74 protein-coding genes and 1 riboswitch are annotated in these 81,604 nt (G+C 71.0%); of the genes, 31 read left to right on the top strand and 43 right to left on the bottom strand.

Annotation, left to right across the window (positions count from 1 at the left end; all coding sequences use genetic code 11):
• Window positions 1-151: 151 nt before the first annotated feature.
• Genes ACFWU3_RS24885 through ACFWU3_RS24905 form a run of 5 tightly spaced genes read right to left on the bottom strand, consistent with a single transcriptional unit; the run spans window position 152 to window position 5,586 of the window.
• On the bottom strand, window positions 152-949 hold the full coding sequence (locus ACFWU3_RS24885; protein WP_327681671.1) for a type III pantothenate kinase: 798 nt from the start codon (window positions 947-949) through the stop codon (window positions 152-154).
• Window positions 949-1,974: a carboxylating nicotinate-nucleotide diphosphorylase gene (nadC, locus tag ACFWU3_RS24890; RefSeq protein ID WP_384441648.1), complete on the bottom strand. Its 1,026-nt coding sequence runs from the start codon at window positions 1,972-1,974 to the stop codon at window positions 949-951. Before nadC ends, ACFWU3_RS24885 begins: the two co-directional genes overlap by 1 nt.
• A 2-nt stretch (window positions 1,975-1,976) precedes the next feature.
• Entirely contained in the window at window positions 1,977-3,677 is a 1,701-nt protein-coding gene (locus tag ACFWU3_RS24895; protein WP_384441651.1) for an L-aspartate oxidase, read from the bottom strand.
• Window positions 3,674-4,669, bottom strand: coding sequence for a pantoate--beta-alanine ligase (panC, locus tag ACFWU3_RS24900; RefSeq protein WP_384441654.1), 996 nt, complete (start codon window positions 4,667-4,669; stop codon window positions 3,674-3,676). The genes ACFWU3_RS24895 and panC overlap by 4 nt, the downstream gene beginning before the upstream one ends.
• On the bottom strand, window positions 4,666-5,586 hold the full coding sequence (locus ACFWU3_RS24905) for a Rossmann-like and DUF2520 domain-containing protein (RefSeq protein ID WP_384441657.1): 921 nt from the start codon (window positions 5,584-5,586) through the stop codon (window positions 4,666-4,668). The genes panC and ACFWU3_RS24905 overlap by 4 nt, the downstream gene beginning before the upstream one ends.
• Before the next feature lie 116 nt (window positions 5,587-5,702).
• Between ACFWU3_RS24905 and ACFWU3_RS24910 the strand changes: the two genes are divergently transcribed.
• On the top strand, window positions 5,703-6,845 hold the full coding sequence (locus tag ACFWU3_RS24910) for a threonine aldolase family protein (RefSeq protein ID WP_384441660.1): 1,143 nt from the start codon (window positions 5,703-5,705) through the stop codon (window positions 6,843-6,845).
• A gap of 64 nt (window positions 6,846-6,909) precedes the next feature.
• Here the strand turns inward: ACFWU3_RS24910 and ACFWU3_RS24915 are convergent, their stop codons facing one another.
• Window positions 6,910-7,107, bottom strand: a complete 198-nt coding sequence (locus tag ACFWU3_RS24915) for a hypothetical protein (protein WP_384441663.1) — start codon at window positions 7,105-7,107, stop codon at window positions 6,910-6,912.
• A 106-nt stretch (window positions 7,108-7,213) separates the two neighbouring features.
• Here ACFWU3_RS24915 and ACFWU3_RS24920 point away from each other — a divergent pair, with 106 nt between their 5' ends.
• Window positions 7,214-8,338 (top strand): DUF5937 family protein, encoded by a 1,125-nt coding sequence (locus ACFWU3_RS24920; RefSeq protein WP_384441827.1) that lies wholly within the window; start codon window positions 7,214-7,216, stop codon window positions 8,336-8,338.
• A 91-nt stretch (window positions 8,339-8,429) separates the two neighbouring features.
• On the opposite strand, the gene ACFWU3_RS24925 is transcribed toward ACFWU3_RS24920, so the two are convergent.
• Both ACFWU3_RS24925 and ACFWU3_RS24930 read right to left on the bottom strand, forming a co-directional pair.
• Window positions 8,430-9,107, bottom strand: a complete 678-nt coding sequence (locus ACFWU3_RS24925) for a response regulator transcription factor (RefSeq protein ID WP_352209692.1) — start codon at window positions 9,105-9,107, stop codon at window positions 8,430-8,432.
• 83 nt (window positions 9,108-9,190) lie between these two features.
• Window positions 9,191-10,390: a sensor histidine kinase gene (locus ACFWU3_RS24930; protein ID WP_384441667.1), complete on the bottom strand. Its 1,200-nt coding sequence runs from the start codon at window positions 10,388-10,390 to the stop codon at window positions 9,191-9,193.
• A 96-nt stretch (window positions 10,391-10,486) separates the two neighbouring features.
• On the opposite strand from ACFWU3_RS24930, the gene ACFWU3_RS24935 reads away from it, so the two are divergent.
• Both ACFWU3_RS24935 and ACFWU3_RS24940 read left to right on the top strand, forming a co-directional pair.
• Window positions 10,487-11,473 carry an SAM-dependent methyltransferase gene (locus ACFWU3_RS24935; protein ID WP_384441670.1) on the top strand — a complete coding sequence of 329 codons (987 nt, stop codon included), beginning with the start codon at window positions 10,487-10,489 and terminating at the stop codon, window positions 11,471-11,473.
• Between the two features lie 164 nt (window positions 11,474-11,637).
• The gene (locus tag ACFWU3_RS24940; protein ID WP_384441673.1) at window positions 11,638-12,780 is read left to right on the top strand and encodes an NADH-quinone oxidoreductase subunit D; all 1,143 of its coding nucleotides are present in this window, start codon (window positions 11,638-11,640) and stop codon (window positions 12,778-12,780) included.
• Window positions 12,781-12,833: 53 nt separating this feature from the next.
• On the opposite strand, the gene ACFWU3_RS24945 is transcribed toward ACFWU3_RS24940, so the two are convergent.
• From ACFWU3_RS24945 to ACFWU3_RS24960, 4 genes are all read right to left on the bottom strand, one after another.
• The gene (locus ACFWU3_RS24945) at window positions 12,834-13,850 is read right to left on the bottom strand and encodes a hypothetical protein (protein ID WP_384441676.1); all 1,017 of its coding nucleotides are present in this window, start codon (window positions 13,848-13,850) and stop codon (window positions 12,834-12,836) included.
• Window positions 13,851-13,934: 84 nt separating this feature from the next.
• Window positions 13,935-14,906 (bottom strand): ABC transporter substrate-binding protein, encoded by a 972-nt coding sequence (locus ACFWU3_RS24950; protein WP_384441679.1) that lies wholly within the window; start codon window positions 14,904-14,906, stop codon window positions 13,935-13,937.
• A 52-nt stretch (window positions 14,907-14,958) separates the two neighbouring features.
• Window positions 14,959-15,645 carry an ABC transporter permease gene (locus tag ACFWU3_RS24955; protein WP_384441682.1) on the bottom strand — a complete coding sequence of 229 codons (687 nt, stop codon included), beginning with the start codon at window positions 15,643-15,645 and terminating at the stop codon, window positions 14,959-14,961.
• Window positions 15,645-16,448 (bottom strand): ABC transporter permease, encoded by an 804-nt coding sequence (locus ACFWU3_RS24960; RefSeq protein ID WP_384441685.1) that lies wholly within the window; start codon window positions 16,446-16,448, stop codon window positions 15,645-15,647. The genes ACFWU3_RS24955 and ACFWU3_RS24960 overlap by 1 nt, the downstream gene beginning before the upstream one ends.
• Before the next feature lie 128 nt (window positions 16,449-16,576).
• On the opposite strand from ACFWU3_RS24960, the gene ACFWU3_RS24965 reads away from it, so the two are divergent.
• A complete protein-coding gene (locus tag ACFWU3_RS24965) occupies window positions 16,577-17,740 on the top strand; it encodes an ABC transporter ATP-binding protein (protein WP_384441688.1) in 1,164 nt (387 codons plus the stop codon).
• A 73-nt stretch (window positions 17,741-17,813) separates the two neighbouring features.
• Here ACFWU3_RS24965 and ACFWU3_RS24970 read toward each other — a convergent pair whose 3' ends face one another.
• Complete coding sequence (locus tag ACFWU3_RS24970) at window positions 17,814-18,926, bottom strand: alpha/beta hydrolase (protein WP_384441691.1); 1,113 nt, start codon at window positions 18,924-18,926, stop codon at window positions 17,814-17,816.
• 147 nt (window positions 18,927-19,073) lie between these two features.
• Between ACFWU3_RS24970 and ACFWU3_RS24975 the strand changes: the two genes are divergently transcribed.
• The 6 genes from ACFWU3_RS24975 (at window position 19,074) to ACFWU3_RS25000 (ending at window position 24,222) form a co-directional block, all read left to right on the top strand.
• Window positions 19,074-20,903 (top strand): phosphatidylglycerol lysyltransferase domain-containing protein, encoded by a 1,830-nt coding sequence (locus ACFWU3_RS24975; RefSeq protein ID WP_384441694.1) that lies wholly within the window; start codon window positions 19,074-19,076, stop codon window positions 20,901-20,903.
• A gap of 314 nt (window positions 20,904-21,217) precedes the next feature.
• On the top strand, window positions 21,218-22,060 hold the full coding sequence (gene folP, locus ACFWU3_RS24980; protein WP_384441697.1) for a dihydropteroate synthase: 843 nt from the start codon (window positions 21,218-21,220) through the stop codon (window positions 22,058-22,060).
• Window positions 22,057-22,503 carry a nuclear transport factor 2 family protein gene (locus ACFWU3_RS24985; RefSeq protein WP_384441700.1) on the top strand — a complete coding sequence of 149 codons (447 nt, stop codon included), beginning with the start codon at window positions 22,057-22,059 and terminating at the stop codon, window positions 22,501-22,503. The genes folP and ACFWU3_RS24985 overlap by 4 nt, the downstream gene beginning before the upstream one ends.
• 195 nt (window positions 22,504-22,698) lie before the next feature.
• Window positions 22,699-23,058: a dihydroneopterin aldolase gene (gene folB / locus ACFWU3_RS24990; RefSeq protein ID WP_384441703.1), complete on the top strand. Its 360-nt coding sequence runs from the start codon at window positions 22,699-22,701 to the stop codon at window positions 23,056-23,058.
• Entirely contained in the window at window positions 23,055-23,669 is a 615-nt protein-coding gene (folK, locus tag ACFWU3_RS24995; protein ID WP_384441706.1) for a 2-amino-4-hydroxy-6-hydroxymethyldihydropteridine diphosphokinase, read from the top strand. Before folB ends, folK begins: the two co-directional genes overlap by 4 nt.
• 76 nt (window positions 23,670-23,745) lie before the next feature.
• Complete coding sequence (locus ACFWU3_RS25000; protein WP_384441709.1) at window positions 23,746-24,222, top strand: DUF3180 domain-containing protein; 477 nt, start codon at window positions 23,746-23,748, stop codon at window positions 24,220-24,222.
• A 269-nt stretch (window positions 24,223-24,491) separates the two neighbouring features.
• Here the strand turns inward: ACFWU3_RS25000 and folE are convergent, their stop codons facing one another.
• The 6 genes from folE to dacB form a co-directional block, all read right to left on the bottom strand.
• The gene (gene folE / locus ACFWU3_RS25005) at window positions 24,492-25,097 is read right to left on the bottom strand and encodes a GTP cyclohydrolase I FolE (RefSeq protein WP_384441712.1); all 606 of its coding nucleotides are present in this window, start codon (window positions 25,095-25,097) and stop codon (window positions 24,492-24,494) included.
• Between the two features lie 107 nt (window positions 25,098-25,204).
• Entirely contained in the window at window positions 25,205-27,223 is a 2,019-nt protein-coding gene (gene ftsH / locus ACFWU3_RS25010; protein WP_384441715.1) for an ATP-dependent zinc metalloprotease FtsH, read from the bottom strand.
• A gap of 187 nt (window positions 27,224-27,410) precedes the next feature.
• The gene (hpt, locus tag ACFWU3_RS25015) at window positions 27,411-27,965 is read right to left on the bottom strand and encodes a hypoxanthine phosphoribosyltransferase (protein WP_384441718.1); all 555 of its coding nucleotides are present in this window, start codon (window positions 27,963-27,965) and stop codon (window positions 27,411-27,413) included.
• Between the two features lie 74 nt (window positions 27,966-28,039).
• Window positions 28,040-29,131, bottom strand: a complete 1,092-nt coding sequence (tilS, locus tag ACFWU3_RS25020) for a tRNA lysidine(34) synthetase TilS (RefSeq protein ID WP_384441721.1) — start codon at window positions 29,129-29,131, stop codon at window positions 28,040-28,042.
• A gap of 175 nt (window positions 29,132-29,306) precedes the next feature.
• Window positions 29,307-30,434 carry a zinc-dependent metalloprotease gene (locus ACFWU3_RS25025; RefSeq protein ID WP_384441724.1) on the bottom strand — a complete coding sequence of 376 codons (1,128 nt, stop codon included), beginning with the start codon at window positions 30,432-30,434 and terminating at the stop codon, window positions 29,307-29,309.
• Window positions 30,435-30,501: 67 nt separating this feature from the next.
• Window positions 30,502-31,905, bottom strand: coding sequence for a D-alanyl-D-alanine carboxypeptidase/D-alanyl-D-alanine-endopeptidase (gene dacB / locus ACFWU3_RS25030; RefSeq protein ID WP_384441727.1), 1,404 nt, complete (start codon window positions 31,903-31,905; stop codon window positions 30,502-30,504).
• 86 nt (window positions 31,906-31,991) lie between these two features.
• Here dacB and ACFWU3_RS25035 point away from each other — a divergent pair, with 86 nt between their 5' ends.
• Together ACFWU3_RS25035 and ACFWU3_RS25040 are read left to right on the top strand one after the other, a co-directional pair.
• Window positions 31,992-32,486 (top strand): inorganic diphosphatase, encoded by a 495-nt coding sequence (locus ACFWU3_RS25035; RefSeq protein WP_108151010.1) that lies wholly within the window; start codon window positions 31,992-31,994, stop codon window positions 32,484-32,486.
• A gap of 172 nt (window positions 32,487-32,658) precedes the next feature.
• Window positions 32,659-34,314: a threonine/serine exporter ThrE family protein gene (locus ACFWU3_RS25040; RefSeq protein WP_384441730.1), complete on the top strand. Its 1,656-nt coding sequence runs from the start codon at window positions 32,659-32,661 to the stop codon at window positions 34,312-34,314.
• A 139-nt stretch (window positions 34,315-34,453) separates the two neighbouring features.
• On the opposite strand, the gene ACFWU3_RS25045 is transcribed toward ACFWU3_RS25040, so the two are convergent.
• On the bottom strand, window positions 34,454-35,143 hold the full coding sequence (locus tag ACFWU3_RS25045; protein ID WP_313944963.1) for a VTT domain-containing protein: 690 nt from the start codon (window positions 35,141-35,143) through the stop codon (window positions 34,454-34,456).
• Between the two features lie 179 nt (window positions 35,144-35,322).
• Here ACFWU3_RS25045 and ACFWU3_RS25050 point away from each other — a divergent pair, with 179 nt between their 5' ends.
• Together ACFWU3_RS25050 and ACFWU3_RS25055 are read left to right on the top strand one after the other, a co-directional pair.
• Entirely contained in the window at window positions 35,323-35,688 is a 366-nt protein-coding gene (locus tag ACFWU3_RS25050; protein ID WP_384441733.1) for a YbjQ family protein, read from the top strand.
• Window positions 35,689-35,967: 279 nt separating this feature from the next.
• Window positions 35,968-37,389, top strand: a complete 1,422-nt coding sequence (locus tag ACFWU3_RS25055; RefSeq protein ID WP_384441736.1) for a glutamate decarboxylase — start codon at window positions 35,968-35,970, stop codon at window positions 37,387-37,389.
• 26 nt (window positions 37,390-37,415) lie between these two features.
• Here the strand turns inward: ACFWU3_RS25055 and ACFWU3_RS25060 are convergent, their stop codons facing one another.
• The 3 genes from ACFWU3_RS25060 to ACFWU3_RS25070 form a co-directional block, all read right to left on the bottom strand.
• On the bottom strand, window positions 37,416-38,189 hold the full coding sequence (locus ACFWU3_RS25060) for an ABC transporter permease (protein WP_384441738.1): 774 nt from the start codon (window positions 38,187-38,189) through the stop codon (window positions 37,416-37,418).
• Window positions 38,186-39,115: an ATP-binding cassette domain-containing protein gene (locus tag ACFWU3_RS25065; protein ID WP_384441741.1), complete on the bottom strand. Its 930-nt coding sequence runs from the start codon at window positions 39,113-39,115 to the stop codon at window positions 38,186-38,188. The genes ACFWU3_RS25060 and ACFWU3_RS25065 overlap by 4 nt, the downstream gene beginning before the upstream one ends.
• Window positions 39,116-39,233: 118 nt before the next feature.
• The gene (locus tag ACFWU3_RS25070; RefSeq protein WP_327681733.1) at window positions 39,234-39,875 is read right to left on the bottom strand and encodes a PadR family transcriptional regulator; all 642 of its coding nucleotides are present in this window, start codon (window positions 39,873-39,875) and stop codon (window positions 39,234-39,236) included.
• A 44-nt stretch (window positions 39,876-39,919) separates the two neighbouring features.
• Here ACFWU3_RS25070 and ACFWU3_RS25075 point away from each other — a divergent pair, with 44 nt between their 5' ends.
• On the top strand, window positions 39,920-40,621 hold the full coding sequence (locus ACFWU3_RS25075; protein ID WP_384441744.1) for a bleomycin resistance protein: 702 nt from the start codon (window positions 39,920-39,922) through the stop codon (window positions 40,619-40,621).
• 204 nt (window positions 40,622-40,825) lie between these two features.
• Here ACFWU3_RS25075 and ACFWU3_RS25080 read toward each other — a convergent pair whose 3' ends face one another.
• The 3 genes from ACFWU3_RS25080 to ACFWU3_RS25090 all read right to left on the bottom strand — a co-directional run bounded on the left by ACFWU3_RS25080 (window position 40,826) and on the right by ACFWU3_RS25090 (window position 43,968).
• Complete coding sequence (locus tag ACFWU3_RS25080; protein ID WP_384441747.1) at window positions 40,826-41,374, bottom strand: DinB family protein; 549 nt, start codon at window positions 41,372-41,374, stop codon at window positions 40,826-40,828.
• Window positions 41,375-41,570: 196 nt separating this feature from the next.
• Complete coding sequence (locus ACFWU3_RS25085) at window positions 41,571-43,028, bottom strand: aldehyde dehydrogenase family protein (RefSeq protein ID WP_384441749.1); 1,458 nt, start codon at window positions 43,026-43,028, stop codon at window positions 41,571-41,573.
• Between the two features lie 58 nt (window positions 43,029-43,086).
• A complete protein-coding gene (locus ACFWU3_RS25090) occupies window positions 43,087-43,968 on the bottom strand; it encodes a helix-turn-helix domain-containing protein (RefSeq protein WP_384441752.1) in 882 nt (293 codons plus the stop codon).
• 325 nt (window positions 43,969-44,293) lie between these two features.
• Here ACFWU3_RS25090 and ACFWU3_RS25095 point away from each other — a divergent pair, with 325 nt between their 5' ends.
• Complete coding sequence (locus ACFWU3_RS25095; protein WP_384441755.1) at window positions 44,294-44,800, top strand: ATP-binding protein; 507 nt, start codon at window positions 44,294-44,296, stop codon at window positions 44,798-44,800.
• A gap of 178 nt (window positions 44,801-44,978) precedes the next feature.
• Here the strand turns inward: ACFWU3_RS25095 and ACFWU3_RS25100 are convergent, their stop codons facing one another.
• Window positions 44,979-45,221, bottom strand: a complete 243-nt coding sequence (locus ACFWU3_RS25100; RefSeq protein ID WP_384441830.1) for a DUF397 domain-containing protein — start codon at window positions 45,219-45,221, stop codon at window positions 44,979-44,981.
• A gap of 358 nt (window positions 45,222-45,579) precedes the next feature.
• On the opposite strand from ACFWU3_RS25100, the gene ACFWU3_RS25105 reads away from it, so the two are divergent.
• A complete protein-coding gene (locus ACFWU3_RS25105) occupies window positions 45,580-46,056 on the top strand; it encodes a hypothetical protein (RefSeq protein WP_384441757.1) in 477 nt (158 codons plus the stop codon).
• A 37-nt stretch (window positions 46,057-46,093) separates the two neighbouring features.
• Here the strand turns inward: ACFWU3_RS25105 and ACFWU3_RS25110 are convergent, their stop codons facing one another.
• Window positions 46,094-48,181, bottom strand: coding sequence for an FUSC family protein (locus ACFWU3_RS25110; protein WP_384441760.1), 2,088 nt, complete (start codon window positions 48,179-48,181; stop codon window positions 46,094-46,096).
• A gap of 425 nt (window positions 48,182-48,606) precedes the next feature.
• A complete protein-coding gene (locus ACFWU3_RS25115) occupies window positions 48,607-49,713 on the bottom strand; it encodes a DUF2786 domain-containing protein (RefSeq protein WP_384441833.1) in 1,107 nt (368 codons plus the stop codon).
• Window positions 49,714-49,880: 167 nt separating this feature from the next.
• Between ACFWU3_RS25115 and ACFWU3_RS25120 the strand changes: the two genes are divergently transcribed.
• Window positions 49,881-50,618 (top strand): ABC transporter ATP-binding protein, encoded by a 738-nt coding sequence (locus ACFWU3_RS25120; RefSeq protein ID WP_384441763.1) that lies wholly within the window; start codon window positions 49,881-49,883, stop codon window positions 50,616-50,618.
• Window positions 50,612-52,714, top strand: coding sequence for an FtsX-like permease family protein (locus ACFWU3_RS25125; protein ID WP_384441766.1), 2,103 nt, complete (start codon window positions 50,612-50,614; stop codon window positions 52,712-52,714). The genes ACFWU3_RS25120 and ACFWU3_RS25125 overlap by 7 nt, the downstream gene beginning before the upstream one ends.
• 46 nt (window positions 52,715-52,760) lie before the next feature.
• On the opposite strand, the gene ACFWU3_RS25130 is transcribed toward ACFWU3_RS25125, so the two are convergent.
• A complete protein-coding gene (locus ACFWU3_RS25130) occupies window positions 52,761-53,273 on the bottom strand; it encodes a hypothetical protein (RefSeq protein ID WP_384441769.1) in 513 nt (170 codons plus the stop codon).
• Between the two features lie 277 nt (window positions 53,274-53,550).
• Window positions 53,551-54,183 (bottom strand): lipoprotein, encoded by a 633-nt coding sequence (locus tag ACFWU3_RS25135; protein ID WP_384441772.1) that lies wholly within the window; start codon window positions 54,181-54,183, stop codon window positions 53,551-53,553.
• 117 nt (window positions 54,184-54,300) lie between these two features.
• Between ACFWU3_RS25135 and ACFWU3_RS25140 the strand changes: the two genes are divergently transcribed.
• Window positions 54,301-54,870, top strand: a complete 570-nt coding sequence (locus ACFWU3_RS25140) for a sugar O-acetyltransferase (RefSeq protein WP_384441775.1) — start codon at window positions 54,301-54,303, stop codon at window positions 54,868-54,870.
• Here the strand turns inward: ACFWU3_RS25140 and ACFWU3_RS25145 are convergent.
• Window positions 54,860-55,768, bottom strand: a complete 909-nt coding sequence (locus tag ACFWU3_RS25145) for an NADP-dependent oxidoreductase (RefSeq protein ID WP_384441778.1) — start codon at window positions 55,766-55,768, stop codon at window positions 54,860-54,862. The genes ACFWU3_RS25140 and ACFWU3_RS25145 overlap by 11 nt on opposite strands.
• A gap of 126 nt (window positions 55,769-55,894) precedes the next feature.
• Between ACFWU3_RS25145 and ACFWU3_RS25150 the strand changes: the two genes are divergently transcribed.
• The gene (locus ACFWU3_RS25150; RefSeq protein ID WP_384441781.1) at window positions 55,895-57,160 is read left to right on the top strand and encodes a LuxR C-terminal-related transcriptional regulator; all 1,266 of its coding nucleotides are present in this window, start codon (window positions 55,895-55,897) and stop codon (window positions 57,158-57,160) included.
• 536 nt (window positions 57,161-57,696) lie between these two features.
• Complete coding sequence (locus ACFWU3_RS25155; RefSeq protein ID WP_384441784.1) at window positions 57,697-59,382, top strand: bifunctional 3'-5' exonuclease/DNA polymerase; 1,686 nt, start codon at window positions 57,697-57,699, stop codon at window positions 59,380-59,382.
• A 75-nt stretch (window positions 59,383-59,457) separates the two neighbouring features.
• On the opposite strand, the gene ACFWU3_RS25160 is transcribed toward ACFWU3_RS25155, so the two are convergent.
• Together ACFWU3_RS25160 and ACFWU3_RS25165 are read right to left on the bottom strand one after the other, a co-directional pair.
• Window positions 59,458-60,717 (bottom strand): hypothetical protein, encoded by a 1,260-nt coding sequence (locus ACFWU3_RS25160; RefSeq protein WP_384441787.1) that lies wholly within the window; start codon window positions 60,715-60,717, stop codon window positions 59,458-59,460.
• 125 nt (window positions 60,718-60,842) lie between these two features.
• Window positions 60,843-61,355 (bottom strand): SigE family RNA polymerase sigma factor, encoded by a 513-nt coding sequence (locus ACFWU3_RS25165; RefSeq protein WP_384441790.1) that lies wholly within the window; start codon window positions 61,353-61,355, stop codon window positions 60,843-60,845.
• Between the two features lie 167 nt (window positions 61,356-61,522).
• On the opposite strand from ACFWU3_RS25165, the gene ACFWU3_RS25170 reads away from it, so the two are divergent.
• Window positions 61,523-62,251, top strand: coding sequence for a hypothetical protein (locus ACFWU3_RS25170; RefSeq protein ID WP_384441793.1), 729 nt, complete (start codon window positions 61,523-61,525; stop codon window positions 62,249-62,251).
• On the opposite strand, the gene ACFWU3_RS25175 is transcribed toward ACFWU3_RS25170, so the two are convergent.
• The 7 genes from ACFWU3_RS25175 to ACFWU3_RS25205 all read right to left on the bottom strand — a co-directional run bounded on the left by ACFWU3_RS25175 (window position 62,228) and on the right by ACFWU3_RS25205 (window position 71,146).
• Window positions 62,228-63,289, bottom strand: coding sequence for a hypothetical protein (locus tag ACFWU3_RS25175; RefSeq protein ID WP_384441796.1), 1,062 nt, complete (start codon window positions 63,287-63,289; stop codon window positions 62,228-62,230). The genes ACFWU3_RS25170 and ACFWU3_RS25175 overlap by 24 nt on opposite strands.
• A complete protein-coding gene (locus tag ACFWU3_RS25180) occupies window positions 63,290-63,670 on the bottom strand; it encodes a hypothetical protein (RefSeq protein WP_384441799.1) in 381 nt (126 codons plus the stop codon).
• A gap of 201 nt (window positions 63,671-63,871) precedes the next feature.
• Window positions 63,872-64,885 (bottom strand): ribonucleotide-diphosphate reductase subunit beta, encoded by a 1,014-nt coding sequence (locus ACFWU3_RS25185; protein ID WP_327680453.1) that lies wholly within the window; start codon window positions 64,883-64,885, stop codon window positions 63,872-63,874.
• Entirely contained in the window at window positions 64,885-67,269 is a 2,385-nt protein-coding gene (locus tag ACFWU3_RS25190; RefSeq protein WP_384441802.1) for a ribonucleoside-diphosphate reductase subunit alpha, read from the bottom strand. The genes ACFWU3_RS25185 and ACFWU3_RS25190 overlap by 1 nt, the downstream gene beginning before the upstream one ends.
• 138 nt (window positions 67,270-67,407) lie before the next feature.
• Window positions 67,408-67,550, bottom strand: a riboswitch (cobalamin riboswitch).
• A gap of 193 nt (window positions 67,551-67,743) precedes the next feature.
• Complete coding sequence (locus tag ACFWU3_RS25195) at window positions 67,744-67,950, bottom strand: YbdD/YjiX family protein (protein ID WP_384441805.1); 207 nt, start codon at window positions 67,948-67,950, stop codon at window positions 67,744-67,746.
• Complete coding sequence (locus ACFWU3_RS25200) at window positions 67,947-70,139, bottom strand: carbon starvation CstA family protein (RefSeq protein WP_384441808.1); 2,193 nt, start codon at window positions 70,137-70,139, stop codon at window positions 67,947-67,949. Before ACFWU3_RS25200 ends, ACFWU3_RS25195 begins: the two co-directional genes overlap by 4 nt.
• Before the next feature lie 242 nt (window positions 70,140-70,381).
• On the bottom strand, window positions 70,382-71,146 hold the full coding sequence (locus ACFWU3_RS25205; protein WP_384441836.1) for a GntR family transcriptional regulator: 765 nt from the start codon (window positions 71,144-71,146) through the stop codon (window positions 70,382-70,384).
• A 305-nt stretch (window positions 71,147-71,451) separates the two neighbouring features.
• Between ACFWU3_RS25205 and ACFWU3_RS25210 the strand changes: the two genes are divergently transcribed.
• From ACFWU3_RS25210 to ACFWU3_RS25235, 6 genes are all read left to right on the top strand, one after another.
• The gene (locus tag ACFWU3_RS25210; protein WP_340475275.1) at window positions 71,452-72,750 is read left to right on the top strand and encodes a sugar ABC transporter substrate-binding protein; all 1,299 of its coding nucleotides are present in this window, start codon (window positions 71,452-71,454) and stop codon (window positions 72,748-72,750) included.
• 87 nt (window positions 72,751-72,837) lie between these two features.
• Window positions 72,838-73,830, top strand: coding sequence for a carbohydrate ABC transporter permease (locus tag ACFWU3_RS25215; protein WP_384441811.1), 993 nt, complete (start codon window positions 72,838-72,840; stop codon window positions 73,828-73,830).
• Window positions 73,827-74,690 (top strand): carbohydrate ABC transporter permease, encoded by an 864-nt coding sequence (locus tag ACFWU3_RS25220; protein WP_352210858.1) that lies wholly within the window; start codon window positions 73,827-73,829, stop codon window positions 74,688-74,690. The genes ACFWU3_RS25215 and ACFWU3_RS25220 overlap by 4 nt, the downstream gene beginning before the upstream one ends.
• Before the next feature lie 8 nt (window positions 74,691-74,698).
• Window positions 74,699-76,252 (top strand): glycoside hydrolase family 3 protein, encoded by a 1,554-nt coding sequence (locus ACFWU3_RS25225; RefSeq protein ID WP_384441815.1) that lies wholly within the window; start codon window positions 74,699-74,701, stop codon window positions 76,250-76,252.
• An 82-nt stretch (window positions 76,253-76,334) separates the two neighbouring features.
• Complete coding sequence (locus tag ACFWU3_RS25230; RefSeq protein WP_384441818.1) at window positions 76,335-77,405, top strand: SIS domain-containing protein; 1,071 nt, start codon at window positions 76,335-76,337, stop codon at window positions 77,403-77,405.
• 451 nt (window positions 77,406-77,856) lie between these two features.
• Window positions 77,857-79,329: a sensor histidine kinase gene (locus ACFWU3_RS25235; RefSeq protein WP_384441839.1), complete on the top strand. Its 1,473-nt coding sequence runs from the start codon at window positions 77,857-77,859 to the stop codon at window positions 79,327-79,329.
• 197 nt (window positions 79,330-79,526) lie between these two features.
• On the opposite strand, the gene ACFWU3_RS25240 is transcribed toward ACFWU3_RS25235, so the two are convergent.
• A complete protein-coding gene (locus ACFWU3_RS25240) occupies window positions 79,527-79,784 on the bottom strand; it encodes a WhiB family transcriptional regulator (protein WP_003953983.1) in 258 nt (85 codons plus the stop codon).
• A gap of 318 nt (window positions 79,785-80,102) precedes the next feature.
• Window positions 80,103-81,071, bottom strand: a complete 969-nt coding sequence (locus ACFWU3_RS25245; protein ID WP_384441821.1) for a diacylglycerol/lipid kinase family protein — start codon at window positions 81,069-81,071, stop codon at window positions 80,103-80,105.
• Between the two features lie 69 nt (window positions 81,072-81,140).
• On the opposite strand from ACFWU3_RS25245, the gene ACFWU3_RS25250 reads away from it, so the two are divergent.
• On the top strand, window positions 81,141-81,560 hold the full coding sequence (locus ACFWU3_RS25250) for a hypothetical protein (RefSeq protein WP_384441824.1): 420 nt from the start codon (window positions 81,141-81,143) through the stop codon (window positions 81,558-81,560).
• Window positions 81,561-81,604 lie beyond the last annotated feature (44 nt).

Below are 81,604 nucleotides of genomic sequence, written 5' to 3' on the forward strand. Positions count from 1 at the left end.
CCGGACGTCAAAGCTTCAGCAACTCGCGCGAAGCGCGGTGAGAAAGCAGTCCGGACACCCCCCTCCGGAGAACCCGAACCCCGCACCCACCCACCAACCGGGCGCACCCGCACCACAAGAACCCGCACCGGACAAGAACCCGCACCCGCACCTACATCCGCGACACGTTCCGCTCGTACACCAGCCGCAGCCCGATCAGCGTCAGCCACGGCTCGTGCTCGTCGATCTCCGACGCCTCGCCCAGCACCATCGGCGCCAGACCCCCCGTCGCGATCACGGTCACCTCGTCCGCCTCGTCCGCCAGTTCGCCCTTCATCCGGCGCACCACGCCGTCCACCTGGCCCGCGAAGCCGTAGACGATGCCCGACTGCATCGCCTCGACCGTGTTCTTGCCGATCACGCTGCGCGGGCGGGCCAGTTCGATCTTGCGGAGCTGCGCGCCCTTGACGCCCAGCGCCTCGACCGAGATCTCGATGCCCGGGGCGATCACGCCGCCCGCGTACTCTCCCCGCGCGCTCACCGCGTCGAACGTCGTCGCCGTGCCGAAGTCGACCACGATCGCGGGCCCGCCGTAGAGATCGACCGCCGCGACCGCGTTGATGATGCGGTCGGCGCCGACCTCCTTGGGGTTGTCCATCAGGATCGGCACACCGGTCTTGATGCCGGGCTCGACGAGGACCGCGGGCACGTCGCCGTAGTAGCGGCGGGTCACCTCGCGCAGTTCGTGCAGGACGGAGGGGACGGTCGAGCAGATCGCGATGCCCTCGATGCCGTCGCCCAGCTCGTCCCCGAGCAGCGGGTGCATGCCCATCAGGCCCTGGAGGAGGACGGCCAGTTCGTCGGCGGTACGGCGGGCGTCCGTGGAGATGCGCCAGTGCTCGACGATCTCTTCCCCGTCGAACAGCCCCAGCACGGTGTGGGTGTTGCCGACGTCGATGGTGAGCAGCATCAGACGTCAGCCTCACGGAGGTCGAGGCCGATGTCGAGGATCGGGGAGGAGTGCGTCAGCGCGCCCACCGCGAGGTAGTCGACGCCCGTGTCGGCGTACGCCCGTGCGTTGTCGAGGCTGAGCCGGCCGGACGATTCGAGGGCGGCGCGGCCGGCGACGATCGCGACGGCCTCCTCGGTCTCCGCCGGGGTGAAGTTGTCCAGCAGGATGAGGTCAGCGCCCGCGTCCAGGACCTCACGGACCTGGTGGAGGGTGTCCACCTCGACCTCGATCGCCAGGTCCGGGTAGGCGTTCCGTACGGCCTTGAACGCCGCCGCGACGCCACCCGCGGCCACCACGTGGTTGTCCTTGACCAGGGCCGCGTCCGAGAGGGACATGCGGTGGTTGACGCCGCCGCCGCAGCGGACGGCGTACTTCTCCAGGGCCCGCAGTCCCGGGGTCGTCTTGCGGGTGTCACGGACCCGCGCCTTCGTGCCCTCCAGCGCGTCCGACCAGGCCTGCGTCGCGGTCGCGATGCCGGAGAGGCGGCACAGGATGTTCAGCGCGCTGCGCTCACCCGTGAGCAGGTCACGGGTGTCGGCGGTGACGGACAGCAGCTTCTGGCCGGCCTCCACGCGGTCGCCGTCGGCGACGTGGCGCTCGACGGTGAACGCGTCCGAGCACACCACCGACAGCACCGCCTCGGCGACCTGGAGCCCGGCGACCGTGCCGGCCTCGCGGGCGGTGAAGTCGCCGGTGGCGACGGCGTCCTGGGGGACGGTCGCCAGGCTGGTCACGTCCGCGCCGCCGTCGAGGTCCTCGCCGAGGGCGAGGTGGGCGATGTCCTCGACCTGGACGGGGTCCAGACCCGCGTCGGCGAGCATCGCGGCGAGGGCGGGGTCGAGCCCGCACTCCAGCTCGTCGTATCCCTCCTCACCACCGGCACAGCCGCAGGCGTCACCACAGCCCCCGGAGGACTCGGCCGGGGCGCCGATCTGGATCAGGGGTACGTCCACGGGACGCGGACGTTCTTCGGGCGTGCTCACGGTTACTGCTCCCTGGGGGCGTCGGGGACGGTGGTGGCGGGGAACGCGGTGCTCTCGGTGCGGCGGACGACGAGGGTGCGGTCGGGCTCGATGCGGATCACCAGATGGCGGCGCCAGGTGGTGTCGTCCCGGTCGGGCCGGTCCTCGCGCCAGTGGCAGCCGCGGGTCTCCTCGCGTTCGAGGGCGGCGGCGGTCAGGACGCGGGCGACGCACAGCAGGTTCGAGGTCTCCCAGGACTCCACGCCCGGCTCGGCCGTCTTGGCGGGGCCCTCCTGGCCCTCGACGGCCGCGCGGTGGACACCTTCCAGCGCGGTGGCGGCCTCCGTCAGGCTGGCCGCGGAGCGCAGGACCCCCGCGCCCTGCGACATGATCCGCTGGATCTCGGCGCGTGCCTCGGGGGCGATCAGCGGCAGTTCCGTCGGGCTGGCGGGGGCGACGGGCTCGCCGGCGGAGAGCGGTGCGCGCGAGGCGATGTCCGCCGCGATGCGCTCCGCGAAGACGAGCCCCTCCAGCAGGGAGTTGGAGGCGAGCCGGTTGGCGCCGTGGACGCCGGTGCAGGCGACCTCGCCACAGGCGTACAGCCCCGGGACGGTGGTGCGGCCGCGCAGGTCGGTGCGTACGCCGCCGGAGGCGTAGTGGGCGGCGGGGGCGACCGGGATCGGTTCGGTGACCGGGTCGATGCCGTGGGCCCGGCAGGCCGCGAGGATGGTCGGGAAGCGCTGTTCCCACATCCGGGCCCCGAAGTGGCGGGCGTCCAGGTACATGTGGGCCGCGCCCTGTTCCTGCATCCGGCGCATGATGCCCTTGGCGACGATGTCGCGGGGCGCCAGTTCGGCGAGTTCGTGCTGGCCGAGCATGAAGCGGGTGCCTGCGGCGTCGACGAGATGGGCGCCCTCTCCGCGGACGGCCTCCGAGACGAGCGGCTGCTGGCCCTCCGAGTCCGTTCCGAGGAACAGCACCGTCGGGTGGAACTGGACGAACTCCAGGTCGGAGACCTCGGCACCGGCGCGCAGCGCGAGTGCCACACCGTCGCCGGTGGAGACGGCGGGGTTGGTGGTGGCGGAGAAGACCTGTCCCATGCCCCCGGTGGCGAGGACGACGGCCGGGGCGTGGACGGCGCCGACGCCGTCGTGCTGGCCCTCGCCCATGACGTGCAGGGTGACTCCCGCGGTACGGCCTTCGGCGTCCGTGAGCAGGTCCAGGACCAGCGCGTTCTCGATGGTGCGCAGGCCCCCGTCGCGGACGGCCTCGACGAGTGCGCGGGAGATCTCGGCGCCCGTCGCGTCGCCTCCGGCGTGCGCGATACGGCGGCGGTGGTGGCCGCCCTCGCGCGTGAGCTCTATCTCGCCGGCGGCGGAGGTGTCGAAGTGGGCGCCGGTGGCGATCAGCCTCCGCACGGCGTCCGGGCCTTCGGTGACCAGGGCCCGGACCGCCTCCTCGTCGCACAGGCCGGCGCCCGCGACGAGGGTGTCGTCCAGGTGCTGGTCGGGGGTGTCGCCCTCACCCAGCGCGGCGGCGATGCCGCCCTGCGCCCAGCGGGTGGAGCCGTCGTCCAGGCGTGCCTTGGTGACCACGACCGTGGAGAGCCCGGCTGCGGCGCAGCGGAGCGCGGCGGTCAGGCCGGCGACGCCCGAACCGACCACGACGACGTCGGCGGCGATGGCCCAGCCGGGCGCGGAGGCGTTCAGCCGTATGCCGGTCACGTGGAGACTCCGAACCTCAGGGGAATGTTGTCGATCAGGCGGGTGCCGCCGACCTTCGCCGCGACGGCGATGATCGCCTCGCCGTGGTGGTCGTCGTGGATCTCGGCGAAGGTGGCCGGGTCGACGAGGGCGAGGTAGTCGAGGGCGAGCGGCGGGGTGAGCCGCGCGGCCTCGTCCAGGACGGTGCGCGCCGCGGTCCGTACGTCCTCGGCGCAGCCGGGACCGGCCTGGGCGACGGCCGCGGTGTCGGCCGCGGCCCGCGCCTCCCCTATGGCCGAGAGCGCGGCGGCCCGGGCGAGCGTGCCGGGCGTCGCCTCGGCGCGGGCGTGCAGTGCCTGCTGCGCGGCGAGGCGGTCACGGGCCGCGAACAGGGCCCGGGACAGGGAGAGCGCGGTGATCCGCTCGGCCGGGGAGAGATAGCGGTTGCGGCTGGAGAGGGCGAGACCGTCCTCCTCGCGCACGGTCGGTACGCCGACGATCTCGACCGGGAAGTTCAGGTCCCGCGCCATCCGGCGGATCAGCGCGAGCTGCTGCGCGTCCTTCTGGCCGTAGAGCGCGATGTCGGGGCGCGTGAGGTGCAGGAGCTTGGCGACGACGGTGAGCATGCCGTCGAAGTGGCCCGGGCGGGACGCCCCTTCGAGACGCTCGCCCATGGGGCCGGCCGAGATCCTGACCTGGGGCTCCCCGCCCGGGTAGACCTCGTCGACGGAGGGCGCGAAGACGATGTCGGCGCCTGCGGCCTCGGCGGTCGCGAGGTCCGCGTCGAGGGTGCGGGGATAGCGGGCGAGGTCCTCGCCCGCGCCGAACTGCAGCGGGTTGACGAAGACCGTGACGACCACCGAGCCGGCCGGGCCGACGAGGTCGCGGGCGGTGCGTACGAGCGAGGCGTGGCCCTCGTGCAGGGCGCCCATGGTCATCACGACGGCGCGGGTGCCGCCCAAGGCCCTCGGGGTGTTCAGTTCGTCGGCGGTCGTCACCATGCGGAAGCTCATCGCGCGTCGTCCTCCGCCAGCACACCGAGGAGGTCCTCGGCCAGCTCCGGCTTGAGCAGCCCGTGGGCGAGCGCCCGGTCGGCGGTGGTGCGGGCCATCGCGAGATAACCGGCGACGGTGCCCGGTGCGTGCTTGCGCAGCTCCGCGACATGCGCCGCGACGGTGCCGGCGTCTCCGCGGGCGACGGGGCCGGTGAGGGCGGCGTCCCCCGACCGCAGGGCGTTGTCGAGGGCCGCGCCGAGCAGCGGGCCGAGCATCCGGTCGGGGGCGGCGACCCCCGCCGTGCGCAGCAGCTCCATCGACTGGGCCACCAGGGTCACCAGGTGGTTGGCGCCGAGGGCGAGGGCCGCGTGATAGAGCGGGCGGGACTCCTCCTCGATCCACTCGGGCTCGCCGCCCATCTCGATGACCAGCGCCTCGGCGGCGAGTCGCAGCTCCTGCGGTGCGGTCACCCCGAACGAGCAGCCGGCCAGCCGCTGGACGTCCACGCTCGTGCCGGTGAACGTCATCGCGGGGTGCAGGGCGAGAGGCAGCGCGCCCGCGCGCAACGCCGGGTCCAGCACGCCCACTCCGTACCGCCCGGAGGTGTGCACCAGCAGCTGTCCCGGCCGCACGGCACCGGTCTCGACGAGACCTTCGACGAGCGCGGGCAGCGCGTCGTCGGGGACGGTCAGCAGGACCAGCTCGGCGCGGGCGAGGACGTCGGCGGGCGTCACGATGGGCACGTCGGGCAGCAGGACGGCGGCGCGTCGCACCGAGGCGTCCGAGACTCCGGAGACCGCGACCGGGCGGTGTCCGGCGAGCTGGAGCGACGCCGCCAGCGCCGGTCCGACCCGGCCCGCTCCGACGACGCCGACGGTCAGGCGTGCGGGGCGGTCCCGCGGGTCGAGCGGTTCCTGTGGTGCTGTGGCATTCACGCGGTGGGGGCCTTCCGTTCCAGTCCGCGGGGGGTACCGGACGATTTCCCGTCATGCTACGCCAGCAGGGCCCCCGCACTTCCGGTTGTCCACAGGCTGTGGGGAATGATCGAGGAGTGACTGACACCGGCGAACAGGACGAGCGGCGGCGCAGGCTGGCCGCGTGGCGCGGATCGGACCGGGTGCTCTGGCGGGCGTCCGCCGACCACCGGATCCGGGAGCGGCTGACGGCCCTCGCGGCGGACGCCGGCCAGGTCCATGACCTGGACGACTGGACCGATGTGTACGGCAACGGGGTGGTCGCCGAGCTGGAGCGGCGGGTGGCCCTGCTGCTCGGGTTCCCCGAGGCCGCGTTCTTCCCGACCGGGACGATGGCGCAGCAGGTGGCGCTGCGCTGCTGGGCGGGCCGGACGGGCAACAGCACGGTCGCGCTGCATCCCACGGCCCACCCGGAAATGCACGAGCGCGGCGCCTTCTCGGCGGTGAGCGGGCTCCGGACGGTCCACCCGACGACGGAACCGAGGCTGCCGACGGCGGAGGAGGTCCAGGACTTCGAGGAGCCCTTCGGGGCCCTGATGCTGGAACTGCCCCTGCGGGAGGCGGGCTTCGTCCTTCCGTCATGGGACGCGCTGGTCGACGTGACAGAGGCGGCGCGCGAGCGGGACGCCGTCGTCCACTTCGACGGTGCACGGCTGTGGGAGTGCGTGACGCATTTCGGCCGCCCGCTGGACGAAATCGCCTCGCTCGCGGACAGCGTGTACGTCTCCTTCTACAAGTCGCTCGACGCGCTCTCGGGCGCCGCGCTGGCGGGTCCCGCGGACCTGATCGCGGAGGCCCGCGCCTGGCGGCACCGGTACGGGGGCCTGATGTTCCAGCAGTATCCGGCGGCGCTGTCGGCGCTGCTCGGGCTGGAGCGCGAACTGCCGCGGCTGCCGTCGTACGTGGCGCATGCCAAGGCGGTCGCCGCGGCGCTGGAGGAGGGCCTGCGCGAGAGCGACGCGCCCTGGTTCCGTGTGCACCCGCAGGTTCCGCACACGCACCAGTTCCAGGTCTGGCTGCCGTATGACGCGGACATGTTGAACGAGGCGGCGGTGGCCCAGGCCGAGGAGACGGGGGTGACGCTGTTCCGCAGATGGTTCTCGGACGGCTCTCCGCCGGGGCTGTCGGTCACGGAGGTGACGGTGGCGTCGCAGGGGCTGGAGTGGTCGGCACAGGACGTGAGAGAGGCCCTGAAGGGGTTTCTGGGGCGGGTGGGGTAGGAGCGGCGCGCGGTCGGGTCCGGCCGGTCCCGCGACGGAAGGCACCGCCCGCGCACCCCGTGCTTCAGCCGTTGGGTGTCCTCGGGCGCTCCGCTCTGTGGAGCCGCGCCCGCAGGGTCCGCAGGAGTCCCGGACCGCGCGCCATCTCCGCTCCCAGTTCGCGTGCGACCTGCCAGTCGTGGACGCCCGGCTGCGGCGGAGCCGGGGTGCCGAGGACGGAGGCGCGGTAGCTGTCGATCATGTGCTGCTGCATGGCGTTCATGTCCTCCACGCTGCGCCGGGCCCCCACCGCCCGTCGCGTCGATTGACGAGCCGCGTCAACCGGCGCTCTCCCGTCCCGCGCACCCCGCACCATGGGACCTGTGAGCGTGACCATCGACATCAGCGGGCTCCCTCAGGAGCGCATCGTCTTCGACATCTCCCCCCTCGCCGAGCTCGGCGTCGCCCTGCACGCGCTGGCCGAGCCGGCGCACCATCCGGGCCTCCACGGCTGGGCCACCGCCACCGCCGCCGGGCTCAAGCCCGATCTCGCGGACCGCCTGCACGAGGCGGACTTCCTGTGGCGGTCCACCTTCTCCGACGTCTTCATGCCGTTCGCGGGGCTGCCCGCGACCCTCGGCGCCGCCGGTGGCCGTACGGGCGCGACGATCGCCGAGGAGCTGGACCTGCTCGACCGTCTCGACGACGAGCGGTTCGTGTCGGCGGCGCTGGAGTTCACCTGCGCCAGTACGTACGGAATCGCCGGCCCGTCCGCCCTGACCGACCCCGCCCGGCGGGAGCGGGCGCTCGAACTGGCCGCCACCCGCGGGCCCAAGCAGCTCGACTTCACCCGGCGGCTGCTGGACGACCCGGCGTCCGTGCGCGCCTGGGTGCGCAGGCTCTTCGAGGACTGCGACCAGGCCTTCTTCGCCGACACCTGGCGCCGCGTCGCACCACAACTGGCCGCCGACGCCCGGCACAAGACAGAGCTGCTGCGCCACAAGGGCCTCGCCGAGGCGCTGTACGACGTCTCCCCGGCGCTCACGGTGGACGAGGACCGGACCCGTATCAGCGCCGACAAGCTGGCCGACGGGCGGACGACGGCCGTCGACCCCTCGGTGGGCGCCGGGCTGTCGTTCGTGCCGTCGAGCTTCGGCTGGCCGCATCTGATGGTGCTGCACGCGCCGGGCTGGCGGCCGGTGATCCACTACCCGGTCGGCTCGCCCGGACTGCCCGGCCCCGCACCCGTCGAGCTGCTGAAGCTGCGGATGGAGGCGCTCGCCCACCCCATGCGCATGCGGCTGTGCCGCAACCTGGCCCGCGCCGCGTACACGACGAGCGAGCTGGCGGACGCGTACAACATCACCGCGCCGGAGGTCTCACGGCACCTGTCGGTGCTGAAGAAGGCCGGGCTCGTCTCCACGCGCCGGCGCGGCCGGTACGTCCTGCACCAGCTGGACGTCTCCGCCGTGGCGCGGCTGGGCAGCGACTTCCTGGAGACGGTGCTGCGCTAGCGGAATCCGGGCTCCGGATCGTCCGGCGGAGAGGCCGTACGCGGCTGTCGGCCGAAGCGGATGTGCCGGATCCCTCTCCACGCCGTGCGCGTCAGGACGCCGCTCCGCCGCCCGCGCGCACCAGGCCCGTCTCGTACGCCAGCACGACCACCTGCACCCGGTCGCGCAGGTTCAGCTTCGTCAGGATGCGGCCCACATGGGTCTTCACCGTGGCCTCCGACAGCACCAGCCGGGCGGCGATCTCGCCGTTCGACAGACCCTGGGCGACGAGCATCATCACCTCGCGCTCCCGCTCGGTGAGCCGCTCCAGCTCCTTGTGCTGCGGCTCGCTGCCACTGCTCGGCAGCATCGGGGAGAAGCGGTCCAGGAGGCGGCGGGTCGTCGACGGTGCGACGACCGCGTCACCGCTGTGGACCGAGCGGATCGCACCGAGCAGTTCGGCGGGCGGCACGTCCTTCAGCATGAAGCCGCTCGCGCCCGCCTTCAGCCCGGAGAACGCGTACTCGTCCAGGTCGAAGGTGGTCAGGATCAGCACCTTCGGCGGGTTCGGCGCGGCACAGATCCGCCGCGTCGCCTCGACGCCGTCGAGCCTCGGCATACGGACGTCCATCAGCACCACGTCCACGGCCGTGGACCGGAGGTTCTCGATCGCCTCGGCCCCGTCGCCCGCCTCCGCGACGACCTCCATGTCGGGCTGGGCGGCCAGCACCATGCGGAATCCCGTGCGCAGCAGCACCTGATCGTCGACGAGCATCACACGGATGGACATGGCAGCGGGGTCCTCGGTCTCTCGGGGCTGTGGGGTCTGGAGCGGGCCGGTACGGGTCGGGACTGTCGGGCCGGGCCGCGCGGCTAGTGGGCCGGCTTGAGGGGCAGGAGGGCGCTGATCCGGAAGCCGCCGCCAGGCCGCGGCCCGGCGTCCAGCGTGCCGCCGACCATACCGACGCGCTCCCTCATGCCGATGAGTCCGTGGCCGCGCCCGTCGGCGCCGCCGTCCTCGTACAGTTCGTGCGCCGAGCCGCGGCCGTCGTCCTCGACCAGCAGTCCGAGACCGTCGTCGAAGTAGACCAGCCGCACACTCGCTCCGGCCTCCGGGCCACCGTGCTTGCGCGTATTGGTCAGCGCCTCCTGCACGATGCGGTACGCGGTGAGCTCGACGCCGCTCGGCAGCTGCCGGGCCGTGCCCTCGATCTTGAAGTCCACGGTCAGACCCGAGTGGCGCACCTGCTCCACGAGGTCCTCGATCTGCTGAACATCGGGCTGCGGGACGTACTCACCGCTCTCCGGCGCGTCCCCGGTACGCAGGACTCCCAGCAGCCGGCGCATCTCCGCGAGCGCCTGGCGGCCGGTGGTGGAGATCGTCTCCAGCGCCTGCTTGGCCTGGTCGGGCGCGGCGTCCAGCACATAGGCGGCGCCGTCGGCCTGGACGACCATCACCGAGACGTTGTGGGCGACGACATCGTGCAGTTCACGGGCGATCCGGGCGCGTTCTGCGGCGACCGCGACCTTCGACTGCGCCTCGCGTTCCTTCTCCAGCCGCGTCGCGCGCTCCTCGAGCTGGTCGAAGTACGCGCGACGGGTGCGTATCGAGTCACCGAGCACCCAGGCCAGCGCGAACGGCACACTCAGCACGACCGTGAAGAAGACCTTGCCCCAGGTGCCGGTCTCCTCCATCGGCCAGCGCAACTGCGCCAGGGTGGCCGCGGACAGCCCGCCGACGAGGGCCAGCCGGGACGCCCAGGGCGACCGGTCGTGCGCGGCGACGGTGTAGATGATCACCAGCATCGCGAAGTCGGCCGGGTTGACCTCGATGTCCAGCGCGAGCTGGGCGACACCCAGCGCGGCCGTGAGGACCAGCATCTTCTCCGGCATACGACGGCGCAGCGCCACGACCAGGCTGAGCAGCAGCACGACCAGTGCCGCCGTCCACTTGTCGCCGACCCCGACCGGAACCGTGGCCGCCCACAGCAGGGAGATCCCGCCGAGCACGACAGCCCAGAAGGTGTCGACGCCCGTCGGGTGTCTGCGGATGAAGTCATAGAGGCGCTGCACGTAACCCAGAGTAGGGAACGTACATAGGTGCAGGGGTCAACCGGCAGAGCGATCCGGTGGGCGGAGGCGTACTCCGCAAGGTGGAGACTTGGGCCCGTGACGGATGAGACGTGTCAGTGGCCGGGCTGGCGGGAAGCCGCGCGGAGCGCGCTCTACGGGACGGCCGGTTTCTATCTGCGGCCCGAGGGACCGGTGGGACATTTCCGTACGTCGGTGCACGCCTCCCCCCTCTTCGCCGCGGCCGTCGCGGCACTGCTGCGGCGCACCGCGGAGGAACTGGCCGGGACGCCCGGGGACCTGGCGTTCGTCGACATGGGCGCGGGCCGCGGGGAACTGGTGACCGGTGTGCTCGCGGCGCTTCCGGCGGACTTCCCGGTACGGGCGTACGCCGTCGAGAAGGCGGCACGCCCCGAGGGCCTCGACGATCGCATCGCGTGGGTGGCCGAGCCCCCGGCCGGTGTTCGGGGGCTGCTGTTCGCCAACGAGTGGCTCGACAACGTGCCCGTCGACGTCGCCGAGGCGGACGAGGACGGCGTCCCGCGGCTGGTGCTCGTGGGACCGGACGGCACCGAGCGCCTCGGCCCTCCGGTCAGCGGCGCGGACGCCGCATGGCTGGACCGCTGGTGGCCGTTGAAGGAGCCCGGCAGCCGGGCGGAGATCGGGCGGCCGCGCGACGAGGAGTGGGCGCGGGCGGTCGCCACACTGCGGGCGGGGCTCGCGGTCGCGGCGGACTACGCCCACACGGCCGCGGCACGGCCGCCATTCGGCACCCTGACGGGCTTCCGGGAGGGCAGGGAGGTACGCCCGGTCCCCGACGGCAGCTGCGACCTCACGGCCCATGTGGCGCTGGACGCGTGCGCCCTGCCGGGCGCGGAGCTGACCACGCAGCGGGAAGTGCTGCGCACGCTCGGAGTCTCGGGCTCCCGTCCGCCGCTCTCTCTCGCCTCGACGGACCCGGCCGCGTACGTCCGTGCGCTGTCGCGGGCGGGCGAGGCGGCGGAACTGACGGCCCACGGCGGCCTGGGCGACTTCGGCTGGCTGCTCCAGCGCGTGCCGGAGGCCGCCCGGGCCGCCGGGGACTGAGGCAGGGGTCCGCCGGGCGCTGGGCACGGTCCGAGGCCGACGGGTACCGAAGCCTGTTGCCGTGCGGGCGGGCGCGGGGCGCGGCCGGGGCCGCGGGTGGAGGGGATCCGGGCCGGAGGCCGGGGACCCGTGAGGTCCCCCACCCCGTCGGGGATACTGGCGCCATGACGGAGACGACGGTCGGCATCGGCGGCGCGGCGGAAAGCACCGACATGGTGCTCAACATCGGCCCGCAGCACCCCTCCACGCACGGCGTCCTCCGCCTCCGCCTCGTGCTCGACGGCGAGCGCATCCAGCACGCCGAACCGGTCATCGGCTATATGCACCGCGGCGCCGAGAAACTCTTCGAGGCGCGCGACTACCGCCAGATCGTGATGCTCGCCAACCGCCACGACTGGCTCTCCGCCTTCTCCAACGAGCTCGGCGTCGTCATGGCCGTCGAGCGCATGCTCGGCATGGAGGTCCCCGAGCGCGCCGTGTGGACCCGTACGCTCCTCGCCGAACTCAACCGGGTGCTCAACCACCTGATGTTCCTCGGCTCGTACCCGCTCGAACTCGGCGGCATCACACCGGTCTTCCACGCGTTCCGCGAGCGCGAGGAGCTCCAGACCGTGATGGAGGAGGTCTCCGGCGGCCGGATGCACTACATGTTCAACCGCGTGGGCGGCCTCAAGGAGGACCTTCCGGCGGGGTGGCTCGGCCGCGCCCGGCTCGCCGTCGCCGACGTCCGCTCGCGCATGGACATCTACGACAACCTGGTCCTCGGCAACGAGATCTTCCGCGGCCGCACCCGCAGGGTGGGCGTCCTGTCCCCCGAAGCGGTCCACGCGTACGGCGTGAGCGGTCCGATCGCCCGCGCGTCCGGCGTCGACTTCGACCTGCGCCGCGACGAGCCCTATCTGGCGTACGGGGAGTTGCAGGACACCCTGAAGGTGGTCACCCGGAGCGAGGGCGACTGCCTGGCCCGCTTCGAGGTGCTGCTGGAGCAGACGCACAACGCGCTGGCCCTGGCGGACGCCTGCCTGGACGGCATCGAGACGCTCCCGCCGGGACCGATCAACCAGCGGCTGCCCAAGGTCCTGAAGGCGCCCGAGGGACACACCTACGCCTGGACCGAGAACCCGCTGGGCATCAACGGCTACTACCTCGTCTCCAAGGGCGAGAAGACGCCGTACCGCCTCAAGCTCCGCTCGGCGTCGTACAACAACATCCAGGCGCTCACCGAGCTGCTGCCGGGCACGCTGGTCGCGGACATGGTCGCGATCCTCGGCTCGCTGTTCTTCGTCGTCGGCGACATCGACAAATGAGACGGGCGGCCGGCGGAAACCGCCGACCGCCCGTGAGGCTCAGGACCGCCTGGTCAGGAACTGACCGCCTTCCGCAGCTTCGCGACGTCCACCTGTTCCGTCTCGTCGTGCTCCGTCAGGTCGATGACCTTGCCCACCGCGCGGGAGCCGTCCGTGCGCTGCGCGGCGAGGGCCTCCTCGCCCACCACGTCGGCGAGGTCCTCCTGCTGCGCGGCCTCGATCGCCTTCTGCGTGTCCTCGCCGTCGGTCCCGTCGGCCGGGGTGGCCGCGATGGCGTTCCCGAAGAAGTCGAAGCCTCCCTCGGGGCGGCGCTTGCCGGGACGGCGCCTCGGGCCGTACGGCACGATCGCCGCGGCCACCGGAACAGGACGCCTGGCGGGGAGGGCGGACGTCGGACGGGAGTGCTGCTCCCCGCCGGCGGCCGCCGCGTGCTTCCCCTGCGGCTCGTCCGCCTCACGGGCACGTTCCGCGAGATCCCGCTTGCGGGCCTCCTCGACGGTGCGCTTCGCCTCCTGGGCGGCGGCGTTGCGGGAGAGGTTGTCCAGCGCCATGGAGGCGCGCAGATAGGTCGAGGGGGTGGGCGTGGAGCCGGCCGGCATCAGCGCCTTGGGCGAGGACGCCTCGATCGCGAGCCGGCGACGGTCCTCCAGAACGCCTGCCCGCTCGGTCTCGGCGGTGGCGTAGCGGCGCAGCAGGGCCGCGTGCTCCCCGCGCAGGGCGGCGAGCTCGACGCGTTTGGCGCGCAGCCGCGCGTCCAGCTTGGTGCGCAGATCGCGTGATTCCTCGAGGTCCGCCTCGAGTTCGGCTATCTGTTCCTCGGTCTTCCAGGCGTCGCTGGCGCGGCCGCGGGTGAGGTCGGCGACCTGTCGGCCGGCCGCGCGGTCCCAACTGCGCATCAGCACCGCACCGGTGATCGCGGCGGCCGTCGCCGCCGTGACCAGGGTGCGGAGCACGACGGGCTCCGTCAGAAACCACGCGCCGGCGGCACACAGCACCGACGCTCCGGCGACCGCCGACGGCGGCAGCAGCCTGTGAAGGGGCGGGGAATGGCGGTGGCGTCCACGTGGCATGGCCTGAAATTTACCGTGCGTAGACGCCGAATGGGGTGTCGGCCCGGCAAATCTCTCGTTCGAGAACGCCGGGCCGTCCACGGCCTACTTCGTGAGGAGTCCCTTGGACTCCAGATACTCCTTCGCGGCGTCCTGCGGCTTGGCCCGCTCGGCGTCCACCTTGCGGTTCAACTCCGCGAGATCCTCGGTGGTCAGCGCCTTGGTGAGCTTGTCGAGAGCGGCCGCCACCTCCGGTGCGCCGGCGTCCTTTGCATTGACCACGGGCAGGACGTTGTCGGCGTTCTGGAGCTTCTTGTCGTCCTCGAGGAAGACCAGTCCGTCCAGTACGGCGTCGGTCGTCGTGGTCAGCACCAGCTGGTCGGTGCCGTCCTTGACCGCCTGCTTGGCCTGCGGGGTGCCGACGCCCTTGGGGTCGATACCGGTGACGTCGATGCCGTACGTCTTCTTCAGACCCGGCGCGCAGAACGGGCGGACCTCGCACTCGTCGCCCGCCGCGATCTTCACCTTCAGCTTCGACTTCCCGAGATCGGAAAGGGTCTTGAGCTTGTTCTTGTCGGCGAATTCCTTGCTGACCGCGAAGGCGTTCTGGTCGACGGCCCCGCCGGCGGGGAGCACCTTCAGACCGCGCGGCTCGGCGAGCTTGGTGAGCGCGGCGACGGTGGCCGTGACATCGCTGGAGGCGACGGGCTTCTCGTCGGGCGCCTTCGGCCCGTTCACCTTCGCATTGAGGAATTCGGCGATCGTCGCCGCGTATTCGGGTACGACGTCTATCTCGCCCTTCTCCAGCGAGGGCTGATACAGCTCACGGTTCTTCACCGTGGTGACCGAGGTCTTGTATCCGGCGTCCGCCAGGATCTGCGCATAGAGCTCGGCGAGCACCTTGGACTCGGTGAAGGCCGCGGCGCCGACGACGAGCGTGCCCTTCGCGCCCGAACCGGCCGGTTTCGAGCCGGAATCGTCCGACTTCTCCAGGCTGTCTCCGCCGCAGGCGGCGAGGGAACCCGTCAGGGCCGCAACCGCCAGTACTGCTCCCGCGATGCGCGAGGTCTTGCTCATCAGGTTCTCCGTCCAGGGGTTCAAAGAATTCACGGTGAGGAAGGCACCGCGGTCACAGGGGCGACACGGTCGACGCGGACTTGCGGAGGGGGTCGATCAGCCGGTCCGCCAAGACCAGAACCCCTTCCACCAGCAGGGCCAGCAGCGCAGCGAGCAGTGCGCCGGCCACCACCTGCGGGGTGTTGTAGGTGTTGAAGCCCGCGGTGATGATGCGGCCGAGACCGCCCTGGCCGACCATCGAGGCGATGGTGGCCGTGGCGACGACCTGCACCGCGGCGGACCGCAGCCCGGTCATGAGCAGCGGGTAGGCGAGGGGCAGTTCGACGCGGAAGAACAGCTGGCCGCCCGACATCCCCATGCCCCGCGCGGCCTCCACGACCGCGCGGTCCACCTCACGCATACCCACATAGGCGTTGGTGAGCAGCGGCGGCACGGCGAACAGCACCAGGGCGATGATCGTCGGTGCGTAACCGGCGCTGCGCAGCGGTGTGAGCATGAAGAGGGCGAGGACCGCGAAGACGGGGATCGCGCGGCCCGCGTTGGAGATGTTGACCGCGAGCGCACCACCCTTGCCCAGATGCCCGAGCCAGAGCGCGATGGGCAGGGCTATCGCGCAGGCGAGCGCGAGGGCCACCCCGCTGACGTACACATGCTCACCCAGCCGGTGCCAGGCACCGCTCTCGCCGGACCAGTTGGCTCCGGTGGTGAGCCAGGTCCACGCATCGGCCATGACCCCCATCAGACGGCCTCCTTCGCCGTGCCCTGCCGGGCCGCGCGCGGATGCGCCGGGCCGGGACCGGCAGTGCCCGTGGGCGCCGAGCCGGGCGGCTCCGAGCCGGGATGCCCGGCGGCCGGCCGCACCGTGCGTATGCGGGTCCAGGGCGTCAGCAGCCGCTGGACGCCGAGCAGCAGCAGATCGGCGACGGCCGCGAGGAGCACACACAGCACGGAGGCGGTGAGCACCTGCGCCTTGAAGGTGGTCTGCACGCCGTCGTCTATGAGATTGCCCAGGCCGCCCTTGCCGACGAGCGCACCGACCGTCGTCAGGGCGATGGTCGAGACCGTGGCGATACGCAGGCCGGCCATCAAAGCGGGCAGCGCGAGGGGCAGTTCGACCTCCCACAGCAGCCGGCCCGGGCCGTATCCCATGCCGCGGGCGGCCTCGCGCGCCTCGGCCGGCACCGCTTCCAGGCCGGCCATGATGTTCCGCACGAGAATGGTCAGCGAATAGAGCACGAGACCGGTGACGACCAGCGCGGCCGACAGTCCGAAGACCGGCAGCAGCAGCGAGAACATCGCCAGCGACGGAATCGTGTAGAGCAGGGTCGTCAGACCGAGCACCGGGCCGGCGAATGCCGGTTTCGCGCGGGCGAGCAGCGCCAGCGGAAAGGCGACGGCGAGTCCGATCAGGACCGATGCCACGGTGATCCAGACGTGCTCGACCGTCGCGTCGGTCAACTCCTGGCTGCGGGTGCGGAGGTATTCCCCGCAGATCCAGTCATTGGCCTCCAGACAGCTCCGCGCGGCCTGCTGCATGCTCATGCACCCCCACCTCCCCACCTCTGCCGAACGTATGTCTGGCGACCATATCCCTGACCACTGACAATCGCCGAGGGCCGCCACATTGCAGCAACATGGCTTTCACACAACACCCGTCACAATGGGGAACCATGATCCGTTTCGAGCACGTAGCCAAGCGATACCCGGACGGGACGACAGCCGTCGACGACCTGTCGTTCGAGGTGGCCGAGGGTGAACTGGTCACGCTCGTCGGACCGTCCGGCTGCGGCAAGACCACCACCATGAAGATGGTCAACCGCCTCATCGAACCCAGCAGCGGCCGGATATTCCTGGACGGGGAGGACATATCGACCATCGACCCCGTCCAACTCCGCCGCCGTATCGGCTATGTCATCCAGCAGGTCGGCCTCTTCCCGCACAAAACGGTCCTGGAGAACACCGCGACCGTCCCCCATCTCCTCGGCTGGCAGCGCGCCAAGGCCAGGGCCCGCGCCGCCGAACTCCTCGATCTGGTGGGCCTGGACCCCTCGACGTACGGCGGGCGCTACCCGGAGCAGCTCTCCGGCGGCCAGCGCCAGCGCGTCGGCGTGGCACGCGCCCTGGCCGCCGATCCGCCCGTGCTGCTGATGGACGAGCCGTTCGGCGCGGTCGACCCGGTGGTCCGTGAACATCTCCAGAACGAGTTCCTGAGACTTCAGTCCCAGGTGCGCAAGACCGTGCTGTTCGTCACGCACGACATCGAGGAGGCCGTCCGCCTCGGCGACCGTATCGCCGTCTACGGGCAGGGCCGGATCGAGCAGTTCGACGCCCCGGCCGCGGTGCTCGGCACCCCCGCCACGCCCTATGTCGCCGACTTCGTGGGCGCCGACCGCGGCCTCAAGCGCCTCTCGGTCACCCCCATCGAAGAAGGCGACCTGGAGCAGCCGCCCGTCGTCCACCTCGACGACACGCTGCCCCGCGAGCTCGGTTCACGCTGGGCCGTCGTCCTGGACGGCGACGACAACCTGCACGGCTGGCTCTCCGCCGACGGGGCGCTCAGGAAGGGCTCCGTCCGCGAGCACGCGCGCCGGATGGAGGCATGGCTGCCGGTCGGAGCCTCCCTCAAGCAGGCGTTCTCCACGATGCTCCAGCACGACGCGGGATGGATCGCGGTGATCGACAAGGAGGAGACGGGCCGCTTCCTCGGGGTGCTGACACCGGCCCGGCTGCACGAGGCGCTGCGCCGCTCGATCGACGCGGACGCGCAGGCCATCCCCCGTACGGAGGTCGACCTGGAGTCGATCGCGACGATCACGGAAGCGGCCAGGAGCTGACCCGGGACGTGCGTCGCGGTGGCCCCCGGAGACCACTGCGGCGCGACCCGGCCCGACAGGGCCGATCCCGGACTCACGAGGCCTGGAGCCGCCCCGACATCCACACCAGCGCGGGCGGAATCTCGCGCCGCCACGTGTTGAAGTTGTGCCCGCCGCTGTCCAGCGTGATCGACGAGACCCGTGCGGGCGCCTTCACCTTCTTGATGAAATGCCCGGTCGGCTTGAGATTGCCCTCGCCCGACTTCGACGTCGTCACCAGGAACGACGACGCGCCTTGGGGAAGGTGGTCCAGGCTCCACAGCAGATTGGCGCGGTTCTTCGCCTTCTTGTCGCCGTGGAAGAGGTCGCCGGTCGTCGGGTCGTCGGCGGCCTTGTAGTACGCCGAGAGGCCGGCGCCCACGGAGAACTGCCCCGGGTGGTGCAACGCGATCTTCAAGGCGCAGTAGCCGCCGGTCGAATTCCCTATGAGGCCCCAGTTCCTGGGCTTGCTCCCGACCCGGTAGGTCTCGGAGACGGCCTTCGGCAGGTCCTTCGCGAAGAACGTCTCCGTCTGCGGACCACCGGGGACGTTCACGCACTCGGTGTCCCGCGGCGGCGCGACGGTCGGCCGCAGCATGACCAGGACCGTCGGCTGCATCCGGCCGCTCTTCGCCTCCTGCCAGGCGGTCTTCGGATACTTCAGCCCTTTGAGCAGATTCTCCGCGGTACCCGGATATCCGGTCAGCACAACCGCCGCGGGAAAGGTCTTCTTGCGGAATTCGGGCTGGAAGTACTCCGGCGGCAGATAGACGTACGCCGGGCTGTCGATCTTCGTTTTCTCGCCCGAGACGACGATCTTCTGGATCTGTCCGCCGACCGACGGCTGCGCGCCGCCCGGCACGTCCAGCCGCTTCCGCTCGACCACCTTGATGCGCTTCGCGCCGGCCGAGTGGTCGACCACCACGCCCATGTCCTGCTCCCGGCCGAAGAGGTCGGACCACGAGCCGTAGAAGAGGAAGGAGTTGTTCGCGGCGAGCCCCACCGCCGCGAACAGGGCGAGCTGGGTCACCAGCAGCATGCCGACCCTTCCCGTGACGGCACGCCAGCCGCGGCCGGCCAGCCGCGGCCACAGCCAGATGGTGGCGGCGAACAGCAGTACGGCCACGAGGACGGCCAAGGCCAGAACTTTGTTACTGGTCAGACCCATGAGTCGCGTGAGCTTTCTTCCTTGAGAATTTCCTGTGAGTGAGTGAACCCGCCCCCTGGAAGTCCCGTCCTAGAGAGCGCAAATCGTCCGGAGCCCACCGACCTGCGGCCCTCGGACACAGGATCTCTCGCGGAGTCACGGGAAGCGATGTCTGCAACGGTAGATGGGGACAAATCAGGATTGGTTCCGAATCGGGTACGCCGCCTCCTGCGCGGTCCCCGGCCGGAAGCGGTCCCTTCGCTGGTCGGTACGGCCTGCACACTCGTCGGCCTGATCGACATCGCCGCCGGGGTGTTCCCCCGGTTCCGGCACAGCCGCATGCACACGCTCGCCGAAGTGCTCCCCGGAGCCACCGGCCCGTTCGCCGCCGCGCTCTCGCTGAGCGCCGGCGTCCTGCTCCTGCTGCTCGCCCACGGGCTCAAGCGGCACAAGCGGCGGGCCTGGCGGGCCGCGGTGATCCTGCTGCCCGTGGGGGCGGTCAGCCAGTTCGTCTACCGGCACTCGGTCATCGGCGCACTGGTCTCCCTGCTCCTGCTGACCCTGCTGCTGCGCCACCGGGGCGAGTTCGCCGCACTGCCCGACCCGCGCAGCCGCTGGAAGGCGCTCGCCAACTTCGTCCTGATGGGCGCCGGCTCGCTCGGCCTCGGTCTGGTCATCGTCAGCGCGCACCCCGGCAGGACCATCGGCAGCCCGGGCCTGGTGGACCGTCTGGAGCACGTGCTCTACGGGCTCTTCGGCTTCGAGGGCCCCGTCGACTACTCCGGCAGCGTGTCCTGGACCGTCGGCTACTCGCTCGGCGCACTCGGCCTGCTGACCGCCGTGACCACGATCTACCTCGCCTTCCGGCCCGAACACCCGGCGGCCCGGCTCACCGAGGACGACGAGCGCCGGCTGCGCGACCTGCTCGCCCGGCACGGCGGCCGCGACTCGCTCGGCCACTTCGCACTCCGGCGGGACAAGGGCGTCGTCTTCTCGCCCAGCGGCAAGGCCGCCGTCTGCTACCGGGTGGTGTCCGGCGTGATGCTCGCCAGCGGCGACCCGATCGGCGATGTCGAGGCCTGGCCGGGCGCCATCGAACGCTTCATGGACGAGGCCAAGGCGCACTCCTGGACCCCGGCCGTGATGGGCTGCTCAGAGACCGGCGGCGAGGTCTGGACCCGCGAGACGGGCCTGGACGCCCTGGAACTGGGCGACGAGGCGGTGGTGGACGTCGCGGATTTCTCGCTCACCGGGCGGGCGATGCGCAACGTACGCCAGATGGTGAAGCGCATCGAGCGCAATGGCTACACCACCCGCGTCCGGCGCGCCCGTGACATCTCCGCCGAGGAGCTGGAGCAGATCCGCCGGGCCGCGGAGGCCTGGCGGGGCACCGACACCGAGCGGGGATTCTCGATGGCGCTGGGCCGCATCGGCGACGCGGACGACGGCGACGCGGTGATAGCCACCGCGCACAAGACGGACGACGAGCCGGGGGCCTCCCCCTACGGAGACCTCAAGGCGATCATCCACTTCGTCCCCTGGGGCACGGACGGCATGTCCCTGGAGCTGATGCGGCGCGACCGCTCCGCCGACCCGGGCATGAACGAACTGCTCATCGTCGCGGCGCTCCAGGCCTCCCCCGCACTCATGATCGAACGGGTCTCGCTGAACTTCGCGATGTTCCGCTCGGCACTGGCCCGCGGCGAGAAGATCGGCGCCGGCCCGGTGCTGCGGCTGTGGCGCGGACTGCTGGTGTTCCTCTCCCGCTGGTTCCAGATCGAGTCGCTGTACAAGTTCAACGCCAAGTTCCGGCCGCGCTGGGAACCGCGCTTCGTGGTCTTCCGCAACACCCGTGACCTGCCCAGGATCGGCTTCGCCGCGATGCAGGCGGAGGGCTTCGTCACCCTGGCGCTCCCCCGGCGCAGGGTCCCGCGCCAGGCCCGCCCGTGCGCGCACATCACACCGATGACGCAGGAACGGGAGATCCGCGCGGCATGAGGGGCCTGCGGCGGGGCCCGGCAGGTGCCCCGCGGCACGGCCGCGCGGGGCGAGCCGTCGGCCCGCGGCCCAGTGCCGCGACCGGCGGTGTTTGCCCGTCGAGGAGTGGGAGTCCCCCCACACCCGCAGGGCGTTGGGGGAGCGTCCGGTGCGTGCGATTCGCCAGGCGGCCGGTAGTCCTTCCAGCGGAGCTACCAGGGCTTTTGGCCCGTGCGGCGTGGGGGCACCTCCCGTGCCCGAAGGGCTACGGAGGCGTGCGCGCAGGGTCGGCGCGACAGGGCAGGGCTTGCCGGTCGCGGCACTAGGCTGGGCGTATGAGTACGTTGCGCGGGCTGCCGGAGTGGGATCGCTGTGCCGTCATGGGGGTCGTGAACGTGACGCCCGACTCCTTTTCCGACGGCGGCCGCTGGTTCGACACGACCGCCGCCGTCAAACGCGGCCTCGACCTCGTCACCGCGGGCGCCGACCTCGTCGATGTCGGCGGTGAGTCCACCCGTCCCGGCGCCAGCCGGGTCGACGAGGACGAGGAGCTGCGCCGCGTCCTCCCCGTCGTCCGGGGCCTTGCCGCGGAAGGGGTCACCGTCTCCGTCGACACCATGCGCGCCGTCGTCGCGGAGCAGGCCGTCGCCGCCGGGGCCGTACTCGTCAACGACGTCAGCGGCGGTCTCGCCGACCCCGCGATGGTCCCCGCCGTCGCCGCCGCCGGTGTCCCCTTCGTGGTCATGCACTGGCGCGGCTTCAGTGAGGACATGAACAGCCGCGCCGTCTACGCGGATGTGGTCGCCGAGGTCGTCACGGAACTGAAGGAGCGCATGGACGCCGTCGTCGCCGGCGGTGTCGCCCCCGAGCAGATCGTCATCGACCCGGGCCTCGGCTTCGCCAAGCAGGCGGAGCACGATCTCGCCCTCGTCGCCCACCTCGCCGACCTGCGCGCACTCGGCCGTCCGCTGCTCGTCGCCGCGTCCCGCAAACGCTTCCTCGGCCGGGTCCTCGCCCGGGACGGCGACGCCCCACCACCCGCGAGGGAACGGGACGCCGCCACCGCCGCGATCTCCGCGATCGCCGCCTACGAGGGCGCCTGGGCCGTGCGCGTCCACGAGGTGCGGGCCACGGCCGACGCCGTCCGCGTCGCGCGCGCCGTCGGGGCCGCCCGGTGAGCCGTACCGACATCGAGCTGGTCGAAGAGGCCAACACGACGTTCTACGAGACCATGGAGCGCGGCGACTTCGAGAAGCTCTCCGGCCTCTGGCTGGACGACGAGATCTCGTGCATCCACCCCGGCTGGCCGGTCCTGTCGGGCCGCGGAGAGGTGCTGCGCTCGTACGCCCTGATCATGGCGAACACCGAGTACATCCAGTTCTTCCTGACCGACGTCAAGGTCAACCTGGTCGGTGACACCGCCCTCGTGACGTGTACGGAGAACATCCTCAGCGGCGGCCCGGCCGAGGACGGCGGCGAGCTCGGTCCTCTCGTCGGGCAGCTCGTGGTCGCCACGAATGTGTTCCGTCGCACGGACGAGGGATGGAGGATCTGGTCACATCACGGATCACCCGTCCTGACGGAAAGCGACGACGCGGAGGACGAGGAGTCCCCCTCGTAACGGGGTAGGCGCACCGTTGGAGGCGGGGAACCGGACGCTCCGGCCAGGAGCGGGCCGCCCGGCCTCCACAGCCCCGCGCGGCCCCATGGGCGAGTGCGGCCGGTGCTCGCAGGTAGATTCGACTGGGCACCCGGCCCGCCCGCACGCGGCGCCGGTGCCCGCATCCGCCAAGTACAGGAAGCAGGAGTGATTCGCGTGGATCGTGTCGCGCTGCGCGGCCTCAAGGCCCGCGGGCACCATGGCGTCTTCCCCCGGGAGCGCGAGGAAGGCCAGACCTTCATCGTGGACCTGGTGCTCGGCCTCGACACCCGGCCCGCGGCGCAGGCCGACGACCTGGCGAAGACCGTGCACTACGGCGTGGTGGCGGAGGAGGTCGTCGCGGTCGTCGAGGGAGACCCGGTCGACCTGATCGAGACGCTGGCGGAGCGCATCGCCCAGCAGTGCCTCAAGCACGACGGTGTCGAGGAGGTCGAGGTGGTCGTGCACAAGCCGGACGCCCCGATCACCGTGCCGTTCGACGACGTGACCATCACGATCACCCGGAGCCGAGTATGACCGCGTTCTTCCCGCACGGGACGCAGAGCGACCCGACCGTGCAGCCGGTGCCCGCCTCCGTCGTGGAGCAGGTCGACGCGGCGGACGTCACCCTGTCCAACCCCAAACGTGCCGTGATCTCCATCGGGTCCAACCTGGGGAACCGGCTGGAGACGCTCCAGGGCGCGATCGACGCCCTGGAGGACACGCCGGGCCTGCGGGTCAAGGCCGTGTCCCCGGTGTACGAGACGGAGCCGTGGGGTGTGGACCCCGGCTCGCAGCCCGCGTACTTCAACGCCGTGATCCTCGTGAAGACCACCCTCCCGCCGTCCTCGCTGCTGGAGCGCGGCCAGGCCATCGAGGAGGCCTTCGACCGGGTACGGGAGGAGCGCTGGGGTCCGCGGACGATCGACGTCGACATCGTGGCGTACGCGGACGTGGTCTCCGACGACCCGGTGCTCACCCTGCCGCACCCGCGGGCGCATCAGCGCGCCTTCGTCCTCGTGCCGTGGCACGACGTGGAGCCGCAGGCCCAGCTGCCCGGCCACGGGCCTGTCGCGGAGCTCGTGGACGGCATCGGCCAGGACGGTGTGCTTCCCCGCGCCGACCTGGAACTCCGTCTGCCCGAGTAGTCGTTAGGCTCTGCGGAGCGGTGCACGGTGTGATGCGACAGGCGCGATGCAGCAGGACGGAAGGGCGGCTCACTCGGTGAAGCAACTACGGCTCGGTGTACTGGCCGGTCTCTTCGCCGCGGCCGGAGTGCTGTCCTGGGGCGCCGCCCGCCTGTGGGAGTCGTTCGGCACCCTGCCGAGTGTCCCGCTGGCCGCACCCATCGTGCTGGCGGTGATCGCGGTCGTCCTGACCGCCACCGCCCTCTCCCTGCGGGCCCGCCTCCGCGCCCAGCGCGAGCGCCGGCCCGGCGCGAAAGGCGTCGAGCCGCTGATGGCGGCCCGTGCGGTGGTCTTCGGCCAGGCGAGCGCGCTGGTGGCGGCGCTGGTGAGCGGGATGTACGGCGGCACGGGAGTGTTCCTGCTGAGCTCCCTGGACATCCCCGCGCGCCGCGACCAGGCGGTCTACGCGGGCTTCTCGGTCGTCGCGGGCATCGCGGTGATCGCGGCGGCGTTCTTCCTGGAGCGGGTCTGCAAGCTCCCCGAGGACGACGACGAGGACCCGGCCCCGGCGTAGGCCGTCGGCGGCGAGGTGCCGCCGCATCTTGTCCGGTGAGGGGCGCTTGGGCCGCGCCGGGGTGCTCGCGGGCGCGGCACCCTGTCCGGTGACGGGTCCGGGAGCCCACCGGGCTCGACGCCTCGGGGCCGGCGCCGTAAAAGCACGTGCCTTGATCACCCGGGACCTGCCGCCGATGCCCTGCGGGGCCGACCCTGCAAGCCTTCACCCGAGCCGGGGCAGGAGCCCGCGCGCCGGGGCCGAGGGACCAGCCCGGCGCGGGCGGACTGTCAGCGCGCCATGATCAGGCTCATCGCCTCGTTGCGCGTCGCCGGGTGTCGCAGCTGCCCCCGCACCGCGGACGTGATCGTCTTCGCGCCCGGCTTCCGGACCCCGCGCATCGTCATGCACATGTGCTCGCACTCCACGACCACGATCACACCGCGCGGCTCCAGGATCTCCATCAGCGAGTCGGCGATCTGTGTCGTCAGCCGCTCCTGCACCTGCGGCCGGCGCGCGAAGACGTCGACGAGGCGGGCGATCTTCGACAGACCGGTGATCTTGCCGTCGACGGACGGGATGTAGCCGACATGGGCGACTCCCACGAAGGGCACCAGATGGTGCTCGCAGGAGCTCATCACCTCGATGTCCTTCACCAGGACCATCTCGTCGTGACCGAGGTCGAACGTCGTCGTCAGCACGTCCTCGGGCTGCTGCCACAGTCCCGCGAATATCTCCCGGTACGCCCGCGCCACGCGCGTCGGCGTCTCCCGCAGGCCCTCACGGTCCGGGTCCTCGCCGACCGCGATGAGCAGTTCCCGTACGGCGTTCTCCGCGCGCTTCTCGTCGAATTCGCCGATCGAGCCCTCGCCGTCCAGCGTCACCGGGTCGGTCATCTGTGCCTCGTTCCTCTTGCTCTGGCCTGCGGTCATACGAATGCCGCGCCCCCAGGCTAGAACCTGGTGGGCGCGGCATCCATTCCGGGCTTGGTACCCCGGGCGGGTCAGCTCTCCGGGCGCTCCTCCGGGACCGCCTCCACGGAGGAGGTGTCCGTCGGGACGGCGCCGTTGGCACCGACCGCGCCGTTGGTCAGCGCCAGCTCCTTCGGCGAGAGCACCGGCGGCCGCGTGGACGGCGTGCGGCGGGTGGAACCCGTCCACGCCGGACGGGCCGGGCGCCTCACGATCGGGGCGAAGATCTCGGCGATCTGCTCCTTGCCGAGGGTCTCCTTCTCCAGCAGCTGGAGCACCAGGTTGTCGAGGACGTCGCGATTCTCGACGAGGATCTCCCACGCTTCGTTGTGGGCGGTCTCGATGAGCTTCTTGACCTCTTCGTCGACCAGGGCCGCGACCTCTTCCGAGTAGTCGCGCTGGTGACCCATCTCACGGCCCAGGAACGGCTCGGAGTTGTCGCCACCGAACTTGATCGCGCCGAGACGCTCGGTCATGCCGTACTGCGTGACCATGGCGCGAGCCGTGGCCGTGGCCTTCTCGATGTCGTTCGCCGCGCCCGTGGTCGGGTCGTGGAAGACGAGCTCCTCGGCCGCGCGCCCACCCAGCATGTATGCCAGCTGGTCGAGCATTTCGTTGCGCGTGGTCGAGTACTTGTCCTCGTCCGGCAGGACCATCGTGTAGCCCAGGGCTCTGCCGCGGGACAGGATGGTGATCTTGTGGACCGGGTCGGAGTTCGGTGAAGCCGCCGCGACCAGGGCGTGTCCGCCCTCGTGGTACGCGGTGATCTTCTTCTCCTTGTCCGACATGATCCGGGTCCGCTTCTGCGGGCCCGCGACCACACGGTCGATCGCCTCGTCCAGCGCGTTGTTGTCGACGAGCTTCTTGTTGCTGCGCGCCGTGAGGAGCGCCGCTTCGTTCAGCACGTTGGACAGGTCCGCGCCGGTGAAGCCCGGCGTACGACGGGCGACAGCACCCAGGTCGACGTCCGGAGCGACCGGCTTGCCCTTCTGGTGAACCTTGAGGATCTCCAGACGGCCCTGCATGTCGGGACGGTCGACCGCGATCTGCCGGTCGAACCGGCCCGGACGCAGCAGCGCCGGGTCGAGGATGTCCGGCCGGTTGGTGGCGGCGATCAGGATGACGCCGCCCTTCACGTCGAAGCCGTCCATCTCGACGAGCAGCTGGTTGAGCGTCTGCTCGCGCTCGTCGTGGCCACCGCCGAGACCCGCACCGCGGTGCCGGCCGACGGCGTCGATCTCGTCGACGAAGACGATCGCCGGAGCGTTCGCCTTGGCCTGCTCGAAGAGGTCACGGACTCGGGAGGCACCGACACCGACGAACATCTCGACGAAGTCGGAACCGGAGATCGAGTAGAACGGGACGCCCGCCTCGCCCGCGACAGCGCGAGCGAGCAGCGTCTTGCCCGTACCGGGCGGGCCGTAGAGCAGCACACCCTTCGGGATCTTGGCGCCGACGGCCTGGAACTTGGCCGGCTCCTGCAGGAACTCCTTGATCTCGTGGAGTTCCTCGACGGCTTCGTCGGACCCCGCCACATCGGCGAAGGTCGTCTTCGGAGTGTCCTTGGTGATCAGCTTGGCCTTGGACTTCCCGAAGTTCATGACTCGGGAGCCGCCGCCCTGCATCTGATTCATCAGGAACAGGAAGACCACGACGATGAGGACGAAGGGCAGCAGCGAGAGCAGCACCGAGACGAACGGGCTCTGCTTCGACGGCGAGACGGTGTAACCCTTCTCGATGTCACCGGCCTCGAACTTCGTCTGCAGCGTCTGCGCCAGATCGGCACCCTGGGTGCCGATGTAGCTCGCCTGGATCTTGTCGCTGCCCTTGACCTTCTGGCCGTCCTTCAGATCGACCTTGATGATCTGTTCGTCGCCAGTGGTCAGCTTGACCTGGTCGACCTGGTTCTTGTCGATCGCCTGGACGACCTCGCCGGTGTCCACCGTCTTGTAGCCGCCGGACGAGCCGACGACCTGCATCAACACGACCACGGCGAGGACGGCCAGCACGATCCACATGACCGGCCCACGGAAGTATCGCTTCACGTCCATCCATACGGAGCGAATTCGCTCCGTCCCTCCTGCCCGTAGTGAATGCTGCTGTGAGATTGCTCTGTATTTAAAGCTAACTGTTCTTCGGACGGTACCCCAGCATCGTCACCGTGACCGCACGGTACGGCTGACACACCCGCCCTCCCATGCTCCAACGGCGGGAAGGGGGCAAGGGTTCCCGGTGGCGTCAGCCGCCGTAGACGTGCGGTGCGAGCGTGCCGACGAACGGCACGTTGCGGTACTTCTCCGCGTAGTCCAGCCCGTACCCGACGACGAACTCGTTCGGGATGTCGAAACCGATCCACTTCACGTCGATCGCGACCTTTGCGGCATCCGGCTTACGCAGCAGCGTGCAGACCTCGAGAGAGGCCGGCTCGCGCGATCCGAGGTTCGAGAGCAGCCACGAGAGCGTGAGGCCGGAGTCGATGATGTCCTCGACGATCAGGACGTGCTTGCCCTTGATGTCGGTGTCCAGGTCCTTGAGGATCCGGACGACGCCCGATGACTGGGTGCCCGCGCCGTACGACGACACCGCCATCCAGTCCATGGTGACGGGCGTGGACAGCGCGCGCGCCAGATCCGCCATCACCATCACCGCGCCCTTGAGCACACCGACGAGGAGCAGATCCTTGCCCGCGTACTCCGCGTCGATCTTCGCGGCGAGCTCCGTCAGCTTCGCGTCGATCTCTTCCTTGGTGATGAGCACCGACTGAAGGTCGGTGCCCAAGTCCTTCTCGTTCACGCGGTCGCTTTCTGTCTGCCGGGGTCCCGGGGTCTCCCCCGGGGTGACACAGCCGTGATGCTTGCGCCGCTGCGTCAGCCTTGCCGAATGACCAGTCTGCCACCCTGCCGTCGCGCCTCGACGCGGCCGGGCAGATTGATGGCCCCCTGGCCGCGCCAGCCGGTGATCAGCCGGTCGACCTCTTCGACGTGACGGGCGAACAGCGAACCGGCCGGGGCGCCGGCCTCGATCACGGCCCGGCGCAGCACCCGGCGGCGCACGGCGGGCGGCAGGGCGTAGAGCTTGGCGCACTCCAGCCGGCCCGAGTCGTCACGGACGGAGGCGTCCGCGTCGGCGGCCCAGGTGTCGAGGGCGTCGGCATCGTCGCGGGAGAGCTGCGCGGTACGGGCCAGGGCCTCGACGACACCCTTGCCGAGCGCCTTCTCCAGGGCGGGCAGGCCCTCGTGGCGCAGCCGGGAGCGGGTGTACGCCGGATCGGCGTTGTGCGGGTCGTCCCAGACGGGCAGCGACTGGGCCATGCAGGCCTTGCGGGCGGTCTGCCGGTCGAGCTGGAGGAAGGGTCTGCGGTAACGCCCGGCCGCCCCCGAGACGGCCGCCATTCCGGACAGCGAGCGGGTCCCGGAACCGCGTGCCAGGCCCAGCAGGACGGTTTCGGCCTGGTCGTCACGCGTGTGGCCGAGGAGCACTGCGGCGGCGCCGTGGCGTTCGGCCGCGTCGTCCAGCGCCGCGTACCGCGCGTCGCGGGCCGCGGCCTCGGGTCCGCCTTCGCGGCCGACGCGGACGGTGATGGACTCGACGGGGTCGAGACCCAGCGAGCCGAGGCGGGCGGCGACTTCGGCCGCGCGGAGGTCTGAGCCGTCCTGGAGGCCGTGGTCGACGGTGACGCCACCGGCCCGGACGGAGAGTTTGCGTGCCTCGAAGGCGAGCGCGGAGGCGAGCGCCATGGAGTCGGCGCCGCCGGAGCAGGCCACGAGCACGAGGGGCTCGTCGGCGGGCAGAGCGGACCGGCCGGGCAGGTGGGACCCGGAGGGTGCGGCGGCCGCATGGCTCAGGGTGCGCTCGAGCCGGGGGGAGTGTTCGTTTGTCTCGGTGTGCTCGGTGAGTACGTCGTGGAGTACGCGGCGGACCGCCAGGCGTATCGCCGCGACCGCAGGATGGGGACCCATGTCCGGTGCCCTTCGTGGAATTGGGGGGGTGCCTCGGTCGGAGTCGGGAGGAGGTTCAGTCACTCAGAGTGCGTCGATGGTGACAGAACCGAGCCGTTCTCCGAGCATTGCACGCCTGCCAACGGCCCACGGTCCCTCGGATGGGTGATTACCAGGGCGTGCGGCTGCCTCCGGTTCAGGACTCTGCTTTACGGTGCACCCTCGCGACCCAGTCCGCCGGTTTGGCGATCTCCGCCTTGGTCGGGAGAGTGTTCGGGGACGTCCAGACGCGGTTGAAGCCGTCCATACCGACTTCCTCCACGACAGCCCGGACGAAACGCTCACCGTCGCGGTACTGGCGCAGCTTGGCGTCGAGTCCGAGAAGTTTGCGCAGCGCCTGGTCCAGCCGGCTCGCGCCACGCGCCCTGCGCTGCTGGAACTTCTCCCTGATCTCCGCCACGGAGGGCACGACGTCGGGACCCACGCCGTCCATCACGAAGTCGGCGTGCCCCTCCAGAAGGGACATCACGGCGGTCAGCCGGCCGAGGATCTCCCGCTGGGCCGGGGTCTGCACCAACTCGACGATCGAGCGGCCCTCGTCCTCCTCGCCCTCGGGACGGGCGCCGGACAGCGACTGGGCCGCCTCCCGCAGACGCTCCAGGACGGTCATCGGGTCGACCTCGGTCTCCCCGAGAAATGACTGGATCTCGCCCTCGAGGTGGTCGCGCAGCCACGGCACGCCGGTGAACTGCGTGCGGTGCGTTTCCTCGTGGAGACAGACCCAGAGCCGGAAGTCGTGCGGATCGACCTCCAGCTCGCGCTCCACATGCACGATGTTCGGCGCGACCAGCAGGAGGCGTCCGCCGCCGTTGGACCCCGCGGGCAGCTCACGGGTGGCGGGGGCGAAGGTCTCGTACTGACCGAGGACCCGGGAAGCCAGGAAGGAGAGCAGCATGCCCAGCTCGACGCCGGTGACCTTGCCGCCGACCGCGCCCAGGACCGCACCGCCGGGGCCGCCGGGGCGGCGCTCCTGCATCTTCTCCAGCAGGGGCTTGAGCAGTTCGCGGAAGCCCGCGACGTTCGCCCGCACCCAGCCGGCCCGGTCCACGACCAGGACCGGGGTGTCCTCGGGCTGATGGCTTTCGGGGATCATTCGCGTGAAGCCGCGCACATGCTCTTCCGAGGCCTTGGCATGCCGTCGCAGCTCGGCGACGACGGCCCGCGCCTCCTCCCGGGTCACTTCGGGCCCGGGCCGCACGAAGCGGGTCGCGGTCGCCACGGCGAGGTTCCAGTCGACCATCTCGGCACCACCGATGCTCGTCATGCGTCAACCGTACGTGGTGGGCCCGCGGGACGGTGAGGTGTCGGGAGACGCCGGTCGGCCACGGGCCTCACGTGGCGAGTGCCGCCGCGAGCCGGTCCAGGGCGGGTTGGGCGGATTCCCGGCTGGGTGTGCCGCCCGCCATGAAGGCGAAGGCGAGGAGTCGTCCGTCCGGGGCGACGACCGTTCCCGCCAGGGAGTTCACCTGGCTCAGGGTGCCGGTCTTGGCGCGGATGAGGCCGGTGCCCGGCGAGGTGGCGCCGTAGCGGCCCGACAGGGTTCCGGTGAAGCCGGCGACGGGGAGGCCCGTGAGCACCGGGCGCAGTCCGGGACGGTCCGGGTCGGCCGCGAGGGCCAGCAGGGCGGTGAGCTGCCCCGCGGAGAGCCGGTCGGCGCGGTTCAGCCCGCTGCCGTCGGCGAAGCGGGCGCCCGCCAACGGCAGCTTCAGCTTCTTGAGTTGCGCGGTCACGGCCCGCTCGGCGCCCGCGAAGCTCGCCGGTTGGCCGGTCGCCAGGGCGGTCTGACGGGCGACGGCCTCCGCGAGGTCGTTGTCGCTCTCGGTCAACAGCCGCTCGACGAGGGCGGAGAGGGGATCCGAGAGCACCTCGGCGACGGGCTTCGAACCCGCCGCGGGCCGCCCGGGCGCGGGCTCGGCCGCGACCGTGAGGCCGCGGTCCTTCAGCAACTGCGCGAAGGCGCGGGCCGCCTCGCGCGCGGGGTCCTCGAAGCGCTCGGAGTCCTTCGTGCTGCGCTCGTCGATCCGGCCCTCGTGGAGCATCAGCGGGGTGACCGGCGCGAGGTTGCCGTTCCTGCCGATGGGGTGGCGCACCGGGCCCTTGTAGAGCGAGACGTCGTAGGCGAGGCGCACCGCGGTGGTGCCGCGGGCCTTCAGCGCACGCGCCGTCCGCTCGGCGAGCGCGCCCAGGCGGGCCCGGTCCAGGCCGGCGTCCCCGCCGCCGACCAGAGTGAGCACCGTGCCGTCCTTGGAGGCGGTGACCGTGGTGGGGATGCGGTGATCGGGGCCGAGCGCGCTGAGGGCGGCGACGGAGGTGGCGATCTTGATCGTGGAGGCGGGGGTCATCGGGGTGGCGGCCCCCTTCCCGTACAGCGCACGGCCGGTGGCGAGGTCGACGACGGAGGCCGTCTGCACCGTGCCGAGCCCGGGGTCGCCGAGCAGCGGGAGGAGCTCCTTTGCGAGGTCGGCCGGAGCGGCCGCCGGCGCAGTGGCGGGAGCCGTCGCCGGGATGCCGAGCGCCGTGAGGACACCGGGTGCGCTGGGCGCCGGCTGCGGCCGTCCCGGCACCGGCCTGGGGTGATGTACGCCACCACCCTGGCTCCGGGCGGCCGCCCACTCCCTCTCGGCCTTACGCTGACCGGAGTCCCAGGGGCCGGCCGCGGCCACCGCCCCGGCAGCCAGGGCGAGCCCGACCACGGCCGCGCCCGCGGTGAGCTGCCATGTCCTGACCACTGGCACCTCGCACCAGCCCCTTTCGCGATCACACACGTGCGTGAGGGACACTTAACCACCAGACCTATGTGTTGATCATGGAGGAGCCACCCGTGGAGTTCGACGTCACCATCGAGATCCCGAAGGGGTCGAGGAACAAGTACGAGGTGGACCACGAGACCGGTCGTATCCGCCTTGACCGTCGACTCTTCACCTCGACCAGCTACCCGGCCGACTACGGGTTCGTGGAGAACACCCTCGGCGAGGACGGTGACCCGCTGGATGCCCTGGTCATCCTCGACGAGCCGACCTTCCCCGGCTGTCTCATCAAGTGCCGCGCGATCGGCATGTTCCGGATGACCGACGAGGCGGGCGGCGACGACAAGCTGCTGTGCGTCCCGGCCTCCGACCCGCGCGTCGAGCACCTTCGGGACATCCACCACGTCTCCGAGTTCGACCGCCTGGAGATCCAGCACTTCTTCGAGGTCTACAAGGACCTGGAGCCCGGCAAGTCCGTGGAGGGCGCGAACTGGGTCGGCCGCACCGAGGCCGAGGCCGAGATCGAGGCCTCCTACAAGCGCCTCGAGGCGCAGGGCGGCGCGCACTGATCATCCGGCGCGCATAACGCAGCCGACAGCGGTCAGAAGACGGCGGGCGGGACACCTCAGGGTGTCCCGCCCGCCGTGCGTGTGCCCGCGGGTCCCGCCCGCCGTGCGTGTGCCCGGGGGTCCGTGCACATACTGGGTGACAGGCCGGAACAAGAGGGAGCGAGGGCAGCACGTGGTGGCGGAGCCGGAGGGTCCGGAAGACCGGAAGCCTCAGTCCGACGAGGCGCACAGCGCCTTTGCCCCACCCACGGGAGTGGGCCAGCCCGATACGGCCGACGAGGATCCGACCACCACATCGGAATTCGCGGTTCCGGCCGGGTTCGCCCCGGAGGCTCCGGCCGAGCCGGAAGGTTCCGCTTTCGCTCCGCCGCGCACCTACAGGGCCCGGCACTCACCACCCGCCTTCACACCCGCGCAGGGCATCCCGATGGTCAGGCTGACCAAGGATCTCCCGTGGCAGGACCGCATGCGGGCCATGCTGAAGATCCCGGTGGGCGAGCGCCCGGTCCCGGACACGGTCCAGAAGCAGGACGACGCAGGCCCGGCCGTGCCGAGGGTGCTCGACCTGACGCTGCGTATCGGCGAGCTGCTGCTGGCGGGCGGCGAGGGCGCCGAGGACGTCGAGGCGGCGATGTTCGCCATCTCCCGTTCGTACGGTCTCGACCGCTGCGAGCCCACGGTCACCTTCACGCTGCTGTCGATCACCTATCAGCCCTCGCTGGTCGACGACCCCGTGACGGCGAACCGGACCGTACGCCGGCGGGGCACCGACTACACCCGACTCGCCGCCGTGTACCGGCTGATCCACGAGATCAGCTCGGAGGAGAGCGAGGTCTCCCTGGAGGAGGCGTACCGGACGCTCGCGGAGATCCGCAGGAACCGGCACCCCTTCCCCGGCTGGGCGCTGACGCTGTCCGGCGGACTGCTGGCCGGGGCGGCATCCGTGCTGGTCGGCGGCAATGTGCTGGTGTTCCTGGCCGCGGCGATCAGTGCCATGCTCGGCGACCGGCTGGCGTGGCTGTGCGCGGGCCGCGGGCTGCCGGAGTTCTACCAGTTCGTGGCGGCGGCCATGCCCCCGGCCGCGATGGGGGTCGCGCTGACCCTGTCACCGCTGGAGGTCCGGGCGTCCGCGGTGATCACCGGTGGACTGTTCGCCCTGATCCCGGGGCGGGCGCTGGTCGCCGGCGTCCAGGACGGCCTGACCGGCTTCTACATCACCGCCGCCGCCCGCCTCCTGGAGGTCGGCTACCTCGTCGTCGGCATCGTCGTCGGGGTGCTCAGCGTGCTCTACCTGGGGCTGGCGCTGGACGCGGCGCTCAACCCCGAGACGGCCATCCACAGCGTGGAGCGGCCGGTGATCCAGACGCTGGCCGCGATGGCGCTGTCGTTGTGCTTCGCCGTGATGCTCCAGCAGGAGCGCGACACCGTGCTGCTGGTCACGCTCAACGGCGGCGTCGCCTGGGTGGTCTACGGCGCGCTCGCGGACACCGCGAACGTCCCGCCGGTCGCCGCCACGGCCGCCGCGGCCGGGCTGGTGGGTCTCTTCGGGCAGGTGCTGTCGCGCTACCGCTTCGCCTCCGCGCTGCCGTACGTCACCGCCGCGATCGGGCCGCTGCTGCCCGGTAGCGCGACGTACTTCGGGCTGCTGGAGATCGCGCGGGGCGATCTGAACGCGGGCCTCGCCTCACTGTCCAAGGCGGCGGCGCTGGCGCTGGCCATCGCGATCGGGGTGAACCTCGGCGGCGAGGTCTCCCGGCTGTTCTTCCGGCTGCCGGGTGTCACGGCACCGTCGGAGCGCCGCGCGGCCAAGCGGACCCGCGGTTTCTAGTCCGTACGACGTGGGGTGCGCGGCCGGGTCCGTACGACGTGGGGTGCGCGGCCGGGTCCGTACGACGTGGGGTGCGCGGCCGGGTCCGTACGACGTGGGGTGCGCGGCCGGCCCACTCGGCCGGCCGCGCGTTCGGTGTTCAGCGCTTGGCGTGGCGGCCGCCGCGGGCCGGCGGGATGTCCGAGTCCGGCGCGGAGACCGCGGCCTTCTTGTTCTTGGAGCGGGCCCGCAGGAACTCGATCGCGATCGGCAGCACCGAGACGAGCACGATGAGGATCAGGATCGCCTCGATGTGCTGGTGCACGAACTCGACCTTGCCCAGCGCGGCACCGAGCAGCGTCACGCCCGCACCCCACAGGGTGCCGCCGATGATGTTGAAGGTGATGAACGAGCGGTAGTTCATCCGGCTCACACCGGCGATGATCGGCGTGAACGTCCGCACGATGGGCACGAAGCGCGCGAGGACCAGCGACTTGGGGCCGTACTTCTCGAAGAAGTCGTGCGCCTTCTCGACGTTCTCCTGCTTGAAGAGCTTGGAGTCCGGGCGCTTGAAGAGTGAGGGTCCGACCTTGCGGCCGAAGAGATAACCGACCTGGTCACCGATCACGGCCGCCAGCACGATGAGCAGACAGACCAGCCACAGCGGATAGTCGAGCTTGTTCGTCGTCACCAGCAGACCGGTGGTGAACAGCAGCGAGTCGCCGGGCAGGAAGAAGCCGATGAGCAGACCGGACTCGGCGAAGACGATGACCAGGACGCCGATGAGGCCGAAGGTCCCGATCAGATAGTCCGGGTCCAGCCAGCTCGGTCCGAGCGCAAGGGTAGTCACGAGGTCCGGGCTCCTGAGTAGGTAGGCGTCGATCGGCTATCGGCATGTCGCCCGCACAAAACTATCAACGCGTCGGGCAGGTTCCGCGTTCCGCCGGTGCGCTCAGGATGCACTGTGCCCCGGCTGGGACAAAGCTGTGCGTCATAGCTCCCGTCACCGGCTCGCGAAAGGTGGACAAGATGGGCATCGAGGACTACGGCGGCGGCCAGCGCCCGCACGCGGACGTCATCGTCGTCACCACGAACGACGTACCCGGGTACCAGGTACAGGAGATCATCGGCGAGGTCTTCGGCCTCACCGTGCGTTCGCGTCACCTCGGCAGCCAGATCGGCGCCGGCCTCAAGTCGATGATCGGCGGCGAGCTGAAGGGCCTCACCAAGACCCTCGTCGAGACCCGCAACCAGGCGATGGAGCGGCTGACCGAGCAGGCGCGGGCGCGCGGCGCCAACGCCGTGCTGATGTTCCGCTTCGACGTCTCGGAGGCGGCGGACGTGGGCACCGAGGTCTGCGCGTACGGCACGGCCGCGGTGATCGCGCGCCTGTGACGCACGGGGCAGGGGATGTCCGGGCCCGGGAACGACCGCCGGGTCCGGGAGCGCCGGGTCGGGGAGCACCCGGTCCGGGAGCGCCGGGTCCGGGAGCGCCGGGTCCGGGAGCGCCGGGTCGGGAGCGCCGATTGCCTCACCGCCGCGCCGGGGAACGCCCGCCGATCCCGCGGCTTGCGTCACGCATACGGACCGCCGTCTCACGTTGCGTGAGCGCGTGGCCCGTATGAGCCTGGAAACCGAGCGCACTGGGCGCGCGACACGAAGGGCGGCGAGCGCATGGCACTCCACAAGGGTGCGGACGAGTCCTCCGACAAGGGCGAGGAACACCGCAGGCTCTCGCTGAACCCCTTCTACGGGGCGGCCGACCCGGTCAGCGGCATGACGGTGGCCCCTCCCACGCACCGGCTGCCGGACGGGCCCGTGCCCTCCATGACGGCCTACCGCCTGGTCCACGACGAGCTGATGCTCGACGGCAACTCCCGGCTGAACCTCGCCACCTTCGTCACCACCTGGATGGAACCGCAGGCCGGTGTGCTGATGAGCGAGTGCCGGGACAAGAACATGATCGACAAGGACGAGTACCCGCGGACGGCCGAACTGGAGCGGCGCTGTGTGGCCATGCTCGCCGATCTGTGGAACGCACCGGATCCCGCCAGCACGGTGGGCTGTTCGACGACCGGGTCCAGCGAGGCGTGCATGCTCGCCGGCATGGCCCTCAAGCGCCGCTGGATGAAGCGGAACGCCGATCGCTATCCGGGGGCGCGTCCGAACCTGGTCATGGGCATCAACGTCCAGGTCTGCTGGGACAAGTTCTGCAACTTCTGGGAGATCGAACCGCGGCTGGTGCCGATGGAGGGCGATCGCTTCCATCTCGACCCGCAGGCCGCCGCCGATCTGTGCGACGAGAACACCATCGGTGTGGTGGCGGTCCTCGGCTCGACCTTCGACGGGTCCTACGAGCCGATCGCCGAGGTCTGCGCCGTCCTGGACGCGCTGCAGGAGCGCACGGGCCTGGACGTGCCGGTCCATGTCGACGGGGCGTCCGGCGCGATGGTCGCACCGTTCGTCGACGAGGACCTGGTGTGGGACTTCCGGCTGCCGCGGGTGTCCTCGATCAACACCTCGGGACACAAGTACGGCCTCGTCTACCCGGGCGTGGGCTGGGCGCTGTGGCGCTCGCCGGAACTGCTGCCCGAGGAGCTGGTGTTCCGGGTCAACTACCTGGGCGGCGACATGCCGACCTTCGCGCTCAACTTCTCCCGGCCCGGCGCCCAGGTAGTGGCGCAGTACTACACCTTCCTCAGACTCGGGCGGGAGGGATACCGGGAGGTGCAGCAGACGACCCGGGACGTGGCGCGCCTGCTGGCGAACCAGTTCGAGGCCATCGACGACTTCCGCCTCCTGACCCACGGTGACGAGCTGCCGGTGTTCGCCCTCACGACAGCGCCGGGCGTGAAGAACTTCGACGTCTTCGACGTGTCCCGCCGACTGCGCGAGCGCGGCTGGCTGGTGCCCGCGTACACCTTCCCGAAGAACCGTGAGGACCTGTCCGTCCTGCGCATCGTCTGCCGCAACGGCTTCTCGTCGGACCTCGGCGCACTGCTGATGGAGTCCGTGCACGACCTGCTGCCCGAACTGCGCCGCCAGTCGCATCCCATGGAGAGGGACACGACGGCGGAGACAGCCTTCCATCACTGACGTCCCTCACCGAGCCGCGGTCGGGGTCAGTGGCTGAGCCGGCGGAACCTCCGTACGGCCAGCGGGAAGAAGACCCCGACCAGCAGCACCGGCCACAGCATGGCGAGGAGTTGGGCGTGCTCGGCCGCCCAGCCGCCGTCCACCGGGATGCCGGACAGGTCGCGTACGGCCGTGGCCGTCGCGGACATGGGGTTCCACTGGACCGCCGCGCCCAGCCAGCCCGGCATCGATTCCGGTGCCGCGAACGCGTTGGAGAGGAAGCCGACCGGCCACACCAGGATCTGCACGGCCTGCACCATCTCGGGCTTTCCGGCGACCATCGCCAGGTGGATGCCGATCCACAGCATCGCGAAGCGCAGCAGCAGGAGCAGTCCCAGTGCCCCGAGGAACGCGACGAACGAGCCGTGCCAGCGCCAGCCGATGGCGTATCCGACGCCGGTCATCACCAGCAGGCTGAGCGCCGACTGGAGCATGTCCGCCGTACTGCGGCCGACCAGCACCGCCGAGTCGGCCATCGGCATCGAGCGGAACCGGTCGATCACCCCCTTGTTGAGGTCCTGGGTGACCGCGAGCATCGTCGCCTCGAGACCGAAGGCCATGGTCAGCGCGAGCATGCCGGGGACGAGGTAGTTGACGTAGGCGCCCTCGACGCCGCGGCCGCCGCCGATGAGATAGCCGAACATCAGCAGGAGCATCACCGGGAAGACCAGGCCGACGACGACCTGCACCGGTTGCCGCGCCCAGTGCGCGAGTTCGCGCCGGGTCATGGTCCAGGAGTCGGTGAGGGCATAGGTGCTCATGCCGAGGCCTCCTTCGTGAGATGCAGAAAGACCTCGTCGAGGGTGGGCCGGCGCAGTGCGACGTCCTCCGCGTCGATTCCGGCCGCCTCCAGCGCCCGTACGGTCTCGGTCAGTGCGGCCATCCGGTCGCTCACGGGGGCGCTGATCAGCCGCCGGTCCTCGTCCACGGTCGTCTCACCGGTCAGCAGCGGCGCCACCCGGGGCAGATCGGCCGCATCGCGCAGGACCACGTCGATGCGGTCGCCGCCGAGCTTGGCCTTCAGCTGGTCGGCCGTGCCGTCCGCGACGACCCGGCCGGCGTCGATGACCGAGATCCGGTCGGCCAGCTGGTCGGCCTCCTCCAGATACTGCGTGGTCAGCAGAACGGTCGTGCCGCCGCCGACCAGCGAGCGGACCGCGCTCCACACCTCGGCCCGGCCGCGGGGGTCGAGCCCGGTCGTCGGCTCGTCGAGGAACAGCACCTGCGGGTCCGTGATCAGCGAGGCGGCCAGGTCGAGCCGCCGACGCATACCGCCGCTGTACTGCTTGACCGCCTTGCGCCCGGTGTCGGCGAGCCCGAATCGCTCGAGCAGTTCGTCGGCCCGCGTGCCCGCTCTGCGCGCGCCCAGATGATGCAGCCGCCCGAACATCTCCAGGTTCTGCCGGCCACCGAGTTCCTCGTCGACCGCGGCGTGCTGACCGAGCAGTCCGATCCGCCGCCGGACGGCCGCCGCATCGGTCCGTACGTCGTGCCCCGCGACCCGCACGGTGCCCTCGTCGTGGCGCAGCAGGGTCGCCATGATGCGCACGGCGGTGGTCTTGCCCGCGCCGTTGGGCCCGAGCACGCCGTGCACCGTGCCGCCGGCCACCGTCAGGTCCAGTCCGTCCAGTGCCTTCTTCTCCCCGTACCGCTTGCGCGCGCCCTCGACGACGATCGCGTCCGTCATGCGTCTCCTCCAGCACCCTCAAGGCAAGTAGTCAAACTTGACTACAGAGGGGAAGGTATCCCCGGACCCGCGATTGGTCAAACTTGATTAGCCGACGAATCCTGTCGGCCCGAGCCCGTCAGCCCAGATCGCCCTCGTGCGGTTCGCCCGTCGCATACGGGTTCTCCTCACCCTCGGCGAGCACCCCGACGAAGGGCTCGCCCTCACCGGCGAAGGTGTACGCGCCGGCCTCGATCCGCCGGATCAGACCGCGGGTCCACTCGGCGCCGAAGTCGGCCGAGGCGACCCAGAGGTTCATGATCTCGCCGATGTGGCCGAGCGACTCGGGCCCCTCCTCCGGCGTGTAGTACTCGGTCACCGCCGAGCGCCACTCCTCCATGCCGCGCACCCGCTCCTCCAGCAGGGCCACGGCCTCCGCGCGCTCCAGGTCGACGATGAAGCCGACCGCGGCCGACAGGACGTCCATCTTCTGGTCGTACGAGGTCAGGGACTCCCGCAGCAGCTGAAGGAACTCCTCGGTGCCCTTCTCGGTGATCTCGTACTCGGTGCGCGGCGGACCGCCGGCCGTGGACGGCGCGATCTCATGGGCGTGCAACAGCCCTTGCTTCGCCATCTGCTTGAGCGCGTGATAGATCGAGCCGGGCTTGGCGTTGGACCACTCGTGCGCGCCCCAGTACTCCAGGTCGTTGCGGACCTGGTAGCCGTGCGCCCGCCCGTGCTGACGCACCGCACCGAGGACCAGCAGACGGATCGCTGACATCAGCCGGGACTCCCTTCTATTCAACTTTGACTAGACTACGCGGCATGACCGAGAAGACCATCCCGCTCCTCCCGTGCCGGACGATCCAGCCGGTGGTCGACTTCTACACCGCCCTGGGTTTCGAGACGACTTTCCTTCAGAAGAGCCCCTACGCCTACGCGGTCGTCGAGCGAGGGCCCGTCGAGCTCCAGTTCTTCGGCATGAAGGCGTACGACCCGAAGGAGTCCTACTCCGGCTGCTACATCCTCACCGACGACGTCGACACGCTGCACACGACGTTCCGCGCGGGCCTCAAGGCGGCGTACGGAAGGATCCCGCTGCGCGGGCTGCCACGCATCGGACCGCTCAAGGACATGTCGTACGGGGTGCGGCAGTTCCTGATGACCGACCCCGGCGGCAACTCCATCCGGGTCGGCCAGAAGACCGACGAGGACCAGAGCCATCGGCCGGCCCCCAAGGAGACGTTCGCCCGGGCCCTGCACATGGCGGACCTGTTCGCCGACTCCAAGGAGGATCTGCCGGGCGCGGCGAAGATCATCGACCGGGTGCTCGGGCTGGATGACGAACGGCCCACCCCGGTGCAGCTGTTGCGGCTGCTCGTCCTGCGCGGCGACATCGCCCTGCGGCTCGGGGACGAGGAGGCGGCGCGGTCGCTGCTGGAGCGGGCCGAGGCGGTGCGGCTCACCGACGAGGAGAGCGCATCGGCGCGCGACAGCCTGGAGCGACTGTCGGAGCTGCGGGCCTGACGGGGCGGGGCGCACCCGCACCTACGGACCTGACCGTCGAGGCCGTGGCCGAGCTGGGGCCCGATCGCTTGAGACTCGCGCGGAGCTGGGACCCTGACCCGGAGGCTCCGCGGAGCTGCGGGCCCTGCCCCGAGGCTCCCGCGGAGCTGCGGCCGGGCCTCGCCGTCCCGGCCGCAGCTCCGGCCCGCCTCCGCCCGCGTGCGCTCAGCCCCAGCTCTGGCCGCTCTCCAGCGCGACCAGGTCGAACGCGCCCTTGCCGTCCAGCGATTCGCGGATGATGTCCGCGTGGCCCGCGTGCCGGCCGATCTCCTCCACGAGGTGCACCAGCAGCCAGCGCATCGACACCCTTCCGTCCGTGGGGAACCAGGGCGCCTCGGGCAGCGGGAAGGTGTCGTCCAGGGTCGGGACCGACCGGATGAACTCCTCGGTCTCCTTGGCGACCGACTTCCAGAAGGCAAGTGTCCCGGGGATCGTCTCGCCGTCGACCAGGCGGAAGCTGTCGCCCCACGTCTCCTCGGTGCGCGCCTTCTCGTTGGGGCGCTCCTGCGCCATGCGCAGCCAGTTCAGCTCCATCTCGGCGACGTGCTTGAGCAGTCCGGAGAGCGTGAGCTCGCTGGCGCTCGGGCGGCTCGCGGCCTGCTCCTCCGTCAGCCCGAGGACCGACCGGCGGATCGCGCCGCGCTGTGCCTCGACGAAGGCGAGGAGCGCACCGCGCTCGTCGCCACGGGCCTCCGCGGGAACGTGAGTGACCATGGTGTCCGCCTTTCAGGCTGCTGCGAGGAGACCGGGGGCAACGCCTTCCGCCTCCTTCCGACACCAACGACACTACGGACCCTTGCGGACAGCTTCTGTCCTCAAGGGTCCGCGGTGGAGAAAAGTGCGTACCGGATCACCCGGCCGGGAGTACGCGACCCGCGCCCGGGCACGTACCGCCAGGCGCTGTCCGGGCCTAGAACGGGAAGCGCGAGCGCCCGTGCTGCACCGAGATCCACTTCTGGGTGGTGAACGCCTCGATCATCGACTCGCCGTTCAGCCGTCCGCTGCCGGAGTGCTTCTCGCCGCCGAACGGCACGATCGGCTCGTCGTGCACGGTGCCGTCATTGATGTGGATCATGCCGGTCTCGATGCGCTTGGCGATCCGTACACCCCGCTCGATGTCCGCGGTGTGCACGGCGCCCGACAGCCCGTACGGGGTGTCGTTGGCGATCCTGACCGCCTCGTCCTCCCCGTCGAACGGCACGATCAGCGCCACCGGGCCGAAGATCTCCTGGCCCAGGATCGGTGAGTCGGTCGCGATGCCCGTGAGCACGGACGGCGAGACCAGATTGCCCTCGGCGCCGCCGTGCAGCAGGGCGGTCGCCCCGGCCTCGACCGTCTGGTCGACGAGCGCCGTCACCGCGTCGGCCTGCTGGGAGTTGATGAGCGGACCGATGTGCGTCGTCGGGTCCGACGGGTCACCGACCTTCAGCGTGCGCACCTTGGCGACGAACTTCTCGGTGAACTCCTTCTCCACCGAGCGGTCCACCAGCACCCGGTTAGCGGCCATGCAGACCTGGCCCTGGTGCACGTAACGGCTGAAGACCGCCGCGTCGACCGCGTAGTCGATGTCCGCGTCGTCGAGCACGATCAGCGCGCTGTTGCCGCCGAGTTCGAGGATGGCGCGCTTGAAACTGGCCGCGCAGACAGTGGCGACATGACGCCCCACCTTGTCGGAACCGGTGAAGGAGATGGCCCTCGGCACCGGGTGCTCGAGGAGCGCGTCACCGATCTCGGCTATGTCGGTGATGACGACGTTCAGCACGCCGGGCGGCAGACCCGCGTCCTCGAAGAGCTTGCCCACCAGCGAGCCGCCGCAGATCGGCGTGTTCTGGTGGGGCTTGAGGACCACCGCGTTGCCCAGTGCGAGGGCGGGGGCGACCGACTTGATCGACAGCAGGAAGGGGAAGTTGAAGGGGCTGATCACACCGACGACACCGACCGGGAGGCGGTAGACGCGGTTCTCCTTGCCGTCGACCGGCGAGGGGAGGATCCGGCCCTCGGGCCGCAGCGCCAGCTGCATCGCCTCGCGCAGGAACTCCTTGGCGAGGTGGAGTTCGAAGGCCGCCTTGACATGGGTGCCGCCGAGCTCGGCGATGATCGTCTCGGTGATCTCCTGCTCACGGTCCTCGATGACGCGCAGCGCCTTCTCGAACACCGTCCGCCGGGCATAGGGGTTGGTCTCGGCCCAGGCAACCTGCGCGCGCTCGGCCGCGCGATAGGCCTGGTCGACCTCGACGGCGGTGGCGACGGGTATCGAGGCGAGCTTCTCGCCGTCGTACGGATTGAAGTCGATGATGTCCCAGGAGCCGCTGCCAGGCCTCCACTCGCCATCGATGTACTGGTGGGCCAGCTCGGTGAAGAAGGACATGTGATCCGATTCCCATCGCAGAAGCAGATGCCTGACGTCACGTCATCGTACTGTCGTTTCAGATCAGTTGGAGTAGACCACGCAGAACGTCACGGCTCTCGGCCGAATCCGGGCTGTCCTCCTGCAGACGCTTCATGACCCGCTCGTACTGGGCGACTTCCTCGCGCTTGTCGAGATAGAGGGCGCTGGTGAGCTGCTCCAGATAGACGATGTCCGACAGGTCCGACTCCGGGAACCGCAGCAGGGTGAACGCACCGCTCTCACCCGCGTGCCCGCCGAAGCTGAACGGCATCACCTGAAGGGTGACGTTCGGGTTCTCGGAGATCTCGATCAGATGCCTCAACTGCCCCTGCATGACCTCACGGTCGCCGTACGGCCGGCGCAGCGCCGCCTCGTCGAGCACCGCGTGCAGATGCGGGGCGCGCTCCGAGACGAGCACCTTCTGGCGCTCCAGGCGCAGGGCCACCCGGCGGTCGATCTCCGCCCGCGGGGCGTTCGGGATGCCTCGGGCGACGACGGCGTGGGCGTACGCCTCGGTCTGCAGCAGGCCGTGGACGAACTGGACCTCGTAGATCCGGATGTGCGAGGCCGCGCCCTCCAGTCCCACATATGTCTGGAACCAGCCGGGCAGCACGTCGCCGTAACTGTGCCACCACCCGGCGACGTTGGCCTCCTTGGCGAGGCCGAGCAGGGGTCCGCGTTCGGCTTCGTCGGCGACTCCGTAGAGCGTGAGCAGGTCCTCGACGTCCCTGGCCTTGAAGCTCACCCGTCCCAACTCCATGCGGCTGATCTTTGACTCCGATGCGCGGATCGAGTAGCCGGCTGCTTCGCGGGTGATGCCGCGCGATTCGCGCAGCCTCCTCAGCTGCGAGCCCAACAGGATGCGCCGCACCACGGAACCGCCACCTGGCCCTTCGGCCCACGACTCACCTGCGGTCACGACTCCAGCCCTCCCCATCCATCGCCGTTCATCGCGTTCCGTCCCTTACAGCCTGGAGCACCCCCGAACTCCAAGTGCCGGATTCTGCCACCAAAACGCTTCAGCCCGTACTCATTCGATTACGGAAATGAGAAGCCCTTGGGAAGGCCGTGGGAGAGATCCGTGGAAGATATGGTCAAGAAACGGCACGGGGTCGGACAGGTCCGGCGCGTGCACGTGCATCTGCCCTTGCATCTGCCGTACGCATTCGGAACCATGGTCCTCGCGCACCTGCGTGCTCGTTCGTGTTGAAGCGTCACAGCCGCGATTCCCGGGAGTGCCTCGCATGGGGACGAATGGATCGACCATGCTCGAGCCGTTACGGCAGGGGCTTCCCCCTTTCGATCCCGCGGCAGTCTCCAGCAGCGCCTCGTGCTCCCTGCCCGCCCGCTACGAAGCGGTGCGCGGCGCACGCCAGTTCACGAGGACGACGCTCGGGCAGTGGGAGCTGGCCGACCGTTTCGACGATGTCGCGCTGGTCGTCTCCGAACTCGTCACCAACGCCCTGCGGCACGCCCTGCCCGACGAGGCGCCGCGTGAGGCCCAGAACCCGCCGGTACGGCTGCACTTGATGCGCTGGACGAGCCGGCTGGTGTGTGCGGTGCGCGACCCCAGCCACGAGGGCCCCGGCGCGCGCGCCGGCGACGACGCCTCGTTCCCCGATCCCTGCGGCGCGGCCGAGTCCGGCCGCGGCCTCTTCCTGGTGGACTCCTTCAGCGACAGCTGGGGCTGGCACCCGCTCGCCGGATCCCTGCACGGCAAGGTCGTGTGGGCGCTGTTCCGGCTGGGGTGAGACGAGCGGACCCGCGAGACCGGGGGCGGACCCGCATCGGGGGGCGGGCCCGCCCCTCTTCGCTGTGACACACCGGGCCGTTTGCCGTGACGCACCGGGCCGCCCGCTCATGGAGTGCGCACCGGGGCGAGGTGCCGTAGCGGTCGTCGCAGGCCCGACAAGATCGCCCGGACAGGGGCTAGGCGGGCGCGATCAGGTGGTCGAACTCGCCGTCCTTCACACCGAGAAGCAACGCTTCTATCTCGGCGGGCGTATAGACGAGTGCGGGTCCGTCGGGGTGCCGTGAGTTGCGCATCGCCACATCTCCCCCGGGCAGCTTGGCGAACTCGACACAGGAACCCTGTGAGTTGCTGTGCCTGCTCTTCTGCCAGACGACCTCGCGGAGCTCCGTGGCCGCCATGCCGTTGTACGCGTGGTGCACGTGTCGCTCCCGGGGTACAAGGTGCATGTGTCAACTGTCCCGGATCATAGCTCTGTTCATATGCACTTGCATGAGCGCCCGCACGGGCAGATGCACGTGCACGCGGGGTGGCGCTTCGGTTACAGCTCCGAGGACGTCCTCCCCCGGGTCGAGGGCCTCGTCCACCGCGTGCACAAGGAAGAGACGCAATCCGCGCCCTTCCGGCTCCGGCGAATGGCCGCCGGTCTCATGAGGTGTGCGTCACGCGTCCGCCGAGGCGGGACCACGGCCGCGCGCTCCCGCCTGGATTGCCGCCGGGAGCACGGCAGTTGTCCCTGGTAGCTTGGCGCGGTCCTGCAATCGACAAGGGGGAAGTCAAGTGCACCAGCGTGTACGCATGTCGATGGCCGCCGCCGGCCTCGTCGCCGCAGCAGCTCTCGTACTGACCGGATGCGGCAGCGACGACGGCGGCGACTCGGGCGACAAGACGTCGTCCAGCGCGCCGACACCGTCGGGCGGCGGCGACAAGCCGAGCGGTGACATCGAAGGCGCGTGGACGGGCAAGACCGACGGCAAGTCCGTCGACCTCGCCGTCACCGGCAAGAAGGCGGTCCTGGTGGCGGACGGACGCGCCTGCACCGGCGACCTGGCGGACATGGGCGGTGAGCCGATGCTGTCGCTCAAGTGCTCCGACGGCAACACCGACCGGACGATGGGATCGATCGAGTCCAACGACGGCAAGACCCTCGTCATCGCGTGGGACGCCGGCAAGAAGGACACGCTCACCAAGTCGGCGAGCGGCAAGCTGCCCGAGGGGCTGCCCAGCACGCTCCCCACGGGGATTCCGACTCCCTGATTACCCGGGCCACCGCCACGGGCCGCGTTCCCCGACCTCACCGGTCACGGGTTCGCGGTCCGGCCCCTCCTCGTACCCCCTCGTCGTCCGGTTCCAGGGCCTCGGTCAGATCGTCCAGCGCCTCCGCCACCAGCCCGGCGCCGGTGCGCAGGACCGTGTCGGGTGCGCTCTCGCGGTCCCAGTGGTCGAGGACCTCGTGCACCGCGTCCCACCGAGGGGTCCGGCGCTCGCGTACCGCCGCGGCCGCCCGCCCGGTGTCGCGGCGCAGCGCTTCGGCCAGGTCCGCCGCCGCGGGTACGGGGGCGGCGCCGCTGTCGGGCAGATGCGCCTCCATCAGCAGAGCGCCACGGCCGAGTTGGGAGATCGCCTCCCCTGCTCTCTCCGCGGCGTCGCGGGAGAGCCCCCGGTTCCGCACGGGCTCATGCTCAGCCCTCTTCACCGACTCCCGCCAGGCGATACGGGCGTCGCGCGCGTCGAGCAGGGCCTGACGGATGTCCCCGCCCGCCCGGCCCGCCGGGTCGGCGTAGTGGTCCACGACGGCTGCCGCGTAGTCGCCGTTGGCTTGCAGCCAGTCCGCGAGACGATGACGCAGCCGTGGGGTCTCCCAGGCCGGGTAGACCGCGTACGCGATCATCGCGAGCACTCCGCCCGCGAGGGTGAGCAGAACCCGTTCGGGAACGGTCTGGTTCCAGTCCTCGCCTCCCATGCCCAGCAGCAGGACGACATAGGCGGAGATGAAGACGCTGGAGGCGACGTATCCGGTGCCCAGGACGAGGAAGACGCAGAAGGCGCACAGGACGGCGAGACCACCGGAGAGATAGGTGTCCGGGCCGGCGCCCTGGACGACGGCCGTGGCCGCGCCGACCCCGACCAGCGTGCCGCCGAACCGGGCGACGGAACGGGCGTACGTCTGCGAGAAGTCCGGGCGCATCACCATCACGCAGGTCATCGGCGCCCAGTAGCCGTGTCCGAGAGGCAGCGCGGTGCCGACGACGTAGCCGACCGCCGTGACGGCCGAGACCCGGCAGGCATGGCGCAGGACCGGGGAGTCCCGGTGGAGTTCTTCGCGCAGGATGCGCAGCGATCCCGGGACGAGCCGGATCAGCGGCGGGCGGTCGCGGTGCGGGCCCTCGGTGGTGCCGGCGCCGCGGGCCGTCTCCGCCACGTCGTCGAGCAGGGCGGCGAGCCGATGGGCTCCGCGGCGTGCGGGGCCGGTGAGAACGGCAGCGGTGTCCGGGGTCTTGAGCGCGGCCACCGCGGAAGGGGGCAGCCGCAGCGGCTTGTTGTGGCGGACGGCTCGGGCGGCCTCGGTGAGTACGGAGGCGGCGGCGGAGAGGAGTTCGCGCACCCGGTCGCGTTCGGGGCCTTCTTCGGGGACCCCGACGGCCGGGTCGGCGAGCGCGGCGAGCACCGGGCGGATCCGCTCGGCGACGCCGCGCATCCCGTGCAGTTCGGCCGGCCGGCGCCGGGCCTGGCGACGGGTGACGGCGGCGGCCCGGCGGGCCTGCATGAGTGGGGCGGGGTCGAAGGGGGCGGTCGGGTCGTGGCGCAGCCGCCGTGCGTAGTCGGCCTCGGCGACGAGGGCGTCGGCGAGCGCGTCGCGCTGGGCGCCCCAGCGGCGTACCGGCAGCAGGACGACGAGCGCGGCCTGGACGAATCCGCCGGCCGCGATCACGGCGGCGTGGCCCGCGGCGGCCGCGACGGACGTCGGGAGGGTGACCGTGACCAGCATGATCGCGACGTTGGAGGTGGCGATGATGCCGACGGTGGGGCCGAGCGCCCAGGCAAGCCCGGCGAGGAAGGTCCACAGCGCGAGCATCGCGAGGAAGACCACGAGGTGGAAGGCGGTGAGGTAGCCGATGAAGGTGGACACGGCGAGACTCGCGCCGGACGCGAGGGCGAGCACCGGGCGGGGACGCCAGCTGCGCTGATAGGTGGCGATGGCTGCCTGGAAGGCTCCGAAAGCCGCGCTGACGGCGACGACGGTCCCGAAGAGGGAGAGCGCACCCGCGACGACGAGGGCGAGTCCGAGTGCGCCCCGCAGCGCGACGAGGGGCTCGAGGCGCTTCCGTTCGAGGGTGAGCCCGGAGCGCGCGGTCTCCTTCAGGGCCCGGAGCCAGGACATGGGGCGAGGGTATCGGCACGACGGGATAATGCGGACGATTCGGGCGGGCTCGGGGCGGCATGGCCGAGGCGGCCGGCGGGGCGGCGTGGTCCTGCGTGTGCCTGGCGGCCGCGGATGTCGGCGGTCCTCGTTGCGCCCGGCGGCCGCGGGTGTCGGCGGTGCGGCGGGTGTCAGCGGTGCGACGGGACCTGCGCGGTCCTCGTTGCGCCCGGCCGGCCGGCGGCCGTCAGCGGTGCCGCCGCATCTGCGCGGTCCTCGTTGCGCCACGTGCCCGGCGGCCGCGGGAATCAGCGGTGCGGCGGGACCTGCGGGACCTGCACGCTCCTCGTTGCCCCCGGCCAGGCCGATCCTGCCTGCGTCCTGCCTGCGTCTCACGCCGCACGACCGACGCCGCACCCACCCTGCCCCCGGTCCGCCTCGCGACGTCACGGCCGCAGTTGTCCTCGCTCCCGCGACACCTGCGCCCGGTCCGCCGCCGCCCTGCCGTCGAGCCAGCCCGCCTCGTCCGTCACACCCCGCACCCGTGTCGTCGTCGTCCGCGGGAACATCTCCTCCGTCCGGCCCGCCACCGCCACGTCGCGGGAGGCCAGAACCGGCAGCAGGTCCTCCGGGGCGGCCACGCTCTCGGTGGCCGCGGCGAGGCGTTCGCCGACGCGGCTCGCGTAGGACATCAGGAAGGACTGCCGGAACGTCTTCGTACGCTTCCGCCCGCCCGCCCGCTGGGAGGCCTCCGCGCGGGTCATCGCCGCGTGACCCTGGACCAACAGCGAGGTGTGGAGCAGCTCGACCGACTCCAGGTCGCTCTCGAAGCCGACGACCGTGGAGAAGCCGAACGCGCCGTTCCAGACGGCCCGGCAGCGGTTCGCCGTGGCCACCGCGTCCAGCAGGATCGCCTTCGCCGTCTCGTAAGGGGCGTCCACCCCGATACGGCAGGCGGTCGGAGCGTCCTTCGCATGGGTGCGGTGCGACACGGCGGCCTCGTCCACGCTGTGACGCGCCATCAGCTCCTGGGCCTTGGCGGTGAGCGCCTCCGCCTCCTCCGGGAAGCCCGTGGCCTCCGCCTTGGCGAGGAGGGCGCGGATACGGCCGAGCATCCGCGGCTCGTGCGGCGAGGGCGGCGCCGTGAAGGGGGTGCCCGGCACCGGGCCGACCGCCTCGATCGCGGGCAGCCCGACCAGCAGGCGGTAGAGCTCCAGCGCCGCCGTGGCGTAGGAGAAGCGGTCCGCGCGCCACTCGGGGCCCGCGAGCTCCGCGAGCTGTGCGGACCAGCGCGGGGGGAGGCGGTCGTAGCGGTGCGACTCCCCGGCGATGAGCCCGGACACCAGCCGCACGTGGTGCTCGTCGAGGTCGCGACGGACCAGCCGTACGACATCGGCCGGCTGCCAGCCGCGCTCCCAGGCACGCCGGACGAACTCCTCGCCGCGGCGGGTCAGTTCACCGTCCGCTCCGGGGTCGGCGGCGAGCAGCGACGCACCCGTGTCCAGCCCCGCGTCCCCCTGTGCGTACAGGGCGGCCGCGAACGCCTCGTCCACCGTGCCCACCGGTCCGCCTCCTTCGTCTCCCGTCGGCGTCCCCGCCGTCCGTGTCCTCGCCGGCGTCTCCGCCCTGCTCACCGATGATCCCAGGTAGGGCAGGCACTACCTCCGGGACGCCCCTCAGTGGTCGTGAACCCCGGCCCGCGCCCCGGAAGCCTGGACGCATGACGACGACCTCTTCCGGCGCGGCCGTACGGCTGACCGCCCTGCGCCGCGTCCACCGCGATGTGACCGCTCTCGACGGTGTGGACCTCGCGTTTCCCGCCGGCTCCTTCACCGCTGTCATGGGGCCGTCCGGCTCCGGGAAGTCCACGCTGCTCCAGTGTGCCGCCGGGCTCGACCGGCCGACATCGGGGAGCGTGGAGATCGGCGGCACGGCGCTCGACAAACTGAGCGAGCGACGGCTGACGCTGCTGCGCCGGGAGCGCGTCGGGTTCGTGTTCCAGCAGTTCAACCTCGTTGCGTCGCTGACCGCCGCGCAGAACGTCGCCCTCCCCCTGCGGCTGGCGGGCCGCCGGCCGTCCCGTACGGAGATCGGCGAGGCGTTGCGCCGCGTCGGGCTCGCCGACCGGGCGCGGCACCGGCCCGGGCGGCTGTCCGGCGGCCAGCAGCAGCGGGTGGCGATCGCCCGGGCTCTGATCACCCGGCCCGCCGTGCTCTTCGGCGACGAACCGACCGGCGCGCTGGACACGTCGACCGGCCGCGATGTGCTGCGCCTGCTGCGGGAGGTGACCGACCGGGACGGCCGGACCGTGGTGATGGTCACCCATGACCCGGTGGCCGCCTCGTACGCGGACCGGGTCGTCTTCCTCGTCGACGGCCGCCTCGCCGGCGAACTGGCCGCGCCGACCGCCGAGCGGGTCGCCGCGCGCATGACGGGACTGGAGGCCGTGGCGTGCTGACCGTCGCGCTGAGCGCCCTGCGCACCCGCTGGGTCTCCTTCGCCGGAAGCTTCGTCGCCCTCGCGCTGGGCGTCGGGCTGCTGGCCACCATGGGCCTGGGGCTCGCCTCGACCGTCGGGGCGCCGGAACAGCCGCCCCGGCGCTTCGCCGCCTCGCCGGTGGTGGTGGCGGGCACGGACACCGTCACCGTCGACGGAGCCGGTCCGAAGAAGCTCGACCGTCCCCACCCTGTGGACCCCGGACTGCTGCGCGATCTGCAAGCGCTGGGCGCGGTGACGGCGGACGGCACCCCGGACGCCGTCGGCATCGACGCCCCCGCGGCCGCCGTCCGGAAGACCGTCGGTGACCGGGCCCGCGTCCTCACCGGCGCCGACCGCCGGCAGGCCGACCCGGAAGCCGAACGGGACGCGGAGGCCCTGACGACCGCCAACGCCCTGCTCGGCACCGCGGGTGGCGTCACCGCCTTCGTCTCGGTCTTCGTCGTCGCATCGACCTTCGCCTTCGCGGTGGCCCTGCGCGCACGGGAGTTCGGGCTGCTCAGGACCACGGGCGCGACACCCGGCCAGATCCGCCGGCTGCTGCTGACCGAGGCCGCCGGGGTCGGCGTGCTCGCGTCCGCCGCGGGGTGCGCGCTCGGCGTGTGGGGGGCGCCACGGCTGGCGGAGGTACTGGTGCGGGGAGACGCCGCGCCACCGTGGTTCGCCATCGGGGACGGGATCGTCTGGCCGTACTGGACGGCGTTCTCGACCGGCCTGCTGGTCGCGCTCTGCGGCGCGTGGGCGGCGTCCCTCCGCGCGGGGCGTATCGGACCCATGGCCGCCCTGCGCGAGTCGGACGTCGACAGCGGCGTACTGACTCCGGTCCGCCGTATCGCGGGGTGCGCGCTGCTTCTCACCGGCGCGGGTCTGCTTGTGTGGACCCTCGCCACCGACCCGTCCGGGTTGCTGAAGCGCAAGACGTACACCACCCAGCCGATGGTCCTCATCACGGCCGTCGCCCTGCTCGCCCCGCTGCTCGTACGTCCGTTGGCGCGGGCGCTGCCACTGCCCGGGGCGACCGGGCTGCTCGTACGGGAGAACACGGCCGCCGCCCTGCGCCGTACGGCCGCCGTCGCCGCACCCGTCCTGGTCACGGTGGGCCTGGCGGGTTCGCTCCTCGGCACGGCGGAGACGGTCACCGCGGCCAGGGCGGCGGAGGCACGCCGGCAGACGTCGGCCCATCTCGTCGTCACAGGCGAGGAGTTGCGGCCTCTGCGGGTGGCGGGAGCGACGGTCTCCGCGAGCGCGTCGACCGCCGTGTTCGTACGGGAGGACGGCGCCGCGCTGATCCGGTCCGACGCCCGCGCGGTCCCGGACCCGGCCGCCTTCGCCCGCGTCGCGCGGCTGCCGGTCGTCGCGGGCGATCCGCGCGACCTCGACGACTCCTCGATCATCGTGAACGAGGAGTGGGAGCGGCACACCGTCGGCGAGCGGGTGACCGTACGGCTCGGCGACGGGCGGCCGGCGTCACTGCGCATCGCGGCGGTCCTGGCGACCGGCACGGGCGACAACGGGGCGTACATCACCGCGGCCAACGCGACCGCGGCACCCATCGACCGCATCGACGTACGGCTGGGGTCAGGCGCCGACCCGGCAGCGGTCCGGGAAGCGCTGCGGGCGAGCGGTGGCGAGGTGCGCTCCGCGGACTCGTGGGCCGCGGCGACGCATCCTCGCACCAGCGCCAGGACCCGGCTCGGGCTGCTGGTGGTCCTCGGCATCGCCGTCCTCTACACGGTGATCGCGCTCGGCAACACCCTGCTGATGGCGACGGCGGTCCGCTCCCGCGAGTTCGGCTCCCTGCGGGCGGCGGGCGCGACGCGGGCGCAGATCCTGCGGGTCGTGGCGGGCGAGTCGCTGCTCGCCGTCGGGATCGGCGCGTTGCTCGGAGCCGCTGTCACCGCGGTGAACCTCGCCGGGCTCGGAGCGGCACTGGCGTCCCTGTCCGCACCCGTCACGGTGACCGTGCCCTGGGGCACGGCCGGTGCCGCGGTCGGTGTGTGCGCGGTCGTCGCCGTGGCGGCGGCGCTGCTGCCCGCGTGGGCGGCAACGCGCCGATGACGCACGGGGCGTGGGGGTGGGGGGACACGTGAGGGCCGACCGCGCTTCACGCCCGGACAGGAACGAGTGCGGTCCTGCGGCGGTGGTACGCGAGCGCCACGTACACCAGCAGCGGGGGCCAGGCGATCAACGGGAGGTAGCAGACCAGAAGAAGGGCGTTCTGCGCCGGTGAGCCGATGGACCCTTGGCCCAACCCGGCGGCGGAGGCGTAGACGGCCCAGCCGAGCACCACGGTCAGCCCGGCCGCCCCCGCCAGCGCGGCGGTCACCGCCGCCGCCGGCCGTACGCGGCGACCGCCCAGCACCGGGACCCGGTCCGGCACGACCTCGCCCCACGACCGCACCAGTCCGAGCGTCAGCAGAGCCAGCGCCTCGGAGACGACGCTCAGCATGACGACATAGACCGTCTGTCCCCAGTCGGGCACGGACTCCTCGGCCACCGGCAGCCCGGCGGCGAGCGCCAGCCGCCACAGACCGGACGGCAGAGTGATCAGCGGTACGGCGTGGGCGGCGACGGCGACGCGGTACGGCACATTCGGCAGAGCTCGGATTTTCGGCATGTGTCGAGCCTCGCCGGGGGACCGGTCCGTCGCGTCGGCGCCGAGGAGAGTCCCGGTCCGCCGCGCGGGGGAGGCCGGGCGGTACCGGAGTCGGGTGCGGGACAAACACGTTGCGCACCGCGACGACGCACCGGGCCCGGGCCGCGCGTGCCTACGCCGAGCACCGGGCCCGTATCGCGCGTCCCTACTCCAACGGCGTTCCCCCGGCCGCCTGTTGCGGTGGCGGGCCCGGAAGCGCGCCCTCCGCCCCGGCAACCCACCCCCGCCCTGGGCCCGTTCAGAACCCGTGCACGCTCTTCTTCGCCAGCTCGTAGGCCGGCAGCATCTGCTCGTGCTCCTCGGTGTCCATCCCGCCCAGGTGCAGCACGACCGGACCCGTCGGGGCGGCAAGGGCGAGCGCTCGTTCCTTCTTCGGGGCATCGAGGGACTCGTCGGTGTTGAGGTAGGTCACCTCGGCCGCCGGGAAGCCGCCCACCGTGGTCTTCGTGTACGCGACGTCCTTCTTGCTCTTGGACTCCTCGGCCACGAAGGCCTCCAGGGCCGCGCGCGGATCCGCGGAACCCTTGTCGCCGGTCCACACCCGCAGGAAGCCGATGTTCCCGGCCGGCTTGGCGTCGATCTCACAGACGAGGGTCACCGGACCGTGCTTCAGCGCACCGAACTCGGCGTCGGTCCTGACCGCTTCCGGCGACCAGCCGGAGGCGAGGTCGAAGACGACGGGCAGCACACACGCCGAGCCCTTGCCTCCGATCGAGCCGCCCTTCGCGACGGTTCCCGCCGGGGCGCCCGCCGTGCGCTTCCCCGTCGCCGTGCTCTTCGCGGCGGCGGCGGGCTCCTTCGGCTCCTGCTCCGCCGCGCATCCCGTCACCACACCCAGCAGCAGCGCTGCCGGGAGCACTCTCGCTCCCACGCGCCGCACCACACCTCGTACCACGAATCCCCACCCCTGGTTCCGTTCGGACCGACATGATCGATCCTAGAGACGCCGTCGGACCGCACGGGATCCGGGAGGCCGAGAGGAGCTGACGTGGGCGAGAACAAGGACCGCATGCTGGCCGGTGAGTGGTACCTCCCTGACGACCCCGAGCTGAAGTCGGACACCGAGCGACGCTTCGCGCTGTGCGCCGCCTACAACGCCAACGGCGGCGCGGTGCCCGCGGACCGGGCGCCGATCCTGGCCGAACTGCTGGGCTCGGTGGGCGAGAACGTGAACATCCGGCCGCCGTTCCAGTGCGACTACGGCTACCACATATCCATCGGAGACCGGACGTTCGTCAACGTCAACGCGGTCTTCCTGGACCCGGCGCCGATCACCGTCGGCGCGGACGTGCAGATCGGCCCGAACGTCCAGCTCCTCACCGCGACCCATGAACTGGACACCGAGCGCCGTCGCGCCGGCTGGGAGAAGGCCGAGCCGGTCACCATCGGCGACAACGTCTGGCTGGGCGGCGGGGTGATCGTCTGCCCCGGTGTGACGATCGGCGAGAACACCGTCGTCGGGGCGGGTTCCGTGGTCACCCGGGACCTCCCGGCCGGGGTGCTCGCCGTCGGCAGCCCGGCTCGGGTGATCCGCGCCCTCACCGACGCTAGGGAGTGATCACGATCTTCCCGGGCGCATGGCCCGTCTCGCTCAGCGTCTGCGCCTTGGCCGCCTCCGCCAGCGGGAAGGTCTCCACGATCGTGACGCGCAGGGTGCCGTCGGCCGCCAGCCGGGCGTGCTCGGCGAGCGCGGGCTCGGGTGTCTCGACGGTGTTCGCGGAGAACGTCACTCCGTAGGTGCCCGCCTCCGGGTCGGCGATCGTGACGACCCGCTCGGCCGTGCCGCCGCGCAGCTCGATCGAGTCGGGCAGCGCGCCCTTGCCGGCCGCGTCGAACACGGCGTCCACACCCCGGGGCGCCACCGCGCGGACCCGTCCGACGAGCCCCTCGCCGTACGCGACCGGGGTCGCGCCGAGACTTCTGACGTAGTCGTGGTTGGCCGGGGACGCCGTGCCGACGACCTCCGCACCGGCCGCCACCGCGAGCTGTACGGCCGTCGCGCCGACCACGCCCGCGGCCCCGTGCACCAGCAGGGTCTCGCCGGACCGCACGCCGAGCAGGGCCAGTACCCGCGCGGCGGTCTCGGTCGCGACGGGCAGCGCGGCCGCGGCCGTCCAGTCGAGACCGGCCGGCTTCGGCGCATAGGACGAGCTCAGGGCGTACTGCGCGTACGCGCCGGTCGCGGCCCACCCCAGGACCTCGTCACCGACCGCCGTGTCCGTGACGCCCTCGCCGACCGCGTCGACGGTCCCGGCGAACTCCGCGCCCGGGGTCGCGGGCAGCGGGGTCGGGAACACCGCCTGCATCCAGCCGTTGCGGATCTTGTGGTCGAGCGGATTGACGCCCGCCGCCGCGACCCGTACCCGCACCTGGCCCGGTCCGGGCTGCGGCTTCGCGGTCTCCACGAGGCGCAGCACCTCGGGTCCGCCGAACTCCTCGAAGACGATCGCTTCCATGTCTGGCTCCTTCCGCCGGAACCAAGCCTTGCTCGCGGGACGGCCGGGCCCGGCCCGCCCTTGGGACGGTTGGACCTGGCCGAAAGGACAGCCGGCCTCGCCGGACCCGGTCGTACGCTGGCACTCATGGAACTCACCGGGTCCGCGTCCGCCGTGCCCGCACTGGCCGCCGCCTACGACGTGGTCCGGCAGCCGCTCGGGCAGATCCTGCCCCGGCTGTCCCGCGCGCTGGGCGGTGTCGTCCCCCATGTGGCCGCGGCCGAACTGTCCACGCACTGCGCGCACTCCCCCTTCAAGACGGCCGGCGACAGCGCGCATGCCGGTCGGATCACCGCTGCCGAACTGCATCCGCTGGCCGCCTCGGTGACCCCGGGCGAGCCCTGGCAGGGCACGGCCCGCATCGGCGGGGCCGATCACCCGGTGCTGGCCGTGACGAGCGACGCGACCCCGCGCGGCGCGCTGCTCGTCCTCGTGCGCGGCGACGACAGCCCGGTGGCGGAGCAGGACTCCGCCGTCGTCCAGGCGATGTGGGACCTGGTGACCAGCCACTTCGACCGGCTCGCCACGGAGGCGGTGCCCGGGCCGCTGGCCCAGTCGCGGGCGGCCGCGGGTGAGCGGGCACGCGTGATCGCCGAGCTGACGGAGGCCCACGCGACCGCGCTGTCCGGACTGCTCGGGGTCCTGCGCAGCCGCGGCCTGGACGATGCCGCGGCCCGCGCGGCGGCCGTCGACCTGGCGGTCAACGCCCTCGTCGATCTGCGCTCGGAGCGCGAACTGGACCAGGCCGTCGCCGAGGAACCCGCGGGTCAGGCATTCGCCCGCCTCGCCGACTCGCTGCGGCCGATGCTCCGCTACAGCCCGGTCCGGCTGGAACTGGGCGCGCCCGACTCGGCACGTCCGCTCGCCAACGACGTGGCCCACGCGGCACGCGCCGTCGTCCGGGCGGTGGTGCTGACCGTGCTGGAACAGGACGGGCTGAGCCGGGTGCACGTCGGCTGGACGCTCACCGAGAACGAGCTGCGCGCGACGGTACGGGACGACGGCCCGGGCAGGATCTCGTCGTGCACGCTCGGACCGCACCGGGTCACCGAGCGCCTGGAGGCGCTGGGCGGCCGGCTGGACATGGACGCCGTACCCGGCTGGGGCACGACGGTCACGGCGACGATCCCGCTGGGGACACCGCAGTCCGCCCCCGAGGACCCGCTGGGCGCGCTCGGGGCGCGGGAGCTGGAGGTGCTGACGCATCTGGCACGGGGGCACCGCAACCGGGCGATCGCGCAGGAGCTGCACATCAGCGAGTCGACGGTGAAGTTCCACGTGGCGAACATCCTGACGAAGCTGGGCGTGGCTTCGCGGGGAGAGGCGTCGGCGCTCTTCCACGCGGTGGCGTAGGACTGTCGGGGGCAACCGCGCCCGGGGGCTCGCGGCGGCCCGAAGGATCTCCAGGGCGGACTGGTCCGGGCGGCGGTCGGTCCGGCGCGCGGTGATGCGAGGGCTTCCACTCGGCGGGCCGGGGGGCCGGTTCGCGCGACGGCCCGCCCCGGGCCGCAGGTCGATCCGGTCCGGGCCACAGGTCGGTCCGGGCCGCAGGTCGATCCGGTCCGGCCCACGGGCCGATCCGGTCCGGCCCACGGGCCGATCCGTTCCGGGCCACGGGCCGATCCGGGTCCGGCCGCTCGGCGGGTCCGGGGGCCGGTTCGCGCGACGGCCCTGTCCGGGCCACAGGTCGATCCGGTCCGGGCCGCAGGTCCATCCGGTCCGGGCCACGGGCCCATCCGGGTCCGGCCGCTCGGCGGGTCCGGGGGCCGGTTCGCGCGACGGCCCTGTCCGGGCCACAGGTCGATCCGGTCCGGGCCACGGGCCGGTCCGGGTCCGGCCGCTCGGCGGGTCCGCCGCCGTTGTCACACCCGGCTGCCACACTCGAATCCATGAGCGACCGATGGGCTCTGGCGGCTGCGGAGGGCGGTGGGGCGCGGCTCGTGCCCCTCGGCCCCGAGGGCCTGCCCGCAGGGCCCGTCGTCACGGAGCCCGACCTCGCCGAGGCCGTCCGATCCCGGCCGGAGGTCGGGCGCTGGGTGTGGCGCTCGACCTCCGACATCTACCCCCGGCTGCTGTCCGCAGGTGTGCGGGTGGAGCGGTGCTACGACATCGAGGACGCGGAGCTGCTGCTGCTCGGCCACGAGGGACGGCTCGGGGAACCCCGTTCGGCGGCGGCCGCCCTGGCCCGGCTGCACAACGGCCCCGTACCTCCCGATCCGCCCCCGCGTGCCGCCGAACCGGGCTCGCAGTCCTCGCTGTTCGAGCCCCAGCCGGTGCCCGTGCCGCTGGAGTCCCTGCTGGAGGTGTACGCCGACCAGCTGCGCCGGCACGACGCCGCCGAGCACCCCGGGCGGATGCGGCTGCTCACCGCCGCCGAGTCGGCGGGCATGCTGGTGGCGGCGGAGATGAACCTCGCGGGGCTGCCGTGGCGGGCCGACGTCCACCGCGGCGTCCTGCATGAACTGCTGGGCGAGCGGTACGCCGGCGGCGGCGAGCCGCGCAGGCTGGCCGAGCTGGCGGACGAGGTGTCGGCCGCGTTCGGCCGACGGGTGCGTCCCGATCTGCCCGCGGATGTCATCAAGGCCTTCGCGCAGGCCGGCATCAGGCTGCGGTCGACGCGCCGCTGGGAACTGGAGGAGATCGACCACCCGGCCGTGAAGCCCCTGATCCAGTACAAGAAGCTGTACCGGATCTGGGTCGCGCACGGCTGGAGCTGGCTCCAGGACTGGGTGCGGGACGGCCGCTTCCGGCCCGGGTACCTGCCGGGCGGGTCCGTCTCCGGCCGCTGGACGACGAACGGCGGCGGCGCCCTGCAGATCCCGAAGGTGATCCGTCGGGCGGTGGTCGCGGACGAGGGCTGGCGGCTCGTCGTCGCGGACGCCGACCAGATGGAGCCGCGGGTGCTGGCGGCCATCTCGCGCGACCCGGGCCTGATGGACGTCGCCGGCCACGACGGCGATCTGTACTCGGTCCTGTCCGACCGCGCCTTCTCCGGCGACCGCGACCACGCCAAAGTGGCCCTCCTGGGCGCGATCTACGGCCAGACGTCGGGAGACGGACTGAAGAACCTGGCGGCCCTGCGGCGCAGATTCCCGCTGGCGGTGGCATACGTCGACGATGCGGCCCGGGCCGGTGAGGAGGGCCGCCTCGTCCGCACCTGGCTCGGCCGTACCAGCCCGCGCGCCGCCGGCGCGGCCGAGGACGACGAGGCGGGCATCCCGCAGGAGACCGCGGAACAGCCGTCCCGGGACGGCGAGTTCACCCCGGGCTACGCCTCGTCGAACGCCCGGGCGCGCGGCCGGTTCACCCGCAACTTCGTGGTCCAGGGCAGCGCGGCGGACTGGGCACTCCTGCTGCTCGCGGCCCTGCGGCAGGCGACCGCGGGCATGCGCGCCGAGCTGGTCTTCTTCCAGCACGACGAGGTGATCGTGCACTGCCCCGCGGAGGAGGCGGAGGCGGTGGCGAAGGCGATCCGCGAGTCGGGCGAGCTGGCGGGGCGGATCGCCTTCGGGCAGACGCCGGTGCGGTTCCCGTTCAGCACGGCGGTGGTGGAGTGCTACGCGGACGCGAAATAGCGCCTCACCGCGGCCCCGAGCCGACGAACCGGTGGCCGGAGGACCGGTGGCCGGAGGACCGGTGGCCGGCGGCAGCTACTTGAGCGTCTGCCACACCTCGTTGGTCGCGATCGCGGACAGCTGGTCCCTGGTGAACGGGGGCGCCGCGAGCACAGGCGGCTTGTGCGGATACTCCGCGTTGTAGGACGTGACCGTCACCCGCAGGCCCTTCGCGGTCACGGTCTCGGCCGTCCACCCCACCGTGCCCGCCTGCTTGCCGGCCTCGTCCCGGTCGACGGCCTTGCCGCCGTCCGCCGTGCCGTGGCCCAGCCGCACGCGGAGGAAGGTCTTGGTGTTCGTCTCCTTGTCGCGCGCGATCACATAACCTTCGTCGCCGCCCCCGCCCTGGCCGACCGCTTCGTGCCCGGCAGGCACCAGGCCGCTGAGCGTCTCGAAGACCTCCCAGCTGTTCTGGACAGGACGCGGGCTGCTGAACGCCTCGGCGTTCATGACGCCGTACTTGGTGAACGCTCCCTCCACGCTCGCCGCCAGCTCGTCCAGTTGGAGGGGGGTCAGCGGGGGCTCGTTCCGGGTGGGCGTACCCGTCGGGGAGGGCGCGTTGTACTCGACCGCCTGAAGCAGAAAGCCGTCCGACGAGATCCGGGTGGACTTCCATACCTTCACCCCGGCGGAACCGCCGCCCACGTGGCCCTGCTCCCTCTTCTCACCGAGGGCATTCACCTTGCACAGGGAAGCGGGCTTGGCCTTCGGGCACTTCAGCGACTGCCGGACCTTCGGATCCTTGGGGTCGACCCGCCGGGCGGAGATGGAGACGAGCGAGGCCCCGTAGCTGTCGTCGTAGACGAGCGAGGCGTCGGCCGCACCGGGACCGCCCATGTTGGAGGTGCCCCGCTGCTTGCTGAACTCCCCTTTCGGGAGGACCGGGAGACTGATCTCGAGCAGCTTGATCATCTGGTCGGCGTGGGCCTGCATGAAGGACGTGGGGTCCTCCTTCGGGCCGCTTGCGCCGGAGGGGCCCGGGTTGCGGGACGCGCCGTCCCGCGGTGCCGAGGAGTGCGTCCGGGTCGGCGTCGCATCGGCCACCGACGCGCTGTCGTCCCCGGATCCGCCGGTGACGTAGGCCCCGACCGTTCCCAGCGCGGCCAGCGTCAGCACCCCTCCGGTCAGGACGGTGGCACGGCGGCGGGCGACCTTGCGGCGGCCCCGGAGCGCCCCCGCCGTGAGGAGACCCCGCCCGTCGGCGACGAACGTGCCGCCGGTGCGCCGCATGACCTCGCCGAGGTCGTTCTCGAAGCGGATGTCGGGGGTGTCTTCGGTGTCGTTCTCGAGGGGCATGGCGGTTCACCATCTCCAGTCGGCGCCGGTGGGCCGGAGTTGAGGGAGGTCTTGGCTGGTACGGATACGGCGGTGGGATCGTGACGGCGGACGGACTGCCCGGCCGGGGCTTCGGCGGCGAGGCCTCAGGTGGCGGCGACGAGTTCGGCGAGACTGCCGCCGAGCTGGGCCCGTAGCCGTGCGAGCGCCCGCGACGCCCGGGTCCGTACGGCCGCCGAGCTGACGTTCATGGCGTCAGCCGTCTCCTCGATGCTGCGGTCCTCCCAGTAGCGGAGCACCACCACGGCCCGGTCCTTCGGCGGCAGTTGTCCGAGCGCCTGGAGCAGCGCCAGCCGCAGCAGTGGATCACTTCCGGTGATGACCGGGACGTCGGGCAGATCAGCCACCGGCCGTTCGTCCGCGGACCGCCTGCGCCGGTAGGTGAGGAAGGTCCGCACCAGCACCGTCTGGGCGTACGCGGCGGGGTTGTCCACCTGGGAGATCCGGCCCCACTTCAGGTACATCCGGCCCAGCGTCTCCTGCACCAGATCCTCGGCGAGGTAGGTGTCACCACTGGTGAGAAGGCATGCGGAACGAAACAGACGCCCTGTCAGCCCGCCTGCGAACTCCATGAACCCGTCCTCGCGGGACTGTCTCATGCCTCCCCGTCCCCCCTGTTTCCCACCGCGACCGAAGGGCTCCGGCCCTCCACCCCGTCGACGCGCCACCCTGGGCGAAATGTTGCACCGCCTGTTTCGTCGCCCGCCGCCTGCCTTCGCCCGCCTGCCCTTCAGTACTCTTTCAGCGCATCACGGGAGGGGGGCTGATGGACCGGGTGCGCATAGCCTTCGGGCTTCTGGTGGTCGTCATCGGCACCGTCTGGCTCCTGGGCGGCGGCACCGCCCTGCGCTCCGGTGGCCGGCGGCTCCTCGTCGTCCTTCCGTACGCGCTGATCGCGTTCGGCCTGCTCCTGGTGTTGCGAGCGGCGTTGCCACGGGGTCTGCTGACCGCCCCGCTAGCACTGATCGCCGGCGGTGGCCTGTGGGCCGCCTACGACCTCGGCTACCTGGGCGGGGCCGCCGGCAGCAGGATCCTCCCCGGGCTGGTGATCGCGGCGGGCGCGGTGGTGGCACTCGCGGGCGGCGGCGGCCGGGGGCGTCCCGGGCGGGCGGGGGACGATGTACCGCTGCGCAGCTACCGGAGCGTGCTGTGGCCGGTGCGTGTGAAGGTGGCGGGAGCGCCGGAGCTGCGGAAGGTGGGCGTGGGCTCGTACTTCGGGGACGCCCGGATCGATCTCGCCGGCGCCGCCTTCGCGAGCGACCCGAGCGGGCAGACACGTCACGCCCTCCAAGTCGATGTGACCGTGCTGTTCGGACGGGTGGAACTCCTTCTGGACGCACGGTGCGTCGTGGTGAAGGGAAACGTGGAGAGCAGCCCGGCCGTGCACTTCGCCGAGCAGGTGCCGGTCCATGTGACACCTCCGGCGGGCACGGCACGGCACATCGTGCTCAACGTCCTGGGCGTCGGAGGGTCAGTTGCCGTCCGTCGTGGGTGAGCCGGCCGGGGGTACTTCGGGGTGCTTGAAGGCTCGGCCCCCGAGGCCCGGCTCCGCACGGAGCGGAAGCGTGGAGCCGGGCTGGAGGAACTCCGTGATGCTCAGGTTGAGTTCGTGCTGCTCCTGCGCGGTCTCCCCCGGGTCGTAGTGCATCGCCGCCGCCAGGTCGAAGCGGTGCACGTCGAAGACCGTGGCGAGCAGCCGCCCATGACCGTGCGACGCGGCGATCGCACCCCGATAGGCCAGCACCGATACGGCCGCCGCCGCGAACGGCACCGCGGACCAGACGTCCAGGCGGGCCACCAGCGGGGTGGTGGCCAGTGACAGGAGGGCGAAGGAAATACTCAGGGACGCCGTGGACGTGATGAGTTCGAACTGCCGGGCCAGCGCGGTGTGCAGGCGCTCGGAGATGTACGGGTAGATCCTCGGGAACACCACCATCATGTCCAGGCCGTAGCGGTCACCGGCGAGCCGCTCGCCGCGCTTGAGGACGTTGCCCAGCAGGGTGGGCATCAGATCCGTCTCGGTCCGCCCTCGGGTGTCGTCGGGGTATGCGTCACGGATGCTCACGGCCCGTGCCTGTCTCCGTCCGGCCCGTGACGACCTGCGGTCCTCGCGCGCCATGTCCCGCAGGGTCGCCCCGATTGCGGGCGTCGTCCTTCTCACGGGAGCCTCGGCGACGATCCTCGCGTCGTCCCGGCGCCGGCGATGCCGCTCCTGGGCGGCACGTGACAGCGGAGCCAGCGGCGAGGGGCGGGCCCAGTACCCCTCCAGCAGCTGCACGAGTGCCGTTTCGAAGGGCCGGACGAGAATGCCGCACAGCAGCGCGGCCAGTCCGAAGAGGGCCAGCGCGACGGCGTCCCGCTCCCCCTCCGGGAGAACACGGTCGAACCGCACCGGCCCACTGGAGGAGTACGCACCGGCGCGGATCAGCACCGTCACGGTGGTGACGACCACGGTGGCGGGAAGCACGTTCAGCAGGCTGAAACGTGACCCACCCAGCGCCTTGGTGCTCGCTTCGACCAGTCCGGCGAGCATTCAGGCACCGAACTTCACGAGGGTGTCCGTGCGGCACACCGTGCAATGCCCCGCCGCGTCGGACGACCAGGCGCATTTGACGCAGATGTAGAGGTCGAGTGGGGTCATGGTCTGCAGAGTGCGGGACCCGCCGTCCGCACGGTACCGGGCCCAGTACATCGGCTTTCCGCAGCACGACTTCGCGCTGTTCGTGGAGTCCTTGCGGATCCCGCGCGCGCCTTGTCGGCATGGCGACGCCGAACACACGAAGACATAGGTGCCGTTGGACAGACCACCCGCCGAGCCGGCCCACGGGAAGGACTGCGCGACGAGCACCGACCTGAGCGCCAACAACCGTATCCACAGGGCCGGATACCGGCCCTCGCTCCGCACCCGTGCCACGGCGCCCTCCCCCACCAGCGGTGCCACGAGTATGCCGCGCGGTCCTGGCCGGGGACCAGGTTTTCGCCGCTCGTCCGGCCGGCGGCCGCACCGCCCGGGGGGCGGCCCCCGGGCCGGCGCCCCCCCCCCGCTTTTCCTGGGGGGGCGCGCCGCGACTGGGGCAAGGCGGCCTAATACGAGCCGTCGACCTGCCGGCAGACCCTAGAAGTCGTCGTCGAAGCCGACCGAGCCCTCGACCGCCACCTGGTAGGCGGACGGACGGCGCTCGAAGAAGTTCGTCAGCTCCTGGACACCCTGCAACTCCATGAAGGAGAAGGGGTTCTCCGACCCGTACACCGGCGCGAAGCCCAGCCGGGTGAGCCGCTGGTCGGCGACGCACTGCAGATACTCGCGCATGGACTCGGTGTTCATGCCCGGCAGACCGTCGCCGCACAGGTCACGGCCGAACTGAAGCTCCGCCTCGACCGCCTCCTTCAGCATGTCGGTGACCTGCTGACGCAGGGCGTCGTCGAAAAGCTCCGGCTCCTCCTTGCGGACCGTGTCCACGACCTCGAAGGCGAAGTTCATGTGCATGGTCTCGTCGCGGAACACCCAGTTGGTGCCGGTGGCGAGGCCGTGCAGCAGGCCGCGGGAGCGGAACCAGTAGACGTACGCGAACGCGCCGTAGAAGAACAGCCCCTCGATGCACGCCGCGAAGCAGATCAGGTTCAGCAGGAAGCGCCGGCGGTCGGCCTGCGTCTCCAGCCGCTCGATCTTCTCCACAGAGTCCATCCACCGGAAGCAGAACTGCGCCTTCTCACGGATGGAGGGGATCTCCTCGACCGCGTCGAACGCGGCCGCCCGGTCCTCCGGGTCGGGGAGGTAGGTGTCCAGCAGCGTCAGATAGAACTGGACGTGCACCGCCTCCTCGAACAGCTGACGGCTCAGATACAGCCGCGCCTCGGGGGAGTTGATGTGCTTGTAGAGCGTGAGCACCAGGTTGTTGGAGACGATCGAGTCGCCCGTCGCGAAGAACGCGACCAGCCGGCCGATCATGTGCTGCTCACCGGGGGACAGCTTGGCGAGGTCGGACACGTCGGAGTGGAGGTCGACCTCCTCCACGGTCCAGGTGTTCTTGATCGCGTCACGGTAGCGCTCGTAGAAGTCCGGGTAGCGCATCGGACGCAGGGTCAGCTCGAATCCCGGGTCGAGCAGGTTCTTCTCGGGAGCACTCATTACTGGCAGGCCTCGCAGGACTCGGGGTTCTCCAGGGAGCAGGCGACCGCGTCGGTCTCCGGCGTCGCCTGTACGGGGATGGGGGCCGCGGTCGCGGCTCCGGAGCCGGCCGCACGGGCGATCCGGGTCGCGGGGCGCGAGCGCAGGTAGTACGTCGTCTTCAGGCCCTGCTTCCAGGCGTACGCGTACATCGAGCTGAGCTTCCCGATGGTCGGCGTCTCCAGGAACAGGTTCAGCGACTGCGACTGGTCGAGGAACGGAGTGCGAGCCGCGGCCATGTCGATCAGACCGCGCTGCGGGATCTCCCACGCCGTGCGGTACAGCTCCCGCACATCGGCCGGGATCCAGCTGAAGCCCTGCACGGAACCGCTGGACTCGCGCAGCGCTTCACGGGACTGCGCGTCCCACACGCCGAGCCGCTTCAGCTCCTCCACCAGATACGCGTTGACCTGAAGGAACTCACCGCTGAGCGTCTCGCGCTTGAAGAGGTTGGAGACCTGCGGCTCGATGCACTCGTAGACACCCGCGATGGACGCGATCGTCGCCGTGGGGGCGATGGCGAGGAGCAGCGAGTTGCGCATCCCGGTCGTGGCGATACGTTCCCGCAGGGCGGCCCAGCGCTCGGGCCAGTTGAGCTCGACACCGTAGTGGTCGGGGTGCAGCACACCGCGCGCGGTACGGGTCTTCTCCCAGGCGGGCAGCGGGCCGTTGCGCTCGGCGAGGTCGGCGGACGCCTCGTACGCGGCGAGCATGATGCGCTCGGCGATACGGGTCGACAGGGCGCGGGCTGCTGGGGAGTCGAACGGCAGCCGCAGCTTGAAGAAGACGTCCTGCAGACCCATCGCGCCGAGGCCCACCGGACGCCACTTGGCGTTGGAGCGGCCGGCCTGCTCGGTCGGGTAGAAGTTGATGTCGACGACGCGGTCGAGGAAGGTGACGGCGGTCCGGACGGCCTCGTCCAGGCGCTCCCAGTCGATCCCCTCACCGGACCCGTCCGCCAGGACGAACGCGCCGAGGTTCACCGAGCCGAGGTTGCAGACCGCCGTCTCACCGTCGTCCGTCACCTCCAGGATCTCGGTGCACAGGTTCGACGAGTGCACGGTGTGGCCCGGCTCTGCGGTCTGGTTGGCCGTGCGGTTGGAGGAGTCCTTGAAGGTCATCCAGCCGTTGCCGGTCTGCGCGAGCGTGCGCATCATCCGGCCGTACAGCTCACGCGCGGGCATGGTCTTGCGCGCCAGACCCTTCGCCTCGGCGTCGCGGTACGCCGCGTCGAACGCGTCGCCCCACAGGTCGACGAGCTCGGGCACGTCGGCCGGGGAGAACAGCGACCATGTGGCGTCGGCGTCGACACGGCGCATGAACTCGTCGGGGATCCAGTGCGCGAGATTCAGGTTGTGCGTACGCCGTGCGTCCTCGCCGGTGTTGTCCCGCAGCTCCAGGAACTCCTCGATGTCCGCGTGCCAGGTCTCCAGGTAGACGGCGGCCGCGCCCTTGCGGCGTCCGCCCTGGTTGACCGCCGCGACCGAGGCGTCGAGGGTCTTCAGGAACGGCACGATGCCGTTGGAGTGGCCGTTGGTGCCCCGGATCAGGGAACCGCGGGCCCGGATGCGGGAGTACGACAGACCGATGCCGCCGGCGTGCTTGGAAAGCCGGGCGACCTGGTGGTACCGGTCGTAGATCGAGTCCAGCTCGTCCGCCGGCGAGTCCAACAGATAGCAGGAGGACATCTGCGGGTGGCGGGTGCCGGAGTTGAACAGCGTGGGGGAGGAGGGGAGGTAGTCGAGGCGGCTCATCAGGCCGTAGAGGTCGGCCACCTCGTCCAGCGCGCGCACGCTGTCGTCCTCGGCGAGACCGCAGGCGACGCGCAGCATGAAGTGCTGGGGCGTCTCGATCACCTGACGGGTGATCGGGTGCCGGAGCAGATAGCGGCTGTAGAGGGTGCGCAGGCCGAAGTAGCCGAAACGGTCGTCCGCCTCGGTGTCGATCAGGGCGTCCAGGCGGTCCGCGTGCAGCGTGACGAACGCGGCGGTCCGGTCGGCGATCAGCCCCTCGGTGTGTCCGACCGCGACGGAGGCGGAGAAGGACACCGCGCCCTGGCCCGACGCCTCTTCGGCGATCGTCCGGGTCAACAGGCGGGCGGCGAGCCGGGAGTAGGCGGGGTCCTCGGAGATCAGACCCGCGGCGGCGTCGGTGGCGAGCCCACGGAGCTCGGCCGTGTCCGAACCGGCGTGCCGGCCCCGCAGCGCGGCGGCGGCGACGCGGCCGGGGTCGGTGTCGGGCAGATCGGCGGTGAGGTCGGTCAGGACCCGCAGCAAAGCGGTCCCGGGGCCGTCCTCAAGCTGCTCGGAGATGCCTGCTGCCGGATCGGCTGGCGCGATGGTCACGTGGTGCTCTCCCTCGCTCGGCTCTGGGCCGGCGGGGGACGGGGCCGCCGGGCAGCACGCGCCCAGGGCAGGGCAGCACTCTGTACGGCGTCCACCGGCCCAACCGCGAGGCCCGGACGTCTTGGCACCCGGATCGGTCGAACCGGGCGCACCGTCGGCAGGTCTTCGGACTCTCGGGTACGACAAAGCGCACCACATCACACCGTTGCGGGACAGTTCCGGATTCGCACCGGATTCCCCTGCGGCGACAGCGAGGTCGAGCATACATGTGGGGGCCGCCAGTTGCGGCACCCCCCACATGTTGTGTCGGGGCGCCGTGCGGGAGTTGTGGCATCGCGCCGGTGATCCCGGCCGGTGCGGCCCCTGGGACGCCCCGGCGGGGGCCCGGTCCGGCCCGTGGGCGCACGGTTTCACGGCGAAGGGCCGCCGCGTTCCCGGGGGAACGCGGCGGCCCTTCAGGGGCCCTTCAGCCGTTCAGCAGCAGCGGAAGCCCTCGCGCGGATCGGCTTCGCGTGCGTCCGTACGGTTGCGCTCGAAGGCGCGGCGGCTCATCACCTCGGCGTCCGGGTCGCAGCCGCGGGTGTGGGCGACGTACCGGTCGTAGGCCGATTCGCCGGTGAACTCCCTGACGTACCACCGGATCCGGCCGAAGACGTGGCGGGCCCTCGCCGTGGTGCTCATGCCGAACCGCTCCTTGCGGGAACGTTCTCCTCGGCGGTTGCCATCTCGGCCTTCTCCTCCTTGGTGGGGATCAGCCCGGCCGGTGCGACGATCTTCGACTCGGTGTACGGAACCTCCGACAGTTTCACGCTCTCGGGGTGCCGGATCGCGTTGTAGCAGACACGTCCCGCGTCCACGATGACCACGATGATGAGGATCGCGAAGAGAGCCGTGAGCGCTCCGTCGACCGTGGAGTTGGTGACCACGGTGTGCATGTCGTCCATGGACTTGGCGGGAGGCAGGATCTTGCCCTCGTCGATGGCCGACTGGTAGACGTCCCGCTGGGTGAAGAAGCCCACGCGTGGGTCGCCGGAGAATATCTTCTGCCAGCTCGCGGTGAGGGTGACGGCGGCGTCCCAGGCGAGCGGTACGGCCGTGACCCAGGCCCACTTGAGCCGGCCGGACTTCACCAGCAGCGTGGTGCACACGGCGAGTGCCACGGCGGCGAGCAGCTGGTTGGCGATGCCGAACAGCGGGAAGAGCTGGTTGATGCCGCCCAGCGGGTCGTGCACGCCGACCCAGAGGAAGTAGCCCCAGCCGCCCACGACCACCGCGCTGGCGAACCAGACGCCGGGCCTCCAGCTGACCTGACGGAACGGCTTGTAGACGTTGCCGAGCATGTCCTGGAGCATGAAGCGCCCGACCCGGGTGCCCGCGTCCACCGTGGTGAGGATGAACAGCGCCTCGAACATGATGGCGAAGTGGTACCAGAAGGCCTTCAGCCCGGCGCCGCCGACCACGGACGAGAAGATGTCCGACATGCCGAGCGCGAACGTCGGCGCGCCGCCGGTCCGCGACAGCAGGCTGGTCTCCTCGACGTCCTTGGCCGCCTGGGCCAGTTGGTCGGGTGTGATGGTGAAGCCGAGATTGGCGACGGCCTGGGACGCCGTCTCGACCGTGGGACCGATGACACCGGCCGGTGAGTTGACCGCGAAGTAGAGACCCGGGTCGATGATGCAGGCCGTGATCATCGCCATGATCGCGACGAACGACTCCGTCAGCATCGCGCCGTAGCCGATCATCCGGATCTGCGTCTCCTTCTGGACCATCTTCGGGGTGGTGCCCGAGGAGACCAGGGAGTGGAAGCCGGAGAGCGCGCCGCAGGCGATGGTGATGAACACGAAGGGGAACATCGATCCGGCGAACACCGGACCGTCGCCCCGGCCGGCGAACTCGGTGACCGCGTCCATCTTCAGGGTCGGCAGCGCTATCGCCACGCCGAGGGCCAGCAGCACGATGGTGCCGACCTTCATGAACGTGGAGAGGTAGTCGCGCGGTGCCAGCAGCATCCACACCGGCAGCACCGACGCGAGGAAGCCGTAGACGATCATCCAGATGACCAGCGTGCCGGCCTCCAGGGTGAAGGTCTCCGCGAGCGAGGACTCCGCGATCCAGCCGCCCGAGACGATGGCGAGCAGCAGCAGCGCCACACCGATGACCGAGACCTCGGTGACCCTGCCGGGCCGCAGAACCCGCAGATACACGCCCATGAAGAGGGCGATCGGGATGGTCATGGCGATCGAGAAGACGCCCCAGGGCGAGTCCGCCAGCGCGTTGACGATGACCAGTGCCAGCACCGCCAGCAGGATGATCATGATGGCGAACACCGCGATCAGCGCGGCGGCTCCGCCGAAGGGTCCTATCTCGTCACGGGCGATCTGGCCGAGCGAACGGCCGTCCCGGCGCGTGGAGAAGAAGAGCGTGACCATGTCCTGAACGGCGCCGGCGAAGATGACGCCCGCGACGATCCAGATCGTGCCCGGCAGATATCCCATCTGGGCGGCGAGCACCGGGCCGACCAGTGGTCCGGCGCCGGCGACCGCGGCGAAGTGGTGCCCGAAGAGCACGCGCCGGTCGGTGGGGTGGAAGTCGATTCCGTTGTCGAGGCGTTCGGCCGGGGTGGCGCGGGTCTTGTCGACCTTCAGCACCCGGTTGGCAATGAAGCGGGAGTAGAAGCGGTACGCGATCGCATACGAACCCAGCGCCGCCGCCAGCATCCATGCGGCGGAGATCTCCTCGCCCCGGGAGAGTGCCAGCACAGCCCATCCCGATGCGCCCACCAGGGCCACCAGCCCCCAGATGGCGATGGACCGCGGGGTGAGCTTCCGGGATGACGTCGGTGCGGTATTCGGTGGTGTGGGTTCTGGCATGGCGGGTCGTCCCCTCACTGTTCACCTGCATTTTTAATGCGCAGGAAATCTAAAGGAACGTCCCGAGGCGAGTCACCCCCGTCCGCATATCGGTACGGCAACGGCGACGAATTCGCACCGGTTTCGTCGGCATTCCGCACCGGTTCTCCTTCGTCCCTCCTCGGGCTCTGTGCGCGGACAGCACAAAGCCCCGGAGGCGAGGCCTCCGGGGCGTGCTGCCGGGCGCCGTACTGCCCGGAGGGTCAGTCGGTCGGCCGCCGCAGGCGGGCCACGAACTTGTACCGGTCGCCGCGGTAGACCGAGCGCACCCACTCGACCGGTTCGCCCTGCGCGTCCAGAGAGTGGCGCGAGAGCATCAGCATCGGCAGGCCCACGTCGGTGCCCAGCAGACCGGCCTCGCGCGGGGTCGCCAGCGAGGTCTCGATCGTCTCCTCGGCCTCGGCGAGACGGACGTCGTACACCTCCGCCAACGCCGTGTAGAGCGAGGTGTACTTCACCAGGCTGCGGCGCAGCGCGGGGAAGCGCTTGGCGGAGAGGTGGGTGGTCTCGATCGCCATCGGCTCACCGCTGGCGAGCCGCAGACGCTCGATGCGCAGCACGCGGCCGCCCGTCGAGATGTCCAGCAGTCCGGCGAGCGTGTCGTCGGCCGTCACATAGCCGATGTCGAGCAGTTGGGACGTCGGCTCCAGGCCCTGGGCCTTCATGTCCTCGGTGTACGAGGTGAGCTGGAGGGCCTGCGAGACCTTGGGCTTGGCCACGAACGTGCCCTTGCCCTGGATGCGTTCGAGCCTGCCCTCGACGACCAGTTCCTGGAGCGCCTGCCGCACCGTGGTGCGTGAGGTGTCGAACTCGGCCGCGAGCGTGCGCTCCGGCGGCACCGGGGTGCCGGGTGGCAGTGTCTCCGTCATGTCGAGCAAGTGGCGCTTGAGCCGGTAGTACTTGGGCACGCGTGCGGTCCGGGTCTGTGCCCCGCCCTCGGTCTCCGCTCCCACCCCGTCCGTGGTCATGGCCCGCCTTCCCGACTCCTGCGCTGCTGCCGTCACCGGCTCCTCCGTCTGTCGCGGCTCACATGGTGGCACGGTCCGGTCACGGGTCGTCGCCCTCCCTCAGGTGTCGGTCCGATAACGGACCCGACTGCCCTTCTTATACACCCTTGACACCCCTAAAGGTCTAGGCCAAGCTCCGGGTACTGGTCTAAACCATTAAAGACCAGGTCCCAGCCCCACGGGCAGACCTGAGCACTGTCTCTCTGCGTGTTGTGCGACTCCCGGGCGGTGGGGGGGAAAATCTTGCATCCCTTGAGGAGGGTGGCGTGAAGCGCAAGCTCATAGCTGCAGTGGGTGTGGCGGCCATGGCGGCTTCGGTCGCGGCATGTGGCTCCGGCGACAGCGAGTCCGCGAAGGACCCGAAGGACCGCAAAGGCACGCTGACCGTCTGGCTGATGACGGACGCTCAGTCCACCTGGCCCGAGCTGGTCAAGGACGTCAACACCCAGTTCGCCGCGAAGTACCCGGGCGTGAAGGTCAACGTCCAGTACCAGCAGTGGGGCGACAAGACCAAGAAGCTGGACGCCGCCCTCGCCGGAGACAAGTTCCCCGACGTGGTCGAACTGGGCAACACCGAGACCATGACGTACATCCTCAACGGGGCTGTCGGCGAGATCGACCCGAAGAAGTACGAGAACTCGGACACCTGGATCAAGGGTCTGAAGGACACCTGTACCTACGAGGGCAAGCTCTACTGCGTGCCCTACTACGCCGGTGCGCGTGTCGCCATCTTCAACAAGGACATGTTCAAGGCGGGCGCCGGCTCCGACGCGCTGCCCACCACCGAGGCCGAGCTCACCGCCGCCCTCGACAAGGTCCAGGCGAAGTACGGCAAGGACAAGGCCTTCTCGCCGCTCTACCTGCCGGGCCGCTACTGGTACGCCGCCATGTCCTACGTCGCCGCGTACGGTGGCGAGATCGCCAAGTACGACGACGGTTCGAAGGAGTGGAAGGCCTCGCTCTCCACCCCGGAGGCGCAGAAGGGCATCCAGCACTTCGTCGACCTGGTCAAGAAGTACAACCACGGCGACAAGACCAAGGACGAGCAGGACCACGCCAACGTCATGGCCAACGAGAAGACCGCTCTTCTCTACGGCAACGGCTGGGAGGCCGGCAGCGTCGTCGACAGCGCCGCCAACGGCAACCCCAAGCTGAAGGACAAGATCGGCACCGCCGGTATGCCGGGTCCCGACGGCAAGGCGCTTCCGTCCTTCATCGGCGGCTCCGACCTCGCCACCATCTCCAAGTCCAAGAACCAGGACCTGGGCGAGGAGTGGATCTCGCTGTTCACCAGCGAGAAGTCCGAGGCCGTGCTCGCCTCGAAGAACATCCTTCCGAACAACACCAAGCAGCTCGAGCCGCTGAAGGCGAAGCCGGAGACCGCGCCGATCGCCAACGCCGTGCCGGACGCGTGGTTCACCCCGATCGCGCCGGGCTGGTCCGCGATCGAGAAGAAGGAAATCCTCGAGCTGATGCTGCTCGACATCATCAAGGGCAAGTCGGTCGCGGACGCCACCAAGGCGGCCGACGCGGAGATCGACAAGCTGATCAACGAGAAGTCCTGATCACTTGATCGCCCAGCGGGAGCGGCGGGCCGACGGCCCACCGCTCCCGCCCTCCGGTATCCGGTCCGAGCGGAAGGGCGGAGCACAGTGAGTGCCGCCGACACGAAAGCAGCCGATCCGGCGGTGCCCGTCCAGCGGCACCCCGAAGACATAGGCTCCCCGCCACGGAAGGGCGGACGGCCGCCGCGCAAGGCCGGCGCGCTGCTGCCGTATCTGCTGATAGCCCCGGCGTTCGTGGCGATCGCCGCGGTCTTCGCCTGGCCCCTGGTCAAGACGGTCATCATGTCCTTCCAGGACGTCGGCCGCCGTGAGCTGTGGACCGGGGAACCGCCCCCGTGGGTCGGGTTCGACAAGTTCACCGAGATCCTCGGCGACGGCGAGTTCTGGGACGTGGTCCTGCGGACCGTCGTCTTCATGGCCGCCTGCGTCATCGCCACCATGGGCGTCGGCCTGCTGCTGGCCCAGACGATGCAGCGGATGTCCCCGTGGGTACGGATGCTGCTCACCGCGGGGCTCGTGGCCGCCTGGTCGATGCCCCTGCTGGTCGCCACCTCGATCTTCCGGTGGTTCGCCGACTCCGACTACGGAGTGGTGAACATGATCCTGTCGAAGTACCTCGGCCTCGACTTCCAGGGTCACAACTGGTTCCTCGACCCCAAGCAGGGCTTCGTCATCATCGGGGCCGTCGTCGTCTGGGGAGCGATCCCCTTCGTGGCGATCACCCTCTACGCCGCGCTCACCCAGGTGCCCCGCGAACTGGAGGAGGCGGCCGCGCTCGACGGCGCGGGCGCCTTCGGTGTGTTCCGCTTCGTCACCTGGCCCGTCATCAAGCCGGTCTTCCAGATGGTGGCGACCCTCTCGGTGATCTGGGACTTCAACGTCTTCGGCCAGATCTTCCTGATGCGTGGCAACAAGCCGGAGCCCGAGTACGCCGTTCTGGGCATCTACTCCTTCGACAAGGCCTTCGAGTCCAACTCGTTCAGCCAGGGCGCTGCCATCTCGCTGATCACGGTTCTGCTGCTGTCCGGCGTCGCCGTGTACTACCTGCGCCAGCTGCTCAAGATCGGAGAGGTCGAATGAGCGCCACCACCTCCACCAGGGCGTCGTACCGCCCGGACCGCAAGAAGCACCGGCTCGCCTACAACATCGTGGGCCTGGTCGCCTTCGTCGCCATGGCGTTCCCGGTGTACTGGCTCGTCATCAGCGCTCTGCGGCCCAATCACGAGATCCGCAGCTACGACCAGACGCTCTGGCCCTCCTCGGTCACCTTCGACAACTTCAAGCGGGCCATCGACGCGCCCAACTTCGGCACGGCCATCCAGTCGAGCCTCATCATCTGCCTGACCGCCGTCCTCGGCGCGATGGTCATCTCCACGATCGCCGCGTTCGCCATCGCCCGCTTCAAGTTCGCCGGCCGCAAGACCTTCATGATCGTGCTGCTCGCGGTCCAGCTGCTGCCGCCGACGGCGATGCTGATCCCCATCTACATCCAGCTGAACGACCTGGGTGCGCTCAACGAGTACTGGGGCGTCATCGTCATCTACCTGGTCTCCACCCTGCCCTTCGCCACCTGGATGATCCGCGGCTTCGTGATCAACATCCCGAAGGAGCTGGAGGAGTCCGCGATGGTGGACGGATGCACCAGGATGGGTGCCTTCTGGCGGGTCGTCTTCCCGCTGGTCGCGCCGGGCCTGGCAGCCGCCTCCATCTACTCGCTCATCAACGCGTGGAACGAGTACCTGCTGGCGTACGTCGTGCTCCAGGACAACGACAAGTACACCCTCAACGTGTGGCTGATGAACTTCACCACCTCGCGAGGCGTGGACTACGGCGCCCTGATGGCTGCCTCGACGCTCATCGCCATTCCGGTCGTCGCCTTTTTCATGATGGTCCAGAAGAAGATGGCGGCAGGCCTCACCTCAGGTGCAGTGAAGGGATAACGCCCGCCATGACCACACTCGTACGTGGATCCTCGGACACCCTCACCCGTGACGCACTCGCCGTCCTCCAGCCCGGCTTCCTCGGCACCACCGCCCCCGAGTGGCTGCTCCGGCAGATCGGTGAAGGGCTCTCGGCCGTCGGGCTGTTCGGCCGCAACATCGTCACCTCGGAGCAACTGACGGCGCTCACCGCGCGGTTGCGGGCCGAGCGGGACGACGTCCTCGTCGCGATCGACGAGGAGGGCGGGGACGTCACCCGGCTCGAGGTGCGCACCGGGTCGTCCTTCCCCGGCAACTACGCCCTCGGCTCGGTGGACGACACCGGCCTCACCCGGGACGTCGCCCGGGAGCTCGGCCGCCGGCTCGCCGAGTGCGGCGTCGACCTCAACTGGGCGCCGTCCGCCGACGTCAACGCCAACCCCGACAACCCGGTGATCGGTGTGCGGTCCTTCGGCGCGGATGCCGAGCTGGCCGCCCGGCACACCGTCGCGTACGTCGAGGGCCTCCAGGCCGCCGGCGTCGCCGCCTGTGTCAAGCACTTCCCCGGACACGGCGACACCAATGTGGACTCGCACCACGCGCTGCCCCGAATCGATGTGGATCTCGACACGCTGCACGCCCGCGACCTGCTGCCTTTCCGCGCGGCGATCGCGGCGGGTTCCAAAGCGGTGATGAGCGCGCATATCCTGCTACCCGCGCTCGACCCGAACCGCCCGGCAACACTGAGCCCGCAGATCCTCACCGGTCTGCTGCGCGAAGAGCTGGGCTTCCAGGGGCTGATCGTCACCGATGGCATGGAGATGAACGCCATCGCCTCGACGTACGGCATCGAGCGCGGCTCCGTGCTGGCGATCGCCGCCGGTGCCGACGCGATCTGTGTCGGTGGCGGCCTCGCCGACGAGGGGACCGTACTGCGCCTGCGCGACGCGCTGGTCACGGCGGTACGGGACGGCGAACTGCCCGAGGAGCGGCTGGCCGACGCGGCCGCGCGTGTGCGCGCCCTCGCCGACTGGACACGACGGGCCAGGGGGGCAGGAGGGGAGCCGGGCGCGGCTCCCACCCCGGCGCAGCCGGGCGGGACCGCGCCCGGCAACGACGTCGGACTGATCGCGGCGCGGCGGGCGGTGAAGGTGACCGCCGGCGAAGTGCCGTACCGGCCCGTCGACGAGGCGCCCTACGTCGCCGCGTTCACCCCGGTCGCCAACATCGCCGTCGGCGACGAGACGCCCTGGGGCGTCGCCTCCGAACTGGCCGCGCTGCTGCCGGGCACCACCACCGACACCTACGGCGACACGTCCGGAACAGCCGCACTGGTGGCAAATGTGCTGGGTATGGCGGCGGACCGTAGGATCGTCGCTGTAGTACGCGACGTTCACCGCCACCCCTGGATGGCGGACGCGCTGGACGCACTCGTCGAGGCCCGGCCGGACACGGTCGTGGTCGAGATGGGCGTCGACCGCGCGCAGCCGAGGGGAGCCCTGCACATCGCGACCCATGGCGCCGCCCGCGTCTGCGGACGGGCCGCCGCGGAGGTCATCACCGGCAGGGCGGCCGGGGCCTGACCGACGCGGACCGTGCAGTGCCGGGGCCCGGGGGCAGGGCCCCCGGGCCCCGGCGCAAGGATTGCCACAGGAGGCACCGAGCATGTCCGCCACGCATTCGGCCGGCCAGAGCGAGCGTCCGGGCCGAATCATGTCCGGCGAGATGGCAGAGCAACCGGCGGTGCTGCGGCGCATTCTGGAGCAGGGCGCGCCGCGCATCCGCGACGTGGCGTCGGCGATCGCGGCGAAGAACCCGCGGTTCGTGCTGCTGACGGCGCGCGGCACGTCGGACAACGCGGCGCTGTACGCGAAGTACCTGCTGGAGATCCAGCTGGGACTGCCGTGCGGACTGGCCTCCATGTCGACGACGACCGCGTACGGCGCGCGGCCGAATCTGACCGATGTGCTGGTGGTGACGGTCAGCCAGTCCGGCGGTTCGCCGGACCTGGTGGCGTCCACGAAGGCGGCCCGTGAGGCCGGCGCGATCACGCTCGCCGTCACCAACAACCCCGACTCCCCGCTGGCGGCGGTGTCGGAGTTCCACATCGACATCCTCGCCGGCCCCGAGAGGGCGCTCCCGGCGACGAAGACGTACACGGCCTCGCTGCTGGCGCTCTACCTGTTCGTGGAGGGGCTGCGCGGCGGCGACGGGGCGGCCGCGAAGGCGCTGCCGGACCTCGCGGCCCAGGTGCTGGCCCGCGAGGACGAGGTGCGGCAGCTGGCGTCCCGCTACCGGTTCGCCGAGCGCATGGTCATCACCTCGCGCGGCTACGGCTACCCCACCGCGAAGGAGGCCGCGCTGAAGCTCATGGAGACGAGCTACATCCCCGCGCTCTCCTATTCGGGAGCGGACCTGCTGCACGGTCCGCTGGCGATGGTGGACAACATCTCGCCGGTGATCGCGGTGGTGACCGACGGCCGGGGCGGCGAAGCGCTCCAGCCGGTCCTCGACCGGCTCCGCGGCCGCGGAGCGGACCTGATGGTGATCGGCCCGGCTCCGCAGGTCTCTGCGGCGTCCGCGGGCTTCACGCTCCCCACGGAGGGTGTCCCGGAGGAGCTCCAGCCGATTCTGGAGATCCTGCCGCTCCAGCGGCTGGCGTACGAGGTGACGATCGCGCGGGGCCAGGACCCGGACGCGCCGAGGGCGCTGGCGAAGGTGACGGAGACGCGCTGAGGGGGTCCGTGACCCGGATGCCCCGAGGGTGCGCCGGAGGGCCGGTGGCGATGCCGCAGGCCCCCTGGAGGGCCTCCACGACCGTGCATCAGCCGCGAGAACAGCCCCCGGAAACACCCGCGGGCCGCGGCGCCTGACGGGACCCTCAGCCCGTCCGGCACCGCAGCCCGGAGCTTCTCGACCGGTGGGTGTGCGGTCCCACGCGGCCGTGTGAGAGGTCCCGGCGCAGTCAGGGCAGAGAGCGCCGTGCCCTCGCTCCACCCTCCTGTGCGGGGAGGGCGGAAGCTTTATCACTTCATTGTGGACTAGACCATTCTAGGATGTCCATCCATCTGCAGAGCATAGTTCTTGGCCCATCCTCCACCATGACCGGCCGTTTTCCGGCCCTGGCGCCGAGGTCTGTTCGAAACCCGCACTCCGTACCGCGGGTACGCTCGCACCTGTGCCCTCCATGAACGACCTCGTACGCCAGCACACAGCCCTGAGTGAATCCGACCTCGAGTGGCTGCATCTGCTGGTCTCGGAGTGGCAGCTGCTCTCCGACCTCTCCTTCGCCGACCTCGTCCTGTGGGTGCCCACCCGCGACGGGACGCGCTATGTGTCCGTGGCCCAGATGCGGCCGAACACCGGCCCCACCTCCTATCAGGACGACATGGTCGGCCATCTCGTTCCCCGCGGCCGGCGCCCACTGCTGGACGCCGCGCTCGACGAGGGCAGGATCGTGCGCGAGGGCGACCCGGAGTGGCGCGAGGAGGTGCCGGTACGGGTCGAGTCCATCCCCGTCCGGCGCGAGGGCCGGGTTCTCGGCGTCATCGCCCGCAACACGAATCTGCTGACCGTGCGGACCCCGAGCCGGCTGGAGCTGACCTACCTCCAATCCGCGTCCGACCTCGCCCAGATGATCGCCGCAGGATCGTTCCCCTTCCCCGGCCAGCAGGTCGACATGGACGCCTCCCCGCGCGTCGGCGACGGCCTCATCCGGCTCGACGCGGACGGCGTCGTCCAGTACGCCAGCCCCAACGGCCTCTCCGCGTACCACCGTCTGGGCCTCGCGTCCGATCTCGTCGGCCACCACCTCGGCCAGACGACCGCCGAACTCGCCCCCTCCCGGGGCCCCGTTGACGAGGCCCTGGTCAAACTGGCCAGCGGCTACGCCCCTCGGGAGACCGAGGTCGAGGGGAACGGCGGGGTCATCCAGCTGCGCGCCATTCCGCTCAAGCCGAAGGGCACCCGCATCGGGTCCCTCGTCCTGCTGCGCGACGTCACGGAACTGCGTCGCCGCGAGCGCGAGTTGATCACGAAGGACGCCACCATCCGGGAGATCCACCACCGGGTGAAGAACAACCTTCAGACGGTCGCGGCCCTGCTGCGGCTCCAGGCGCGCCGGATGGACTCCGTCCGCGGCCGGGAGGCGCTCAACGAGGCGGTGCGGCGCGTCGGTTCCATCGCCATCGTGCACGAGACGCTCTCGCAGAACCTGGACGAGCGGGTGGAGTTCGACGAGATCGCCGACCGCGTCATCGCGATGGTCGCCGAGATCTCCCCCGGCAAGGTCGAGTGCCGCCGCACCGGCCGCTTCGGCATCCTGGACGCCGAGGTGGCCACACCTCTGGCCATGGTGCTCACGGAGATCCTGCAGAACGCCCTGGAGCACGCCTACCCGGCGGGCGGACACGGCTCGGTCGAGGTGTCGGCCGTACGAGGCGACCAGCGGGTGGACAGCCGGCTGCTCATCACCGTCCAGGACGACGGCTGCGGACTGCCCGAGGGCTTCGACGCGCAGCGGACCGGAAACCTCGGTCTTCAGATCGTCCGGACGCTGGTGGAGGGCGAGTTGGGCGGCACCTTCGACATGGTGCCGGTGTCCGGACCGGGCCGCGGGACGCGGGTCGTGCTCGACATACCGGTGCAGGCGCACAAGTAGCCACCGGGGCGCGGCAGTCGGGCTCGGGCCGCGTCGGCAATGCCCGGGCGGTCCGTCACAGCAGCGAGCCCCGGACCGTAATCGATACGGTCCGGGGCTCGAATGCTGTTGGGTCTACTGCTGCGCGCTGCGGCTCGGGGGCGGGGTATGCGTACGCTCTGTACGTGCCGCCGGGCTCAGGCTCGTAGCGGTGGCGATCAGGCGCTTGCGTTACGCGCCCGGTTGCGAGCGGCGCGGCGCTTCATTGCGCGGCGCTCGTCCTCGCTGAGGCCACCCCAGACGCCGGAGTCCTGGCCGGACTCGAGCGCCCACTGCAGGCACTGCTCCATGACGGGGCAGCGACGGCAGACGGCCTTGGCTTCCTCGATCTGCAGCAGCGCAGGACCGGTGTTGCCGATGGGGAAGAAGAGCTCGGGGTCTTCCTCGCGGCAAACGGCGTTGTGACGCCAGTCCATGGCTGCTACCTCTCCTTGGTATTACATGCACGTTGCTTGTGAATGTGAACGCTTTCACGAATCCCCCCGCAACGGAAGGGCCGACTGCCGGACGAACCGGCGTGGTCCTGAGGTTTTGGGAGGGGTTCTGGCGGTCTGTGGGGCCGATCCTGCGGGCCGTCCCGATCGCCATGTAGAGATTCGCAAACCTCGGCGGCGGATACAACCCCTTCCGGAAAGTTTTTTTTGATTCCTCGGTGTCGACTAGGTCACAGCCGTACTTCTATGGGGTGGAGCCCAGCCCATACGTTCGAGATAAAGGCGGTTCGGGCCTTCCACTCACACAATCACACGCAGTGCACGGCGTACGCCTGTGAACGTCACGCTGGTACGCAGTCCCAGGTGGTCGCCGTCCATCTGGAAGGGCAGTGGAACCTTGGATTTCAAGGTGAAGTCCGTCAGGTCGTGCAGTGTGACCGCGTGCTTACCGTGCGGCCCGCGCTCCGGGCTCGACGTCAGCAGCTGGGTCGCATAACGGGCCATCGAAGGGGCGGACATCTTGGACAGTGCGAGCACGTCCAGCGCCGTGTCGAAAGAGGCCTCCGGGGACGCGTACACCGGACGATTGCCCAGGTAGGTCCAGGGAGCGGTGTTGCAGATTATGGAGAGCACGAGGTCGCTGACGGGGTCCGCGCCGGGGCGCTCCAGGGTGATCAACCCGTGGCGGCGATGGGGGTCGTCGAAGAACTGGCGTGCCACCTGGCGCAGATAGAGGGCGTGCGTCGACCGCTTGCCGCGCTCCCTCTGCTGTTCGACCCGGCCGACCACTCCGGCGTCGAAACCGAGCCCCGCGCAGAAGGTGAACCACCGCTCGGGTGTCGCCTCGTCCTCGGTCCCCCGCGTGCCGGAGGCGAGCCCCAGTCCTACGGTGCGCTCGCTCTGGTCACTCAGCGCATCCAGAATCGCGCCGGTGGCCTCCACGGCGTCGTTCGGCAGGCCGAGCGCACGGGCGAAGACATTGGTGGATCCGCCGGGGACGACGGCGAGACGGGGGAGACGGTCCGGGTCGGGGCCGCGGTGCAGCAGACCGTTGACGACCTCGTTCACCGTGCCGTCGCCACCGAGAGCGACGACCAGGTCGATGTCGTCCGAATCGGCCGCCCGGCGCCCGAGGTCGCGGGCGTGGCCGCGGTACTCGGTCGTGACCGCTTCTATCTTCATCTCGCTGGCGAGCGCGTGGATCAGTACGTCCCGAGTGCGGGCACTGGTGGTGGTTGCTGCCGGATTGACCACGAGGAGTGCGCGCATGCGATGCAGAGTACCTACCGTGCGGTACCTGGCCCAGTCCGGGACCTGGGGGCGGGCTACCCTGCTGGGGTGAGCACCGACCAGACCCCCCGTCCCGTCCGCCTGACCGCCGCTGCCGCGGTGTCCGGCCTCGAAGGGCTGGCTCTTGTCGCGGGCGGCGTCTATCTGCTCGTCATGGGCCTGCTCGGCCGGCCGGACAGCCCCACTCAGGCGGAGATGGGCGGAGTGACACTCATCGCACTCGGCGCGATCCCGCTGACCGCCGCCCGCGGACTGCTGCGGCAGCGCAGCTGGAGCCGGGGCCCCGCGCTGATCACCCACCTCATGGCCCTGATCCCGGCCTGGACGCTGCTGCGTTCCTCCGGCGCGCTGATCCCGCTCGGCATCGTGACCGCGGTCGTCGCCGTGTCCGGTCTGGTGCTGCTGGTGAACCCCGCGACCACGGAAGCTCTCGGCATCCGCGGCCCGGGCGCCCACGACGCCTCATAGCGCACCCACGCATGCGGGAGGGCCCGGCACACACTGTGCCGGGC

The organism is Streptomyces sp. NPDC058685 (genome assembly GCF_042714725.1).
In the GTDB taxonomy this organism is placed as follows: domain Bacteria; phylum Actinomycetota; class Actinomycetes; order Streptomycetales; family Streptomycetaceae; genus Streptomyces.

What these genes read in the sequence shown, in the direction of transcription:
- ACFWU3_RS24885 (WP_327681671.1), bottom strand. Translation starts at nt 949, where the DNA reads ATGCTGCTCACCATCGACGTCGGCAACACCCACACCGTGCTGGGGCTG.
- panC (WP_384441654.1), bottom strand. Translation starts at nt 4,669, where the DNA reads ATGAGCTTCCGCATGGTGACGACCGCCGACGAACTGAACACCCCGAGG.
- ACFWU3_RS24915 (WP_384441663.1), bottom strand. Translation starts at nt 7,107, where the DNA reads ATGAACGCCATGCAGCAGCACATGATCGACAGCTACCGCGCCTCCGTC.
- ACFWU3_RS24925 (WP_352209692.1), bottom strand. Translation starts at nt 9,107, where the DNA reads ATGTCCATCCGTGTGATGCTCGTCGACGATCAGGTGCTGCTGCGCACG.
- ACFWU3_RS24940 (WP_384441673.1), top strand. Translation starts at nt 11,638, where the DNA reads ATGACGGAGACGACGGTCGGCATCGGCGGCGCGGCGGAAAGCACCGAC.
- ACFWU3_RS24945 (WP_384441676.1), bottom strand. Translation starts at nt 13,850, where the DNA reads ATGCCACGTGGACGCCACCGCCATTCCCCGCCCCTTCACAGGCTGCTG.
- ACFWU3_RS24950 (WP_384441679.1), bottom strand. Translation starts at nt 14,906, where the DNA reads ATGAGCAAGACCTCGCGCATCGCGGGAGCAGTACTGGCGGTTGCGGCC.
- ACFWU3_RS24955 (WP_384441682.1), bottom strand. Translation starts at nt 15,645, where the DNA reads ATGGGGGTCATGGCCGATGCGTGGACCTGGCTCACCACCGGAGCCAAC.
- ACFWU3_RS24960 (WP_384441685.1), bottom strand. Translation starts at nt 16,448, where the DNA reads ATGAGCATGCAGCAGGCCGCGCGGAGCTGTCTGGAGGCCAATGACTGG.
- ACFWU3_RS24965 (WP_384441688.1), top strand. Translation starts at nt 16,577, where the DNA reads ATGATCCGTTTCGAGCACGTAGCCAAGCGATACCCGGACGGGACGACA.
- ACFWU3_RS24970 (WP_384441691.1), bottom strand. Translation starts at nt 18,926, where the DNA reads ATGGGTCTGACCAGTAACAAAGTTCTGGCCTTGGCCGTCCTCGTGGCC.
- ACFWU3_RS24975 (WP_384441694.1), top strand. Translation starts at nt 19,074, where the DNA reads ATGTCTGCAACGGTAGATGGGGACAAATCAGGATTGGTTCCGAATCGG.
- folP (WP_384441697.1), top strand. Translation starts at nt 21,218, where the DNA reads ATGAGTACGTTGCGCGGGCTGCCGGAGTGGGATCGCTGTGCCGTCATG.
- folK (WP_384441706.1), top strand. Translation starts at nt 23,055, where the DNA reads ATGACCGCGTTCTTCCCGCACGGGACGCAGAGCGACCCGACCGTGCAG.
- folE (WP_384441712.1), bottom strand. Translation starts at nt 25,097, where the DNA reads ATGACCGACCCGGTGACGCTGGACGGCGAGGGCTCGATCGGCGAATTC.
- ftsH (WP_384441715.1), bottom strand. Translation starts at nt 27,223, where the DNA reads ATGGACGTGAAGCGATACTTCCGTGGGCCGGTCATGTGGATCGTGCTG.
- tilS (WP_384441721.1), bottom strand. Translation starts at nt 29,131, where the DNA reads ATGGGTCCCCATCCTGCGGTCGCGGCGATACGCCTGGCGGTCCGCCGC.
- ACFWU3_RS25025 (WP_384441724.1), bottom strand. Translation starts at nt 30,434, where the DNA reads ATGACGAGCATCGGTGGTGCCGAGATGGTCGACTGGAACCTCGCCGTG.
- ACFWU3_RS25050 (WP_384441733.1), top strand. Translation starts at nt 35,323, where the DNA reads ATGGGCATCGAGGACTACGGCGGCGGCCAGCGCCCGCACGCGGACGTC.
- ACFWU3_RS25055 (WP_384441736.1), top strand. Translation starts at nt 35,968, where the DNA reads ATGGCACTCCACAAGGGTGCGGACGAGTCCTCCGACAAGGGCGAGGAA.
- ACFWU3_RS25060 (WP_384441738.1), bottom strand. Translation starts at nt 38,189, where the DNA reads ATGAGCACCTATGCCCTCACCGACTCCTGGACCATGACCCGGCGCGAA.
- ACFWU3_RS25065 (WP_384441741.1), bottom strand. Translation starts at nt 39,115, where the DNA reads ATGACGGACGCGATCGTCGTCGAGGGCGCGCGCAAGCGGTACGGGGAG.
- ACFWU3_RS25070 (WP_327681733.1), bottom strand. Translation starts at nt 39,875, where the DNA reads ATGTCAGCGATCCGTCTGCTGGTCCTCGGTGCGGTGCGTCAGCACGGG.
- ACFWU3_RS25075 (WP_384441744.1), top strand. Translation starts at nt 39,920, where the DNA reads ATGACCGAGAAGACCATCCCGCTCCTCCCGTGCCGGACGATCCAGCCG.
- ACFWU3_RS25080 (WP_384441747.1), bottom strand. Translation starts at nt 41,374, where the DNA reads ATGGTCACTCACGTTCCCGCGGAGGCCCGTGGCGACGAGCGCGGTGCG.
- ACFWU3_RS25085 (WP_384441749.1), bottom strand. Translation starts at nt 43,028, where the DNA reads ATGTCCTTCTTCACCGAGCTGGCCCACCAGTACATCGATGGCGAGTGG.
- ACFWU3_RS25095 (WP_384441755.1), top strand. Translation starts at nt 44,294, where the DNA reads ATGGGGACGAATGGATCGACCATGCTCGAGCCGTTACGGCAGGGGCTT.
- ACFWU3_RS25110 (WP_384441760.1), bottom strand. Translation starts at nt 48,181, where the DNA reads ATGTCCTGGCTCCGGGCCCTGAAGGAGACCGCGCGCTCCGGGCTCACC.
- ACFWU3_RS25120 (WP_384441763.1), top strand. Translation starts at nt 49,881, where the DNA reads ATGACGACGACCTCTTCCGGCGCGGCCGTACGGCTGACCGCCCTGCGC.
- ACFWU3_RS25130 (WP_384441769.1), bottom strand. Translation starts at nt 53,273, where the DNA reads ATGCCGAAAATCCGAGCTCTGCCGAATGTGCCGTACCGCGTCGCCGTC.
- ACFWU3_RS25145 (WP_384441778.1), bottom strand. Translation starts at nt 55,768, where the DNA reads ATGGAAGCGATCGTCTTCGAGGAGTTCGGCGGACCCGAGGTGCTGCGC.
- ACFWU3_RS25150 (WP_384441781.1), top strand. Translation starts at nt 55,895, where the DNA reads ATGGAACTCACCGGGTCCGCGTCCGCCGTGCCCGCACTGGCCGCCGCC.
- ACFWU3_RS25155 (WP_384441784.1), top strand. Translation starts at nt 57,697, where the DNA reads ATGAGCGACCGATGGGCTCTGGCGGCTGCGGAGGGCGGTGGGGCGCGG.
- ACFWU3_RS25160 (WP_384441787.1), bottom strand. Translation starts at nt 60,717, where the DNA reads ATGCCCCTCGAGAACGACACCGAAGACACCCCCGACATCCGCTTCGAG.
- ACFWU3_RS25165 (WP_384441790.1), bottom strand. Translation starts at nt 61,355, where the DNA reads ATGAGACAGTCCCGCGAGGACGGGTTCATGGAGTTCGCAGGCGGGCTG.
- ACFWU3_RS25170 (WP_384441793.1), top strand. Translation starts at nt 61,523, where the DNA reads ATGGACCGGGTGCGCATAGCCTTCGGGCTTCTGGTGGTCGTCATCGGC.
- ACFWU3_RS25175 (WP_384441796.1), bottom strand. Translation starts at nt 63,289, where the DNA reads ATGCTCGCCGGACTGGTCGAAGCGAGCACCAAGGCGCTGGGTGGGTCA.
- ACFWU3_RS25185 (WP_327680453.1), bottom strand. Translation starts at nt 64,885, where the DNA reads ATGAGTGCTCCCGAGAAGAACCTGCTCGACCCGGGATTCGAGCTGACC.
- ACFWU3_RS25195 (WP_384441805.1), bottom strand. Translation starts at nt 67,950, where the DNA reads ATGAGCACCACGGCGAGGGCCCGCCACGTCTTCGGCCGGATCCGGTGG.
- ACFWU3_RS25200 (WP_384441808.1), bottom strand. Translation starts at nt 70,139, where the DNA reads ATGCCAGAACCCACACCACCGAATACCGCACCGACGTCATCCCGGAAG.
- ACFWU3_RS25205 (WP_384441836.1), bottom strand. Translation starts at nt 71,146, where the DNA reads ATGACCACGGACGGGGTGGGAGCGGAGACCGAGGGCGGGGCACAGACC.
- ACFWU3_RS25220 (WP_352210858.1), top strand. Translation starts at nt 73,827, where the DNA reads ATGAGCGCCACCACCTCCACCAGGGCGTCGTACCGCCCGGACCGCAAG.
- ACFWU3_RS25225 (WP_384441815.1), top strand. Translation starts at nt 74,699, where the DNA reads ATGACCACACTCGTACGTGGATCCTCGGACACCCTCACCCGTGACGCA.
- ACFWU3_RS25230 (WP_384441818.1), top strand. Translation starts at nt 76,335, where the DNA reads ATGTCCGCCACGCATTCGGCCGGCCAGAGCGAGCGTCCGGGCCGAATC.
- ACFWU3_RS25235 (WP_384441839.1), top strand. Translation starts at nt 77,857, where the DNA reads ATGAACGACCTCGTACGCCAGCACACAGCCCTGAGTGAATCCGACCTC.
- ACFWU3_RS25240 (WP_003953983.1), bottom strand. Translation starts at nt 79,784, where the DNA reads ATGGACTGGCGTCACAACGCCGTTTGCCGCGAGGAAGACCCCGAGCTC.
- ACFWU3_RS25245 (WP_384441821.1), bottom strand. Translation starts at nt 81,071, where the DNA reads ATGCGCGCACTCCTCGTGGTCAATCCGGCAGCAACCACCACCAGTGCC.